Annotated in this window: 77 protein-coding genes, 1 tRNA gene and 1 pseudogene; 22 read left to right on the forward strand and 57 right to left on the reverse strand. The window is 35.3% G+C overall.

Annotated elements, in window-relative coordinates:
* Window positions 1-95: 95 nt before the first annotated feature.
* From H6W52_RS10765 to H6W52_RS10780, 4 genes are read right to left on the reverse strand one after another with little or no spacing between them, the layout of a single operon-like run.
* Entirely contained in the window at window positions 96-548 is a 453-nt protein-coding gene (locus H6W52_RS10765) for an adenylyltransferase/cytidyltransferase family protein (protein ID WP_116099639.1), read from the reverse strand.
* A gap of 28 nt (window positions 549-576) precedes the next feature.
* A complete protein-coding gene (gene galE / locus H6W52_RS10770) occupies window positions 577-1,599 on the reverse strand; it encodes a UDP-glucose 4-epimerase GalE (RefSeq protein ID WP_116099638.1) in 1,023 nt (340 codons plus the stop codon).
* A 27-nt stretch (window positions 1,600-1,626) separates the two neighbouring features.
* Window positions 1,627-2,208 (reverse strand): hypothetical protein, encoded by a 582-nt coding sequence (locus tag H6W52_RS10775; protein WP_185144437.1) that lies wholly within the window; start codon window positions 2,206-2,208, stop codon window positions 1,627-1,629.
* 45 nt (window positions 2,209-2,253) lie between these two features.
* Entirely contained in the window at window positions 2,254-3,378 is a 1,125-nt protein-coding gene (locus H6W52_RS10780; RefSeq protein WP_116099636.1) for a DegT/DnrJ/EryC1/StrS family aminotransferase, read from the reverse strand.
* 86 nt (window positions 3,379-3,464) lie between these two features.
* Between H6W52_RS10780 and H6W52_RS10785 the strand changes: the two genes are divergently transcribed.
* A complete protein-coding gene (locus H6W52_RS10785) occupies window positions 3,465-5,075 on the forward strand; it encodes a S8 family peptidase (RefSeq protein WP_116099635.1) in 1,611 nt (536 codons plus the stop codon).
* A 344-nt stretch (window positions 5,076-5,419) separates the two neighbouring features.
* Here the strand turns inward: H6W52_RS10785 and H6W52_RS10790 are convergent, their stop codons facing one another.
* The 4 genes from H6W52_RS10790 to H6W52_RS10805 form a co-directional block, all read right to left on the reverse strand.
* On the reverse strand, window positions 5,420-5,878 hold the full coding sequence (locus H6W52_RS10790) for a hypothetical protein (protein WP_116099634.1): 459 nt from the start codon (window positions 5,876-5,878) through the stop codon (window positions 5,420-5,422).
* 37 nt (window positions 5,879-5,915) lie between these two features.
* On the reverse strand, window positions 5,916-6,377 hold the full coding sequence (locus H6W52_RS10795) for a hypothetical protein (protein ID WP_123892015.1): 462 nt from the start codon (window positions 6,375-6,377) through the stop codon (window positions 5,916-5,918).
* A gap of 16 nt (window positions 6,378-6,393) precedes the next feature.
* Complete coding sequence (locus tag H6W52_RS10800) at window positions 6,394-7,320, reverse strand: tetratricopeptide repeat protein (RefSeq protein WP_116099632.1); 927 nt, start codon at window positions 7,318-7,320, stop codon at window positions 6,394-6,396.
* Window positions 7,321-8,166: 846 nt separating this feature from the next.
* Window positions 8,167-8,889: a DUF6261 family protein gene (locus H6W52_RS10805; RefSeq protein WP_116099631.1), complete on the reverse strand. Its 723-nt coding sequence runs from the start codon at window positions 8,887-8,889 to the stop codon at window positions 8,167-8,169.
* A gap of 367 nt (window positions 8,890-9,256) precedes the next feature.
* On the opposite strand from H6W52_RS10805, the gene H6W52_RS10810 reads away from it, so the two are divergent.
* From H6W52_RS10810 to H6W52_RS10825, 4 genes are all read left to right on the forward strand, one after another.
* Window positions 9,257-10,225: an SDH family Clp fold serine proteinase gene (locus H6W52_RS10810; RefSeq protein ID WP_116099629.1), complete on the forward strand. Its 969-nt coding sequence runs from the start codon at window positions 9,257-9,259 to the stop codon at window positions 10,223-10,225.
* Between the two features lie 114 nt (window positions 10,226-10,339).
* A complete protein-coding gene (locus tag H6W52_RS10815) occupies window positions 10,340-10,981 on the forward strand; it encodes a leucine-rich repeat domain-containing protein (protein ID WP_116099628.1) in 642 nt (213 codons plus the stop codon).
* A 929-nt stretch (window positions 10,982-11,910) separates the two neighbouring features.
* Window positions 11,911-12,699 (forward strand): hypothetical protein, encoded by a 789-nt coding sequence (locus tag H6W52_RS10820; protein ID WP_116099627.1) that lies wholly within the window; start codon window positions 11,911-11,913, stop codon window positions 12,697-12,699.
* A 138-nt stretch (window positions 12,700-12,837) separates the two neighbouring features.
* A complete protein-coding gene (locus H6W52_RS10825) occupies window positions 12,838-13,824 on the forward strand; it encodes a hypothetical protein (protein WP_116099626.1) in 987 nt (328 codons plus the stop codon).
* Between the two features lie 113 nt (window positions 13,825-13,937).
* Here the strand turns inward: H6W52_RS10825 and H6W52_RS10830 are convergent, their stop codons facing one another.
* From H6W52_RS10830 to H6W52_RS10870, 9 genes are all read right to left on the reverse strand, one after another.
* Entirely contained in the window at window positions 13,938-14,876 is a 939-nt protein-coding gene (locus H6W52_RS10830) for an alpha/beta hydrolase (protein WP_116099625.1), read from the reverse strand.
* 380 nt (window positions 14,877-15,256) lie between these two features.
* Window positions 15,257-17,242 carry a urocanate hydratase gene (locus H6W52_RS10835; RefSeq protein WP_116099624.1) on the reverse strand — a complete coding sequence of 662 codons (1,986 nt, stop codon included), beginning with the start codon at window positions 17,240-17,242 and terminating at the stop codon, window positions 15,257-15,259.
* Between the two features lie 269 nt (window positions 17,243-17,511).
* A complete protein-coding gene (locus tag H6W52_RS10840) occupies window positions 17,512-17,931 on the reverse strand; it encodes an endonuclease domain-containing protein (RefSeq protein WP_116099623.1) in 420 nt (139 codons plus the stop codon).
* Window positions 17,932-18,328: 397 nt separating this feature from the next.
* Window positions 18,329-22,531 carry a T9SS type B sorting domain-containing protein gene (locus H6W52_RS10845; RefSeq protein WP_116099622.1) on the reverse strand — a complete coding sequence of 1,401 codons (4,203 nt, stop codon included), beginning with the start codon at window positions 22,529-22,531 and terminating at the stop codon, window positions 18,329-18,331.
* A gap of 202 nt (window positions 22,532-22,733) precedes the next feature.
* Window positions 22,734-23,027 (reverse strand): hypothetical protein, encoded by a 294-nt coding sequence (locus tag H6W52_RS10850; protein ID WP_076394522.1) that lies wholly within the window; start codon window positions 23,025-23,027, stop codon window positions 22,734-22,736.
* A gap of 52 nt (window positions 23,028-23,079) precedes the next feature.
* Window positions 23,080-24,054: a 2-hydroxyacid dehydrogenase gene (locus H6W52_RS10855; protein ID WP_116099621.1), complete on the reverse strand. Its 975-nt coding sequence runs from the start codon at window positions 24,052-24,054 to the stop codon at window positions 23,080-23,082.
* A gap of 106 nt (window positions 24,055-24,160) precedes the next feature.
* Window positions 24,161-24,388, reverse strand: coding sequence for a prevent-host-death protein (locus H6W52_RS10860; protein ID WP_087706328.1), 228 nt, complete (start codon window positions 24,386-24,388; stop codon window positions 24,161-24,163).
* Between the two features lie 65 nt (window positions 24,389-24,453).
* Window positions 24,454-24,849: a DUF1801 domain-containing protein gene (locus H6W52_RS10865; RefSeq protein WP_116099620.1), complete on the reverse strand. Its 396-nt coding sequence runs from the start codon at window positions 24,847-24,849 to the stop codon at window positions 24,454-24,456.
* 167 nt (window positions 24,850-25,016) lie between these two features.
* The gene (locus H6W52_RS10870) at window positions 25,017-25,670 is read right to left on the reverse strand and encodes a protein-L-isoaspartate(D-aspartate) O-methyltransferase (RefSeq protein ID WP_076394516.1); all 654 of its coding nucleotides are present in this window, start codon (window positions 25,668-25,670) and stop codon (window positions 25,017-25,019) included.
* A 157-nt stretch (window positions 25,671-25,827) separates the two neighbouring features.
* Between H6W52_RS10870 and H6W52_RS10875 the strand changes: the two genes are divergently transcribed.
* From H6W52_RS10875 to H6W52_RS10905, 7 genes are all read left to right on the forward strand, one after another.
* Entirely contained in the window at window positions 25,828-26,790 is a 963-nt protein-coding gene (locus tag H6W52_RS10875; protein WP_116099619.1) for a Gfo/Idh/MocA family protein, read from the forward strand.
* A gap of 317 nt (window positions 26,791-27,107) precedes the next feature.
* Complete coding sequence (locus H6W52_RS10880; RefSeq protein ID WP_116099618.1) at window positions 27,108-28,829, forward strand: cellulase family glycosylhydrolase; 1,722 nt, start codon at window positions 27,108-27,110, stop codon at window positions 28,827-28,829.
* 66 nt (window positions 28,830-28,895) lie between these two features.
* On the forward strand, window positions 28,896-29,774 hold the full coding sequence (bla, locus tag H6W52_RS10885) for a class A beta-lactamase, subclass A2 (RefSeq protein WP_116099617.1): 879 nt from the start codon (window positions 28,896-28,898) through the stop codon (window positions 29,772-29,774).
* Window positions 29,775-29,840: 66 nt separating this feature from the next.
* Entirely contained in the window at window positions 29,841-30,254 is a 414-nt protein-coding gene (locus H6W52_RS10890) for a hypothetical protein (RefSeq protein WP_116099616.1), read from the forward strand.
* 24 nt (window positions 30,255-30,278) lie between these two features.
* Window positions 30,279-31,169: a 3-hydroxybutyryl-CoA dehydrogenase gene (locus H6W52_RS10895; RefSeq protein WP_175608832.1), complete on the forward strand. Its 891-nt coding sequence runs from the start codon at window positions 30,279-30,281 to the stop codon at window positions 31,167-31,169.
* 72 nt (window positions 31,170-31,241) lie between these two features.
* Window positions 31,242-32,561, forward strand: a complete 1,320-nt coding sequence (locus H6W52_RS10900; RefSeq protein ID WP_116099615.1) for a hypothetical protein — start codon at window positions 31,242-31,244, stop codon at window positions 32,559-32,561.
* Between the two features lie 38 nt (window positions 32,562-32,599).
* Window positions 32,600-32,839 (forward strand): hypothetical protein, encoded by a 240-nt coding sequence (locus H6W52_RS10905; protein WP_002977986.1) that lies wholly within the window; start codon window positions 32,600-32,602, stop codon window positions 32,837-32,839.
* Between the two features lie 47 nt (window positions 32,840-32,886).
* Here H6W52_RS10905 and H6W52_RS10910 read toward each other — a convergent pair whose 3' ends face one another.
* The 3 genes from H6W52_RS10910 to dnaN form a co-directional block, all read right to left on the reverse strand.
* Complete coding sequence (locus H6W52_RS10910) at window positions 32,887-33,297, reverse strand: META domain-containing protein (RefSeq protein WP_185216712.1); 411 nt, start codon at window positions 33,295-33,297, stop codon at window positions 32,887-32,889.
* Window positions 33,298-33,778: 481 nt separating this feature from the next.
* Window positions 33,779-36,181: a phenylalanine--tRNA ligase subunit beta gene (pheT, locus tag H6W52_RS10915; protein ID WP_116098623.1), complete on the reverse strand. Its 2,403-nt coding sequence runs from the start codon at window positions 36,179-36,181 to the stop codon at window positions 33,779-33,781.
* Between the two features lie 590 nt (window positions 36,182-36,771).
* Complete coding sequence (gene dnaN / locus H6W52_RS10920; RefSeq protein ID WP_076394496.1) at window positions 36,772-37,902, reverse strand: DNA polymerase III subunit beta; 1,131 nt, start codon at window positions 37,900-37,902, stop codon at window positions 36,772-36,774.
* 196 nt (window positions 37,903-38,098) lie between these two features.
* Between dnaN and H6W52_RS10925 the strand changes: the two genes are divergently transcribed.
* Window positions 38,099-38,449: a diacylglycerol kinase family protein gene (locus H6W52_RS10925; RefSeq protein ID WP_116098622.1), complete on the forward strand. Its 351-nt coding sequence runs from the start codon at window positions 38,099-38,101 to the stop codon at window positions 38,447-38,449.
* Between the two features lie 28 nt (window positions 38,450-38,477).
* On the opposite strand, the gene H6W52_RS10930 is transcribed toward H6W52_RS10925, so the two are convergent.
* The 13 genes from H6W52_RS10930 to H6W52_RS10990 form a co-directional block, all read right to left on the reverse strand.
* Entirely contained in the window at window positions 38,478-39,092 is a 615-nt protein-coding gene (locus tag H6W52_RS10930; protein ID WP_116098621.1) for an SGNH/GDSL hydrolase family protein, read from the reverse strand.
* Between the two features lie 33 nt (window positions 39,093-39,125).
* Entirely contained in the window at window positions 39,126-39,512 is a 387-nt protein-coding gene (locus tag H6W52_RS10935) for a ribonuclease inhibitor (RefSeq protein ID WP_116098620.1), read from the reverse strand.
* A complete protein-coding gene (locus tag H6W52_RS10940) occupies window positions 39,490-43,194 on the reverse strand; it encodes a phosphoribosylformylglycinamidine synthase (protein ID WP_116098619.1) in 3,705 nt (1,234 codons plus the stop codon). Before H6W52_RS10940 ends, H6W52_RS10935 begins: the two co-directional genes overlap by 23 nt.
* Before the next feature lie 282 nt (window positions 43,195-43,476).
* Window positions 43,477-43,950 (reverse strand): IS200/IS605 family transposase, encoded by a 474-nt coding sequence (gene tnpA / locus H6W52_RS10945; RefSeq protein ID WP_108411511.1) that lies wholly within the window; start codon window positions 43,948-43,950, stop codon window positions 43,477-43,479.
* Between the two features lie 332 nt (window positions 43,951-44,282).
* Entirely contained in the window at window positions 44,283-45,710 is a 1,428-nt protein-coding gene (gene purB, locus H6W52_RS10950) for an adenylosuccinate lyase (RefSeq protein WP_116098618.1), read from the reverse strand.
* A 346-nt stretch (window positions 45,711-46,056) separates the two neighbouring features.
* Window positions 46,057-46,467 (reverse strand): hypothetical protein, encoded by a 411-nt coding sequence (locus H6W52_RS10955; RefSeq protein WP_116098617.1) that lies wholly within the window; start codon window positions 46,465-46,467, stop codon window positions 46,057-46,059.
* Window positions 46,468-46,580: 113 nt separating this feature from the next.
* The gene (bglX, locus tag H6W52_RS10960; RefSeq protein ID WP_116098616.1) at window positions 46,581-48,908 is read right to left on the reverse strand and encodes a beta-glucosidase BglX; all 2,328 of its coding nucleotides are present in this window, start codon (window positions 48,906-48,908) and stop codon (window positions 46,581-46,583) included.
* Between the two features lie 176 nt (window positions 48,909-49,084).
* Window positions 49,085-49,792 (reverse strand): prolyl oligopeptidase family serine peptidase, encoded by a 708-nt coding sequence (locus H6W52_RS10965; RefSeq protein WP_116098640.1) that lies wholly within the window; start codon window positions 49,790-49,792, stop codon window positions 49,085-49,087.
* A 162-nt stretch (window positions 49,793-49,954) separates the two neighbouring features.
* Window positions 49,955-51,343: a glucoamylase family protein gene (locus H6W52_RS10970; protein WP_116098615.1), complete on the reverse strand. Its 1,389-nt coding sequence runs from the start codon at window positions 51,341-51,343 to the stop codon at window positions 49,955-49,957.
* Between the two features lie 13 nt (window positions 51,344-51,356).
* Entirely contained in the window at window positions 51,357-52,757 is a 1,401-nt protein-coding gene (locus H6W52_RS10975; RefSeq protein ID WP_116098614.1) for a glucoamylase family protein, read from the reverse strand.
* Between the two features lie 43 nt (window positions 52,758-52,800).
* Window positions 52,801-53,784 (reverse strand): LamG-like jellyroll fold domain-containing protein, encoded by a 984-nt coding sequence (locus H6W52_RS10980; RefSeq protein WP_157967250.1) that lies wholly within the window; start codon window positions 53,782-53,784, stop codon window positions 52,801-52,803.
* 16 nt (window positions 53,785-53,800) lie between these two features.
* Window positions 53,801-55,264, reverse strand: a complete 1,464-nt coding sequence (locus tag H6W52_RS10985; protein ID WP_116098639.1) for a RagB/SusD family nutrient uptake outer membrane protein — start codon at window positions 55,262-55,264, stop codon at window positions 53,801-53,803.
* A gap of 10 nt (window positions 55,265-55,274) precedes the next feature.
* Window positions 55,275-58,091: a SusC/RagA family TonB-linked outer membrane protein gene (locus tag H6W52_RS10990; RefSeq protein ID WP_116098638.1), complete on the reverse strand. Its 2,817-nt coding sequence runs from the start codon at window positions 58,089-58,091 to the stop codon at window positions 55,275-55,277.
* A 450-nt stretch (window positions 58,092-58,541) separates the two neighbouring features.
* On the opposite strand from H6W52_RS10990, the gene H6W52_RS10995 reads away from it, so the two are divergent.
* On the forward strand, window positions 58,542-59,219 hold the full coding sequence (locus H6W52_RS10995; RefSeq protein WP_116098612.1) for a DUF4197 family protein: 678 nt from the start codon (window positions 58,542-58,544) through the stop codon (window positions 59,217-59,219).
* 40 nt (window positions 59,220-59,259) lie between these two features.
* Complete coding sequence (locus H6W52_RS11000; RefSeq protein ID WP_087706271.1) at window positions 59,260-59,565, forward strand: DUF493 family protein; 306 nt, start codon at window positions 59,260-59,262, stop codon at window positions 59,563-59,565.
* Window positions 59,566-59,621: 56 nt separating this feature from the next.
* Here H6W52_RS11000 and H6W52_RS11005 read toward each other — a convergent pair whose 3' ends face one another.
* The 8 genes and pseudogenes from H6W52_RS11005 to H6W52_RS11040 form a co-directional block, all read right to left on the reverse strand.
* Entirely contained in the window at window positions 59,622-59,972 is a 351-nt protein-coding gene (locus H6W52_RS11005) for an ArsC/Spx/MgsR family protein (RefSeq protein ID WP_116098611.1), read from the reverse strand.
* Window positions 59,973-60,060: 88 nt separating this feature from the next.
* Complete coding sequence (locus H6W52_RS11010) at window positions 60,061-60,675, reverse strand: deoxynucleoside kinase (protein WP_076394463.1); 615 nt, start codon at window positions 60,673-60,675, stop codon at window positions 60,061-60,063.
* Window positions 60,676-60,708: 33 nt separating this feature from the next.
* A complete protein-coding gene (locus H6W52_RS11015) occupies window positions 60,709-61,686 on the reverse strand; it encodes a hypothetical protein (protein ID WP_116098610.1) in 978 nt (325 codons plus the stop codon).
* Window positions 61,687-61,774: 88 nt separating this feature from the next.
* The gene (locus tag H6W52_RS11020; protein WP_116098609.1) at window positions 61,775-62,800 is read right to left on the reverse strand and encodes a glutaminyl-peptide cyclotransferase; all 1,026 of its coding nucleotides are present in this window, start codon (window positions 62,798-62,800) and stop codon (window positions 61,775-61,777) included.
* Window positions 62,801-62,844: 44 nt separating this feature from the next.
* A complete protein-coding gene (locus tag H6W52_RS11025; protein WP_116098608.1) occupies window positions 62,845-63,867 on the reverse strand; it encodes a glutaminyl-peptide cyclotransferase in 1,023 nt (340 codons plus the stop codon).
* A 36-nt stretch (window positions 63,868-63,903) separates the two neighbouring features.
* On the reverse strand, window positions 63,904-64,287 hold the full coding sequence (locus H6W52_RS11030) for a VOC family protein (protein WP_308196698.1): 384 nt from the start codon (window positions 64,285-64,287) through the stop codon (window positions 63,904-63,906).
* Window positions 64,288-64,315: 28 nt separating this feature from the next.
* A complete protein-coding gene (locus H6W52_RS11035; protein WP_116098606.1) occupies window positions 64,316-64,741 on the reverse strand; it encodes an SRPBCC domain-containing protein in 426 nt (141 codons plus the stop codon).
* 102 nt (window positions 64,742-64,843) lie between these two features.
* Window positions 64,844-65,206 (reverse strand): annotated as a pseudogene (locus H6W52_RS11040) (helix-turn-helix domain-containing protein); the annotation flags it as partial.
* Between the two features lie 197 nt (window positions 65,207-65,403).
* Between H6W52_RS11040 and H6W52_RS11045 the strand changes: the two are divergent.
* Genes H6W52_RS11045 through H6W52_RS11055 form a run of 3 tightly spaced genes read left to right on the forward strand, consistent with a single transcriptional unit; the run spans window position 65,404 to window position 67,264 of the window.
* The gene (locus tag H6W52_RS11045) at window positions 65,404-65,697 is read left to right on the forward strand and encodes a hypothetical protein (protein WP_116098604.1); all 294 of its coding nucleotides are present in this window, start codon (window positions 65,404-65,406) and stop codon (window positions 65,695-65,697) included.
* Between the two features lie 11 nt (window positions 65,698-65,708).
* Complete coding sequence (locus H6W52_RS11050) at window positions 65,709-66,506, forward strand: hypothetical protein (protein ID WP_123891974.1); 798 nt, start codon at window positions 65,709-65,711, stop codon at window positions 66,504-66,506.
* 11 nt (window positions 66,507-66,517) lie between these two features.
* Complete coding sequence (locus H6W52_RS11055; protein WP_123891973.1) at window positions 66,518-67,264, forward strand: hypothetical protein; 747 nt, start codon at window positions 66,518-66,520, stop codon at window positions 67,262-67,264.
* A gap of 249 nt (window positions 67,265-67,513) precedes the next feature.
* On the opposite strand, the gene H6W52_RS11060 is transcribed toward H6W52_RS11055, so the two are convergent.
* From H6W52_RS11060 to H6W52_RS11105, 10 genes are all read right to left on the reverse strand, one after another.
* Window positions 67,514-68,491, reverse strand: coding sequence for a bestrophin family protein (locus H6W52_RS11060; protein WP_116098601.1), 978 nt, complete (start codon window positions 68,489-68,491; stop codon window positions 67,514-67,516).
* Between the two features lie 64 nt (window positions 68,492-68,555).
* Window positions 68,556-69,233 (reverse strand): DUF2490 domain-containing protein, encoded by a 678-nt coding sequence (locus H6W52_RS11065; protein ID WP_116098600.1) that lies wholly within the window; start codon window positions 69,231-69,233, stop codon window positions 68,556-68,558.
* A gap of 392 nt (window positions 69,234-69,625) precedes the next feature.
* Window positions 69,626-70,075 carry a VOC family protein gene (locus H6W52_RS11070; RefSeq protein ID WP_076394435.1) on the reverse strand — a complete coding sequence of 150 codons (450 nt, stop codon included), beginning with the start codon at window positions 70,073-70,075 and terminating at the stop codon, window positions 69,626-69,628.
* A gap of 653 nt (window positions 70,076-70,728) precedes the next feature.
* Entirely contained in the window at window positions 70,729-71,100 is a 372-nt protein-coding gene (locus H6W52_RS11075) for a VOC family protein (protein ID WP_116098599.1), read from the reverse strand.
* The gene (locus H6W52_RS11080; protein WP_116098598.1) at window positions 71,097-71,501 is read right to left on the reverse strand and encodes a hypothetical protein; all 405 of its coding nucleotides are present in this window, start codon (window positions 71,499-71,501) and stop codon (window positions 71,097-71,099) included. The genes H6W52_RS11075 and H6W52_RS11080 overlap by 4 nt, the downstream gene beginning before the upstream one ends.
* A 5-nt stretch (window positions 71,502-71,506) precedes the next feature.
* Entirely contained in the window at window positions 71,507-71,977 is a 471-nt protein-coding gene (locus H6W52_RS11085) for a hypothetical protein (protein ID WP_116098597.1), read from the reverse strand.
* Window positions 71,978-71,992: 15 nt separating this feature from the next.
* Window positions 71,993-72,448 (reverse strand): DUF1569 domain-containing protein, encoded by a 456-nt coding sequence (locus H6W52_RS11090; protein WP_087706241.1) that lies wholly within the window; start codon window positions 72,446-72,448, stop codon window positions 71,993-71,995.
* A gap of 272 nt (window positions 72,449-72,720) precedes the next feature.
* Complete coding sequence (locus tag H6W52_RS11095) at window positions 72,721-74,190, reverse strand: hypothetical protein (RefSeq protein WP_116098595.1); 1,470 nt, start codon at window positions 74,188-74,190, stop codon at window positions 72,721-72,723.
* 66 nt (window positions 74,191-74,256) lie between these two features.
* Window positions 74,257-74,742 carry an ecotin gene (locus H6W52_RS11100; protein WP_116098594.1) on the reverse strand — a complete coding sequence of 162 codons (486 nt, stop codon included), beginning with the start codon at window positions 74,740-74,742 and terminating at the stop codon, window positions 74,257-74,259.
* A 129-nt stretch (window positions 74,743-74,871) separates the two neighbouring features.
* Window positions 74,872-80,811, reverse strand: a complete 5,940-nt coding sequence (locus tag H6W52_RS11105) for an alpha-2-macroglobulin family protein (RefSeq protein WP_116098593.1) — start codon at window positions 80,809-80,811, stop codon at window positions 74,872-74,874.
* An 18-nt stretch (window positions 80,812-80,829) separates the two neighbouring features.
* On the opposite strand from H6W52_RS11105, the gene H6W52_RS11110 reads away from it, so the two are divergent.
* From H6W52_RS11110 to H6W52_RS11120, 3 genes are all read left to right on the forward strand, one after another.
* A complete protein-coding gene (locus tag H6W52_RS11110; RefSeq protein ID WP_116098592.1) occupies window positions 80,830-81,585 on the forward strand; it encodes a hypothetical protein in 756 nt (251 codons plus the stop codon).
* A 3-nt stretch (window positions 81,586-81,588) separates the two neighbouring features.
* Complete coding sequence (gene recF / locus H6W52_RS11115; protein ID WP_116098591.1) at window positions 81,589-82,668, forward strand: DNA replication/repair protein RecF; 1,080 nt, start codon at window positions 81,589-81,591, stop codon at window positions 82,666-82,668.
* A 417-nt stretch (window positions 82,669-83,085) separates the two neighbouring features.
* Window positions 83,086-83,382 carry a hypothetical protein gene (locus tag H6W52_RS11120; protein ID WP_116098589.1) on the forward strand — a complete coding sequence of 99 codons (297 nt, stop codon included), beginning with the start codon at window positions 83,086-83,088 and terminating at the stop codon, window positions 83,380-83,382.
* A 10-nt stretch (window positions 83,383-83,392) separates the two neighbouring features.
* Here the strand turns inward: H6W52_RS11120 and H6W52_RS11125 are convergent, their stop codons facing one another.
* The 3 genes from H6W52_RS11125 to H6W52_RS11135 are packed head-to-tail and all read right to left on the reverse strand — an operon-like array spanning window position 83,393 to window position 87,170.
* Entirely contained in the window at window positions 83,393-85,423 is a 2,031-nt protein-coding gene (locus H6W52_RS11125; protein ID WP_116098588.1) for a recombinase, read from the reverse strand.
* A gap of 13 nt (window positions 85,424-85,436) precedes the next feature.
* A complete protein-coding gene (gene mtgA, locus H6W52_RS11130; RefSeq protein ID WP_116098587.1) occupies window positions 85,437-86,081 on the reverse strand; it encodes a monofunctional biosynthetic peptidoglycan transglycosylase in 645 nt (214 codons plus the stop codon).
* 42 nt (window positions 86,082-86,123) lie between these two features.
* A complete protein-coding gene (locus tag H6W52_RS11135; protein ID WP_116098586.1) occupies window positions 86,124-87,170 on the reverse strand; it encodes an ABC transporter substrate-binding protein in 1,047 nt (348 codons plus the stop codon).
* A gap of 59 nt (window positions 87,171-87,229) precedes the next feature.
* On the opposite strand from H6W52_RS11135, the gene H6W52_RS11140 reads away from it, so the two are divergent.
* A tRNA-Arg gene (locus H6W52_RS11140) sits at window positions 87,230-87,303 on the forward strand.
* On the opposite strand, the gene H6W52_RS11145 is transcribed toward H6W52_RS11140, so the two are convergent.
* The 3 genes from H6W52_RS11145 to H6W52_RS11155 form a co-directional block, all read right to left on the reverse strand.
* The gene (locus tag H6W52_RS11145) at window positions 87,269-88,843 is read right to left on the reverse strand and encodes a recombinase family protein (RefSeq protein WP_185216714.1); all 1,575 of its coding nucleotides are present in this window, start codon (window positions 88,841-88,843) and stop codon (window positions 87,269-87,271) included. The genes H6W52_RS11140 and H6W52_RS11145 overlap by 35 nt on opposite strands.
* Window positions 88,844-88,931: 88 nt before the next feature.
* Complete coding sequence (locus H6W52_RS11150) at window positions 88,932-89,153, reverse strand: hypothetical protein (RefSeq protein ID WP_116098584.1); 222 nt, start codon at window positions 89,151-89,153, stop codon at window positions 88,932-88,934.
* Between the two features lie 180 nt (window positions 89,154-89,333).
* A complete protein-coding gene (locus tag H6W52_RS11155) occupies window positions 89,334-90,332 on the reverse strand; it encodes a helicase-related protein (RefSeq protein WP_228457590.1) in 999 nt (332 codons plus the stop codon).
* Between the last annotated feature and the right edge of the window lie 66 nt (window positions 90,333-90,398).

Genomic DNA, 90,398 nt, shown 5'->3' on the forward strand with positions numbered 1-90,398 from the left:
CAAAGAAGGAGCGTAAAACTATACGTTTTACACTCCTTTTTTATTGGTTAATAAAAATTTAGTTTTTCAGTGACCTCATTAAATTCGGGATTTTTTTATTTTGCAGCTTCTGCTCTTTCCAGTTTCTGAAGTTCGGCTTCGTAAATTCTTTTTCTTAAATCGCTGGAAGAAAACCTGTGATCTCTTTTATTGTAAAAAATCTCAATTCCTTTTTCTTCACAATATTTTTTTCCAGTGAAATCTCTGTCTAAATAATCGTCCCCGATAATTCTTACATCAATTACGAAAGATTTTAAAATATCCAGAAGATCTTCCTCCGTGTAATATGGAATAATCTCATCAACAGCATTTACTGCTTTTAACTGAATATATCTTTCTACGATGGTCTGAGTCGGTTTATTTTTGGTTGGACGATCATGAGAGGGATCAATCTGCAAACCTACGATAAGGTAGTCACATACGGTTTTTGCTTCTTCAAGCATTTTGATATGTCCTGCGTGAAGCAGGTCGAATGACGAAAACGTGATGCCTATTCTTTGTGTTTTCATATAAATGTCTTCTTTTTTGTACAAATTATTAAGTGTTTCTTGTTTCTAAATATTTTTGCCACTGCCAAACTGTTCTTAATGCCTCTTCCAGAGACGTTTCAGACTTCCAGTTAAGCTCTTTCTGGGCTTTATCTACGTTTGCATAAGCAATGGTAATATCTCCTTCTCTTCTGTCGCAGATCTGGTAAGGAACTTTCACGTCATTTGCTGTTTCGAAAGCTTTTACTATTTCCAGAACCGATGAACCTTTTCCTGTTCCTAAGTTAAAAATATCAATCACAGCATGATCAGAATCGTCTGCCATTAATTTTTTCAATGCTGCAACATGGGCTTTAGCCAAATCCATAATATAAATATAATCACGAACTGCTGTTCCGTCTTCGGTAGGATAATCATTTCCCCAAACACTCAACTTCTCGCGAATTCCTGCCGCAGTTTGCATCACGTAAGGTACTAAATTATTCGGAATTCCAATAGGCAGTTCCCCGATTTTCCCGGAAGGATGCGCTCCGATCGGATTGAAATATCTTAATAAAGAAATTTTGCGGTGATATGCTTTTGCAAAATCAATCAGGATCTCCTCTCCCATCTGCTTTGTCTTTCCGTAAACGCTTTCAGGCATTTTTAACGGAGTATTTTCGTGGATCGGCATTTCATCCGCCTGTCCGTAAACCGTGCAGGATGAGCTGAAAATAAAGTTTGAAATTCCTCTTTCTTTAAATTCCTGCAGAATATTGATTAACGAAAACAAATTGTTCTCATAGTAATCAACAGGTTTCACCTGACTTTCGCCCACCGCTTTGAATGCCGCAAAATTGATACACCCCTCAATTTCATGAGCATCAAAAACCTGCGTTAAAAGTTCTTTTCTTTTTAAATCGAAAGGATAAAAAACAGGTTTCTTCCCTGTAATTTCTTCAATATTTTTTAATATAAATCTCTCGGAATGAGATAGATCATCCACAATAACAACCTCAAAATTGTTATTCAGAAGCTCAACAACTGTATGCGAGCCGATATATCCTAAACCTCCTGTTACGAATATTGCCATTTTTAGTTTTTAAATACTTTGTCAAAGTTAAAAATCTTTGACAAAGTTCAAATTAATTTCTTTTAAGTGACACTGTATAAAATTTTCACGGTCACCAAATAACTCCAAAACATCCTTACGCATAATATTGGTTTCTGCATTTGAAATTATTGCGGGATAAGATGAAAACTTATAAGTATAAAAATTTTCTGGATTTTGATGAATATATACAATTAAATTTCTAAGGTAATCATCAGAATCTATATGTATTCTTTTGAAAGGTGACTCAAAAATGGGTCCGCTTCTTTGATATACTTTATTAAAAGACTGAGTATAGCTGCTAATCAATTTGCCAATGGCTTTACTGAAAAACCCATCTTCGGAATGGAGTCCACTCTTTTTTTCAGAAAAAGCTATTTCTTCGACAGACCTTACTTTGAGAAGAAAATGAAAATGATTTGGCATTAAACAATAAGCATAAATATCAAAATAAGGAACTAAATATACTTTAACCTTCTGAAGAAAATAATTATAATTTTCATTACTTAAGAAAGTTAGTTTAGAATTAATTCCTCTGTTAAAAATATGATAAAACTTATCTATTTCCAAATGAGTTCCCCTTATCTCCATGATTGTGTTTTTAACTTTGTCAAAGATTTAAACTTTGACAAAGTTCTATCCCATAAACTCCAACACCGCATCCGTAATATACTTCAACTGCTCATCATCCAGTTCCGTATGCATCGGAAGAGAAATTACCTGATCCAAAAGTTTGTCTGTATTTACAAAATCGGCGTCGTTACTTTCCTGAAAATAGGCTTTTTGCTTTCTTAAAGCCACCGGATAATAGATCATTGCCGGAATTTCCTTTTCAGCTAAGAATTTTTGCAAATCATTACGCTTTCCGTTCAAAATTCTCAATGTGTACTGGTGGAAAACGTGAGTAGAATATTCCGCTCTTTTTGGTGTTAAAATATGTTCATGTCCGGCAAAAGCTTCATCATAATAATCTGCGGCTCTTCCTCTTGCCTCGTTATAGTTATCCAGATGCGGAAGTTTTTTTCTCAAAATAGCAGCCTGAACACTGTCTAATCTTGAATTTACACCTACCTCATCATGATAATATCTTTGGTACATTCCGTGGTTTACAATTCCTCTTAAACGGTGCGCTAAATCATCATTATTCGTAAAAATTGCTCCACCGTCTCCATAACATCCTAAATTTTTAGATGGAAAGAAAGAAGTCGTTCCCACCGTAGACATGGTTCCTGCTTTTTTTACAGTTCCGTCCGAAAAAGTGAATTCGGAACCGATTGCCTGTGCGTTGTCTTCAATTACATATAAATTGTGCTCTTCAGCAATTTTTAAAATTTCTTCCATATTCGCGCACTGTCCGAAAATATGTACGGGAATAATCGCTTTTGTTTTTGGAGTAATGGCTTTTTTAATCGCCTCCGTTGAAATGGTGAAAGTATCATAATCCACATCCACTAAAACAGATTTAAGTTTAAGCAAATGAATAACTTCCACCGTTGCCGCAAAAGTAAAATCTGCTGTAATGATCTCATCACCCTCCTTCAGATCAAGACCCATTAAAGCAATCTGAAGTGCATCTGTACCGTTTGCACAGGGAATAACATGTTTTACGTCCAAATAAGACTCTAATTCATTCTGGAAAGACTTTACTTCAGGACCGTTAATGAAAGCCGCTGAATCCATTACATTTAAAACTGCATTATCTACTTCATTCTTTATTTTGTAATACTGACTTTGTAAGTCAACCATTTGAATCTTTTTCATAAATAAATATTTCTGTAAAAATAAGGAATTTAAAATCCCTTCAAAAATTTTATTGATTTTGTTTTATCTTTATACAAAATAAATACATGAAAAAAACTTTACTTTTTTGTCTTTTAGCAGGTTACTCTGTCAGTTTTGCACAGACATCGCTTGTTTTTGTATTTTTTAAGGACAAACCGAACAAGGCTGCATTTTATGCAAATCCGCTGTCTGAATTATCCCAAAAATCCCTTAACCGCCGTACTTCATTAGGAATTGCGCTGAATGATCAGGATGCTCCGATAGAACAGACTTACATTACCAATATTCAGAATTTAGGATTCACCGTAACCGATTATTCAAAATGGCTGAATGGTGTCACCGTGAATGCAACTCCGGCTCAGATTGCCACGCTTCAGGCGCAGAATTATGTACAGTCTGTGGAAAGTTTTGCTAGAAATTCTTCCGCAGGAACAAAAATGAGCCATCAGAATAAATGGGACAATCCAATCGACCCGGCTAATAAAAATTTAACCACTTTTGACTATGGTTCTGGCTCCGCACAGATCGATCAGATCAATCTTCGCCCCCTCCATTTAGCAGGCTACACAGGAACCGGAGTTACCATTGCGGTTATTGATTCCGGATTTCCTTACGTAAATACAGGTTCTGCCTATTCAAGATTATGGACGAACGGACACATCAAAGGCGGATATGATTTTGTGGCTAAAGGAACAGACATTTACAATACTTCACTCAATAATCACGGTTCTGCTATTTTGGGTGCCATCGGAGGTTACATTCAGGATACTTTTGTAGGTTCCGCACCGGATGCCGATTTTTATCTGTACCGAAGTGAAAATGCTGCAATCGAAATTCCTGAAGAAGAACTGTACTGGATTGAAGCTGCAGAAGAAGCCGACCGTAAAGGAGTGGATATGATTACAACTTCTCTGGGCTATGCTACTTTTGATGATCCGAAATACAACTACACTTATGCCAATATGAACGGAACCACTTCCTTTATTGCAAGAGGAGCCGAAATAGCTGTTAACAAAGGAATTTTCACATTATTTGCCGCAGGAAATTCAGGAGCTCAGACTTGGCATTACATTTTAACTCCGGCGGATAATGCAAAAGTCTTTACCATCGGAGCCGTAGATTCTTCAGGAGCTTCTTCCACGTTCTCATCTTTCGGTCCGAATTCTGCGGGTGTTGTAAAACCCGATGCGAGTGCAAGAGGAACCGCTGCAACAAGTGTTATCAATAATAATTCAACCATTTCAGTTAACGGAACATCCATTGCCACTCCCATTGCTGCGGGAGGAGTCGCCTGTCTTATTCAGGCTTTTCCTACCATGAACAGAGATTTAATGAGGGATAAATTAAGACAGAATGCATCGCTTTATCCCAATCATACCGATCAGATGGGATTTGGAATTTTAAATTTCGGAGGCCTTTACAATAACGTTTTAAGCACTTCGGAACTGGTAAAGAAAAACAATATTGCCATTTTCCCGAATCCTGTTAAAAATATTCTGAATGTGGCTTCAGAAAGTGATGTTTTATCTTTGGAAGTTTACGATAACTTAGGAAGATTCATTACAAAAACCAATAATCAAAAATCTGTAAAAGTCGAAGATTTTGCAAAAGGCGTTTATTACCTGAAAATCCAGACGAAGGATAAAATTTATTATGAAAAATTCATAAAAGAATAAACTGAATCGCAATCCAATAACTTGAGTTGTTCGCCGTAAATTTTTACATTCTTCTTTTCATTGGTTTTCAATATATTTTTGAATGAAATTTTTTTTTTTACTGACCAAATCCTTAAATTATTTAAAATCTTATGTGACTTAAGTGTTTAAAAACACTGTCGTTTAATCTGCAACACTGTCATTTTGAGCGCAACAAAGTGGAGTCGAAAAATCTCAAATAACTGCATTTTAAGAGATTCTTCATTGCATAATGCTTCGCAAAATTTCATTCAGAATGACAGATTTCCTTTATGGCTTTCGTGGTTAAATTTAAAAGGCTGTTATTTAAAAAAATTACGTTCAGATCAATCTTCAGATTCTCTGAGATTGTGATGAAAAAATACGGTTAAAAGCAACAGATTGTTGAAATCATCTGCTGTTTCGATCTTCGGCTTTTGTTTAAAAAAAGAATTTCTGAAGCTGAATGTCATCATTAAAGCATCATCCTGAAAACGGTATAAAGAAACAGTTATGTTGATAAAACCCTTTGATCTGTAGAAATATATTTCGGTATATTGATCCTGATAATGAAATATTCTTTGGTTTACGCGATCAATCATTACGACAACATTTCCCTTTTCATCAAAGTATTCAGTTTTATCCCAAAAAAAACCTGAATATTTAATCCTGTATATTTGATCTTTGATTTTCAGTCTTTCATTAGTTGAGAAAACAAAATTAGCCAGCCTTTCCGCAACGATATTCCCTGCTTCATCTAAAAGCTGACAAGAAGATAAAATTTGCTTTATCGTGAATAATTTCATCCTTTAAAAATATCATTTTCCTGATGAAAAACAATTTTTACTTTACAAATAAATCTTTGCAGGTATACTGAAGCTTTTTGTTATTGATGCTTACTCTTCCGTTATATTCGTAGAGAGAAACCGAATCGAAATGCACTGCAATTTTATGTATCTCAATTTCAAGATCCACATCATGATTGTTCGAAAATTTTAGGATCTGCTTTTTCTGATTTCCCAATGAATCTGTAATCTTTTTATTCTCGCTTAATTTTACGGTATCTTCATAGATTCTGTAATCTTTTTTCCATCCTTTAAATTCATAAAGCCCGATGTAGAACAATGAATCATTGATCCTTTTTACAGAAAACAGATCATACATACAGTGCATCGTAAGATCGCTCAGGTTTTCTTTGTTATTAAAACTGCTGTTTAAATAATCCCATTCGTCCTTTTTCACCTCATGATCTTTTTTACAGGAAACCAGAGCCAGAAATAGAAAAATGTAAAATATTTTATTCATAAAAAACAAGTTGAGATTAAAAAATTTTCTTTCTGAATACAAAAACAATCACTCCCGAAAATAGCAGATACGCGATTGCTACACAAAAACTAATCAGTTCGGTTCTTCGTATGGGTTTGGTCTGAAACTTAATTTCCTTAATTGCTTTCTTTTGTACATGATCGATTACCGGAGGTGTATACAACGCCAGTCTTTCTTCAAGAACAGGCTTATTAAAACCGTACTCTTTTGCTATTTTATAAGTTTCTGCAGCTTCTTCTTTTTCCTGCATCAGATAAGAAATATTTCCGAGATCAAATAAAAGCTGTGCTACGATTTTATCCTTCGGTTTTACAAAAGAAATCCTCTCATTAAGCTGATAATACAATTGCTTTCTTAAAACAAAAAGTTCCCCATTACCTCTTTCCGATTCAGGAAATTTTCCATTCCCAAAATCATTTCCGATTAAAAATCTGGAATTGATCAATTTTCCGCCTTTCATTTTGGCTTTCAGAATATTGATGTGAATCCATTCGGAGCCGTAGTGAGAATTCGGGTTTATTTTTACTGCTTTTTCAATCCAGCGCAACGCTTCGGCATTATTCCCGATCAGTTCATAAGCGGTACCGATATTGGAAGCGGTAGAATATCGGTTGGGTTCCGCTTTTTCAATCTTTTTGTAAAGTTCAATGGCTTCCTTATATTTTCCCTGAATAATAAGGATCAGTCCTTTATCTGAAAGGTAATTCAGTTTTCCTGTTTCCCTGTAACCCTTTTCCAGCGATAACAGTATTTTATTCAGTTCTTCGGTATTGGTAAAAGAATGACCATAAGGAACATACCCTTCATAGTCTTCATAGAGAATGGTTCCGTCTTCGAGATGCAGTGTTTCTCCGTTCAGGCATCCGAATGCAGGAACAGAAAATAAAACACCGAACAGTACACTAAAAAAATATTTCCTCATATCCGATTTCTATGGTTATAAGTTTAAAAAGTTTTTATTTGCAAAAGATACAAAACCTGCTGCATAAAATTAATTTTAATAATTAAATAAGTCACATTATTTTAACCAAATATAAAAGATCACACGAGAAGAAAATCAAAGATTTTTAAAACTAATGTGTTCTGATCTAAAGCTTAGAAATTATAATAAAATCTTATGTGACTGATGTGTTTAAAAACACTGTCATTTAATCTGCAAAGCTGTCATTTTGAGCGCAACGAAGTGAAGCCGAAAAATCTAAAAATAACTGCATTTTAAAAGATTCTTCATTGCAAAATGCTTCGCAAAATTCCTTTCAGAATGACAGAAAAATTTAACCGCAAAAGGCACAAAAGATAATGATGAAGCTGATTTTTAGAATTATAAAAAGTCCTCAAAAGAATAAAAATCAAAGATTTTTAAAAACTGTTGTGTGCTTTTATTCTTATGCTTGTTAACTTAAAAAAATGCATCAAAAGCTTTTGTGGCTTTTGTGGTTAAAAAAAGACTTCTTAAGCTGCAAAGCTGTCATTTTGAGCGCAACGAAGTGGAGTCGAAAAATCTAAAAACAACTGCATTATAAGAGATTCTTCATTCCATAGTGCTTCGCAAAATTTCATTCTGAATGACAGGAAAATTTAGGCACAAAAGATAATGATAAAGCTAAATTTCAGAATAATTAAAGTCCTTAAAAGCATAAAAATCAAAGATTTTTAAAAACTGTTGTGTGCTTTTATTCTTATGCTTGTTAACTTCAATAAAGCATCAAAATCTTTTGTGGCTTTTGTGGTTAAAAAAGTACGTATATCAATCAACAAATCGTTGATTTTACGACTGGTTTCCGGAAGTTCCGGTTTTTCCTTCGCTGTTCGTCTTTTGCAGCGAAGAATTTTTGGCGGCCTTTACCAGTTCATTCGTGTCGCTGTACAGAAGTTCCCAGCCGGAAACGCCCTTCATCACAGTTAATAAACTGATGTAGGCTTTCAGGTTTTTCTCAAGGTCTTTGCGGATCGCACTTGCGCTTGTCATTTGTCGGAGGTCTGCATTGGCTTCAGCCTGATCGGCAAATAAGGTCTCAAAATCCTCATGCTTGGTTTTCATTTCTGTGAATGCAGCATTGATGGAAAGCAGTCCGATTTTCTGCATATTTTCGGGAGCTTCCAGTTCTTCGATGAGCTTTTTCATCTGTGCGGTCTGCGAAGAATAGCTTAAACGGTCGAGAGCCAGTCCGTACTTCTTCAATACATTGTACAAATCTTCGGCAGCCTGATAATTGGGCGCAGAAGAAAGTTTGCGGTATCCGTTGAGAAAAGCTTTCAGATTGGTGTAAGCGACATCCCTTTCATGATCTGCCGTTGCCACATCCTTCCCTTTTCCGCTGTAGCTCTGCTTTGCATAGACCTTATCGTATTCTGTGTACGAATTCTGTAAAGCCAAAGTAAGAGGATGATTATCAACTATGGTATATTTCCCTGACTGTGCATTTGAAAGAATACGTTGAGATAAAGTAGCGAGATCTTTAGTACTCAGTTTTGTGAGTGCAATTTTCATTTTGTTTGCGTTTTTTTGATTAATAATTTAAAAAACCAAATATAAAAAAACTTCTTTGATTACAAACAACTCTGTTTTAAACCTCCGGAGAACTCCGAAACTTACAAACACTATTGTTTTAAACGACAGAAGTCCTCCGGAGGTTTCCCGCAACTTGCAGGAGAATTCCGGAGATGTACGGAATTCGCAAACAACTTTGTTTTTAATCTCCGGAGGACTCCGGAAGTCTTCTACAGATTGTTGGAGAGGTTTTGCTGGTGGAGAGGTTTTTAAAAGTTTTACTAATTATATTTTCTTATAAAATCCGTAGAAATACGGAAAAAAATATATTGTTAACTTTCTATATTTGAAATTATAGAAAAATAGTATGGCAAAAAAACAAATATCTGAGGGAGAAAAAATTGATGCTGAAAATATTTTCGCGTCTGAAAACAAGAATGAAATCCAAACATTTGATGTTGTAAAAGATTTAATCGATACTTATAGATTAGACGGTGATGAAAATTTAAAAAAGGATTTTTTAGAAAAATTTAAAAAATTTTTATTGCAAATCATCAGTAAATATAATATAAAAGACAAATATAATTTTGTCTTTTTATTCGATGATAGTACAATGTTAAAAAGCGATGCAGATAAAATTTATAATTCTGTTACAGATTTTGATAAAAAAAAGCCTGTTTTAATGATTCTATTCTCAAGTGGCGGAGTGCCTGGTTCAGCTTACCTTATAGGCAAACTTTGTCGTGAATACTCGAATGGTATTTTTAATGTAGCAGTTCCAAGAAAAGCAAAATCTGCAGCAACATTATTATGCTGTGCTGCTAATGAAATTCATATGGGAAGCTTAAGTGAATTAGGACCTATTGATCCACAAATTAATGGACTTCCTGCACTAGGTTTAAAAAACTCTATAGAACATATATCAGAACTTGTTACACAAAATCCTAAATCTTCTGATATGTTTGCAAAATATTTACAACTTTCTATTGAACCAATTCAAATTGGCTACTATGAAAGAGTTGCAGAATCGGCAATACAATATGCAGAAAATCTTCTATCTACACACTCTCAAAATCTACCAAAATCTCCAAATGAAATTGCTAACGAATTAGTTTACAAATATAAAGATCATGGTTTTGTAATTGATAAATCAGAAGCAGAAAAAATACTTGGAGCAGATATCATAAAAACCAATACTGAAGAATATGAACTAAGTAATGAGATCTATCAGTTTTTAGATACATTATCTAGGTTTTCAGACTATATAAAACATAATTTTTATTTTATTGGTGGAATAAATTCTGAGCCGGCAATATACAAGCAGAATAATTCTTAAAAGCATAATCATTATAATAAAAAAACCTGCCTCACCGCAGGTTTTTTCATATCCATCCCCTACTCTCAAATTTTCTATCTTTGAAAACAATTCTTAAAAAAACCGATAACCTTCATGAACAAAAGAATACAAAAAATTGAGAATCATGTTCAGGATAGAAATTCTATGGCATGGAAGAAACTTTGTGATTATATTGATAGGGTTGCCGAAGACGGAAGGGAAGAATTTTCGCCGGCGGAAGAACTTGGCTATGATCTTTTTTCTCAGATTCATACCCTTCCGGAAACGATTTCAAAACTTAAAAAGATAAAAAAAGTCCGGCTGTACGGAAGTAAGCTCAAACGCATTCCTCCAGAAATCGGAGAAATGGAATCGCTGGAATATTTTGAGGTCTACACTTCCTATGATTTGCATTGGTTTCCTTATGAGATCACCCACTGCAAAAATTTAAAAAGCAGCATCATGAGCACGAGAGCCGTCTACGGCAACTATAAAAACAGAATGGGCTTTCCGGATTTAAGCCAAAACCCTGTCCGTTACTCAGGCGAAACTGTACAATGCAGCGTGTGCCGTAAAACAATGAGCTATGAACAGACCAATCAGCTCTGGATCTCCCTTTGGGTAGGAACCGATGTGATGCCTTTACTGGTGAATGTCTGCTCAGAAGAATGCACGAATGCATTGCCACAACCGCCGGAAAATTATATTCAGTACGCTCATAAAGGAAGTTCCGCCTTACAACAACCCTCCCGATGAAAATGAACGTTTTCAGCAACAATTGAAAGCATATAAATTGAAGAAAATAGGATTGTAACTTCGCAGGAAAAGGAAGTCCCGACGAACGAAATAAATACAGATGAACCGCCAAAACTGATCAGATTCATCAGAAAAATATGGGAGCGTAAGCTCTGAGACTTATTCTATTCTGCTGTCATTTTGAGCGAAACGAAGTGGAGTCGAAAAATCTAAAAATAACTGTATCTTAATAGATTCTTCATTCCATAATGCTTCGCAAAATTCCATTCTGAATGACAGAGGAATTTAACCACAAAAGTCACAAAAGATTTTGATAAAGCTGATTTTTAGAATTATAAAAGTTCTCAAAAGCATAAAAATCAAAGATTTTTAAAAACTTTTGTATGCTTTTATTCTTATCCTTGTTAACTTTTAAAGCTTTTGTAGCTTTTGTGGTTAAAAAAGTACGTGTATTTAATCTTCAAAGCAGTCATTTTAAAGAGATTCTTCATTGCATAATGCTTCGCAAAACTTCATTCTGAATGACTGAGGAATTTAACCGCAAAAGTCACAAAAGATAATAATAAAGCTGATTTTTAGAATTATAAAAGTTCTCAAAAGCATAAAAATCAAAGATTTTTAAAAACTTTTGTATGCTTTTATTCTTATCCTTGTTAACTTTTAAAAATGCATCAAAATCTTTTGTAGCTTTTGTGGTTAAAAAAGCACGTGTATTTAATCTTCAAAGCAATCATTTTCAATAGATTCTTCATTGCATAATGCTTCGCAAAATTTCATTCTGAATGACAGGAATAGTTTTGAAAATTAACCATGAAGTATTGTATTAAATAAAAAATTTAAAAAGACCTTTCATTCATCACCCTTCTCAACTTTTCATTACATTTGTTTTATCAATTCAATAAATAACCACGAAACTGCTTTCTTATTCTATGCAAAAAATTGTCATTCTTTTGTTTTTCGCTTTATCGGCATCTGTTTTCGGACAGGATTATTTAAATAAAACCGAAAAATATGACGTGGAACTGTTTAATTATTTGGACAGTTTGACGGTGGAGAAAAAATTTCCTCTGGAAGAGTATCTGAAGTTTTCAAAGCCTTTTTCGAAATGGGATATCCGACCTTTACAGCATGAGAAAATCTACGCGCTTGATTCGGTACGCACATCAAGTGAAATCTCCAATTTCTTCTGGGGTGGTTTTTCTCAGCGGTATGAACTGACGGAAAAGGAAGCAGCAGACAAACCGAATCAGTTTTTAAAACAAGGCATGATTAACGAGGACAGGCATATTCAGTTTCTGAAGGATCATTTTTCGGAGTTTAAAACACTGGCTGCACTGGTGGGGAAAAGCAGAAATTTAATTTATGTAAACCAAAGTTCTCTGCAAAGGGTAGATGGTATTTTTAAAGAAAACAATGGATACTGGTCTTATTTGATTCCGCAAAAATCGCCTTTCCCGATCTCGGCAAAAATAAAAGCGGAAGGGAACTACCGTTTCAGCTCGTTGCAGCAACAGATCCTTGAACAGATGAAGAAAGTAAATATTTATTCGATTGTGAAAACAGACTTGGGAATGTTCTTTCTTCTGGATGGATTTTCAGATAATTCTTACGGCTATTATTTTTCCCCGTCGGGAATGCTGGAAAACAACAATCACTTGTTTGAGATCATGAGTTCCCGAAATATCAGCGACGGGTTTTACTATTATATTGCGAATTAGGGAGGGTTAAAATTGATATTGCATCGCTGTTTGCCAAATGTATCGTCATTGGTTTTTCGTTAATAATTGGATTATATTTGCTGATAAATCTAATAAACTTAGATTTCCAATATAAAAAACTACAGACAACCATTAATTATGCAAAGACAGACCATAAATGATGCCTATTTTTCAACATTAACATGGACGGATCATCATTTAATAGACTTGGCAAATTCGGCAACTCTTTTTTTACCGGACGGACAGATTAAAAAACTTGAAAATTATTATTTACCATTTTCTTTTGACAGTGCGCTAAGCTCTTCCGATGGTGTATACTCAGTTGTTTACAACAGACTCGGCACAAAGGGTCTCATCATGAAGAATAAAAAAATCTTAAGAGAAATCAACCGTTCTTATTATCATGCAGGCGTCTACGAGTACCCTATTGCATTCGCTAAACTTAAAGATGGAAGAGATATTCTTATTCACTGCCCAAATGAATACAACAGGTTGGAATTTGAAGAAGTTGAAACAGGATTACTTCTGACAGACCATGCAGACAGAAATCCTTCACATTTTTTTCATTCACGCCTTGAAGTAAGCCCGGATAATAAAACTTTTTTAAGCAAAGGCTGGGCATGGCATCCGTATGATTTTGTGGAAATTTTTGATATTGAAGAATGTTTAGAGAGTCCTAAAGCATTGGATAAAAGCAAACTTATTCCTGATGTTTCTGCTGAAATCTGTACAGCAAGTTTTATTACTAACGAATTGGTTTTAATTGGCTCTCCAAATGAAACGGAGCCTTTTGATGATGAACCCTCCGATCTGCTTGAAAACGGTGAAATTGGGATCTGGAATGTTACAACAAATGAAATATCAGATATAATTAAGCCCAACTGTAAGGTGGGCGGAAATTTAATAGCAATAGATGATACATTCGCTTGGGAATTATTCAGGCATCCTAAAATTATCAATTTCAGAACAGGAGAAATTGTAGAAGAAATAAAAGAAATTTATTCCGGTAAGCAGATTTCATCAATTATACACTCTACATCTGATTTACCTTTAATAACATTTAATAAAAAAACAAAACAGATTGCAATAGCTAAAGATACAAGGATTGAAATACTGACTAAATAATATCGATGAGAAAGTTTTGAGAATTTTTTAATTAAAAAAATATGATAGCAAAATAGGCATCATAAATTATATCACTTCATCCATTCTAATTTTTTACATTTTCATACATCAGGTTATAAATTATCTTTCATAATTGAAGAACCGGAGGCAGAAGATATATGTCCAAGTGTTTCTTTAAAATAATCTACTATTTTCTGAATAACAGGAGGTTGAAACCAGAAAATATCTCCATGTCCCGCATCTTTTACCATAACAAGTTTAGCATCGTTATTTTTTGCTTTCAATTGCTCGAACAACTGGATACTCTGTACAGGAGAAACAAGCTGATCTTTGGTTCCGTGCATGATCATAAAAGGAGGATGTCCGGATTTAATATGTCCTACAGGACTTGCAAATTTTGCTTTATCCAGATCCCCGAATATAGTGTTGCCCGGAGAATTGTAAAATGCAGGACCATGAAGCAAAAGAGCCTCTGTAGAAGCCGGTGAACGGTGAAATGCCTTTAGTTTTTCTTCGTATCCTTCTCCAATATTAGTAAGATCGCTTATGCCAAACATAGACACCACAGAAGCCACATCGCTATTCTCATCAAGGTACTCTCCTTCTTCGAAAAAAGTTTCGCCCATTGTGGTTCCAAGCATCTGAACGAGATAGCCTCCCGCAGAATCGCCGAGAAGCCCTATCCGTAATGGATCAATTCCAAAATTTTCAGCATGTGCCTTTAGATATCGTATCGCTGCTTTACCATCAACCACAGGCGCAGGAAAAGTATCGGGAATGGTTCTGTATTCTGCTCCTGCAACTACAAAACCTGCCTGAGCTAATGCGTGTCTGATTTCATAAAACTTATTATAATCTGCTGATGTAAAACCACCTCCGGGAAAATAGAGAATAGCCGGTTTCGGTTCGTCGTTTCGCGGAACAAGCACCGTCATCTGCAACGATTTTACAGAACGCTGAGAAATAATCTGGCGGTAAACGATTCCGGTAATCATATCAATCTGTCCGTTACTGATCTCGACACAGATTTCTTCTTTATTCTGGCTGCTCATCTTTAAGGTTTTTAGAGTTAAAAAAAGAATTAATAGATGTCCTGTAATTTTCAAATTCTTATATCAGGAGTTACTCTTGTACACTTAAAAAAGTGCCAAACTTAAAATGATATTGATTTAATGATAATTCTGGTATTGTTATCCAATCTAATTAAAAAAGGAATGTTTTGGTTTTTAGCAACTTCAACAACATAAACTATTAAAAACAGACCGTTAAAATCCTTTACTTTAGCTCAGAATTTTGTTCAGAAGCATTACATTTTAGTTCAGAATGAAACTTTTTGAAAGTCTCTGAATAAAAAAAACCGGTTTTGAAGCCGGTTTGTTTTTAAACTTTGACAAAGTTTAAAAACTTTGACAAAGTTGATTTAATTTCTAAGTTAAAAAAGATTCTCATCCACAAAATTCGGAAGGGTTACTTTCAGATTCGGTTCAATTTCCATAGCTCTTTTGATGGCGAAAACAGCGCCTTCATTTCTTGCCCAGCTTCTTCTTGAGATTCCGTTGTTCACGTCCCAGAACAGCATGGATTTTAATCTTCTGTCGGCATCATCGCTTCCGTCCAGCAGCATTCCGAAACCGCCGTTAATCACTTCTCCCCATCCTACTCCGCCTCCGTTGTGGATCGAAACCCAAGTTGCCCCACGGAAACTGTCGCCAATCACGTTGTGAATTGCCATATCTGCCGTAAATCTGGAACCGTCATAAATATTGGATGTCTCTCTGTACGGCGAATCTGTTCCGGAAACATCATGATGATCTCTTCCCAAAACTACGGGTCCGATTTCTCCGTTTTTAATGGCTTTGTTGAAGGCTTCTGCAATTTTCATTCTTCCTTCTGCATCGGCATATAAAATTCTCGCCTGCGAACCGACCACCAGATTATTTTCCTGTGCTCCTTTGATCCACTGAATATTGTCTTTCATCTGCTGCTGGATTTCTTCAGGGGAATTCTGCTGAATTTCTTCTAAAATCGCACACGCAATATCATCTGTTTTCTGTAAATCTTCCGGTTTTCCGCTCGTACAAACCCAACGGAAGGGCCCGAAACCGTAATCAAAACACATCGGCCCCATAATATCCTGAACATACGAAGGGAATTTAAATTCTCTTCCCAATGTAGGATTTTCCGCCATTACATCGGCTCCGGCTCTGGAAGATTCCAGCAAGAAGGCATTTCCATAATCGAAGAAATAGGTTCCTTTTGCTGTATGTTTGTTGATGGCTTCTGCATGTCTTCTTAAACTTTCCTGAACTTTATCTTTAAACAGTTCCGGATCTTCCGCCATCATTTTATTGGATTCTTCAAAGCTCTGTCCTGCAGGATAATATCCTCCCGCCCAAGGATTATGGAGCGAAGTCTGGTCTGAACCGATGTCGATTCTTAAATTCTCCTGATCGAATTTTTCCCAAACCTCAACAATATTTCCCAGATATGCCAGAGAAATAGATTCTTTATTTTCCTGCGCCTGTCGAACTCTTGCAACTAATGCGTCAAGATTTTCATGAATTTCGTTCACCCACTTCTGCTCGTGACGGATTTTGGTAATTTTCGGATTGACTTCGGCACAAACGGTAACACAGCCTGCAATATTTCCTGCTTTTGGCTGCGCGCCGGACATTCCGCCTAATCCTGAAGTCACGAACAGTCCGCCTTTCGGATCTTTATTGATTTTTCTGAACGCGTTCAGTACCGTAATGGTGGTTCCGTGAACAATTCCCTGCGGACCGATGTACATATAGCTTCCCGCAGTCATTTGTCCGTACTGTGTAACGCCCAATGCATTGAATTTCTCCCAATCGTCCGGTTTGGAATAGTTAGGAATCATCATTCCGTTGGTTACCACTACTCTCGGCGCATCTTTATGGGAAGGAAACAATCCCATCGGATGCCCGGAATACATGACCAAAGTCTGTTCATCCGTCATTTCAGACAGGTATTTCATCGTTAAAAGATACTGCGCCCAGTTGGAAAATACTCCCCCGTTTCCGCCATACGTAATCAATTCATGAGGATGCTGCGCTACGGCATAATCCAGATTGTTCTGAATCATCAGCATGATGGCTTTTGCCTGCTCCGATTTTCCGGGATATTCAGAAATCGGTCTTGCCTTCATTTCATAATCCGGACGGAAACGGTACATATAAATTCTTCCGTATTTTTCCAGTTCTTCCCTGAATTCCGGCAATAACTCTGCATGAAATTCTGGCTCGAAATAGCGCAAAGCATTCTTCAGTGCCAATTTTTTTTCTTCTTCCCCTAAAATTTCTTTACGCTTCGGCGCATGATTGATGTTGGTTTCGTAAGGTTTCTGCTGTGGCAAACGGTTGGGTATGCCCTGCTGTATCTGTTGTTGGAATGTCATGTATTTGTTGATCGTTGTTAGTTTAGCAGATTTATTTTTGTGGTTTTAAAGATATTCAAATTAGAAAATCCCTGCAACTTATGTGATAAAATTTGAAACAGCATGAAAGATTCCCCTCCTCTGGAGGGGTGGCGAAAATTCGGAAGAATTTTTGACGGGGTGGTTTTAATAATCACCGAGTGATGTTTTTGTCTATGATTTTACCACCCCGTCTTCTCCCTTTGGTCGAATCCACCCCTCCGGAGGAGGGGAATTTTGTGATGAATATTTTACTTGTATTTATAATGTTCAACAATGAAATATTCTAAATCTTTCATCACAACAGACAAATTATGTCGTACATCAAAGTCTGTTATCCTGAATATTTTCAGACCTAAAGATTCCAGATATTTCTGCCTTGCCTCATCATCAACTTCTTTTCCTTCGTGGCTCCAGCCGTCAATTTCTATAACTAACCCCAGCGTTTTCACATAAAAATCAACAATGTAATTTCCGATGATTCTCTGTCTGTCAAAATCAATTCTATGAAATATTCTTGCGCGAACCTGTTTCCAGAAAATGACTTCACTCAAAATTCCGGCTTTACGTTTTCTGTGCAACAGAGGTTTTAATTTTGGATTGTAGGGAAGATTTTCCACAAAATTCCTCCGAACAGGAAATCCATTGATGATGGTAAGGATTTCTTTCATTATTTGTTGTTTTTATTGTTTTGTGTTTTTCAATTAAGAGCATGTTTAAACAAAAAAAAGACTCTTGTATTTTGAAAAAAATGCTGATTAGTATGAGCTTTCGAAATCTCTAATTTACTCAAAAGCCTGGATAAAGATTATGAAAAAACACTTCAAAACAAAGAATATTTGTTATTGTGGTAAAATCGCTAAATCATTCACAATAAAATTAAATAATTAATGTGAATCTTTTTTAAACATACTCTAAACCACCCCGTCAAAAATTTTCATCAATTTTTGCCACCCCTCCAAAGGAGGGGAATTTCCATTATGGATATTTCGAAGGTTTAAGATTTTCAAAAATAAAAAACCTCACTGAAAATTTCAATGAGGTTTAGTATGAAAGAATTTTTTAGATTTAATTATGATTTTTCACCACAACCCATCCGGTAAATGTTCTGCCGTCCGGTATGGTAATCACATACCAGTAACTTGCGGTTGGAAGCACTCTTCCTTTTATCATTCCGTCCCAATAGAATTGGGTATTTGAATTCTGTTCAAAAATCAGCATCTGATAACGGTCGAAGATTTTAAGGTTAGACATTTTTGTTCCGAATACCTGAAGATCTTTAATTACCCAATGGTCATTAAGTCCGTCACCGTTTGGTGTAATTGCATTGGTGATATCCAATACCAGACCGTCTTTTTTAACGATACAGTCGCTGTCGGCAAATCTCACGTAGAATGTGGTAATTCCTGTCGGTAAATTATTGAAACTGTTGCTTGCCTGCCAGTTGATACCGTCTATAGAATACAATATTGTTTTTGAGCCTGTAGCATAAATCATCACATTATTACCGCTAAACTGAATGCTTGTAATAACAGGAACCTCATAATGTTTGATGTCGAAAGTCTTGGTGTAAGAACATCCGTTGTCTGCCGTCACGGTTAATAAATAAGTTCCTACCGTGTTTATTCCTGTAATCGTATTCGTTGTAGAGATGGTCTGCCCTGCAGGATTAGTCCACTGATAGCTTACAATCGTGTAATTGGTAATATTTACAGAATAACTGCTCAGTGAGCCTTCCGGACAGAAATACAATGTCGGAATATCGAAAATAGGCGTTTTCTTCAGTGAAAGCTGAATCTGCACGAGATTGGAACAGGAACCCGGAACGCTTACTTTCACATAAATGGTACTGGAACCTGAGACCTGATTATAAAGATACGCTGAAGGATTGGCAATGGCATTGGTTCCCGCATTAAGATCTGCTAATGAAGCATAATACGTAAAGGTAACGTTTGCCCCGTTATAAATCTGTGTCTGGAACTGTGTTAAATTGACCGTTTCAGATCCGTCATTTCCGATATCACAGGTTGCTAAAGGGAAAGGTCCGTTGTTCAGTAGGGTTACTTTATTTCCGTAAGTAAAGGTTATGGTTGCAATATCATTACAGCCCGGAATATTCTGCACATTCACCCACATCTGTGCAGGGAAAGGATTTGCGGTAAAGTTGGAAGGATTGGCAATAGGATTGGTTCCGTTCTGCGCATCCAGAAGTGTAAGATAGAAGGTAAATGTATTTGCAGGATTCGGTGCGTCAACCATTAAATTGGTAAAATTCAAAAGGTTCACTTCATAACTTCCGTCGAGATTTTCATCACAAACTGAAATGGTAGAATTGATGGCTTTCGGAGGGAAATACGTATTCAGCTCAATTGACGCTACGGAATAGCATCCCGTTGTATTCACCTGAAATCTTGCCCAGACCTGAACGGTCGAAATATTGGTTGTAACGGTATTTCCGATCTGGTTGGCAGGGTTTCCTGCGTTGGCTTCCGCCTGTGTATTATAATAAGTAACGGTGATATTCGATAAAGGATAGGTGTTCTGAGCAGGAATAAACATCTGAGAAGTAGCATCACTCAACTGAAAGGTTTCACTTAAATTAAAATCTTCATCACATTTGTTTAATACCGCATTGTTCAGAATTACAGGAGGTAAGAATGACATCTGAATGGTTAATTTAACGGCTGAAAAACAATCGTTGTTATTAAATTTAACCTTTACATAAACTGTTGCAGTTCCTCCGGTAACCACAAACTGGGTAGGGTTTGTAATTTCATTGGTGAAAATGTGTGTCACCGGATCATAGTTCAGATAATACGTGAAATTCACATTGGAACTTGTTGTAATCTGGCTTTGTGCCTGTGTAAGATCATAGATTTCCGTATTGTCATTATTGTTGTCACAAATATTGGTCAGGTTAACCGTTACCTGAGGATTTACAGCAGGTGTAGAAGTTAATCCTACGGTGAAAGGATAAATCTGCTCACAGTTATACGAGTTGATTTTCACAAAAAACTGCTGTGTTCCGGTGAAGGTAACGTTATTCACAGGATTGTTTCCGCTTGCAGCATCTGCAGCAGTAAGGTAGAAAGTTACCGCAGCATTCTGGCTTCCGATCATCGCAGATGAAAATTGTGATAATTGTATATTTTCTGTATTATCATTATTAAAATCACAAACCGTAAAACTGGACTGTTCGATCACCGGATGAACCAAATTGATCGTGATAGGTCTTATGGTATAACACGAATCTGAAATTTCGAAACGTACATAATAGGTCTGCGTAACAAAGTTTCCGTTGGTCGTGATGATCTGATTCGGGCTTATAGGATTTATTCCGAAACTTGCATCGGGATAATTTGAATAAAACTCTACCACAGGAACTGTTGCCGGAGAAACCAGCATTCCGTTTGAAAGGGTATTTAAATTGATACTGATGTCATCCGTTCCGTTAAAGCAGATGTATTCTGTTTTAGAATTCACCACAATTTTATTAAACGTAACATTCAGATTTACGGTAGCAACCGCAATACATCCGTTCGGAATCTGAACTCTGATAAAAATGGTGTAAGTTCCTTCATGCACGGTACTTAAAACACCTCCCGAACCTGTAAGTGCCTCATTGTAGGTGGCGTATGCGGTAAAAACAGCTCCCGGTTGTGATGAAATCAGCGGTCCGAAAGTTAAAGAAAAATCAAAAGGCTCTGCATCATCATTGTTGATATCACACGTTGAGTAGTTATAGTTAATCGGAGAATTGAGATTAACTCCCGGTTTGAACTGGAAAGTGACCGGTCCTAAAACATAGGTACAGTTTCCTTCCTGCAATCTTACCCAAACCGTTGCACCAGCCGTTACATTAATGGTACTGATTGCGTTGGTGTTGTTCTGAGCATTTGCCTGTGTTGCAAAATAAGAAATTCCTGTAGTTCCGGGTGGGAAAAGTTCAGGATCCAGAAACGATAAATTGTAGTTCGCTTCTACTCCATCGTTATTGGTATCACAAATCTCAACTGTATTTTTGAGTAAGCTTTTCGTCTGTAAATTTAACGTTAAAACAGCAACCCGGTAACAGCCAGGAACATTGGGATTCTGAATTCTTACATATAAAACCGTACTTGCTGTTAAAGTATAATTATTCGGCAGCGGACTGACGTTATTTTGGGCATTCTGCAAACTTGTATGAAAACTGAAGACAAAATTCGCCGGATTCTGTGTAGTCACATTTCCCTGAAAGCTACTTAAAGTAAGGTTTACGGGAGTATTTCCGCAATAATCCTGAGTGAAATTTTTTGCCGCCGGATACGTAGGATCAAATGTTAAAGGAAAATCATCTGTTAAAGTTAGGGTACTGGTTCCGCAGGTATTAAAGACCGCAGTTGCCGTATACACTTCATTCTGGGTAGGGCAAATTGTTGCCTGAATTCCTGTAGCAACCGTCTGTCCTCCGGAATTCGTCCACGTTACATCCGGTTGAATGGCATTTCCAAGCGGATTAAATCTATATCCTTCCTGCAAAGCCTGCCAAACGCCCGTATTTCTGTTGGGAGGAGAAACACCGAGTGTTCCGTCTGCATTAATTATGCCTATTAAAGCATTTTCAAATTTTCTTGTCGGACACGGCGTTGGTTTTTTATCCACGAAAACCTCAATCACATTCGTGGTTTCATGCAGAACAATCTGCGAGGAAGCTCTTTCTGTACATCCTGCAATTCTTCCTTCATAAAAACTGATTACGAATTTTCTGTAGGGAGCCGTTCCGATGGTGGAATAATATATTTCGGAGGGATCATTTGCCGAAAAAACCATGTCGTTATACACTCCGAAAATAGAGTTTTTGGGAAGACTGACATTGGGATTCTGCCACTGAACATTGGGATAGTTGATGTTTCCCAACTGGCTCAGATCAAAAGTAACCATTCCGTTCGAGCCGACAACCAAGGCATTGAAATTCTGATTGTAAAAACAGAACTGAAAAGGCAGATCCAGTTTGGTAGGAAAAGCATCATCGTAATTGGCATTAAGCGGAGTTCCCTGATTCAAAGCAACGGGAGGAGTAAAAGCCTGTGAAACGACTTCATAATTTGTGGTCTGCTTAATGACAGGATACTCCACATGAAGATCAATACAGCCGTTTGCATTAAGACCATTGGTACAGGTAACATTAAAGCTCTCGTTGCCGACTGCGTCTTTGATGATGATATTTCCGGGAGTTTGGGCAAGCCCGAAAACACTCATCCATACAAGGATAAATTGTAAAGGTTTTATCATAATCAAGTTTTCTTTTAATCACTATTTATTGATAAATTTACCATTTTTTATGACACAATTATCAATTGTAAACAATTATTTACATGGCATTCATAACAAATTTTTAAATAAGTTCAGAATATAATAATTTACAATATAAATATAGACAAAAAAAACCTTGCCTGAACAGCAAGGTTTACAATTATTTGATACTGAGTTGATATTACGTTAAAACATCGTCATTTTCCTCTTCATGATCGTCGTCATTATCACTTAGACTCCAGTAGTTATTTTCTTCATCTTCACTCCCGATTTCTTCCATTTCATCATCATCTTCCACTCCGGGAATATCCAATCCTTTATCCAGTTTGTCATCATCATTTTTTTCATTAAAAATTGGTTTTCCGTTTCCGTCTAAGGAAATATGCTCTTCCTGATTAAAAATATCTTCACTGGATTTGTACTCTCGCTGTTCCAGTCTTCTTTCCTGTTCCTGTTCGCTGTTTTCGGGTATCATAATGCTATTTTTTTGGTGTTACTTATTATTAAACAAAAATAGTTCCAAGATATTAACCGTAAATTTCCGGATTTACACAGGCAGGCATTTTTTCTCCTTTCGAAAATGCGATAAGATTTTCAGCGGCCAGTTTCGCCATACCGTTTCTTGCTTCTTCCGTTGCAGAGCCAATGTGAGGAAGCACACAAACGTTAGAAAGCTCTAAAATAGGATCGTTTTTAAAAATAGGTTCAGGATTTGTGACATCAAGCCCTGCTCCCCAGATTTTGTGCCCAGAAAGTGCATCGTAAAGATCTTTCTGATGATGAAAGCCTCCTCTTGCGGTATTGATGAAGATTGCATTTTTCTTCATTCTATCAAAAACAGAAGCATTAAAAAGCTCTTTCTGCTCTGTTTTGAAATTGGCATGAATGCTCAGAACATCGGACTGCTCAATAAGCTCATCAAAAGAAACATACTGGGCTCCCAAATTCTTTTCTGCTTCTTCATTGCGGTGACGATTATGATAAATAATATCCATCTCAAAAGCAGCTTTGGATTTTTTTGCCATTTCGTATCCAATTCTTCCGAGACCAAAAATACCGAGCGTTTTTCCGTATAATTCCTGACCTAAAGCGTGCAGCGGATCAAAATCTCCCCAGTTTCCGGATTTTACTTTTTCAAAATTATAACTTGCTCTTCGGGCAACCGACTGCATCAGTAAAAATGCAACATCTGAAGTGGCTTTGCTTAAAACATCGGGCGTATTTCCGACCTGAATTTTTCTTGCACTTGCCTCCTGAATATCCACATGATCAAAACCTACTGAAAACAGGGCAATCGCCTTTATATTCGGACATTCGTTGAAAAAGTCTTTATCGAATTTAAATTCTCCTCCCACGCTTAAAATGGCATCATTGCTTTTGCAGTAACTCAGCCATTCTTCGTGTGAAAGATTTTCATGTTCAGGAATGAATATTTCAAGATTTGCGTCTTTAAGAAGCTGCATTCCTGCTTCAGGAATTCTTTTGTTGATGAATATTTTCATATTTTTTTGTGATGGTTAAATGATTTCTTCAAGTAAAAAACCTCACTCTTCACAAGCAAGGTTTTTCAACTTTAATATTAAAAATTATACATTAAATTTATTTTTTCTAAGATTCGGATGCCAGTTCTTCTATTTCTTCCCAGATTTCCAGTGCAGATCTTCTTACTTTTCTTTTCGGTTCCGACTTTTTAGCTTTGAAATCCTTTATCTGAAGATTATTTTCGGATTCTTTTTTATCCGGATTATCTTCTGCTCTGTTTCGGAAATTCATTTTAAAACTGTTCTGAATATTACTGAAATCTTGTAATATTTTAAATCTTTTGGTATTCATCATATTAAGATTTTAGTTAATTAGACAATTATGTATATTCAATTTTCGTTCCGAATTTTGAAGAAATGTTATTTTTGAATCAAAATTAATTCACCTTTTCTCTTCACTATATTTTTATAATCCCACTGAATAGTTTCCGATTTTTTTAAAGCTCTTTTCAGATCTTTTTCATTAATTTCTGAGACACTATTATAAAAAACAGATGCATCCTGAAATTTTCCTCCATGAACGTTCAGAAATTCTTCATTGAAAGATTTGCCGCTCCAAAACATCAGTCTTATTCCTTTTTTTTGTTTACTGTATCCTGCAATCGGATTTCCGTCTAAAAACCAGACAGGATGAGAATGCCAGATTTTAGATTCAGCATCAATAAGATTCTCACAGAGAATTTCAGAAAGTCTTTCGCAGATTTCCCGATCGGATTCTGCTTGAGAACTGTTATATTTTGAGATTTCAGAATTCATTTTTATTTTTTAATTCTTTAAAATTAAAAATTTATTCTGTTTTATTTTATGTGTTGATGCAGGTTTTACTAAAATCAAATTGAATGAATTTTTGCTGCCAGAAAAGATATTCTTCAATTTATTTCTGAAAACGGTCTTACCCTTCATCCATCCCAATTAAACAAGCATCACTGATTGGTATTTCCCAGCATCGGAACAAATTTATAAGCCCCGAATTCCTCTTTTTCAAATTCGGTCTGTGAGATTTTTGTAAATCTGTATAAAACCTGCTCATCGGTTGGTCCGAGAGGAATAACCATTTTTCCGCCGACTTTAAGCTGTTTCAGAAGTTCGGTTGGTAAAACGGAAGCGCCGCAGGTCACGATAATTTTATCAAACGGAGCAAAAGTAGGAAGTCCTGCAAAGCCATCTCCGAAACTCTGGAATTTTGGATATAAATTCATTTCACGGAGTTTCTTTTTAGAAAAATCGAAAAGATCTTTTTGTCGCTCAACCGTGTAAACATGGGCTTTCATTGCCATTAAAACGGCGGTCTGATAGCCACAACCGGTTCCTATTTCCAACACTTTTTCTCCTTCTTTCACCTGCAGAAGTTCAGATTGCTCGGCAACAGTTGAAGGATGCGAAATCGTCTGATGCGCAAGAATAGGAAAAGCACGGTCTTCGTAGGCAAAATCTTCAAAAATACTTTCAATAAAAAGGTGTCTCGGAACTTCATTCATCGCTGAAAGTACGTTTTCATCCGAAATCCCGATTCTGTTTCGGAGATATTCCACTAAAATCTTTCTTTTTCCTTTATGTACAAACGAATCTTGCGCCATTATAGATAGTAGTTATTAGGTTGCAGGTAACAGTTCGCACAAAAATATGAAATTTTGTCGGGGGTTAAAAACTGTTGCACGCAGTTTTTAATTTTCTGATAGGGGTCTACGTACAACCAACAACAAATTGTTATATTTACAGAAATTTAATACAGCTATGTTGAAAGCAGGTTTGGTAGGAGCCGGACATTTAGGAAAAATACATTTACGACTTTTAAATCAGTCAGATAAATACGAGTTCATCGGTTTCCACGATAGAGACGCAGAAAACGGAAAAAAACTGGAAGCGGAATTCGGGTATAGATATTTTGAGAATTTTGAGGAATTGCTGGAGCAGATTGATATGCTGGATATTGTAACGCCAACTATTTATCATTACGATTACGCGCTAAAAGCAATTGAAAAAGGTCTGCACTTTTTCATTGAAAAACCTGTAACACAAACTCTTGAACAGGCGGAAGAAATTCTTCAAAAATGTCAGGAAAAAGGCATCAAAGCTCAGGTAGGACACGTTGAAAGGTATAATCCTGCGTTTATTGCAACGAAAGAGTATATTAAGAATCCAATGTTTATCGAGATTCACCGGTTAGCAGAATTTAATCCGCGCGGAACAGATGTTTCTGTGGTTCTGGATCTTATGATTCATGATCTGGATATTTTATTAAGCATTGCTAAATCTAAGGTTAAAAATATTCACGCAAGCGGCGTTTGTGTGGTTAGCAAAACGCCTGATATTGCGAATGCGAGGATTGAATTTGAAAACGGGTGTGTTGCGAATTTAACAACTTCCAGAATTTCGATGAAAGCGATGAGAAAGAGCCGTTTCTTCCAGAAAGATGCTTATATTTCCGTTGATTTTCTTGAGAAAAAAGCGGAAGTGATCCGCATGAAAGATGCTCCTGAACACCCTACTCCATTCGACATGATTATTGAAAATGCCGATGGTGAGAAAAATCAGATTTTATTTGAATATCCGAATATTCAGCCGAATAATGCCATTCTGGATGAGCTTAATTCTTTTGCAGACTCCATTACGGAAGACAAACACGTAGAAGTTTCTATTGAGGACGGAACGGAAGCGCTGAAAGTTGCGTTGGAGATTATGAAGTTGATTTCTTAATTTTTTAACAAACCGCACAAATATTTTCACGAATAACACGATAATTTATTGATAGAAACGGGCTAAAAACCCGTTTTTTTTATGCTCAATCGGCTTTAACCAAAATTAAACAGCCTATTTCCATTTCATCGAAACAGTACTAATTTTCTCATTCATCCCGATCCGGATTTGCACCATACAATATTCGTAATCATCATTATTTTTTTCAATTCAATTTCTGTTTTTAATATTATTCAACATATTTTAAATATATTTGCCATTATTCAACAATAATTTCTTTATAACAATCCCTTAACAATTCAATAATTAAAATCACTATGAAAAGAGCCATCCTATTATCCGCTTTTTTATTGTCTCAATTTGGGACATCACAGCTTTTAAAAACACAAGGTGAGAAAATTATTAATGATAAAGGTGAAAATATTCAGTTGCGAGGTCTCGGCTTGGGAGGCTGGATGCTTCAGGAAGGATATATGCTGAAAACCGCCGACTTTGCAGGTCCTCAGTACAAAATCAAGGAGAAAATTGCTGAACTTATTGGTGAAGACGGAATGAATGAGTTTTACAAGGCTTATCTGAAAAACGGAATTACCAGACAGGACATTGATTTTCTGAAAAAAGCAGGATTTAATTCGATCAGACTTCCAATGCATTATAATCTGTACACTCTACCGATTGAAAAAGAATCTAAAAAAGGAGAAAATACATGGCTGGAAGAAGGTTTTAAAATGACTGATGATCTTCTGAAATGGTGCGCAGACAATAAGATGTACCTTATTCTCGATCTTCATGCAGCTCCGGGCGGACAGGGAAATGATGTGAATATTTCTGATAACGACAAATCGAAACCTTCTCTTTGGGAAAGTGAAGAAAATCAGAAAAAAACCATCGGATTATGGAAGAAATTAGCCGAAAGATATAAAGATTCTCCATGGATCGGTGGTTACGACTTAATTAACGAACCGAATATCAATTTTACAGGAAAAAATATAAACGGAACGGACGAAATGTCGAATGCTCCGCTTTGGAAGCTTCAGAAAGAAATCACGGAAGCGATCCGTACTGTTGATAAAAAACACATCATCATTATCGAAGGAAACGGTTGGGGAAATAATTACAACGGTTTAACGCCGCTTTGGGACGATAATATGGTCTTCAGTTTTCATAAATACTGGAATAATAATGATGACGCTACGCTGAAATTTGCGCTGGATTTAAGAGAGAAACACAAAATCCCGATCTGGCTGGGCGAAACAGGCGAAAATTCAAATGTATGGTTTACAGAGCTTATTCAGCTTTTGGATAAACACAACATCGGTTACGCATTCTGGCCAATGAAAAAAATCGATAATATCGCAGGAATTACCAACGTAAAAATTACTCCGGAATATCAGAAATTATTGGATTACTGGAAGAACGGAGGTGAAAAACCATCTAAAGAATTCGCCAAGAAAGCTTTGATGCAAATCGCCGAAAACTACAAATTCAGCAATGTGGAAGTTAAAAACGATGTGATTGATGCGATGTTCAGGCAGACAAAAGACGGTTCCACAAAACCTTTCAAGAATCTTCAGGCTCCGGGAAAAATATTCGCAACAGATTATGATCTGGGAAGAATGGGTTCTGCTTATTCGGATAAAGATTTCATTAATCTTTGGGTAAGTGATCCCGCAAAAAGATCGGAATGGAATTCAGGAAATCAACTGAGAAATGACGGTGTTGATATTTACAGAGCAAAAGACAATGAATATTACGTCGGAAAAACGGAAAGCGGAGAATGGCTTCAGTATACGATGAGTTCTAAAGCTGATAAAGCATATACTTTTGAGATAAAATATGCAAGTGAAAACGATGCGAAAATACGGATTGAAGATGCTTCAGGAAAACTATTAACCATCGTTTCATTGGCTTCAACAGGCGGAAATGAAATTTGGAAAACGGCTTCTGCAAAAGGAATCCATCTTAAAAAAGGAGAAAATAAAATCAGGATCTATTTCGAAAATGATGGCGTTAATCTGAATCATCTTGAAGTGAGATAAAGAAAAAATCATAACTTGCAAATCCCTTTTAGTTTCTAAGAGGGATTTATTTTTAAAACAAAAAATATGAAAAAAATAAGCTTATTCTTTCTATTGATTTCAGGAATCATCTTTGCGCAGCAATCTGTTTTGGAACAGAAAATTAATTCAATTACAAAAGACAAAAAAGCAATGGTAGCTGTTTCTATACATTCTTTTGAAGATAATATAAAACTTAGTATTAATGGAAACAAAAAGCTCCCTTTACTTAGTGTCTTCAAATTCCACATAGCTTTAACAGTACTAAACCTAGTTGATCAAAAAAAACTAAACTTAAAGCAAAAGATTTTAATAACAAAAGCAGATCTACACGAAAATACATGGAGTCCTTTCAGAAATAAATATCCCAATGGAAATGTAGAAATGACTATTGAAGAACTGTTACAATATATGATTTCGCAAAGTGATAATAATATTACAGATGTTCTTATACATTTAGTAGGAGGAACGCAATCTGTACAAAAATTTATGGATGATTTAACAGTAAAAGATTTTACTATAAAAGCGGATGAAAGCAAAATGCACGAAGGATTTGAATTTCATTATTGGAATACAAGTACCACTAATTCGCTGAATCAACTTTTAAAAAGATTTTACGATAAGAAGATTATTTCCAAAACTTCAACTTCATTTTTAATGAAAACAATGATACAAACAACAACTGGTTCTAATAAAATAGTTGCACTATTACCAAAAGATACTCCGGTTGCTCATAGAACAGGTTCTTCAGGAAAAAATGAAAAAGGTTTAACTATTGCTGAAAATGATATAGGAATTATTACTCTTCCTAATGGTAGACACATTGCACTAAGTATACTTGTATCAGATTCTATGGAAAGCGAAGAGACTAATACAAAGATGGTTGCAGAAATTGCTAAAGTTGTTTACGAAAATTTTAATAACTAAATTTTAAAGCTTATTTTTAGGCTTAGAAATTGTTTTAATAATTAAACGACAATTAAAATTTGAGATATGAAAAATTTAATCTTAACACTTTCTATATTTTGCTGTACTTTTGCTTTCGCACAGAAAAGCGAAAATTATCTGCAGGTAGGGTATCACAGTATTTGCTGTGGAACACCATCGGATAAGCCTGTGATGAATTTTATTAATCAGTTTCAGAAAAAAAACAAAATAAAAAATTTCGAAGTGTACAAACAAAGCGGTTTGGGAAGAGAAGGTGAATTTAACATTTACATCGGAACAGATACCTTCTCCAGAACCCAGAAAACCAAATTTGTGGAAGAGCTGAAAGCTGCCATCAATACCCAGAATCAGATGAAAAGACCGAACAGAGACGGTAATGTGAGTTTTGATGAAACAACGACGGTAAAAAAAGCAGATCTTTCCAATGCACGAAATTTAACTTTAATCAACAGCAAATAATTAAAACTTAAATAAGGAAAAATGATCAAAAACATTGTAGTTATCGGAGCCGGAACCATGGGAAATGGTATTGCGCACACATTTGCACAAAGCGGTTTTAAAGTAAATCTTGTAGATGTATCTCAGGAAGCTTTAGACAGAGGTCTTAAAACCATTACCACCAATCTCGACAGAATAATTGCAAAGGGAAACCTTACCGAAGAACAAAAAGCAGAAACTTTAGGGAACATTACGACATTCACGGCACTTCAGGATGCAGTTGGATCTGCCGATCTTATTGTGGAAGCAGCAACGGAAAATCAGGAATTAAAACTGAAAATTTTCGGACAGATGGATGAATTTGCTCCTGAAAACTGTATTCTGGCAACCAATACTTCCTCAATTTCGATCACTAAAATTGCTGCGGCTACAAAAAGAGCAGATAAAGTAATCGGAATGCACTTTATGAATCCGGTTCCCATTATGAAACTGGTTGAAATCATTAAAGGCTACTCCACTTCCAAAGAAACGTTCGATGCGATCTATGAAATGAGCAAAACGTTAGGAAAAGTTCCTGTAGAAGTAAATGATTATCCGGGATTTGTTGCCAACAGAATTTTAATGCCGATGATTAATGAATCTATCGAGACATTGTACAACGGCGTTGCAGGTGTTGAGGAAATCGATACGGTAATGAAACTGGGAATGGCGCATCCGATGGGACCGCTTCAGCTTGCCGATTTTATTGGTCTTGATGTTTGTCTTGCGATCTTAAATGTAATGTACGACGGCTTCAAAAATCCTAAATATGCTCCGAATCCATTGTTGGTAAACATGGTAATGGCAGGGAAATTAGGCGTAAAATCAGGAGAAGGTTTCTATGATTACTCCGAAAGCAAAAAAGCAGAAAAAGTAGCGAAAATGTTTTCTAAATAATTTTTAAGTTGTGACTTATAAGTTATAAATTTAGGCTCTGAATCTGCAATCTATAACCTAATAACTGCAACCTTGATAAAATTTAAAGAAAAAAATATTCAGATATCAATGGTCATCATTACTTTAGTGATGACCATTTTGCGTTTTCTGCTTAATGAAAAAGGGCGTGTAAATCCGGATTCCATACGTTATATGAGATTTGCGCACGTTTTCCCGACGATCGACAATACCACGACTCCTTTAGGATATCCTTTAGCAATAAAATTTTTTACGTTTTTCGGGTTTGATGAATTCTGGGGAAGTAAAATCGTAGGAATTTCCGCATTTCTATTCATTATTTTTTTCACATGGAAAAAGAAGTTTTTCTTTAGAGAATCCGTTGTTTTATGTGCTTTATTCAGCTTCCTCTCCATTTTCTCCTATACTATGAGCGAACCGCTGATTTTGCCGTTTGTTATGGTATTTTTATATGTTTCCACATTAATTATTGAAGGAAAACTAGAAAAAGGAAAAGCCGTTTTTTATCTTTCACTAAGCCTTATTGCATTGTATAACATAAGATACAGCGCTCTTTTCATTATGGGCGGAACCGGGCTTTTCGGATTGATTTTCTGGAAACGAAAATATTCGGGAATATTTATTATTTCAGGAATCATCGGAGGAATTTTTGTGGTTTTGTATAAATTTCTTTTTATTGATTACTTTAACGAAAACTATGTCAGTCAATTTCTGGAAATCGGTCTGCATCCTACCTCTAAACTTCTTGCTGAATTGTTTCAGGGATTATGTACCACTTTCAACCCATTCATTCATATTGCAGATCCGGGAGGCGGAATGATCAATTATGCGATCTACGGAATCGGCTTTTTAAATATTCTTCTGATTGTGTTTTTGTTTATTAAATACAAACTCTCAGAAACGGAGGCATTTTATATTTTTGTAAGTGTTTTCGGGATGATCTGCTCGTATTTTATTCAGTATTTTTATTCTGTGAATGCGATTGATTACAGATTAATGGCTCCTTTCAGTCTTCCGGTCTGGCTGGTTTATTTCAGGAAATTATTCATGATTTTTGAGGTTAAAACGTACGCTTTAGGCTTTTTAAGTCTGCTTTCCGGAATGTTATTTACATGGCTTTCCAAAGGAAATTATCTTGAAAACAGAAAAGAAATGAGACAGTTTCTGCAATCTGAAAAAATGGAGAAGATTCCGCTGAAGTTTTATCTTGAAACGGCAGAAGATCTTGACAAAATACAGGTTGCCGAACTGATGAGTACCATCAATCCGAATATTACGTTAACTTTTAAACCGAAAGATACGCTTCAGAAAACAACGTTAACAAGGTATAAAGTTTTACAAAAAATAAAGATTGACAAGAACAAATACCAATAATTTTATTATCTTTGATTTAAAGTTAAAACATTAAAAAAATGAAATTACCAAAGTTTTTATTAGCAGATAATTCGGAATTTCCAGAAGATTTATTCGTGGTTCATACAGAATATCCAAGATTTATCTTAAACGTTGAGGAAGAAGAAGTTGAGTGGCTGGATGATTTGGAAGGTGACGACGAAGAAACAATGGCAGACGAGGCTACAAAAGTAGTAGAAGCTGCGTTTAAATGGTGTGATGAAGAGTTGGCTAAGTACGACGAAGAAGAGGAAGATTAATAACAATTTAAACATAAAAAAGGAACTCGATTGAGTTCCTTTTTATTTTATTCAGCTTTATTGAATTTTAAAAGTAAAAGATTGTCCTGATACAATTCCAGAACATTTCCGGTTACTACATATTTATTGGCTTTTCCTACCATATCCATAAAGTTTTTTTCTACGCTCATGTTATCGCAAGCCATTCTTGTAGAACCTAAAGCTCCCGCAGAAAAATTTCCCATAGAAGGATCTACTTTTGCCGTTCCGAAGTAATTGTTGCATCCCGCATTACCGCTGATTTTTTCTCCTTCAATATTCAGGGTGGGAATTTTCCCTTTCACATTATCAGCCAAAGCCCATTTTGTACCCGCAAGAGAAGGCTGTGATTTTCCTACTTTGGAAGCAGAAGAGCTCGACATTGTTCCACATGAAACCAAAACTGCAGCAGTACATATACTTAAAAAAAAATTCTTCATTGTTTACTTTTTGATTTAAACCAAATTTACGGAATTATTATTATTTAAACGGGTTTCGGAAGATTTTATTATTCTTTAACACTTCAGATAAAATTGTAATTGAATATGATTTATCTGAATTTAACCTAAGTTCGGGATAAGTATTAAACGCAAGGTTAAACAAAGAGATTCAATTATCAGGAATTCAGCTTTTAAGATATACAAAGGCGTAAAACTTATCAAAGTAATACCATTTTTGTCTTTTTTAAATAAACGAAGTGCCTTTGTTTACCTTACAAACTTTCAATAAGTAAAAAAATCTTTTGTTTTTCTTTGCTATAAAATAATACAACGCTATAAATCAATTATTTAAAACTTTTCTTATCCCGAACTGAGGTTAATTTAATAAAACATTCAATCTTTAAATCGCTGTCAATTTTAATTTTACTCATAAAAAAAACGGACAAATGTCCGTTTATATTGTATTCGAAAGGTAATTTTTTTAACCTCTTAATTCTGCATTGAATTCTTTCTGGAAAGATTTGATTAAGGAATCCATTACCGCAGTAATTTCTTTTTCTTCCAATGTTTTCTCTTCGTTTAAAAGTTCGAAGCTCATTGCATAAGATTTCTTGCCTTCCGGAAGATTTTTCCCCTCGTAAACGTCAAATAAATTAATATTTTTCAGGTACGGAGATTTATTTTTCTTTGCCGTCTGATAAAGATCTTCGTAATTCACGTTCTTATCGATCAGTAAAGCAAGGTCTCTTCTGATTTTATTGAATTTAGGAATATCTTTGAATTTCAATTGATTTTCAGAACGTAATTTCTGGGCAAATTCAAGTTCGATTTCAGCGTAGAAACATTCCTGCTCAATATCGAAATCTTTCAGCATCTGAGAAGATACTTTTCCGATCCTTACCATAGCTTTTCCGTCCACTTCATACGCCAAAGCATCAGAAAATCTTTCATCAGACAAAGCCACTTCTTTATAATCAACTGCTAATCTTTCCAGTAAAACTTTTACATAAGCTTTCAGATTATAGAAGCTTGTCGTAGATTTCGGCTGCAGCCAGTTTTCTGCAACATCTCTTCCGGAAACAAGGATAGCCAGTTGCTTTCTTTCCTCGTATTGATCTCTCTTATGATAGATTTTTCCGAATTCGAAGAATTTAATATCCTGATTTTTTCTGTTGATATTGTAAATTGCATTCTGCAAAAGCCCTTCCAGTAAAGACTTTCTCATAAATGCCAAATCGTTGCTTAAAGGATTTAATAATTTTACAGCATCCGTTTCATCTTTTAAAGAAGTCAATGAATTGTTCATTACTTCATTGAAACCTAATCCCTGTAACGTTCTTGCCCAGTTATTTTCAAGCTCATCCTGATCCTGTGCAGCCAGTTTTACCGGCGTAAACGAAATTTTCTGAGGAGCATCGATCTTATTGTATCCGTAGATTCTTAAAATCTCCTCGATAACATCAATTTCTCTGGTAACATCTGCTCTGTACGCGGGAACAGAAATTTCATAACCATTCTGAATTTCATTTAAAACCTGAATTTCAAGGGCTTTTAAAATTTCCTTTACTTTTTCTCTGTGAATTTTCGTTCCTAAAATCTGCTCGATTTTTGAAAATCTGATGATGACATACTGATCTTCAATTTTCTTAGGATACTGTTCCAGCAATTCTCCCACAAGTTTTCCTTCAGTAAGTTCCTGAATTAATTTAATAGCGTGCGTAATAGCTGTTCTTGTAATATTAGGATCCACACCTCTCTCGAATCTGAAAGAAGCATCGGTATTCAATCCGTGGAATTTTGCCCCTTTTCTCACCGCAACCGGATTGAAATAAGCACTTTCCAAAAAGATGGTAGTTGTTTCAGCAGAAACCCCTGAATTGGCACCTCCGAAAACTCCGGCAATGCACATCGGCGTATCTTTTCCGTCTTTAATGATGATTTCAGAACCGTTCAAAGTTCTTTCAACACCGTCTAAAGTCGTGAATTTTGTTCCTTCTTTTACTGTCCCTACTTTTACTTTTTTATCTGCAATTTTATCTGCATCAAAAGCATGAAGCGGCTGTCCGTAACCGTGAAGGATATAGTTGGTAATATCTACAACATTGTTGATCGGGCTTAATCCGATGGCTTTCAGTCTGTCTTTCAGCCAAGCCGGAGAATCTGCCACTTTTACATTTTCAATCACCGCTCCGATATATCTCGGGCATAATTCTGCATCTTCCACTTCTAATGTAAAATCGTGAGAACCTTCGTTGTTCAGGGCAACGGAAGATACTTTTTCGAACTCAGATTTCTGTTTGTTTGTGGAAAGATAAGCATGAAGATCTCTTGCAACACCGTAATGAGACATCGCGTCGGTTCTGTTCGGCGTTAAACCGATTTCCAGAACTTCATCGTTTGTTATTTCAAAGTAATCTGCGAAATTTTTTCCGACTTCAAACTTTTCTTCATCCAAAACCATAATTCCGCCGTGATCGTCGCTAAGACCCAATTCGTCTTCTGCACAGATCATTCCCTGAGAAACCTCTCCCCGGATTTTTGCTTCTTTGATCTCGAAAAAGTTTCCGGTTTTATCATAGATTTTTGTTCCGACAACTGCAACGGGAACGGTTTGTCCGGCTTCCACATTGGGAGCTCCGCAAACGATGTTTAAAATCTTTCCGTTTCCTACTTCTACGGTTGTCTTTTTTAATTTGTCTGCATTCGGATGTTTCTCGCAGGTTAAAACTTTACCTACAACAATTCCTTCCAGGCTTCCTTTTATGCTTTCAAATTTTTCTATCCCTTCAACTTCAAGTCCTATATCTGTAAGGAACTCACCGATTCTTTCAGTTTTCAGGTCCGTTTTGATATAATCTTTAAGCCAGTTGTTTGATATTTTCATCTGATAATTTATTATTTTTCAAGGTTAAAAGAAACCTTGCTTATTTTGAAAATTTTACTTGAATTTTTCGCGTTACAAATATCGTGTTTTTTTAAGAAACAGAGAAATGTGAGAGAAACTTTAAGAGTTATTTAGCAGCTTTCTTTTTCCTGCCGGAGCAGCAAGGCATTGTCATTACGAAGAGCGAAGCGACGGGGCAGTCTAAAAAACCTTCTTTTTAACGCAAAAGATCGCTAAGAAAAGAATTGTTAAATTTCGAATATTTTTGTTCGCTAAGGCGTTCTACTCAGCAAGTGACAGCAGAATTTAAATCTGTTATTACTGTTTCTAAAACTAAGCCTCGATTTCTATTTGTAGATGTATTCCGGAGATTACTTCTTCTCTTTGTTCATTGCAAAACGGCGGACTGCAATTCTAGCCCCGATTGCAGCTTTGTTTGAGCTCATTTACTTAGGAATCGGCTGCGGCAGCGAAGCTGCCGCAGCCGATTCCTAAGTAAATAGCGAGTGCGGAAAGCGGGAAATAGCTCCTAAAAAATAAGAGGTTCTGAAAAAATCAAAACCTCTTATCCTATTTTATTTACGTTAAAATTACAATCCAATTACCGGCATTGATAACATTAAAATACTTTCGTTTTCTTCAAGACCATCAAGAGGTTCGATAATTCCAGGTCTGTTTGGCTGAGACATTTTCATGGTGATATCGTCTGAACCAAGAATCGTTAACATTTCCGTTAAGAATTTAGAGCTGAAACCGATGTTGATATCTTCTCCGTTGTAATCGCAAGGAATCTGCATATCTGCTTTGTTTGCATACTCCGTATCTTCTGCGTGAAGGTGAAGAATGTTTGCAGAAAGCTTAAATCTTACCTGATTGGTGGATTTATTAGACATGATGGAAGCTCTTTTAATCGCTCCTAATAAAAGATTTCTGTTGATGGTTAATACATTCGGGTTCTCTTTAGGAATTACCGCTGTATAATTAGGATATTTTCCGTCGATTAATCTACAGATCCAAACGTGCTTTCCAAAAGTGAATTTTGCCATATTCTCGTTGAATTCGATCGTTACGTCTTCATTGGAACTTGCTAAAATATTTTTGAAAATGTTTAAAGGCTTTTTAGGCATGATGAATTCCATAGGTTCAGCATTCATCAGATCTTTTCTTTTGTATACTACCAATCTGTGAGAATCTGTAGAAACGAAGTTGGTTTCATTTTCTCCAAACTGGAACAGTACTCCCGTCATTACCGGACGAAGAGAGTCGTTACTTGTTGCGAAAAGTGTATTGGTAAGGGCTTCAGATAAAACTCCTGCAGGCATGGTAACACTTTGTGCGGCATCAAATTCCGGCAATTCCGGATAATCGTCTGCGTTATCCAATGCTACGGCGAAGTTATCTTTTTCATCTAAAATCTCAAGCTGACTTCCTGTTCCTTCCGCATTGTCCTTCACAACCAACGTAAGAGGCTGTTCTCCGTAAGTCTTGATGAAGTCCTGAAAAATCTTTGCAGGAACGGCAAATTTACCCGTATCATCAGACTTTGCCTCAAGAGAAGTTACAAGAGTCGTTTCGCCGTCAGATGCGGTAATGGTAACCTGAGTTCCGTCTAATTCAAAAAGATAGTTTTCTAAAATCGGTCTCGACTGAGAGCTTGATATTACGCCACTTACAGTTTGCAAAGCCTTCTGTAGTTCACCACTTGAAATAATAAATTTCATAGATTTAAAAATAAATTTTTACAAATATAATAAATAGAAAACAGAATGAAAAGAATAATTCTGAGAGTTATTAACATCCATCAAAATAATTTCACAACTTCTCCTGCTCTGCTTTTTGATGCCCGAAAACATCCTAATGCACTAAAGATAAGGATTTTCTTTTAGCAATTGACTATATTTGTAAAAAACTTTCAATATGCGAAAACCTCCTGTACATAAGAGTTTACGAAATGCTTTCCGGGGTGTTTTTCTCATGATGAAGCATGAAAGAAATTTTCAGCTTGAATTTGCCGCTTTCTTTGTTAATTTGTTTCTGATTTTTTACCTAAAGCTTTCTTCTACAGATACTATTTTAATTTTAATGGTTTCCTTCGGCGTTTTAGCAACTGAAATTCTGAATACCGCTATTGAGAAAATCTGCGATTTTATTCACCCTGATTTTGATAAAAGAATTGGTTTCATCAAAGATATTTCTGCCGGAGCCGTAGTTTTGATGGCTATTTTATCAGTTATCATCGGAGTTATGGTTTACTGGAAATATGTTTAAGGATTTTTTCAGCAGTTCTGAAGGTTGTTTATAAATATTTTTCTATAATCGGAATGGCAATTTCAGCCATGATTCCATAACCTTTTTCGTTGGGATGAATGCCGTCTTCTGAAAGCAGGATTTCTTTATCCTGCAGAAAAGCAGAATGAAAATCTATATAATTCAGAGAATTTTCTCTGGCAATTTGTTTTAGAATCTGATTGTATACCAAAACCTCATCATTTGTTCTTAATTTTCCGGATGCAGTGATAATTCCGTCTAATTTTTCAGCAATCGGAAGAATGCTTATTAAGTAAATTATTGGTGAATATTTTTCCGCTTCCTGAACCGCCTGTAATATATTTGCTCTGAAATTTTCAGGATTTACAAGATAGTTATCTTCTTTTACAGCCAGATCGTTTGCGCCGTATCCCAGAAAAATAATATTTCCTTCATCTGAATTTCTTGCCGTCATTTCGGAAGAAATTCTTTTAACCAAACCTTCGGTTGTTTCGCCGCCGATTCCAAGGTTGAAAATAATCAGTTCTTTGCTTCCTTCATTGTATTTTTGCAGAGCATATCTTTTCAGAATGTCGACCCAGCCGCCAAAAACGCCATCGTATTCTCCATAAGTGATGCTGTCGCCAAAAAATAATCCGTACATAGTTTAAGCAAATGTTAATTGTTCAATTAAAAATCAATCCAAAATTAGTGTAATATTTTTGTGTGATTTTATAATTTCCATTAAAATTTCAAATAACGTTTGTCCGTTTCCTGCAATCAGATCATCAAGTTTTTCCTGAATTAATGTAACGTTGAAGGGTTTTCCCTGTCGGATTTTATTTTCGTAATATTGTTTCGTGAGATCAAAACCTAAATCTTCTTTTGATTTTCGGGCATTTTTCCAGATAATTTCACCTTCGTATCCATACAAAATATCATCAAAACCATCTAAAGTTCCGACTTTCCAATTTTCATCTTTCAAAAAAAGTAATGAAACTTCTTCATAGAACGCTTCCAGATTTGAAAAATGACTGCCATTGATGACAGTCATTTTGTTTTTACTTGAAGTACTCCACTCCATTTTTAAAGATGTTGTGATAATTTGCAGTTGGAATATTTTTAAACAGACCCTCTGCAAAACGTTCCGGATGTCCCATTCTTCCGAAAATTTTTCCGCAAGGACTGGTGATTCCTTCAATTCCGAATAATGAATTATTGGGATTGAAAGGCATTCCGTGAGCAATATTTCCTTCTAAGTCTAAATATTGAGTGGCAACCTGTCCATTTTCATACAACTTCTGAATTTCTGCTTCCGAAGCCATGAAACGACCTTCACCGTGAGAAATCGGAATGGTAAATACCTGATCTTTCATTCCTTTTAACCAAGGCGATTCGTCATTTACGACTTTTACGTTTACCATTTGGGAAATATGTCTTCTGATCGCGTTGTGAGCCAACGTAGGAGAATTTTCATCCAAATCTTTGATTCTTCCGTAAGGTAATAGTCCGGATTTAACCAAAGCCTGGAAACCGTTACAGATCCCGATAATCATTCCGTCTCTGTCGAGCAATTCGTGAACGGCATTTCTCATCTTCTCGTTTTTCAACACATTGACAATGAATTTTGCAGAACCATCTGGTTCGTCACCCGCTGAGAACCCTCCTGAGAAAGCCAGAATCTGAGAAGTTTTGATTTCTTCAACCCAAGCATCAATGCTTTCATCCAATAATTGGTGATTGATGTTGATTAAAGGTAAACTGCTGATTACAGCGCCTTCTTTTGCGAAAGCATTCAGTGTATCGTATTCGCAGTTTGTTCCCGGGAAAACCGGTGCAAATACTTTTGGCTGAGCAATTCCGTGTTTTTTAATAATGATATTTCTTGGGTTGACTGAATTTAATTTTTCATCGATTTCAACCGTTATTTTTTCTTTTTCAACTGTTGGGAAAAGGTGTTCGAAGGTGTTCGTGTTTGCGGCTAATAATTTGTCTATGGTTGTTGATTGATTGTTGATCGTTAAAACTTCGTCTGAAACAACTTGACCTATCAATTGAAGATTTACAGAACTTAATTCTTCTTTAGATTCTATAATTAAGCTACCAATATTTTTAGCTAATAAAGAATTTGTCACATTGAGCGGAGTCGAAATGTCAGCGCCCAATCTGTTTCCGAAGCTCATTTTTGCCAAAGCAACCGCTAATCCGCCTTCTTTTACTGTTTTTACAGAAACGATTTTTCCTGCTTTGATATTTTCGAAAATAAATTCATAAATATCTTTTAAAGCATCATAGTTTGGAAGTCCGTTTTCCTGAGCGATATGATTGAAGAAATACACTTTATTTCCTTTGTTCTTAAATTCAGGAGAGATAATATTTCTCTTTTCTCCGTTTGCACAGGCGAAAGAAATCAATGTTGGTGGCACATTCAGATCCTGATACGTTCCGCTCATTGAATCTTTACCTCCGATAGCCGCCAAACCGAAATTAATTTGCGCATCGTAAGCTCCCAAAAGTGAAGCCAAAGGTTTTCCCCATTTTTCAGGATTCTGACCTAATTTTTCAAAATATTCCTGAAAACTGAATCTGATATTTTTATAGTCGCCACCCATTGCGACGATTTTCGCCACACTTTCTACAACAGCGTAAGAGGCTCCAAGTAAAGAGTTCTGTTTAGAAATTTCTGCATCGAATCCCCAACTCGCCAGAGAAACGGTTTCAATATCTTTTGCTCCGATGATAGGCAATGTCTGAACACTTCCTTCCATTAAAGTCTGCTGATATTTTCCACCCAAAGGCATTGCAACCGTAGTCGCACCAATCGATGAATCGAACATTTCCAGCAATCCTTTCTGAGAAGCCACATTTTTATCGCTTAAAATCTTTAGGAAATTCTCTTCATTAAATGCCGGAGTTTCTTCTTTTACTTCATTAAGGTGAGTAATTTTAACTTCTTGACTTTTTGAACAGCCATTCGTATCTAGAAACGCTCTTGAAAGATCAACAATTTTATCGCCTTTCCAGAACATCTGCATTCTTCCTGAATCTGTTACTTTTGCCACTTCTACAGCCACAATGTTTTCAGCCTCACAGAATTTGATGAACTGTTCTTTATCTTTTGGTTCTACTACAACCGCCATTCTTTCCTGAGATTCGGAAATAGCAAGCTCGGTTCCGTTTAACCCTTCATATTTTAAAGGTAAAACATCTAAATTAACTTCTAAAGAATCTGCGATTTCGCCAATTGCCACGGAAACACCTCCCGCTCCGAAATCATTTGATTTTTTAATCAGTCTCGTTACTTCAGGATTTCTGAACAATCTCTGAATTTTACGTTCTTCAACGGCATTTCCTTTCTGTACTTCAGAACTCATGGTGTGGATTGAAGTTTCGTCCTGTTCTTTCGAACTTCCGCTTGCTCCTCCAACTCCGTCACGACCTGTTGCTCCTCCTAAAATAATGATTGAATCACCAGCTTCAGGTTTTTCACGTCTTACCCAGTCTACAGGAACTGCTCCGGCAACGAAACCAACTTCCATTCTTTTTGCTTTGTAGCCTTCGTCATAAATTTCAGAAACCATTGTTGTCGCCAAACCTATTTGATTTCCATAAGATGAATATCCGTTTGCCGCCTGTTTTGTGATTGTTTTTTGAGGCAATTTTCCCGGTAATGTTTTATCAACCGGTTCCAAAACATCCGCTGCACCCGTTAATCTCATCGCTTGGAAAACAAAAGAACGCCCAGACAAAGGATCTCTGATCGCACCACCTAAGCAAGTTGAAGCACCGCCAAAAGGTTCTATTTCTGTCGGGTGATTGTGGGTTTCGTTTTTGAATAATAAATACCACGGTTCTTTTTTACCATCGTATTCAGCTTCAATCTGGATTGTACAGGCATTGATCTCGTCAGAAACCACAAGATTCTCCAAATTGCCTGTTTTATGGAAATATCTTCCGCAAACGGTTGCCAGATCCATTAAGGAAATAGGCTTCAATTCACGTCCTAAGAATTTTCTTTTTTCAATGTAATCATTGAAAATGGTTTCCAATGTATGTTTAAACTGTCCTTCGAATTCGATATTAGACAATTCCGTTTCAAATGTTGTGTGACGACAGTGGTCGCTCCAATAGGTGTCTAAAACTTTAAGTTCCGTTTCTGTAGGATTTCTCTGTTCCGATTTAAAATATTCCTGAATGAATTTTAAATCGTCTAAACCTAAAGCAAAACCGTGATTATTAAAGAATTCCTCAAGCTGAGCATCATCAAAATTGATAAAACCTTCATGAACAATTACTTTTGAAGGGATTTCTTCCGCAGGAATGTTTAAAGTTGATAAATCTTTTTCCTGAGATTCCACTTTATTAATCAAAAGGTCTTTGATTTTCACCAAATCAGATTCGGAAATACCTTCGAATTCGATCAGCTTTCCGCTTCTTACTTTAGATTTTTCATTTCCGGTCAATAAAGCAATACATTGTTGAGCAGAATCTGCACGCTGATCATATTGCCCAGGTAAAAATTCCAATGCGAAATAAATTCCCTGTGCAGGATTTTCTTCGATTAAAATATCCGTAACCGGATCTACGAAAGTGCTGTTAACCACTTTTTGGAATTCACCGCCATTTAATCCGAAAATATCGTACACGTTGTATACTTTTACTTTTTGGATGGACGGAATAACCGCTTTTACTTCATCAAAAATTTTTGGACTTTCTACATCGAAAATTCCTCTTTTTTCTACGAAAATTCTTTTGTTTTGAGACATTAGATGTCAGTTTTATTTAGATTTATTTATTTTTTTAAATTAATCAACGGAATGATTTTAAATCAGCATACATTGATTATATAGCAGTCCTACGGACTGCGGATTTCATATTTATTTGCATTCTTACTACATAGATAACATTCCTACGGAATGATATTCATTATAATTTTAAAGAGAATTCCGTTAGGAATCGTATCTGTGTAGAAAATTATATTGTCAGAGATAGCGCAGTCCGTAGGACTGCTATTTTTCTTTATTAAAAAATCATTTTACAATAAAAAATTAACTCAATTCATCATAAAATTCAAATAAATATTCATTCTTAAATTCAATTTCAAATGCGTTCAGCATCTCCATATATTCTTCTCTGAAACTCTTCTTCGAATGATGTTTTTCCTGATTCAGAATATAATTTACAACTTTATCCTTTTGGCTTTTTGCATAGGAAAATGCACCATAACCTTCCTGCCAGAAAAACTTTCCTAAACACAATTTCCTGTCATTAATAAAATTTGAGGATTCAATTTTAACCGTTTTAATCAGTTCCGGAATTGTAACCTGCAAATTCTTATAACTGAAGAAGATATGAATATGGTCTGGATTTGCATAAATAGCTAATACTTTTTGATTTTTATTGCTAAATATGCCACAAATATATTTTTCAATTTCTTCTCGTACTTCTGATTTAATTTTAATATCACGTCCTTTTGTAGCAAAGACAACCTGAATATAAATTTGTGTATAGGTGTTGGGCATAAAATTTTATTTTCATCACTTCTTCAAAGGTAAATTATCTTTGTCAAATTCCCAATGAATACAGATTTAGTTTCTAAAGAAAACAAATTCATATACCAATCTTTTTGCTACACAGATAACAGTCCTACGGACTGCAAACGCCTCTTTATTTATTATCTACACAGATGACATTCCTCTGGAATGTTTATTAATATTACAATTCTTCAAGTTGATTCCGTTAGGAATCTTATCTGTGTAGAAAATTTATTGTAATAACGTTGCAGTCCGTAGGACTGCTATCTCATCAAACCAAATCTTAAAAAATATGCAGCCCAAAAGGACTGCATACCATATTATACTTTAAGATCAGCTTCTAATCCTATCAAATCTTTGTTGGCATCAATAATCGGCTGAACTTCATTTGCAATGAATTCTTCCGTTTGAATTGGTGCAAAACCGATGAAGTTTTTAGGATCAAGAACTTCTTTTAATTTTGATTTATCCAGTTTTAATGAATCGTCGTTCAGGATTCTTTCGATAAGATCATTTTCCTTACCTTCTTCTTTCACCTTTTTAGACGCTTCCATGGAATGAACTCTGATCACTTCGTGGATTTCCTGACGGTCACCACCAGCTTTCACTTCTTCCATAATGATGTATTCTGTCGCCATGAAAGGAAGTTCTTCCATAATATGTTTGTTGATTCTGTTCGGATATACAACAATTCCGTTCATGATGTTATTCCAAATTAACAGAATCGCATCAACAGCTAAAAAAGCCTGAGGAATAGTTAATCTTTTGTTTGCAGAATCATCCAAAGTTCTTTCAAACCATTGGGTCGAAGCTACCATTGCAGAACTTGTGGTTAAAGACATAACGTATTTTGCCAATGCCCCGATTCTTTCGCTTCTCATTGGATTACGTTTGTAAGCCATTGCAGATGAACCGATCTGGTTTTTCTCGAATGGTTCTTCAATTTCTTTCAGATTTTGAAGCAAACGTAAATCGTTGGTGAATTTATGAGCCGATTGAGCAATATTTCCTAATAAAGCGACTACTTTAGCATCTATTTTTCTGTCGTAAGTCTGTCCGGAAACGCCAAAAACTTTCTCGAAACCGAATCTTTTTGACAATTCTTTATCTAAATGTTTTACTTTGGAATAATCACCGTTGAAAAGCTCTAAGAAACTTGCAGCCGTTCCCGTTGTTCCTTTTACTCCTCTGAAACGTAATGTTTCTAAAAAGAAATCAAGCTCTTCGATGTCAAGGACTAAACTCTGAAGCCAAAGGGTTGCTCTTTTTCCTACCGTTGTTAATTGCGCCGGCTGAAAGTGTGTAAATCCTAAGGTTGGTAAATCTTTATATTGAATTGCAAAATCCGCTAAGTTTTTAATAACGTTAACCAACTTTTTCTTTAAGATTAAAAGTCCGTCACGGATCTGAATTAAATCTGTATTATCTCCTACAAACGCTGAAGTTGCCCCCAAATGAATAATTCCTTTTGCTGAAGGTGCTACATCACCATACGTATGAACGTGAGCCATTACATCATGTCTGAATTTTTTCTCGTATTCGGCAGCCTTTTCGTAATCGATATTTTCAGCATTGGCTTTCAATTCGGCGATTTGCTCGTCTGTAATGTCAAGACCAAGATCTTTTTCGATTTCAGCAAGGGCAATCCAAAGCTTTCTCCAGTTCTGGAATTTATTGTTATGAGAAAAGTTAAACAACATTTCTTCGCTTGAATAGCGTTCTTCCAAAGGATTTTTGTAGGAATTCATTCTTTTCTTTTACTTTTTTAGATATGCAAAAATACGGTTTTTCAATGAGAGATAAAAATTAAGGGATTTGATTTAGTATTTTTTTGATTTTTATCTTAAAAAACTCATTTTTAAAGGGGTTAAAGTCGAATTTTTGTTTCAAATTTAACTAAACACATCTGATTTACTAGCCCCGATTGCAATGAAAATCCTTTTTAAAAAAAAAGATTGTAATGGAAAGCGGGAAATAGCTCCAAAAAAGATTATGATTAATGGTTGATAGCTGATGTACTGTTGTTCAGATTATTTTATGTGAAATACTGTCTCATAAAAAACAAAAAGTCACTCTTTCGAATGACTCTTTCATTTATTGATAAATGGCAACATCATTTTTCTTAATCTGATAGCCTGTCTTCTTATAAGGTACCAAAACATAGGTGTCTTTGATGTGCTTTCCGCTTTTCCAAACCTTGCTTTTTCCCTTCCTGTCGAGAATAATGCTGTTTGCGCTTCCGTCTGGAATAAAAATTTCGGCTTTCTTCATGTTTTTACTGAAAATAACCGCTGTTGATGTGGTATAGCTTTTATCTGAACTTATCTCGTTTAATTTAATTTTCTGTTCAAAAACTCTTACGCAATCATTTTTGATCTGCGAATAAGTATAACCTGCGGAAGCTTTGCAGCCATGAACATCTTTATCTCCGCCCACGATATGCGTTTGCTGTGCAAAGACTAATGAACCAAGGAACATTGTACTGAATAAAATTATTTTTCTCATTTTTAAAAATTTTAAGTTTTCAATTATCTAAAAAATTATGCCAAAGCATTGATGAGTTATTGTTTATTCAAAAATACAAAAAAAGCCACTCATTGTGAGCGGCTTATAAAAATTTATTTTGTCCAGTTAATTTTGGAATGTTTCACATCGGATGAGTTGGTTCCGATCATGATATCAAATTCACCCGGTTCCCAGTCGTATTTCAGATCTCCGTTGTAGAATTTCAGGTTTTCCTGAGTAATATCGAAGGTAACTTTTTTAGATTCCCCTTTTTTCAACATTACTTTCTGGAAGCCTTTCAGTTCTTTTACGGGTCTTGTAATGCTTCCTACCATATCTCTGATATAAAGCTGAACGACCTCCGCTCCATCATAATTTCCGGTATTCGTTACAGTAACAGATGCCTGAATGGTCTGATTTCCTTTTGGATTAGCATTGGAAACTGTAACATCAGAATAATTGAATTTTGTGTAACTTAACCCATAACCGAAAGGATACAACGGCGTGTTACACTCATCCATATAATTGGAACGGAATCTCTGGTATTCACATTTATCAACCAGCTTCTGATCTAACGGGCGTCCTGTATTTTTAGCATTGTAATAGATTGGAACCTGCCCTAAACTTCTTGGGAAAGTCATCGGCAATTTTCCTGATGGATTTACTTTTCCGAACAGCACATCAGAGATTGCATTTCCTGATTCGGAACCTGCAAACCAGACATTAAGAATTGCATCCGGAGTATCTTTAATGTTTGTTAAGGCTAAAGGACGACCTGTGAAAAGAATTACTGCAATTGGCTTTCCTGTCTTTTTTAGTTCATTTAAAAGATCTACCTGAGACTGAGGAATGGTAATTTCTGTTCTTGAAGACGATTCTCCGCTCATTTCAGCAGATTCTCCGATTGCCAGAACAATAACATCGGATTTATTGGCAACATCTACCGCTTCTTTTAATAAAGCTTCTTTTGAACGGTTGTCTCTGTCGGTTTTTTTACCGTGCGCTGCATAGATATCTTCCAGTTTTGCATCATAATCAATATTTGCTCCTTTTGCAGAAAGGAATTTCACTTCTTTACCGAAGTTTTCCTGTAATCCCTGCATCAGATTAACGGCTTTCTCATGTTTTGCTGCAACGCTCCATGTTCCTGCCATGTTCAGAGAGTTATTTACCAATGGTCCGATTACGGCAACAGTTCCTGATTTTTTCAAAGGCAAAACCTGATTGTCGTTTTTCATCAAAACCATAGACTGTGCTGCTGCATTTCTGGCAATGTTTCGGTTTTCCATATTGTACACCTCTTTTGCAGCCAGTTTTGCATCTCCGAATTTATATGGATCCGAAAACAAACCTAAGTCGTATTTCGCTTCAAGAATTCTCTTTGCTGCCATATCGATCTCAGCTTGAGTCACTTTTCCTTCTGCTAAAGATTTTTTTAACGTCGTTAAAAATCCTTCACCTACCATATCCATATCAATACCTGCTTTTAAAGCCAATGCGGAAACTTCCTGAAGATTTCCCATCCCGTGATCTACCATTTCATTGATTCCGGTATAATCGGTCACTACGAAACCTTTGAAGTTCCATTTGTTTCTTAAAACTTCGGTTTGCAGCCATCTGTTTCCTGTTGCCGGAACTCCGTCCACTTCGTTGAAAGAAGCCATTACAGAAGCTACTCCTGCATCTACTGCTGCTTTGTAGGGCGGAAAATATTCGTTGAACATTCTTACGTGACTCATATCCACTGTGTTGTAGTCTCTTCCTGCTTCACCTGCTCCGTACAGGGCGAAATGTTTAACGCAAGCCAGAATATTGGTTCCATTGGCAAGGTCTTTTCCCTGATAACCATAGACCATATTTTTTGCAATTTCACTTCCTAAATATGGGTCTTCACCGGAACCTTCAGAAACTCTTCCCCATCTTGGTTCACGGGAAATATCCACCATTGGCGAGAATGTCCAGTTGATTCCGTCGGAAGCTGCTTCTTTAGCGGCAACTCTTGCCGACTGCTGAACTAAATTCATGTCCCATGAAGCGGCTAATCCTAATGGAATCGGGAAAGTTGTTTCGTAACCGTGGATGACGTCCATTCCGAAAATCAATGGAATTTTAAGACGGCTGTTTTCCACTGCCACTTTCTGAACGGCTCTGATTTTATCTGCTCCTTTTATATTGAAAAGTCCTCCGACTAAACCCTGTTCGATTTTTTTTCCGATGTCTGAACTTTTAGCCAAACCGGTTGTAAAATCGCCTGAACTTGGTAAATTAAGCTGTCCGATTTTTTCATCTAAAGTCATTTTCGACAAAAGATTATCCACAAAAGCTTTCTTTTTAGCCTGATATTGAGCCGTCTGATAAGACTGAACGGGCTTCGTTATCATTTCCTGTGCCGAAAATACAGGAGCCAATGCTAAAGTGGCGATTACAATTAACTTTTTCATAACTCTATCTTCTTTTAATTATAGTTCTATTTTTAATTTTTTGTTTATCTAAACGAAAAGTCGAAAAGTTTTTTTTAATTATCCTGCCTATTTTCTGTTTGCGAAGGTAATTCTATAAGGTAAAAGTATGAACTATTCATTCAGCAAACACTTTTCGTTTAACGATTTATACTAAATTATTTCTCTTTTCTTTTTGACAGCATCCATTCGTATAATTTAGGATTGGAATAGGTAGAATCCCAAGAATTATGGTTGTCATTTGGAAAAATTGTCAATTCGGCAGAGGGATTTACAGGATGCAGTGCCTGATAAAAATTAAATGCATTTTCCGGTAAAACAACATCATCCATTCCGCCATGAAAGATTTTCATATTCAGATTTTTGTACTGATGGATGTTTGCGTACATTACTCTGTCGGTAGGCGCGCAAACCGGAACGACCGCCGCAAACATTTCGGGATGTTCCATTGCAAGTTTCAGTGTTCCCCAACCTCCCATTGAAAGTCCGGTAAGGTAAATTCTTGAAGAATCCACTTTATATTTTGACTGAATTTCTTTGATCAAATTATATACGGTAACGGTATCCCACCACATATTTTCAGGACATTGAGGTGCTAAAATTGCCACCGGTTCTTTTATTAAGTTTTTATAGGTAAACGGACTGTGCGCTTTTACGATTTCCAAATTATTGCCTCTTTCTCCGGAACCGTGAAGAAAAACAATAAGCGGAACGTTTCCTTTTGTATTCTGAGGAAAATCCAGAATGTAAGATATTTTTTCCTGTCTTTTTACTTCTTTGTTGAGCTCTGCTTTTATTTCCTGAGCATTTGCTTTTACAGAAAATAAAAACGGCAGCAACAAAGCGTATTTTAGTTTATATTTCATATCAGAATTTGTATGTTTTGGATATTCTAATTTAACCATTCTTTTTTAATAGCCCCGATTGCAGCATTTGTCTGAGCTCATTTTAGGGTTCCGGCGGCGGCTCCGCCCCCGCCGAAACCCTAAAATAGCGAGTGCGGAAAGCGGGAAACAGCTTCTGAAAAATTATTTAATATGGTATTTTTCTGATTTGAAGCTTAATTTCTTTAATCCCTGCTGAATTTCGGGTGCATTCATGAATAATTTCCACAAAAATCCGGTTCTGTAATTTTCTATCATTGGAGCGATCGTTCCCTGATCGATCGCGAGATATCTCGGCGTTGTCCAGTTATTGTAATGAATAGACGTTGCATCGTAAGGTCCGGCTGAGCCAATAAATTCAGGTTTTTGAGTGTAAATAAATCTTAAAAAATCCATTGATTCTTTTGGAGAATACGGAAAACTACTCAACGCCGCAGTAGGAGTAATTACACCACGGTCATTTTGCGGAAAATGTGCATCATATCCTGCGCTTCCGTCCTCATTTCTTGAATAACTGGCTGTTAATCCCCAATAATTGGGTCCATATCCTTTCCAGTTTTTGGGATTTTCAACGCAATATTTATAATCAATAAGAACCTGATTTTTATTTAAATCAAAATAGTTTTTGATTAATTTATCGGATAAGTTCGTCGGATCCAGACCGATATAGGAATAATGCGCCCAAAATAGAGGCCCTCCATATTCTGCTGCTCCATTGTGTTTTACATACATTGGAAGACCATATTTTTCTTTATCTGAAAGGTAAGTTCCGTTTCTTGTCCAGCCTTTGTAGTAGGTTTCGGCATCGATCGGATAAGTAGGTGACGAAGCGGCTAAAATATAGGTAATTAAACATTCGTTGTAGCCTTCCAACGGGAAGTTCATTTCCCACTGATAATCGGGTGACCAATGCCAGTAAAGGACTTTCTGCCCTCCTTTTGTGTACCAGTTCCATTGGATGCCTTTCCAAAGCTCGTCACATTTTTTGGCTAAAGCTTTTTCTTCAGTATTTCCGTTTTTAAAATATTCGCGAACCATTAAAATTCCTGAAGTTAAAAAAGCGGTTTCTACCAGATCTCCTCCATTGTCTTTTTTGCCGAACGGCACTGTTTTTCCAGTTTCACCATTGATCCAGTGTGACCAGGCTCCTTTATGACGATCTGCTTTTGCAAGAAAATCCATCATGGTAGTCAATCTTTTCACCGCATCTTTTCTTGGGATAAATCCTCTTTCTACGCCGACTAAAATGGTTGCCAATCCAAATCCTGATCCTCCTGTCGTCACAACATGTTTATCATTATCCGGATAGATATTATCTTCGTGATAGCGTTCTCTTCCCAACATTGAATTGGGCTCTGCATAATCCCAAAAATACTTTAAAGCATCTTTTTGCACCTTATCCATTAACTGCTCGTCTGTGATATTGCTTTTTACAATCTGAACTTTTGATGCTTCCTGCATGGAAGTCTGTGAGTTCTTACACGAAACCGAGAGTGATGATATAGTGATGACTGAAAGTATTATCCTTTTCATAATTTAATTTTGTTTAAAATCCATACTGTGTAGAATGGAATCCTAATTTTATTAATCCCTGCTTAATATCGGGCGCATTCATAAATAACTGCCATAAAAACTGGCTTTTATAATTTTCTACCATTGGTGCAATCGTTCCCTGATCTATTGCTAAATATCTTGGCGTAACCCAATTATAATGAACAGAATAAGCATCATAAGGTCCCGCTACACCTACATATTTATTATAATTTTCATTATACAGAAATCTTAGCATATTCATACTTTCTGCAGGTGTGTAAGGCATACTCGATAATGCTGCTGTAGGAGAAATAATTCCTAAATCGTTATTTGGCTGATGTGCAGCGTAATCGTCTCCTCCTGTACTCGGATTTCTGGAATAACTTGCAGTAAGCCCCCAACTTTTCGAATTATAACCCTGCCATCCTTTTGGATTGGCAACGCAATACTGATACATTATTTTAGCATGATTGGTTGTGGCATCGCCATAATTTACATATTCATCGGACAAGCCTCTCGGATCCAGTCCTAAAAATGAATAATGCGACCAAAACATCGGACCTACCGTGCCATTTGCGCCGTTATGATTGACTACAACAGGTAATCCAAACTGAGATCCTGTATTTTTTATACTTCCGCTTCTGGCCCATCCCTGCTGATAAACAGGTTTATCGATTGAGTAATTTGGAGATGCAGCAGCCATGATATAGGTAATTAATGTTTCATCAAAACCTCTTAACGGCATATTCATCTGCCAATCGTAATTGGGAGACCAATGCCACGTAAGCATATTGGGAGCTGCGGGATTTTGCGTATACCAGTTCCATTCAATTCCTTTCCATAGCGCATCGGCTTTTTGAGAAATTGCCAGTTCTGAAGCATCTGAAGAGTTTTTAAAATATTCTCTCACACAGATCAGTCCCTGCGCAAGAAATGAAGTTTCAACCAAATCTCCTCCGTTATCTTTCTGACTGAAAGGTACAACCTGACCGTTGGTTCCATTGATCCAATGCGGCCATGCTCCGTGAAAACGATTGGCATTCTGAAGGAAATTAAGAGAAGTTGCTAATCTTGAAACCGCTTCTGCTCTGGAAATATATCCGTTTTTAATACCCACTAAAATAGTCATGAGTCCAAAACCTGAACCTCCAGTTGTCACAATATTTGCATCCTGAGAAGGATTATCGGTATGATATCGTTCTCTTGCTAATTTTGATCCCGATTCGGCGTAATCCCAAAAATACTTTAAAGCATCTTTTTGTACCATTTCGATGAGTTGTGCATCGGTGTAGTTGTTGGTGGGAGTTTCTGTATTGCCTCCAATAGGTGTTCCTGAACTCGGTGATGAATCTTCTGAAGAACATGAATTGATTAACAATCCTATGAATAATGTTGTAATTATAAATTTTCTCATATTCAAATATATAAAAAAGAGCCTTTAAAAGGCTCTTTAATAATTATCTATTATCCTTTTCAAGCTTATATAAAGCTATTACATCTGAAGCTTTTAGAGCAATATTATACATTCTGAATTCATCTAGCTGCCCAGCAAAACTAGTTGCCCAATCCTGTTGCGAACCATTGTTTAATGGAGGAACTGTTTCAAACTGATGTGAACCAAAGACAACTTTTCCATTAGTTCCTGCCATTAAAAAATTACCATACCCTGCTGCATTATTTGGATTAGTAGCACCTCCTGGATCATTTGCATACCAAGTTGCAGCACCTCCAAGTTCTCCTCCAGCTGGAGAATATGCAAATCCATCTAAATTTTTAGCGGCTTCACCATTTTGATAAACATAACATTTACTTGTTGCTGCGTCATAAGCAAAAACTACATGAACCCATTTACCTTTATAACCATCAAGATTAGCTATCACGCTCTGACCTTTCCAAGCAACACTTGAATTACTGGTTTCAACACCTAATTTAAGTCTAATTCTATCTGGTTTAGAGGCATTTGGATTTTCTATAAATAAATTAATTCCTCCCCAAAACTCTGTCGGGCGTACAATAGAGAATATACCTTGAGCACCTTTACCCTGACCTGGTGTGGCAGGATCAACAGTACCATCACTTTTTAACCAAAAAGCAAGTGTAAAACTGCCATTAATTCCGGTAATGGCATTTGAAGCATTAGCAACAGAATATCTCATAACTGTGGATGATCCATTATAAGCCATTCCCTTTGCTCCAGTAGCATATGCAATACCTACGGGCATTTGTCCTGTGATATTATTAATTTTATCATTCAAATTATTCTCAAAACTGAGCTTAGCAATCAAATTTCCTGAAGCGATATCATCTGAACTCTGATATCCCCCGATAGAAGCGTAGGGTATCGCAGGATTATCTTTATCGATACTATCTTCGCAACTTATTGTAACAGCACTTAATAAAGATAATGCACCAATATATTTTATAAAATTTTTATTTCTCATTTTGATATTTTTAAAATTAATAACCTGGATTTTGCTGTGACATTCCTTTTGACTCATCAATAAAAGCTTGTGGAATCGGAAATAACTCATGTCTTCCCACAACAAATGTTTTACCATTAGCTGTCATCGCCGCCTGTGCCTGTCCAGTTCTTACAAGATCAAACCAACGATCGTGTTCGAAAGCCAATTCTAATCTTCTTTCATTCCAGATAGCGACTCTCATCGCCAACTGTGTTGTTGCAGTGGTATTTGGAAGACCGACCCTTGTTCTCACTTGATTTAGGTAACTAGCCGCATTAGCAGTTTGCCCTAATTCATTTAATGCTTCAGCTTTCATTAGTAATACTTCAGAAAATCTTAAATATCTGATATTTGCATCCGAATCATCTGAACCTGTAAATGCAGAAGAATACGCTTTGTAGTTATAATAAGGATTTTCTACTGTAGCCGGCACAACTCGACCGTCATATAGTGTAGAATTTCTAAAAATAATTGTTGCATTCCGTCTTACATTGTCACCTGCAGTATTATAGGCATCAACTAAACTTTGAGAAGGTGTATTAAATCCCCATCCCCATCCACCAGCTCCTCTAGCTCCCTGAACTTGAGAATACTGCTGGATTCCTGGCATAGATGCACCACCATAACCTTGAATTTCAAAAATAGATTCTGCATTATTTTCTCCAGATACTTTATAAATATCCTGAAAATTTGTGGTCAAGGAATAACCTACCACTTGATCACAATTTTCTGAAACTTTCTGCCAGTTCTTTTGGTATAAATAAACTTTTGCTAATAGTGCATAAGCAGCGCCCTTACTTGCCCTACCGACATCGGCTCCTGTATACGCACTTTTTGCCGGTAAAGCTGCTATAGCATCTTCTAAATCTTTTACAATAAATGCATAAACCTCATCTTTTGATCTTCTTGTCAAAAGCATTTTGCGATCTTCTTCATTATTTGAATCCGCAATTCGGTCTACAATGGGAACTCCACCCCATCCTTTAACCAAAGTAAAATACATAAAAGCTCTTAAGAATTTTGCTTCTCCAATTAATCTGTTTCTAAGCTGTGGATTTGCCTGATCTAACATTGGAATAAACTTTAAAGCTTGATTTGCTCTGTTAATTCCATTATAATTTGCTTTCCAAACTTCATTAAAAGAGCCTGTAGTAGGTGTAATATTTAAAGCATCCAATAAATCTTTGTCTGATCCTGAATCTCCAGGAGATGATCCTTTATCTGCATCATCAGAAATAATACTTGAAATACCTATCCACGAGAAGGTACTCATATCCCAATCTAAAAATTTTGCATAAACTGCTGTCACAAAACTTTTGGCTCCTTCGTCATTATTATAAAGAGATAAGTCTTGAGTTGAAACACTAGCAGTAGGTGCAACTTCTAATTCATCATTACAACTATTCAGAAACAATCCTGATAAAGCTATAGCAGATAATATTAATATTTTTTTATTCATTACTTTAATTTTAAAATTTAACATTTACGCCAAATACAAAAGATCTTACCGTTGGATAAGCATCTAATTCAATCCCAGCACTTCCATAAGGATTATTATCACCAGGCAATTCAGAAGTAAAACCAGAAAATTTCTGGCTAATAAAAGGGTTAATAGCGTTTACATACAGACGTATTGTTTTAACAGACTTTAATTTTGTATCTATATTATATCCTAAAGTAATATTATTTACTCTGAAAAAATCACCAGATTCTAAGTAGTAATTTGATGCAATAGGTACGGAATTAAATGGAGCCGGATTTTCTGCTGAAGTATTGGTAGGTGTCCAAAAATTGCTTGCAACATCATACTCAATATTTTCTCCGGAAAATCTCTGTGCTTTTTTTCCATTATATACTTTAAAGCCAAAAGCACCATAGCCATTAACTGAAAGATCAATATTTTTATATCTCAGGTTAATATTAATGCCCAAAGTAGACTTAGGAATATATGATCCAAAGAATTTTCTGTCATCAGCATCTGCTGCTCCTGTTTTACCATCGCCATCTGTATCTACATAAATAAAATTTCCGTTGGCATCATAACCAGCAACTTCCCATAAATAAAAACTACCAAGGGCTTGACCTAAAGTCTTTTCGGATAACAGCTTTGTCCATTGTCCATTACCTAAGCTTCCTCCGTTAATATCATTTACATTTTCGTCACCTAGCTTATCAAGTGTATTTTTATTAAATGAATAATTAGCATTAATTGAATAAGAAAAATCCTGCCCTATTCTATCCCCCCATCCTAAAGATACTTCGATTCCTTTGTTTGTTACCTGTCCTAAATGTGAATAACCTGCTTCAGAAAGACCTGTTGTACTAATTGGTGTTGCTTGAAGAATCAAATTATCTGTTACTTTTTTATATAAGTCAATAGTACCTGTTAACCGTCTATCTAACATTTCAAAATCTAATCCAATATTACTTCCTTTAACAATTTCCCAAGATAAATTAGGATCAAAATATCTTACTAATGTAGTTCCCCCATTGTTTGCTATGCCATTGAAATAATAATTATAATTCTGTCCAGTTGCAAATGGAAGAAAATTTAGAGGAACATTTTGATTTCCTAACTTACCCCAACCTCCTCTAATTTTCAGAAGATTAAGAAAAGACACATCTTTTAAGAAATTCTCCTCGGACACAACCCATCCTGCTCCAAAAGAAGGAAAGGTTCCCCATCTTTTATCTTTAACAAATTGAGAAGAACCGTCTCTTCGTACAGTTGCTGTTAACAAGTATTTATTCATTAACTTGTATTGTGCTCTAGCAAAGTATGATAAGGTTCTCGCGTCGTTTGCTTTAACAGAGTTTAAAGTTGCTAAATTATTACCTGCATAATTGGTTCCGTCCAGATTCCAATAGTTACTATTCTCCAATACATTATTTCTAGTGTAAGCTACAGATTCGGCTCCAGTAAAAACTGTAAGTTCTGTACCTAATGTTGCTTCAATATCATGTACACCAAATTTTCTATTGTATGTCAAATAATTTGTAACAGAGTAGTTAAAATCGTTAGATCTATTATTAGTTAAAGTGTTAATTGGATCTGAAGAATTATACTGTACTAGAGTTCTTGTTGGATCATTAGCTAACCAAATTTGTCTTGTTGGTGTATAGTTATAACTTTTTGAATTATTGTATTGTCCAGAAAATTGTCCCGTATATTTAAGTCCTTTAAACAAATCTACATCTAATTTGACACTTCCCTGTAACTGAAAATCATTATTTTTTTGATTAAAGAAATTCAACTGTGCAACAGGATTCCCAACATTGTTAAATGATGAACCACTTGTAGAAGCAAAACCGTTAGTCCCTACAAAAGAAACCCCGTATTGCCCTGTACCAAAATACACCGGAACGATAGGTGACTGCTTGTAAGCCGCTGTAAAAGCACTCAAAGGTTTTGGTGTAACATTGAAAAATGCTGCACTTAATGTCTGTGTTAATACAACTCCTTTTGCAATTTTGAACTCGTTATTGGTTCTTACTGTTGTTCTGTTATAGTCCGTTCCTTTAAGTATTGATTTTTCATCATAGTTACTCGCACTGAAGAAATATTTAGCATTCTCCGATGCACCGGAAATTGAAACATTATGCTGATTATAAATCCCTACTCTTGTAATCTCATCAAACCAATCTGTATTTACAGGCTGATCCTGAGAAAATTTAGTATTGGCGAGAGCTGTATTTGTATAATAGGCAAAAAGATTACTTCCCGCCATTTTTACTTTTTTAAGAGGCGTTCTTACTCCAATAAATCCATCATATTCTACAGAAATCCCTTTACCTCTACCACTTTTTGTTGTTATGATAACAACTCCATTTGCTCCCCTATTTCCATAAATTGCTAAAGCAGAAGCATCCTTAAGAACATCGTAAGTTAAGATATCATTGGTATTTATGTTTGAAATACCTCCAACCATCATTCCGTCGACAACATATAGAGGTTCTCTTCCTCCTAATGCAGTACCCAAACCTCTTATTACAATAGAAGGTGTTGATCCCGGTAGATCTGATGCAGAGACTTGTACCCCCGCAGCTTTTCCTTGAATTGCCTGTGTTGGATTAAGAACTTTAGTCTTGCTTACTTCCTCAGCGTTAATGGAACTTATGGCAGCTGTATTATCAACTTTTTTCCTACTACCATAACCAATCATCACTACTTCCTCGATCTTCTGCTCCTTCGGAACAGTATCTTTTGGAGTAGTTTGCGCATTGACATTCATACCGAAGTATAAAACCGCAATGAGACATGAATACTTTAAATCACTTTGTTTCATATAGTTTAATTTTATTCGTACAATCAGTTCTGAGATCGGAAGCTTCACTTCCGACTGTCTTTTTACAGGAAAATAATATATTCTCAATAAAAGACATTAGTCAAAATTATAAAAATATCTTCAACAATGTTAATTATACTTAAATTTTTTATCATTCTGTTAATATTTGATATTTACAGAAAGACATTTAATAATTGATTATAATTACTAAATTGCTCAATATAAATTCAATTATTAAATATTTCTCAATTTTAAAGGAATAATATTCAATTAAAAATTTTCGTCTTATTTACTTATAATAAATATCTTAACAACTATAACTCCACAAATTCAGATTTTATTTTGTTATATCATCAATTTAACAATATGAGTAATAAAATTTGTTAAACTAATTCTACTGTCATAAATTTGGTTCAGTATTTGACAATCATTAACGTTTAATCAATATCAATGAAAAAATATATTATCGCGGCGGCTCTTCTGATAGGAACCGGAGCAGTTATCAATACAACCATGCAGTCCTGCACAACTTTGGCAACGTCTGATCTTGGATTATCGATTATTAAGAGACTTCTTTTAAACGGAATCGATAAAGGAGTTAATGTATACAGCAACAGAGATGCTTTTCTGCAGAACAATATGGTGGATAAAGCTCTTCCGAAGCAGCTTAGAGACATCAACTCAATGCTGGAAAAAATTGCGCCGTCTCTGGTTGCAAAAGAAAGAGCTTATATTGCAGATGCGGCAGTTTACACCGTAAACATTTCAAAACCAATCCTTGTGAATGCTGTTAACAGCCTTAATGCAAATGATGTCACAAGAATTATTCAGGGGGAGAAAGGAACAGCAACTTTAATTCTGAAAGAAAAAACTTCCCAACAGCTTATTGCCGCAATTACCCCAAAAGTTGAAGAGCAGCTTAACCAATACGGAATTGTGAAAAGCATCAACACCGCATTATCGGGAAGCAATTTACTGGGAAGTCTTCTGGGTGGAAACAAAACTTCTGTAAATTCGGGAGGATTAAGTCAATTAGCTTCCGAACAGCTTGTGAACGGGATTTTCAACATCATTGAAGATTATGAAGTCCAAAATTCCAAGTCGCTTCTGGGACCGCTTGGGAAATAGAAAAATTTTAACTATATTTATATAGATTTTTAAAAAGCAGATGGATATATTACAAGGAAATCAACACGCAAACCCTGAAGATTTTTACAACTCTTTGAGGGAAAAACTGGAAGGTCATCACGATTTTCCGGAAGATTATTTATTTAAATTTATTATTCCTACCGATCAGGCAAAACTTACAGAGATTTATAAGGTTTTCGACGGAATCAAATTTACACTGGGAAACCGCGAAAGTAAAAACGGAAAATACACAGCCTGCAATATTAATGCATTCGTTTTAGATGCAGATCAGGTGGTAACCATTTATCAGGAAGTCGCAAAAATAGAAGGCGTCATTCTTTTATAAAAACAAAAAGTCAGCTTTACGGCTGACTTTTTTTAGTATATTTTTCAAAGAAGTTTTTATTTCTCGATAAAGTACTTCACATTTTCAATTGGTCTTCCGAGCATCGCTACAGAACCTTTAATAATAATCGGTCTCTGGATCAGGGACGGATTTTCAGCCAGAACTTTGATCCATTCTTCTTCAGATAAATTTTTGTCTGCGAAATTTTCCAGATACAATTTATCGGTTTTTCTGATGATGTGAAAAACACTCTGATTCAGTTTTTTTAAAACCGTTTTAATTTCCTGCTCACTCAGCGGATCTTCAACGATGTTGATGATCTCAAACGGAACTCCGTTTTCGTCGAGGTATTCCAAAACCGCATTCGATTTTGAACAATTTCCATTATGTAAAACCTTCACCAACATGATTATTTATATTTAAAAATTAGCTGTTTCTTTAGCAAATTTAGAAAGAAATAAAACGATTCCTGCTTTAATGTATGATAAAAGTTTGTTAAAACAAACCGTTTAGTTCCGCTTCGATTTTCTCTAAAATAAATCCGAAATCTTCAGGCTTTTCTACAAAATCAAGATCATCCACTTCAATAATCAAAAGTTTGCCTTCCGTATAATTGGAGATCCATTTTTCGTATTTCTGATTCAGTTTTGAAAGATATTCGATGCTGATTGATGCTTCGTACTCTCTTCCTCTTTTATAAATTTTCTTTACCAGATTCGGTACGTCAGATTTAAGGTAAATTAATAAATCCGGCGCAGAAACGAAAGATTTCATCAGATTGAAAACAGATTCGTAGTTTTTAAAATCGCGATCCGAAAGAAGATTCATATCGTTCAGGTTTTCTGCAAAAATGTGTGCATCTTCATAAATCGTACGATCCTGAATAATATTTTTCCCGCTTTCCCTGATCTCTTTTACCTGTCTGAATCTGCTTCCCAAAAAATAGATCTGAAGCGCGAAACTCCACTTGCTCATATCTGCGTAAAAATCCTCCAGATAAGGATTATGATCTACATCTTCAAACTGGGCATCCCAACCGTAATGTTTAGAAAGCATTGTGGTTAACGTGGTTTTTCCTGCTCCAATATTTCCTGTAACTGCAATGTGCATATTTTCCCTAGTATATTTTAATTTAATAAAGATCTAAATTCCGGCAGCCTGAATCTGGGAAGTATCTTCAAGAAGCTTCTCAAGAGAACTTTCCGCAGGATTTTTGCTTTCAATTTCCTGATTTTTCTTTTCCAGTTTTCCTTCAGGACTATCGGGTTCCGCCACTTTTTCTATTGATTTTTCTTCTTCCTGTTCCGCAGCTTTCTGTTTAGGATCAGGCTCCGTTTGTGGTTTGGACTCCCTGTTTTTTTCAAGGCTGTAAAGGTAAAGTTTATTAGCTTTTATTTCAAAATAAGACAGTGTATTTTTATCCACAATCTGCGCATCCGGATCTTCAAAGATTTTCACCATTTCTTTTTCCGGAATGTACTTTAAAATAGAATTATTGGTAATCACCAGTATAAATTCATTCTCCCGTCTGAAACGTTTTCCGTTTTCCAGAGGTGCTTCAAAAAGCTTTTCAAACTTTAATGAATACACACGGATGTATTTTCTCGTTAAAATATACACCTTGCTTTCATACACCAAAAGATCCGTTAAATCATCAATTGCGGCATCGAAAGGATAAGAATTAATCGTCGTTTCGTTTCTGAAATTATACTGAATAAGGCGTTTTGTACTCTCATCCAACAACCAGAGCTGTTGAAGATCTTCCGCATAAGCCATTTTGATAAAGCCAAATTTCTGCTTAAAATCGACCTTTTGGATTTCGTTAAGATTCTGATCTACAAATTTCATTTCCTGAGCATTCTCAGAAAACAAAGGAACGCTTAACGGATTTTGTACCGTCTGCACTTTATAAGGAACCGTAAGCATCATCTTTCCGATCTGCTTTCCTAAGGAATCGTATTTGGTAAAGCTGAAATCTTTGTTTTTATAGATGTACAGATTTCCGTAATCGTCGGCAAGCATGTCTTTTGCTTCCTTCAGTTTCAGCGTGTCTAAAGGAAGGGCTTTCTGCGCGGATAACGAGCAGAAAACCAATACAAATATGAAGGATAATAATTTCAAATTCTTTTACTAAGATAGCGCTCCGGAAAGGAACGCTACCAATTTACTGCTTTTATTTATTTCAACAGAAATTGCGGTTCATTTTAACTTATTTAATCGCAACTTCGTAAATTTTCGACCAGTTTTTACCTGTTACCAACATATGATCTCCTTTGAAGGCGATTCCGTTAAGAACGTGTTCGCTGTTATTCTGAGTATATTCTTCCGTGATCTTTGTAAAATCAAATTTCCCTACGGTTTCTCCGGTTTGAGGATTGATCTTTAAAATATAAGGCTGATGCCAGATATTGGCATAAATAAATCCGTTGTGATATTCCAGCTCGTTGATCTGATTGTAAATTTCTTTATTTCCGCCCACAGAAACCGTTTTCACCACTTTGGAAGGATTATTTACATCCAGAAAATACAGTTTATTCGAACCGGTGTCTGCGATAAGATTTTTCCCGTCATAGGTCATTCCCCAACCTTCTCCGAATTCATTCGGCAAAGGAAATTCCGAGATTTTCTTTAACGTATTTTTATCGTAAACAAATCCGATTTTATTTTGATAGGTCAACTGATAAATTTTATCTCCGGCAATGGCAATTCCTTCGGAGAAAATATCGGCGGGCTGTTTTTCAGTCTGCGCCGGAGCCGTACTTCCCAAAGTATATTTTATTAATTGTGAAGCTTTTTCCAGCCCATCACTTTCATAAACCGTATTTCCTTCTATGAGAAAACCTTCCACAAAATTGTTCGGATCATGAGGATATTCTGCTACAATTTCAAAAGGAATATTGGCTTCAGGATTTTTGGTAAAAACGTTGATGGTGGCATCCTGATTTAAAATTTCTCCGCCCTTCGTTTTAATATTAAATGTTACTTCATTCTCGCCATACGCAAAAAACTTCGGATCAATCGTTAAATCTGAGGTTTCCTTATTTCCGAAACTTATGGAAATACTTTCTGCATTTTCCGTAACTTCCTGCGGAAGATTCAACTTATCACCAAAATGATATCCCTTCTCTTCCATCGCATTGTTATAATCCGCCAAAGAATCAAGGATTTTTTTATCGTTTTTACAGGACATCAACAGCAAAGCTGCTGCAAAACCCGCGATCAGGCTTTTCTTCACTTTAAGTTTTTTATTTTCATTACCAAGACAGAAGACATCAAAATTTATTTGATCGCTACTTCATAAATTTTAGACCAGTTTTTACCGGTTACCAACATATTATCTCCTTTAAAGGCAATTCCGTTCAGTACATCGTCGCTTCCTTTGGTATTTTGCTTGGCAATTTCTGTAAAATCAAAAGTTCCTACCACTTCTCCGTTCGCAGGATTAATTTTCAGAATGATCGGTTTCTGCCAAACATTGGCGTAAATAAATCCGTTATGGAATTCCAGCTCATTCAACTGATCGTAAGCCTGAGAACTTCCCGCAACGGCAATGTATTTTATCATTTTTGAAGGATTGTTCGGATCTAGGAAATACAATAATTTACTTCCATCTGAAGCAATTAGGTTTTTACCATCGTAGGTTAATCCCCAACCTTCACCCAAAACATTCGGATAGGCAAATTCTTTGATTAATTTTAAAGAGCTTTTATCGTAAATATATCCTTTTTTGCTCTGCCATGTTAACTGATAGACTTTATCGCCAACAATGGTGCTTCCTTCAGAAAAGTCTTCCTGTGGCTGTTTGGTTGAAGCCAAAGGCGTTGTGGTTCCTAACGTATATTTTAAAATCTGCGAAGAACCGTTCTGTCCGTCGCTTTCATAAATCGTGTTGCCTTCAATCTGGAAACCCTGCACGAAATTTTTCGGATCGTGAGGATATTCGGCGATGATTTCGTAATTGATTTTCTGCTCAGGATTTTTGGCAAAAACATTAATGGTCGCATCCTGCGTTAATGTTTCGCCGCCTTTTGTTTTGATATTAAAAGTAACAGCATTGTCGCCTAATGTAAAGAATTTAGGATCTATCGTAAGACCAGATGTTTCTTTATCTCCAAAACTGATCGAAATGGTTTCTGCATCTTCGGTTACCTCTTTCGGCAAATCCAGTTTATCTCCGAAATGGTATCCTTTTTCCATCATCGAGTTGTTGTAATCTGCCAAAGAATCCAGTACTTTTTTATCATCTTTACATGAAGCCAACAACAAAATCGCTGCAAAACCTGCTATTATATTTTTTTTCATTGATTTCTAAAATAATTTCCCCAAAATTAGCAAAATTTATTCCTCTGAACTAATTTCATGAAGATCTTGACCAAATTGTAATATGTAACCGTTGTTATCATAGATCGCAAATTCCCTCATTTCCCAGTCGAACGTTTCTATTTCGTAGCAGATTTTCGTTTTGTCTTTCAGTTCGTCCCATAATTCATCTGCATTTTCTACGTTAAAATAAAACGAACCTGTAAACCCTATTCCGTTGAATTTCTCATGCTGATTCGGTTTAGTGAGCATGATCTCTACCTCATCTTTCTGTAAAGAAGCCCATTGCCAATCATAATTTCTTTCCTGTAAGGTAAAACCAAGAATCTGCGTATAAAAACCGATTGTTTCATCGAATCGTTCTGTCCATAAAACGGAACGAAGGGAATTGAATTTTGCCATCATTTATATTTTAATTCACGAATTGAGATCAGCTTTCCAGATAGGGTTTCAAACTTTCCTTCAAAATTCCGTTCCAGCCTTCCGTGAAAGATTCCCGTGAAAAATGGTCACCTAAATCGTTAAAATGGTCAATATCTTCGTGAATAAGCTTTACTAAAGTTCCGTTTTCATCGGGTTTCAATTCCCAGGTTACGGTTGTTTTTTTATCGGAAAATTCGGGATAAGCCCAGGAATATTTCAGTTTTTCATTGGGAACAATTTCTAAAATTTCTCCCTGATGATGATACTTTTTCTCTTCCCCCGGTTCATAAAAGTTGAATATTTTGCCGGTTTGCAGTTCAAAATCAAAAATATCGAAATACCACGACTGCATTTCAGTTTTATCGGTTAATGCTCTCCAGACTTTATAAACCGGAGCATTTATTTTCTGCTCTACAATAATTGGTTGACTCATATTTCTGTTTTTTAATGTTTGAATGCAAAAATGATGAAAGAAAGTAAGACTATTTGTTATTTATAAAACCTCAGAGGTTTATGGTATTTAAACTTTCTGAAATTATTTTTTTAACAAACTTTCGATAAGCTTACTTTGATTTTCTATTATTTTTGCCATTTGCTCCTGATTTTCTAAAATTTTAGTAATCAATTCAGGTGAATCATAACTAATTGTATTATTTGTTGATTCAATAACAAAAATAGGACTATTCGAATTGCTTTCAAACGTTGAATTTGAAAAATCTATACTTGGCATTTGTTCCTGAATCAAATCAAAGAAATCCACTTCAAAAATTTCTGCAATTTTCTGAAGGTTTTGCAAAGTGGGTTTAGCTTGCCCTGTTTCCCATTTATTATAAGCAGGCTGGGAAATATCAAGCTGATGTGCGATATCCATTTGCGACCAGCCTTTCTGTTCTCTTAGCTTTCGAAGCTTTGTTTATAAACTCATACATTCAAGATTTAAATGCTAAAGTAATGTTTTTTAAAATTATAACCAACGGTTATCGATTTTATAACTGCCGGTTGTTGTACAGAAAGGGAAAAGATTATATCTTGGCAACGTGATTTAAAAACAATCACTTTTTTAAAAATATTTATTAACTTTAAAAATTCAATTACATGAAAAAGAAAATTTTGATTGGTGCTTTAGCTTTAGCATCTGTGTTTACATTAGCTTCTGCAACGGATGGAAACAGTACATCCTCCGAAACGGAAAGAAGATTTTGGGGAAGCCAAATTGTAGGAGTCCAAACTTGTGTTCAAAGTGGTCATGCAATAGATGGAAGCCCAACTTATACCGTTACGTATGAAGTTGAATATTATATATTATGGAAGGAGTGCAAACAACAACTCAAACTCAAACTGGTATGCCACATTGTGAGATACCTACTGGCTGTACTTCTTGTTAATTAAATAAAGTTGAATTGAAAAAAAAAGAAATTATAACTATGTTAGGAAAAGGAATTTTATCCTTTTCCTTACTTTTCTATATTACATATTTCAAGGCTCAAACAATTATCCGATTTTCGGACGGTAAAACTGTAGAATCAATTGTAATAAAAAATGATAAAAAAAATGAGTTTCTTACTTCATCGAATCTAAAAAATTTTCAGTTTAAAGAAGGGACTCAGATATTATATAATAATAAAGTCGTTGATTTTGCAGTGAATAACGACACACTTGTTGTTTTTGACAAAGTAAAAGAGCTTGAAGAAGTAGAAATTTTAAACTTTAATAATAAAACAGAAAAAACTGTAAAAAAGACAAATCAGCAAAACTTTTTTTATGCTCTAAATTCTAATTATCAGATGGGGACTTCTGTACAGATTAATACCGAATATAAAGTTACATATGTAAAATCAATATCAGTTTTTCCTGTGATGAAGAATAAAGAGGTCTTAGAGTCTGGGAAGATGAAGATAGAAATTTTACCAAATATTAATGGTGATCCTGATGAAAAAAATCCCATCTTATCATTTGATGAAGATGTGAAAAGGATAAAAACGGGAACTTGGCTTATAACATTTCCAAGAATAATAAAATACCCTAAGAATGGTTTTTTTATCGTTTTTCATTTTCAATACAATAAAAATAATGTTTTTGCTTTAAGTTTTAAGACAACAAAAGAATCAAATGTATATTATTATAATCCCACATATTATGGAGGATGGAAAAAAGATGAATCACAAGGTATTTTATATAAACTTAAAATCCTACAATAATTAAAACACGGTTGCTTTTTACTATTATTTTATTCTCTTTGGTTTTTTACAAAACTCAAACAATCATCCGATTTTCTGATGGTAAACAAATTGATTCTGTATTTATTGTAAATTCCTCACATAAAGTTTTACTCAATAAAAATAATTTTCAAAAGTATCAGTATAAATCTAATGATAAAATATTGTATGAAAACAAGATATATGATTTTACCTTAGAAAAAGACACTATGATCTTATTTGATAAGGTTCAGGAAATTGAAGCTGTTAATATTGTAAATAATAGTAGAGAAGAAATATCTGTAAAGAATAAAAAGAAGTCGAGGTATGTTTGCTCTATATTTTCTAATATAAAGAAAGCTGTTTTTATTCCAAACCATTTTAACAAAAAATCCTATTTGAAATCCATAACCGTTTTCCCAAGAAAAATATTATTAGAAAATGGTATATTAGAAATATTCATTTATGAAAATAAAAACGGTTTTCCTAAAGATGATGCCGAACTTTTAAAGTTTGAAAAAAATATTAGTGATATAGAGACCGGATCTTTTGAAATTGTATTACCAAAGGCGATTGTATATCCTGAAAACGGATTTTTTATTCTTTTTTACATACGAGATAAAGAAATTACTTTGGCTAAAAAGGTTATAAATTTGAATTGTAATTCGGAAACTAAAGAATTTATGAAGTCAGATTATACCCAGAAATGGACTTTCATCAATTTCCCTTCACTTCAATATAAACTTAAAATCCTGCAATAATTTTGATTCTCTCAAAAACAAAAAATCAGAAGGTCTATATAACTTTCTGATTTTTTTTGCTAAATTTTTAATAAAAAAAGGTGAAATTTTTGCCAAAACATCTAAAAATTTCACTGAAAGACTTAAAACTTTGGTAAAAACACCTAAACAGAATGCAATAAGACTTAAACGGAACGTAAAAAGACTTAATGAGATATTCAATTCACCTTACCATTTAAGATTTTAGTAAATTAATCTTTAAAAATGCTCTTACAACACAATATTATTCTTAGGAACAATGGCAGGAGGAAGATGGGTTTCGTCCAGCATATCTCTCATGTCAATTTCAATGGTTCGGCTGATCTGCGTGATCGGAACATCATTTGCGCTTCCCTCAAAAGGATTTACGGAAGCCTCTCCCACATTATCCAGCGTATGAAAACACCACGTTACCAAAAGCGAGAAAGGAATATTAAACCATATTGTAAAACCTTCAAAAGAAGTTCCTTCTCCTAATTTATCAAATTCTTTCAGAAGTCCGAAAGGTACGAAGATGATAAACAGCAACAAAAGATACGTGGTTATAGACGAAAAATTTCTCGGATAGGGAAAATTTTTAATTCTCTCTGCTTTTCCCTGATTGTCTGTAAATTTCACCAACTGCTGATTGATCTGCGTCCACTGAAAATCATTGATTTCACCATTTGCATAGGCTTCAGACAATTCTTTACTCTGAAAAGCCATTAATTGTGTTGCTCTGTTCTTTTTGCTTAAAATATACTTCAGTTCATCATCCAGTTTTGAAATTCTTTCTGAAACTTCATAATTTCTGGCATATTCGTCAAACTGAGGCGTATTCATATTTTCCCAGGCTCTCGGCTCACGAAGCTGAAAACGAAGAGCAGTAAGCCACGCATAATGACGTTCGAACATCGTTTTTACTTTCTGAGAATTTTTCCCGCGCAAAGAATCTCGCAGAATACATCCGAAACTCCGGCTGTCGTTAATAATGGCTCCGTAAATTTGCCTTGCTTCCCAAAGACGGCTGTAACTTGCATTGTTTTTGAATCCTACGATGAATGCCACTGCTGTTCCCATGATGGCAATCGGCTGCCAAGGAAAGGAAATAAACTTCCATCCTAAAAAATACATCGTGGTAGGAATTGCCGACAAAACAGCTAAAATAATGATGCTTCTCTTGGTCCAGAGTATAAATTCTATGGCTCCAAATCTTTTTCCTGCGTGCATAAGTGTTTTATTTTTAGTTTAAATGTTTAAAATGAATTTCTGAATTTAAATATACAATTCATTTTTAGTTTTTGATGAACGGAATGTTGTTGTAAAATCCGATCTGGATCTGTCCGCGGTTTCTGTTTTCCTGAATCTGATTCATGTATCCCGCTTCAATTCTCATATTTTTATTAATGACATATCCTAAAGCGCCGTAGACTCTGTTTCTGTCGAAAACAGGACTGTCAAAATGAAGAAAAATTTCATTATAAGCCGATGCGTAGAATGTTTTGGGCAGCATTTCCTTGTTATTGATCGGAATATTAAATCCTAAAAAATAACGGAACCTCATCCTGAAATCATCTTCCAGAAATCGTTCTTCCAGACGGTAACGATGCTGAATATTAAAACGTCCGAATTTCTGCCTTGTAATATACTGCTGAAAAATCCTGTGCTCTATATTTTCTGTTTTTTCTCCTTTCACGTAAGGCTGACTCAGAATAAAACCGTATCCCAACAAAACATTGTTATTGTTTTCCGTAAGATCGTAGCCGATTCCGGTACGGATTAACAGTTGCTCCAAGTCTCCTATTCCGTCGAAATTTCTGTACTGAATTTCGTTGTGGAAATTCAGTTTTTTGCTGATTTTATTATTCCCGAAATACATATACCAAGCTCCCAAATCGCTTTTCTGAGCCTGTGAAAAAGTTGCTCCCAACGTAAAAATTCCCAAAACAGTCTTTTTTAAAATATTTCTCATACAATTATATTACTATTATCTATCGTTTTCAACAAATTTAATATTTTAAATCAATAATAACAAACTGCATATTTTATGCTGCCCCAACTTTTTATTTACCCGTAAAAGTCACAAAAGATGACTAAACTTTTATTTAAAGCTGATCATTATAAATGTAAAAGTTCACAATAGTTTTTAAAAATCTTTGATTTTTATTCTTTTGAGCGCTTTGATTATCAATGAAATTCGCTTTAACATTGTCTTTTGTGCCTTTTGTGGTTAATTCTTAAATTAGTTTAAAATGAAAAAATGTCGATAATTATAAAATGAGCCTGTAGAAGTTATGTTGATTTTACGAATAGGAGATAAAAAAACTGACAAAAATTCGTCAGTTTTAAGATTCTACTATCATTCTAAGGATGTTGCTGCATTTTTGCCGGATCGTCGTAATTTACCATCCAGTTGATCCCGAATTGATCGGCAAACATTCCGAAGTAAGCACCCCAAAATGTATCGGACATGGGCATGGTAACCTTTCCGCCTTCGGAAAGTCCCGCGAATAATTTGTCCGCTTCTTCTCTGGATTCTGCATTAATGGAAATTGAAAAGTTATTTCCCATCACCAGATGAGCAGCGTGATCGCAACCTGCATCACTTCCCATTAAAATCGTTTCTTTAGAAATCGGAAGCGAAACGTGCATAATCTTGTCTCTGTCTTCTTCTTTTGTTTCCTGACCTTCCATTGGAGGCATTTCTCCGAATGTTCCGATGTAAGGATATTCTCCGCCGAAAACAGATTTGTAGAAATCGAATGCTTGTCTGCAATTTCCGTTAAATGTTAAGTAAACGTTTACTGTTGCCATAGATGTGTCTTTTTTTATAGTTTAGTTTTAATTTTTAACTTGTCTAAGCTTTTTTACCACAAAAGATTTTGACACTTTAGTTTTTTAAGTTTATTGATTGTCCGTTTATTAACCTAGAGCTTCGACAGGCTCAGCTTGACATCGCTAGAAATCAAGCATTTAGTATTAGAGATGTCACACTGAGCTTGTCGAAGTGCCTATTATAGATGATTGATTTTCATATCATTGCATAGTAATAGGTTGTTTAACGGATATTCAATTAAGTTTTATAGTTAAATGGAAAAAAGAGCACATAAGTTAAAAAAATCAAAGATTTTTTTTCTTTGCAGACTTTTGAAATACTTTAAATCCAATAAAGTCTTTTGTCTCTTTTGATTAATTTGTCTAAGCTTTTTTACCACAAAAGATTTTGACACTTTAGTTTTTTAAGTTTAATAGTCAAATAGAAAAAAGAGCACGTAAGTTAAAAAAATCAAAGATTTTTTCTCTTTGCAGACTTTTGAAATACTTTAAATACAATAAAGTCTTTTGTCCCTTTTGCGGTTAAATTTAAAATGAGTTTAAAATGATTTTTAAACCTGATAAAAAGAACAATTCAGTTATTAAAAACCTTTGATTCTGCTCTTTTGTGAGGTTATAAAAAGAGTAAAACCTTATCTGTGCTGATCGATCAGGATCATGTTTCCGTCCGGATCTTTCAGGTAAATATGTTCAGGACCGGAAGTGTTTTCATCGGCTTCCTTCTGTAATTCCAACCCTTGTTCTTTTAATCTTTGCTGGATTTTCCGAACATCGTCGAAAGAATCAAGATTCTGCGCATTCTGATCCCATCCCGGATTGAAAGTAAGCATATTCCCATCGAACATTGCCTGAAAAAGACCAATAATATGGTCACCGCTTTTCATGATAAGATAGTTGTGATCGAGATTTCCCGCCATCTGACTGAAGCCTAATTTTTCGTAAAAATCTTTAGACTTCTGAAGATCTTTTACACTGAGACTGATTGAAAAAGCACCTAAATTCATACTTGTTTATTGTTTAATGCCAATTTGTATCCTGCCAAAACCAATCCCCATACTGCAATTCCCAAAACCCAGAACCAGAAAGGAGTCGGAAGCATCACCATATTGTAAATGGTAAAAAAAGTGAAAATAACTCCACAGATGATTGCAGAAGTTGGTTTTCGGTTGTTGGCAACTTTAGTGGAAATAAATCCTGCGAGCAAAGCTCCCAAAGCGTAACCGAGAATCACGATAAATTTTCCCATAAACGGTAAATTTTCCACATACGCTCTGAAACCTTCCAGATCATCCGGTCTTAAACCCGCCGGAAAAGGATACAGCGCATGACCGAGTCTTTCCATCAGCCAGACTCCGATGGATCCGGCGATCATTCCTGCGATTACCGCTAAAATTCTTCTTAACATGATGATTACTGATTATTAATTCTTGTTTTAAAATCAAGCGTTCCGTCGTAGCTCTTCCAGTCACCGATCAGTTCGATATACTGGGATTCCACTTTTTCAGCATCTTTATTCCATTTAAAAGTATAGATGAATTTACCTTTCAGAATTCCGGAATGTTTTCCTTTGTTTTCTTCCGCCAGTTCGTATTCCCCGAAAACGGTTCCTCTTTTTTGGGCATCCTTATATTTGACAATGATGAATTTTCCTTCGAATTTAGCATAGGTTTTATCAACCAAAGTGTAGCCTGAAACGAAATATTCCTGATCGTTTTTTTTATTCTGCTCGGAAATATTGATTTTCAGCTTAATCTGCTGATTTTTGTTTCCGATGGTTCCTGTGTACGCTTTGCTGTTATTCAGCCAGACATTGGATATATCGGGCATCTGTGCAAAGATGAAATTGGAAAGAAGTACAAAAAGTAATAAAAGTTTTTTCATATTGTTTATGTTTTTTTAAACGCCGAATTGTGCAAGATGATGGTTGAGATGTTTTGCAAACATATTATTCCATTCCTGTGCTTTCAGTTTTCCGAAAGAAAAAGATTCTTTCCCGTCAAAAGCAGAAGCTCCCAATTGCTGTGTTTTCTGGATAAAACCGATGAGCCTTTTTTTCTCTTCTTCAAAGTTTTTATGATCCGAAATAATAAATTGCGGTGCAGTCGGCCCGTTCTGAGGATACGCTTTCTCTCCCACCACTTTAGATTTCACGAACGATTTAAGGATGAATTTTGCAATAGCTCCCGGTTTTTTATGTTTTTCCGGTTCGTAAACCATTTCGTAAGACACGTTACAATGCGCCAACATCTGATCTACTGACATTTTCCCCCACAATCCTTTGGTTTCAGGCGTAAGATTATTTATCCTATCAATGTAATTCTGAGCATCTTTAGCATCAAAAACGTTTTCCATAGCTTATTTAATTGTTAAAAAAAACAAATATATCAGTTTTTTACTTACACTCTTTAAAACTAAGTACAGAATGATTAGTAAATTCTTCCTTAGATTCTATTTTTTAATTTTATTTATAACAATTTTAGAAAACCGATCGGCTCCAAAACCAAAAAACCTTTTAGAAAAAAATTCTTCCAATTGAGCGCTGTCATATTTCGAAACTAAAAAATCTGCCAGAATATTTTCTTCCTCTTCAGAACCGTTCCATTCTGTTCGTGAGTTTGCTGAACTTAAAAAACTCCGCTTATTTGTAAGAAACATCTTTTCAGCGTATTATTTATGATTGAAGTCGGAACATCACGATTGATAACATCGAGCATTTTTTTATAGTTCTTTTCATAATCCATAATAGCAAAGTAAAGCTCCGTGTTTTCCGGATAGCTGTAAAAAGATCCTCTTAAACCTGACAAAATTCTGTTTCTTAATTTTTTTAAAGCCTCAGTATCTTCATCATTTTCTGCAATAAAGATATAGTTTTCAATAGACGGGTCTTCCCAAAACTTCATTCTTTTAATATATGCCAAATCTTTGATGCTGTTTCTTTTCTGATAGATTTTTTCAAGCACATTATAATAAGGAAGATTGTATTTTTCATTTGTATTTGTTTTGATAACTGCTTTACAAACTTTTTCTGCCTTATCTTCATCAATCTTTAAAATTTCTTCAATCACTTTTAGATTGTAGCTGTTCTCATAACGATCCACAGGAAAGTATTGTTGCAGTTCTTCAAAAAAATTATTTTCGGCAACAATTTCCAACAGATCTTCTCTAAAAGAAACTTTTAAATTAAACTTATTTTTAATCCAAAACAAAATTTCCTGCCTTATCAACTCGGCAATATGCAGTTTTTGAAGACGATCACCGGAATGATACATTTCTTTAATGAAATAATAAAAATGAAAACGTATAGAATCTTTGCCTTTCAGAAAGACATTCCAGTTTTTGGTTGCAATTTCTTTCCAATACTCAAAATCTTTTATAGCATTGAGATGAGCGACAAATCTTTCTCTTAGCTTTTCATGAAAAGTATCAAACCTCGTGCTTGAGAAAGAAACCTTCATCTGATATTTGGTGAGTTCATCATTAATAACCATAAATTTATCAATACTTTCCTGCTTATCATTATTCTGAAAAAGATACTGTTCTACAGGTTCTAAAGCTTTTGTAAGAAGATCAACTATTTTTTTTACATCCTGTGCTGTAAGATTTCTTTTTTTCCCGGCAACAGAATTGCTGGTATTTTTTATGATTTCAGAAATTTCCTCATCCGAAAAAGACTTTTTCTTTTCTCCAAAGTCCATCATAAACAGAACTTCTGCTTCTTTATTCTTCTTAAAAAACAACAGCAACCAGTTTTTCAATTCTTCTGCATTCAGATTTTCCATAGCTATTTCAGCTTCAGAAACCTTTTTCTTTGTCGTTTTTTGAGAACTTATTTTTCCCGATTTATTTTCTGACATGAAAAGTCCCATTGCCAAAAGATGCAGACAAAAATCTTTGCTTTCGCAATCACATGAAGATTCTGTAATTTCGGATTTCGGATTTAATACAATTCTAGCGTCATAAGATTCATTTTCATCATCAACAAAACAAATGAAATGATTTTTTTTCTCTTCTTCAAATTCCCTTATCAGTAGTTTTTTTGCCTTGTTGATCTTTTGTTTTGAGAACCGGCTTTCTAAATCCAATATCGTATACATTATTCTTCTTTTTTCAAAGATAAAAAAAAGCCACTTCATAAAAAGTGACTTTATATATATTTTAATTTATCTCTGAACAGCTTTCTTCATCGCATCGGGACGAAGAACCCTGTAATGAACTTCCATATCTTTCGGAATGTAGAAAACCAATGGTAATTTGCTGTTGTATCGTACAGTTTCCGGCTGAAGATAAACAAATTTTTTAGTAAGTTTCTGATCCGGACAAGCCATTAAAGTTCCTCCGGTTTCTCCTTTGGATTCTACTTCGTAATAATTATAACCCCATCCCTGAAGATCCTGCGTATTGATTTTTCCTATTAAAAAATGTTTGTTACAGTCCAGCATTTTTTCTGTTCCTACAAAAAATTCCACTTTAAGATCGTTTTCATTTTTGGCAACCGGAAGCTGAATATAAACCTGCTTAAAACCTTCTTTCGCTTTTGGGAACATTTCGATCTGTAACTTCTCGAATTTTTCTGTTTTCTTTTGTGCAAAGGTATTCACTGCTGCAAAGAGCATCAATCCTGAAATAATTGTTTTTGAAAATCTCATAAGTTTTGTATTTATTTTATAAGTTTATTCAGGTCAAAAACTGTTCCAAATTAAACAAACGTTTAACTTTAATAATCATTATCATTAAAAAATCACCGCAAATCCTAGGATTTGCGGTGATTTTATTATTTAGTTGCTTTTAATTTCAACCACATCTCCCTTCGTATGCGCATTCATCTGCGGAGCGTAATAATTCTGAATTGTGGTAATTCCGTTTGAGAATATTCCGGATGCATTGGCGACGTAATCGTATTCGAAAACATACTTTCCTTTCGGCATCTGTTCAATATAGAAATTCGTGGAAGCATCTTTGGTCGACCGATAATATCCTAAATTATTCTTCCACTGATACCCTGAAAGTACATCCAAAGGCTCAAATCCTGCTGCTCTCATGTCTTTGATGTGGATGAATTCCATCGGTCGGTCAGTATTTAAAATCATTCGTACCGTCACTTTATCGCCTACTTTTAACGGAGTTTCCGGAGTGATTTTCTGCAATTCTTCTCCATTCACGGTTTTTACTTTTCTGTACAGTTCTTTGGTGACGGACAGGTAATTCTCGGAAGATTTGATCTTATCCAGATCTTCGTAATATTGCCAGAACAAACCTCCCTGTACAATTCCTGCGCCCGGTTTTGTTACCGTAACTGTGGCTAAATTTTTATCTAAAACATCCGATTTCACGGTAGATTTCACATAACCTGTTGCCTGAGTCTGTGGCTGAAGTTCTTTTCCGCCCCAAACAATCGTTGCTTTATCGCTTTCCGCGGTCGTCCATGATTTTCCTGAATTTAAAATCGTAAAAATAACTTCTGAAGTTCCTCTTGAGTTCCCCCATGAATTCGCTTCTTTCTGCGTAATCAGCCAGATTTTCAAATCTTCAATGAATTGCTGATCGTTGGTTTTCAGTTTATTAAATGCTTCCAATGCTCCTGCATGATTCACCACTTTCGAGCTGAACCAACCCCAGTCATCAAGATTCTGTTTCCAGTAAACACCCTGCGTTTTTGAATCTATGGAAGTTTCTTTCAGGTAATTTAAAAGTTTATCTGAAACTTCTTTTACACCATAATCATTCATCAGTAAAGCGGCACGATGCAGTCCGAAGAAGGTAAAATCTGTAATTTTCATCGTTTTTACTTTCTGTTTTACCAAGGATTTTAAAGTGGCTCCTTTTCCTTTTAACGGATACTGCTTTTCCCAGTAATTTCGGGTGTCGAGATAGTCTAAAGTCCAGTTATTGATTACATTTTCTTTTCCCGCACTGAGCGAAGTCGAAGTGTATTTTTCAATTTCATTATCTACGTATTTGATCAGGTTGGAAACCATTTCATTCTGTTCAGTACTTTGGTAATCTTTTATGTTATCTTTCAGCCAAAAATTGATTTTTCCTAAATTTTTAAGAATGTACAATGATGTGGAATATGAACTCGGATAACCTTTATACCACGAAAATCCTCCATCCGGATTCTGCAGTTTCTCTAAATCTTCCCAATCCTGCTGAATGGAGTTTTTCATTGAATTGACATCGAACAGCAAAGCCAGTTTCGACATTTGTTCTTCTTCATTTTTGCTTTCCAGAACCCACGGTGTTTCTTCCAAAAGCAACTGTTTCAGTTCCTGATTTTTTTCAATATTGGAAATCAATAATCCTTTATTCTGGTATTCTTCGAAAACAGTTTTCAGCTTTGGATTGGCTTTAAAGATTTCTGATGCCAAAACATCGGCAAACCATTTGTTAAATACAACATCCGCTGAATTGTTCTGGTCATTTTTAAGGCTTGGAAGCGCAAACATAATTTCCCAGATTGGGTTGGTCGTAAGTTCCAGCGTATTGGAGACATTGGAAATCGTGGTTGAAGTCGCATTTTTAAGGTTTTCCAGTTCAAATGTTTTGGTTTCGCCTTCTTTTACAAAAACAGGAACCGCGTCTGTTACGAGCATTCTGTTGGGTAAAACCGCAATGGCTTTCTGTTCTCCATCGGAATATTGTCCTGCTTTTGCCACCACTTTTAAAATAATGGATGAAACATTATCCGGAACTTTTATTTTCCATGTCAAAGCGGAGTTTCCGTTTTCATTTAATTCAAAGTTCTGAATGTCTGAATTTAAACCAAATTGAGCCGAAATATCTTCATTGGTAAATGCATCCAGAATCTGTAAGCTTGCCGAACCGTTTAATTTTTTGTTCGTTAAGTTCGATAGTTTGGACTGGAGATTCAGTTCATCTCCTTCTCTTAAAAATCTTGGGTAGTTTGGCGTTACCGAAAATTCTTTCTGCGTTACAACTTCTTTTTCCAGTGTTCCTGCTTTTGCGTCTTTGGTATGTGCCAAAAACATCAGTTTCCATTTTGTCAATGCTTCAGGAGAAGTGAATTCGAAGCTTACATTGCCTTCGGAATCGGTTCTCAAATCCGGGTAGAAAAATGCGGTTTCGTTTAGGTTTTGGCGAATGGGAACTTGGGTTAAAATAGTTTCCGTTGGCGGAGGTGTTTCTATTTTAGGTGCTTTTAAAGGTTCAGGAACAACATTTTGAATTATCTCCATTTTATCTTCTGAAATTGCCACTTTCATTGCAACATCTTTTCTTGCGCCTTTAGTTGGCGGCGGAGGTGGCGGTGTATATGCCGCTGCTTTTACACCTTCTACATTAACCATTCCTGTTCTGGTTTCTAAAAGGTTACTTTTGTTATACATCCATAATATACTTTCGTCAAACCAGTCAAAAACAGGAACCTCAACCTGTTCTCCCGAAAAATAATCCAATCTTTTCTGATAATATTTTTGTCGCAGATACACTCTCACATCGTATGATACTGTACTTATAAACGGTGCATATAAAGTGTACCAGTCATATCGATTAACAGCAAATTTATCCAAAGACATATCGTACATATTCGCTAAAACTTCAGCGTTAATTTTCTCTTTCTCATTTCCTGAAATTTTTACAGACCATTTTTCTTTTGAATTCGGCTGAATTTTATCTCTGAAAGTAAGGGTTTCAATCGTTAAAGACTTGTCAGTATCATCTATATCCAGATTTACAGATTCTGTCTGAACGTCATTAAAGGCAACTACCTGAAACTGTACATTCAAAATTCGTATATCTTTATCTTTTGGAATATCTGCTGTATATTCCAGCATTCCGTTTTTAAAAGGCAAAACTTCAGAAACCGTTTTTCCGGAACCATTCTGTACAAAAATATTCAGAAGAGCGTTCGGAATCGAAGAATAAACCGTAAATGCAACTTTTTCTCCTCTTTTCAGTTCTTTTTTGGACTGTACAACCGTCAGGAAAGTTTTTTGATCGGTTTTAAGTGTTTTTTTGTCCCAAACACTGAAATTCTGCAGCGTTTTTATCGTATCTTTTCCTTCAATATTATACAGTTCCAACTGATAATCTCCGGCTTCCAGTTTTCCTAAGTCCAGATTGGTTGATAATTGTTGGTCGTTAGTTATTGGCTGTTGTGTTTTCTCAAGAATTACGGTTGATTTCCAGTTTTTAGGCTCGTCCTTTTTATCGTAAAAATCATGCGGAAATCTGCTGATGAATTCTTCTTTTGAGAATTTTGGTAAATCCTGAACTTCAGATTTGAAATTCTGTCTAAAAATTCTGTCCGGAGACACCAGTTTTGATAATTTTACCTGATACGATTTTTTAAGAAGCTGTTCGTTATAATTTTTTGTTTCAACATTCAGTTTTACATTTTCATCAGAAAAAACATTCTTTATTTCTTCAGCCTGAATATAATGAGAAACGGAAGCCACTTTCAACTGGGTATCTGCAGTCTGTGTCTCGCCGTTGATATCTGTAACGGATGCATTGATTTCATAATTATCAATCTGAATTCCTTCTACATTTTCGTCTTTTTTAGGATCAATTTTAATGATAAACTCTCCTTTTTCATTGGTTTTTGCTTCACCCAAAACTGAGTTTTCATGATCATCATCATTTTGCGGATACCACGAAAAATATCTCCAGCGGATATTTCGTTTTTTAATTTCATAATTAACGGTTGTATTGCTTAAAGCGACTCCGGAAAACATCATGGCTTTCCCTTTCAGCTCTATGGTTTGTCCGTATTTGTACTCATCTTTTACAGGATCAAAAGTCACTTCAAATTTCGGTCTTTTATATTCCTCCACTCTGAAATTTTTATACCCGTCATTTCCATCTGTTCTCAGATAAAAAGTTCCGTTCAGTTTCCCTTTCGGAAGCACAAAACTTCCGTGATAAGAACCGAATTCATTGGTGGTAAATGTCTGCGAAGAAACTTCCTGTCCATTGGTGTCGGTTAATGTAATTTTCTGTTTTAATCCGGCAACTATAGATTCTATGTCTTTATCACGCTGTGTATTAATGACTTTAAAATAAACCGTCTGTCCCGGTCTGTAAATTGCCCGGTCTGTGAAAATCTGTACCTTGCTTTGTTTTGTTTCTTTGTTCGCATCACTATTGTACCCCCTTTCTCCATAGACTTCCATGATCTGCACATCATTGGTTTTTGGCTGTCGGATCAGGAATGTTCTGTAATAATCATTGTTTTTTGTCGCAGGAAATCTGAAAATACCGTTATTATCTGTTTTACCGTTTATTTTGGTTAAATTATTATTGGAAACAAATTCATAAAACGTAAGATTTTCGTTAATAACAGGTTGTCCGTTTTCACTGTTCACTAATTTTAATTGATTGGATAACTGATTTCTGCCTGTTTTTGACTGATAAATAATTCTGTTATCCGAAACCAGAAAATAAAAGTCTTTTTCCGCTTCGGTTTCATTGTCGCTGATTCCGGCAACGTTGTATTCGGCAAGATAAATTCCCGACGGAAGAGATTGTATTTCTAAGGACGTTTTATGATTCTTAAAATCTTTCGGATCATCCAGTTTATAAGCTTCTTTCCTAACCAGATTTTTTTTAATCTTATTAAATTTAGTAGAATACGAGTTTTTGGCGTACTGCAAGAAAGTAGTGAGATCCTCTTTTACTTCGTAAATCGTAATGGAAAAAGCGGAAACATTTTTATACTCTGCCACAAAATGAATCGGCTTATTGCTTTGGGTCTGCTGTTCATATTTAATATTCAGAAACGGATTCAGTATCTGATTTTCTTTATTTTTAATATTATCAATAAAAGGAGATTTGGGATACATCGTTTTTGCCTGATCCGCAATTGCAAGAGCTTCTTTTTCCTTTTTTTGGGAAAGCAACTGTTCCATTACATCTTCCATGATCAGAACTTTATAATCGCCTTCCGTTTCGGTTTTCAAAAGGTTTTGAAGCTGAGTCAGACGATCTTTACACAGTGTGAGATTACAGTTGGCCTGCAATTTTTTATGCATGAAATACAATTTGGGATTGCCCGAATTCTGCGCTATCAGATCATCATAGATCGCATTAATCTTTATCTGATTTTCCGTAAGTTCATTTTTGGTAAATAGAACATTATCAGAAAGAAATTCGATCTTTTTGGTCGAATACCAGTCCCATAAAGTCGGGAAATAGGAAATGTAATCGTTGTATGAAAAAGCCTTCTCATATTTGATTAGGGAAATTTTTCTCATTTTATCTTTTTGCAGATCAAATTCCTGATATTTTTTATTCAGATAATTTTTAAAATCAAGCTTGCTCCATGTCTCGATCTGCGAGAGATCCTGAGAATTGATATTGGTACGCTGTTCGATCTCCCAGGAATGTTGGTTGTAATAATCGAGGAAAAAACCATTCAACAGAACTTCAAATAATATCCTGTCATCGTCTTTCAGTTGTTTTTCTACCTCACTCAGTTTTTTGAAAAGCCTGCTTACGGAATCGTTCTTTTCATCGTCCTGTGTTTGGTTTACGATACTGAATTCTGCCTTTAAAGACTGGATAAGCTGTAAAGTATTGTTATCTTTCATCGCCTGTTTCTGTATTTCTGAAATGATGGGAAGATTAGATTTATACGCTCCTTTCTGGGAATTTGCTGATATTTTTTTCCATTGCTCTTCATAATATTTCTGGGCGGAAATCCCCGAAAAATTCAGCAGGAGAAGCAAAAGCATAAAAATCTTGGAAAATCTTTTCATATATGTTATTTTTGATAAATGAATTTCTTAAAAGTACTGAAAAAATCCGTTATAGACAGTCAGTTTTACGTATCCTTAACGGGAACTCTTTTTGCAGTATTTTTCATGTTGGAGCAAAACACGTTCCGCTATCCGACGGTTTTCCTCCTTTTTATAACGTATTTCAGCGGTTATCTGTACACCAAATACCAGAAAACAAAACATTTTTTAAAAATTCTGATTCTGAATGCTGTTGCAGGAGTTATCTGCTCGTTGTTAATTATTCATAACCACAACGAAATACGGTTGATGAAATGGTTTGTCATCGTTATTTTAGGTTTATTATACAACAGTTTTTTTCTTGATGTTTATATCCGGAAAATTCCTCTGCTGAAGGTATTTTATGTAGGATTGGTTTGGGGACTGATGAATTGCTGGCTTACGTTGCCGGAATTCAGTATCCCGATCTTCCTGATCAGCTTTTTCTTCATTACGGCTTTGGTTTTACCTTTCGACATTCGGGATATGAATGTTGATACCGTGAAAACATTTCCCACGATGATCGGCATTCAGAACACAAAATATCTGGCTTATCTGCTTATTTTTATCAGCAATATTCTGTCTGTTTTTTATCTTGATTTTAATTATGCACTGGCTTTTTTTCTTTCAAGCATCATTACGTATATTTTCATCTACTTCTCTGAAAATGAAAGAGATGATCTGTATTTTTCCTTCGGGGTAGAAACTTGTTCGGCACTTCCCTTTTTATTTTTAGGAATAATGAAGTATTTTTGACGAATGATTATCAAGAAGCTTTCCCTGTACAATTTTAAGAACCACACCGAGAAAAAATTCGAATTTTCTCCGCAAATCAACTGTTTTGTAGGGAATAACGGCGTGGGAAAAACCAATATTCTGGATGCGCTTCATTATCTTTCTGTAGGCAAAAGTTTTTTGGGAAATACGGATCTCAACAATATTAAAAATGACGAAGATTTCTTTACGATAGATGCTGAAATTCAGAATGATGACAGTGAAGACAACATCAAAGTACTTCAGCCTAAAGAAGCGAAAAAAGTCATTAAAAAAAATGATAAGAGCTACGACAGAATGGCGGATCACATCGGATATTTACCCAGTGTGATGATTTCTCCGTATGATTCAAATTTAATTTCAGATTCGGGAGAAAGCAGGAGAAAATTTCTGGATTCGATGATCTCACAAACGGATTCTGAGTATCTTTTTGATTTAATTCAGTACCAGAAAACCATTCAGCAGAGAAATGCTTTGCTGAAATATTTTGCCAAAAACAGGGTTTGGGATAAAGATTCACTGGAAATCTATGATGATCCGATCATTAAATTCGGAACCAAAATTTTTACTAAAAGAAAAACATTCGTTGAAAAGTTAAATCCGATAGTTCAGAATTTCTACAGGATTATTTCAGGAGGAAAAGAAACGGTTTCTGTACTTTATGAGTCTCATTTGCTTGAAAATTCCTTTGAAAATCTGCTGAAGGAAAGTCTGGAAAGAGACAGAATGCTGACTTATACTTCGAAAGGAATTCACAAGGATGATCTTCTTTTTGAAATGGATGCTGTCTTAATTAAGAAAATAGGTTCTCAGGGACAGCAGAAATCCTTTTTAATTTCTTTGAAACTGGCGCAAATGAGCCTTATAAAAGAGTTAACAAAGAAAACGCCTATTCTTTTGCTGGATGATATTTTTGATAAACTGGACGACAGCCGTGTTTCTCAATTGATAGAACTGGTGAATCAGGAAAATTTCGGACAGATTTTTATTACGGATACGCATCGGGAACGCACGGAAAATGTAGTAAAAAAGATTAATGAGGAAAGTATCATTTTTGAAGTGTAATTTCTGAATAAATTACTAATTATTTACATATGCAAATTAGAGAAATATTAAAATATTATGTAGCGATATTATTTCTATCAATCATAATTCCCTGTCTTTTAATAGCAGGAAACAAATTTATTTTTGGTGAATATCAGCTTAAAATTATACTTTTTACTTTATTCAAAATCATTCTCTTAAATTCTGTAAATTTTATTTATTTATTTAAAAAAGTAAATCGATACATTATTGCATTTTTTGCATCATTTCTATTTCAAATTCTTGCTTATATTTATTTTGAAAAACTGACCCATTCTGCTCAAGGGTATGAATTTTCCTATATCTATCCAACATTTGTTTCAGCATTCAATGTCGGATTTAATCTTTTGTTGATATTATTCTATTTATCAAAAAAAATCCAAATCAACAACGACGATTATGAAAAAAAATAAAAAACGTGAATTCCAGTCCTCGGAACTTGTAAAATCTTTTGCCAAAATTCATGGTTTTGAGCATAAACTTTTAGCTTTTGAGATTAAAGATTTTCTTTCGGATTATCTTGATGAAAGCCTTTTCAATGAAATTAAAAGCGTAAATATTGAAAATAAATGTGTTTTCATCAAAATCAGTTCTCCCCTTTTAAAGCACGATTTTCAGATGCGGAAAAGCTTTTTCCTGAGAAAATTTCAGGATAAATTCGGTGTGGAGAAGTTTGATGATCTTCAGATATTGTAAAAATCAGATTTTACTCTTCTTCAGGTTTGGCAGATTTCGTATTGCTCATGAGTTCGTCTGCTTTTTTATCAAGACCGGATCGTATCGGAAAGAAAAACTTCAGCGGATGTTTTAAAAAATACCTGAAAATTCCTTTGTAAAGTTCTCCAACCTGTCCGAAATTCAGTTTTCTGGATCTGAAAGCCAAAAACATAGACAAACTGAAACTTACCAGAAAATTGAAAAAACCAATCAGGAAAACCGTTACCAAAGAAATGAAAAAGGTATAAGAATCGATTGTGAAATCTTTCCCGTATAATCCCAAAGCTAAATTTCCTGCGGCAAAAGTAATGTGGCGTATATCAAGATCCAGTCCTAAGAATAATCCTACCGGAGCTGTTGCTCCAAGAAATACCCCGAACCAGAAGTTGGATACAATTCCGGGCCAGTTTTTCGCGTAATATTTGGATAATCCTTTGGCGAAATTTTTACCGAATAAACGACTGATGGAAATACTTTTTGCTATTCTTTCCGGAATCTGATAGAACACCGAATTGTTTCCGATATTCCCTGAAATAATTCCTGAAATGAAAAGATAAAATCCTGCAATACAGGCGTGAAGAATAGCTTTAGATTTAAAAGGATCCAGATCTTTCAGTAATTTATCTGATCGTTCTATGGCTAAATTTTGCGAGAAAAATACATCCAGTCCGTAAATAATCAGCAAAGCAATCGGGAAGGAAAGCAAAACATTTCCCACAAAAGCAATAAACTGGCTTCTGAATAATTTGGAAACCAAATGGGCAAATTCTGTACTGCTGCTTTTAATATTTCCTTCTTCTGCCAAAACTTTTGTCATTGTTGCCGCTGTCATTGCAGGCTGTTTCGTGGCTAAAGTGAAACCCATGAGATAGATCATCACGAATCCCATCGCATAGTTCATGGAATATAAAAATGCATGGGAAAAATCGCTTCCGGGAATGTATCCGTAAAGCATTTTCAGTACGCACAATGCACCAACAATAATTCCTCCTCCACTCGCTTTGTAGAACATCGTCATGTACTCTTTCCGGCTCGAAGTGATGTAGTGGGTTCCTGTTTCGGCAGTATGATTCGTGATCAGGTGCGAAATCAGCCTTGTACTGTCGTTGATGAGTTCAGAAATGTTATTTCTGTGAGATTTATAGCTTAAAATATTAAAAACCAACTGTTTGGAATTCAACAAAACATCTTTCTCCTCATCAATAACCAAAAGCTGAATGATTTCAAAAATTCGCTGTACCTGTTGGCGGATTTTAAGAAGAGACTGATTGATTTTCCCCGAAATTCCGTATTTTGAGGAGTTTTTAAAGGCAATATTTACAAATTCCAGACATTGCTCGATGTAAATTTTAATCTGCTTATAACGGCTGTTTTTGGAACTCAACTGAAGCTGATTGTCTTTTTCGAAATCTGCAGCCAGTTCTTCGAGCTCATTTTGCAATGCCAGAAAAGGATTATCAAAATTTTTGTACTGAGGAGCCATTCTTACGACTTCCACTTCCATCGCTGCCCCTGTAACGCGCCATGAAAGGATGTTCATGGAGAACAGCATTTCTTTCTTCACTTCCGGACTGATGATGAAATCTGAAATTCCTAAAAGTCTGAAGAGTTCATCCAGTTCATTTTCGGGAAGATTATGAAAGAAACTTAAATCTTTTTTGGGAGTAAGACTTACATTATCAATCATATACCAGATCGTATTTTCGTTAACGACCGGTGGAAGCACTTTATTCAGAATTCTCTTTTTAAGCTCCGGAATAAAGGCGTTTTCCGATAAAATATTGGCTTCTGTAAGCGATAAATTGAACGCTTTTCCTTGGAAAATATTTTGAAGATAATATTTAAAATTCTCAAGAATTTCAGGATTTTCCCTGAAAAAACGGAGAACCTCTGCAAAGTCTGACTTTTTTGCACTGTCTAAAATTTCGGCAAACGGATCGAGCGAAAGCGTTTCATTCTTAAAAGAAAAATATTTTTTAAGAACCGACTCAAAGTTTGTGCTGGAATTAAAGAGTTTCATTGGTGCAAAGATACTATTTCAAACGCACATTCCTCATCTGTCTCATAATCCAGTTGTGCTTCTTTCTGAGATAAGGAGATGGATTTTTAGGATCGTATTTTTTAGGATTGGGTAAAACGGCTGCAATCCACGCTGCTTCCGAGGTGTTGAGATCTTTGGAAGATTTTCCGAAATAATATTCTGAAGCCGCTTCTATCCCGAAAACGCCTTGTCCCATTTCTATGGAATTCAGGTATCTTTCAAGAATAATGTCTTTGTTCCAGACTTTTTCGATGATGAACGTGTAAACAGCTTCCAATCCTTTTCTGATCCAGCTTCTGCCCTGCCAAAGAAAAATATTTTTTGCAGTCTGCTGAGAAATGGTACTTCCTCCTTTTAATTTTTTCCCTTTTTCGTTGTTTTTCATGGCTTTTTCAATCGCCTGATAATCAAAACCATCATGATCGAAAAATTTCTGATCTTCGGAAGCAATTACTGCTTTTTTTACATTACTTCCCATTTCATCGTAGGAAATATAGTCTCTCTGCAATCTTCCGTATTCAAAGAGTCCGCCAATCTGAGTAAGCGTGATGGGAGGATTGAAAAATCTTCCCCAAACAATAAAAACAACGTTAAGAATAAGAAGAACGAATATAATCTGTTTAATTTTTTTCCACATAATTTTAAAAAAAGAAAGTCAAAAATAAGGAAATACTCCGAGTTATCGCAATTCTTTCATATAAGTAAGCTGATAATCGGGTAAAAGTTCCGGATGAAAAATTTTAATATAATCTTTTAATACCCAATCTGCACGCACCACGCCGCTTTCAAAAAAATCATTTGCCTGTCCTTTTTCTTTTCCTGTAATAACATAGATTTTTCCTTTGTTGAATACTTCCAGTTTGCTGTAAAAAGGATTTATGCTAAGCATTTCTTTCTTGGAGATATGATTTCCTGCATTGATCCAATACTGTACTTTACCGGATTTTGCAAAAACCTCTTCAAAACTCATGGTTACAGCCTTCTGATCTGTATTGTCTTTAAGAATATATTCTGCATTGGCATCGGAAATAAAATTAGCAGCAGAAGTTTTTCCTCCGGGAAGATACCATACATCTCCATACATTTCGTTCGCCAAAACGGTTGGTTTTTCTTTTGCAGTAAGCGCAAGTTTTTTCAGATCACTGTAGTTTTTTTCAACTTCATCGAATTTTGTTTCCGCTTCTTTTTCTTTTCCTAAAAGTTTTCCGAACAGTTGGATGTAAGCTGTTTTCTCCAAAGGTTTCTGCTCCAGATATTCATCCAGAAAAACAACCTGAATTCCATTGTTTTTCAGCAATTGGTACGTATTGTCAAAACTGGCGATATGATTGGTAAAAATAGCGTCGGGTTTTAGCGAAATAATTTTTTCCACGTCATATTTCTGCTCGCTTCCCAAATTCTGAATTTTTCCCTGTTTAATTAAATTCTGAATTTTTTCTGAATAAATATATTCCGGATTTGATACGCCGATAATGAGATTTTCTGCATTCAGCTCTGAAATATAACCCGCCATACTTGCATTCAGCAGGATAATTTTTTTAAACGGAATCTGATTTTTCTTGAAATCATAGGTGAAATTTCCGGATTTGATGTGTATTCCTCCATTCTCTTCTTTGTACTGCACCAAATTTGAAACTGAAACAGCTTCCGAAGGTGAATTTTTTGTCTCTCTTTTACAAGAGGTTAGCGCGAAAAACGCGATTAATAGTAAAATTCTTGATTTCATCTTTCAAAGAAAAGAAAAAAGTGCTATATTTGCAAACCTTTAAACGATAAGGAAACAACGGGCTCGTGGCGCAACTGAATAGCGCATCTGATTACGGCTCAGAAGGTTACAGGTTTGAATCCTGTCGAGCTCACAAGACCGACATTAGAAGATAATTCACTTCTTTGTCGGTTTTTTTTATTTCCTAACTCCTTCTTAATCAAAAAGATACCATTAGCAAAACTGTTGATTTTTGTGGTTTGAAAATTCTCTCCATCAAAGATTAACTTTTCAGGATATATCAAACCAACAATTGCCCTTTTATCCATTGTGTTCGCATTCTTATATCTTTCAGAAATATTTGTAATGGAATCAAGTGCTTTATTTATCCTTTGTTCAAAATTATTATTTTCAGCTGAACTCTTTAAAGCACTTAATTTAACCTTCAGATTTTCTATTTCAGTTTTGTATTTATTTTTTATGCTTCTAAAATCTTCTTCATCTAATTTATCTTCAATGAACATATCTCGTGCTTTTTCAATTCTTTGCTCTATTCCATTAAGCTTATTTTGAAGTACTTTGCGTTCATCACCAACGCTATTTGACGCAACTGCAAAATTTTGAATAAATATTGCTTTCAATATTTTTGTTGCACCATTGTTAAAGCTGAATTTTGAAAGTTCTTCCACAAATAAATCATTGACAATTTCAGAATTGTGTCTAAAACCACAATCAACTGTACAATGGTAGTAATAATAATGTTTACTTCTTCCCTTTGCACTGCTGGCTGTCAAGTTTTTATTACACTTTGGACATAGTAAAAGTCCTCTCAAAGGATAGCGTTCCTCATTTATTATACGACCGGCAGGTAAAAAGTCATCTTTATTACTTTTTCTAAATAGAATGCTTTGTACCTTCAAGAATAAATCCTCTGAGATTAAAGCATCGTGCTTTCCCTCAATTATTCTCTCTTCTTCATCATTATAAGCTTTTAACAAAAGTTTGCCAGTATATACTATATTTCTTAAAGCTTCCATAAATGAATTTTTTGTAAGTTTCCTTCCTTCACGTTTATTCATTTCTTTAAGAACCACAGCAGTAGGAAGATGTCCTTTGGCTACCTGTTTAAAAGCCCAGATTATATTTGATGCTTCAGGTTCTTTGACTGCAACATATTTTCTCCCGTCCTCTTTACTTCTATTAATATATCCATACGGAGCTATTCCCATCATCCGCCCTTCTTTGATAGCTCTTCTCATTCCATAAGTCACATTCATTGCCCTACGATCATTTTCAACTTCGGGAGTAGACAAATAAATCGCAAGCAAAAGTTTATTTTCCGGCACTCTCAGATCAAGCGGTTGTTCAATAGCTTGTGGAGTAATATTTAGCTTGTTTAAATTGGAAATCATCTGATAGGCTTCACTAGTATTACGACTGAAACGATCCCACTTTGTGAATAATAACAGTCTTCCTTCTTTAATTTTTCTTAACCTTCTAAATCCATACATATACTTTTTCCATTCAGGTCTTTCAAATGTTTTAGCTGAGTGATCTTCATAAATTACATTACCGATAACTATATTCAAAGAATTACAATGTTTTCTCAATCTTTCCTCTTGATCACGCTGAGAATATCCTTTATCAGCTTGTTCGTCTGTTGATACACGTATATATAAATCAGCAATTTTCATATTCATTTAATTTAAATTGGAAATAAAGAATAATATAAAACTTACAAAGTTGTTAAACTAAGTAATTATGAATCACTAAAATAAGAAATTAATCGTTATTTAAAAGAAACTCTTTGATCGTAATTTTAGCAAGAGTATGTAAAAGTGATAATATCTCGGAAGCTTCTTCTTCCGAAACAAAAATTTCTGAAGCTTTGAGCATTTTAATAGCAACCTCCAAAGGCATTTCTTTAAAATTCATAATCGACTCTACTTCAAATAAATTTGAAGCATTAGCAGACGGCCGTTTATTTATTTTTGCTTTGGACATTTAAAAAATTTAAGTTCTAAGGACATATTTATTTCATCCTCAATTTTGAAGCTTGAATAAAAATCGTAAATATTTTGTACAATAAAGCTCTCTACAAGTGAGTGAGGGATATTTAAGATTTGTCTGGTATAAAAAAGAATTCTCTGAAAAAATTGATGTGATTTTCATTTGGTGTTTCTTCTATCTCTTTCGCAAAAGATTTATAGGTTGTTCTCCGATTTGACGGTCTGACGTTTGCTTAGCAACAGCTTTGATGTTAGTTGAACCACCTTCACTAAATTGTCTATTTTTCTGTACGAAGAACTTAACATTTTCATCCATCCTTTCCATTACATTATCTCTCGTTTGACTCAGTTTTTGTTTTTTCTCCTTCTCAATTTTATATTTTGTAATCATCTGTATCCTAATGTGTGGGAGCTCTTCCAACTTTTTGTCCAATTCAGCTATTTTATTATCCGTAGTTTTAGTTTGAAATTCGATCTCTGTAACATTAACACCCTTTTCAGCTAGATATTCAATTGTTTTCTGAACTTCAGATTTAGCCAAATCAATTGCTTTCTGATATGATGGTAATTGGTCTTTCCAGTAATCCGAATTTATATCGCTGTTTTCAGAGTATCCTAAAATCCTATTATAGGAATGTTCAGCTTTAGTTACCAACTCTTTTACTTTTAAGAAATCTTCATACTTCCTTAAAACAAACGAATTATCAGCCAGATGCTTATTTTTCTCACTTTCAATCTTTCTTTTTAGCAATTCAATTTCAATATTAGATCTTGTTTCCGGATTTGTTATAATGGATGTTTTGAGTTCCTGCGTACTGATATCAGAAATATCTAAAACATTAGCTCCTTTTTTCATTGCTTCCAAATATCTTGCTTGTTTTGATTGAAGCTTCTGAAGCATAAATACATCGATGCTATCATTAGTAAGCATAAAATTAACCCTTACATTTTCGTGTTTGTTCCCTTGCCTCCAGGCACGACCTTCGACCTGTCGTAAAGTTGTAAAATTGTAGGGAAGAGAGAGCATATATAAGTCACTAGTATTTTGCTGAAGATTCATTCCTTCCTGAATAGCTTCGCTGCCGAGAATAATTTTGACTTTACCGGAATTAAAATCATCTTGAATTTTTAGTCTGTTAGGCTTGCTCGTTGCACCAGTAATGTGGATATGCAAATAAAAATTCCAGTATAAGTTAAGCTACATTTTGATAAATTTTGTTTTGATTGTTAAACTCTTCAA

Source organism: Chryseobacterium sp. C2(2020) (assembly GCF_014218915.1).
In the GTDB taxonomy this organism is placed as follows: Bacteria; Bacteroidota; Bacteroidia; order Flavobacteriales; family Weeksellaceae; genus Chryseobacterium; species Chryseobacterium mucoviscidosis.

Bases quoted from the DNA above. Each gene is read 5' to 3' on its own strand.
- H6W52_RS11030 (WP_308196698.1), bottom strand. From the start codon at position 64,287: ATGGCAAAATTCAATTCCCTTCGTTCCGTTTTATGGACAGAACGATTC.
- H6W52_RS10825 (WP_116099626.1), top strand. From the start codon at position 12,838: ATGCAAAGACAGACCATAAATGATGCCTATTTTTCAACATTAACATGG.
- H6W52_RS10865 (WP_116099620.1), bottom strand. From the start codon at position 24,849: ATGAATTCTGAAATCTCAAAATATAACAGTTCTCAAGCAGAATCCGAT.
- H6W52_RS10845 (WP_116099622.1), bottom strand. From the start codon at position 22,531: ATGATAAAACCTTTACAATTTATCCTTGTATGGATGAGTGTTTTCGGG.
- H6W52_RS11110 (WP_116098592.1), top strand. From the start codon at position 80,830: ATGAATTTCTTAAAAGTACTGAAAAAATCCGTTATAGACAGTCAGTTT.
- H6W52_RS10965 (WP_116098640.1), bottom strand. From the start codon at position 49,792: ATGAAATATAAACTAAAATACGCTTTGTTGCTGCCGTTTTTATTTTCT.
- mtgA (WP_116098587.1), bottom strand. From the start codon at position 86,081: ATGTGGAAAAAAATTAAACAGATTATATTCGTTCTTCTTATTCTTAAC.
- H6W52_RS11085 (WP_116098597.1), bottom strand. From the start codon at position 71,977: ATGAAAAAACTTTTATTACTTTTTGTACTTCTTTCCAATTTCATCTTT.
- H6W52_RS10785 (WP_116099635.1), top strand. From the start codon at position 3,465: ATGAAAAAAACTTTACTTTTTTGTCTTTTAGCAGGTTACTCTGTCAGT.
- H6W52_RS10820 (WP_116099627.1), top strand. From the start codon at position 11,911: ATGCAAAAAATTGTCATTCTTTTGTTTTTCGCTTTATCGGCATCTGTT.
- H6W52_RS10855 (WP_116099621.1), bottom strand. From the start codon at position 24,054: ATGAAAATATTCATCAACAAAAGAATTCCTGAAGCAGGAATGCAGCTT.
- H6W52_RS10955 (WP_116098617.1), bottom strand. From the start codon at position 46,467: ATGAGAAAAATAATTTTATTCAGTACAATGTTCCTTGGTTCATTAGTC.
- H6W52_RS10880 (WP_116099618.1), top strand. From the start codon at position 27,108: ATGAAAAGAGCCATCCTATTATCCGCTTTTTTATTGTCTCAATTTGGG.
- H6W52_RS10815 (WP_116099628.1), top strand. From the start codon at position 10,340: ATGAACAAAAGAATACAAAAAATTGAGAATCATGTTCAGGATAGAAAT.
- recF (WP_116098591.1), top strand. From the start codon at position 81,589: ATGATTATCAAGAAGCTTTCCCTGTACAATTTTAAGAACCACACCGAG.
- H6W52_RS10800 (WP_116099632.1), bottom strand. From the start codon at position 7,320: ATGAGGAAATATTTTTTTAGTGTACTGTTCGGTGTTTTATTTTCTGTT.
- H6W52_RS11095 (WP_116098595.1), bottom strand. From the start codon at position 74,190: ATGTATACGATATTGGATTTAGAAAGCCGGTTCTCAAAACAAAAGATC.
- H6W52_RS11150 (WP_116098584.1), bottom strand. From the start codon at position 89,153: ATGTCCAAAGCAAAAATAAATAAACGGCCGTCTGCTAATGCTTCAAAT.
- H6W52_RS10905 (WP_002977986.1), top strand. From the start codon at position 32,600: ATGAAATTACCAAAGTTTTTATTAGCAGATAATTCGGAATTTCCAGAA.
- dnaN (WP_076394496.1), bottom strand. From the start codon at position 37,902: ATGAAATTTATTATTTCAAGTGGTGAACTACAGAAGGCTTTGCAAACT.
- H6W52_RS10985 (WP_116098639.1), bottom strand. From the start codon at position 55,264: ATGAATAAAAAAATATTAATATTATCTGCTATAGCTTTATCAGGATTG.
- H6W52_RS10935 (WP_116098620.1), bottom strand. From the start codon at position 39,512: ATGGAGTGGAGTACTTCAAGTAAAAACAAAATGACTGTCATCAATGGC.
- H6W52_RS10805 (WP_116099631.1), bottom strand. From the start codon at position 8,889: ATGAAAATTGCACTCACAAAACTGAGTACTAAAGATCTCGCTACTTTA.
- H6W52_RS11105 (WP_116098593.1), bottom strand. From the start codon at position 80,811: ATGAAAAGATTTTCCAAGATTTTTATGCTTTTGCTTCTCCTGCTGAAT.
- H6W52_RS11100 (WP_116098594.1), bottom strand. From the start codon at position 74,742: ATGAGATTTTCAAAAACAATTATTTCAGGATTGATGCTCTTTGCAGCA.
- H6W52_RS11010 (WP_076394463.1), bottom strand. From the start codon at position 60,675: ATGCACATTGCAGTTACAGGAAATATTGGAGCAGGAAAAACCACGTTA.
- H6W52_RS11000 (WP_087706271.1), top strand. From the start codon at position 59,260: ATGGATATATTACAAGGAAATCAACACGCAAACCCTGAAGATTTTTAC.
- H6W52_RS10995 (WP_116098612.1), top strand. From the start codon at position 58,542: ATGAAAAAATATATTATCGCGGCGGCTCTTCTGATAGGAACCGGAGCA.
- H6W52_RS10975 (WP_116098614.1), bottom strand. From the start codon at position 52,757: ATGAGAAAATTTATAATTACAACATTATTCATAGGATTGTTAATCAAT.
- H6W52_RS11145 (WP_185216714.1), bottom strand. From the start codon at position 88,843: ATGAAAATTGCTGATTTATATATACGTGTATCAACAGACGAACAAGCT.
- H6W52_RS11025 (WP_116098608.1), bottom strand. From the start codon at position 63,867: ATGAAAAAAAATATAATAGCAGGTTTTGCAGCGATTTTGTTGTTGGCT.
- H6W52_RS10990 (WP_116098638.1), bottom strand. From the start codon at position 58,091: ATGAAACAAAGTGATTTAAAGTATTCATGTCTCATTGCGGTTTTATAC.
- bla (WP_116099617.1), top strand. From the start codon at position 28,896: ATGAAAAAAATAAGCTTATTCTTTCTATTGATTTCAGGAATCATCTTT.
- purB (WP_116098618.1), bottom strand. From the start codon at position 45,710: ATGAATTCCTACAAAAATCCTTTGGAAGAACGCTATTCAAGCGAAGAA.
- H6W52_RS11090 (WP_087706241.1), bottom strand. From the start codon at position 72,448: ATGGAAAACGTTTTTGATGCTAAAGATGCTCAGAATTACATTGATAGG.
- H6W52_RS11060 (WP_116098601.1), bottom strand. From the start codon at position 68,491: ATGCACGCAGGAAAAAGATTTGGAGCCATAGAATTTATACTCTGGACC.
- galE (WP_116099638.1), bottom strand. From the start codon at position 1,599: ATGGCAATATTCGTAACAGGAGGTTTAGGATATATCGGCTCGCATACA.
- H6W52_RS10890 (WP_116099616.1), top strand. From the start codon at position 29,841: ATGAAAAATTTAATCTTAACACTTTCTATATTTTGCTGTACTTTTGCT.
- H6W52_RS10780 (WP_116099636.1), bottom strand. From the start codon at position 3,378: ATGAAAAAGATTCAAATGGTTGACTTACAAAGTCAGTATTACAAAATA.
- H6W52_RS10980 (WP_157967250.1), bottom strand. From the start codon at position 53,784: ATGAGAAATAAAAATTTTATAAAATATATTGGTGCATTATCTTTATTA.
- H6W52_RS10835 (WP_116099624.1), bottom strand. From the start codon at position 17,242: ATGACATTCCAACAACAGATACAGCAGGGCATACCCAACCGTTTGCCA.
- H6W52_RS10910 (WP_185216712.1), bottom strand. From the start codon at position 33,297: ATGAAGAATTTTTTTTTAAGTATATGTACTGCTGCAGTTTTGGTTTCA.
- H6W52_RS10765 (WP_116099639.1), bottom strand. From the start codon at position 548: ATGAAAACACAAAGAATAGGCATCACGTTTTCGTCATTCGACCTGCTT.
- pheT (WP_116098623.1), bottom strand. From the start codon at position 36,181: ATGAAAATATCAAACAACTGGCTTAAAGATTATATCAAAACGGACCTG.
- H6W52_RS10775 (WP_185144437.1), bottom strand. From the start codon at position 2,208: ATGGAGATAAGGGGAACTCATTTGGAAATAGATAAGTTTTATCATATT.
- H6W52_RS11045 (WP_116098604.1), top strand. From the start codon at position 65,404: ATGAAAAAGAAAATTTTGATTGGTGCTTTAGCTTTAGCATCTGTGTTT.
- H6W52_RS11005 (WP_116098611.1), bottom strand. From the start codon at position 59,972: ATGTTGGTGAAGGTTTTACATAATGGAAATTGTTCAAAATCGAATGCG.
- H6W52_RS11120 (WP_116098589.1), top strand. From the start codon at position 83,086: ATGAAAAAAAATAAAAAACGTGAATTCCAGTCCTCGGAACTTGTAAAA.
- H6W52_RS11075 (WP_116098599.1), bottom strand. From the start codon at position 71,100: ATGAATTTAGGTGCTTTTTCAATCAGTCTCAGTGTAAAAGATCTTCAG.
- H6W52_RS11125 (WP_116098588.1), bottom strand. From the start codon at position 85,423: ATGAAACTCTTTAATTCCAGCACAAACTTTGAGTCGGTTCTTAAAAAA.
- H6W52_RS10970 (WP_116098615.1), bottom strand. From the start codon at position 51,343: ATGAAAAGGATAATACTTTCAGTCATCACTATATCATCACTCTCGGTT.
- H6W52_RS10830 (WP_116099625.1), bottom strand. From the start codon at position 14,876: ATGAGCAGCCAGAATAAAGAAGAAATCTGTGTCGAGATCAGTAACGGA.
- tnpA (WP_108411511.1), bottom strand. From the start codon at position 43,950: ATGCCCAACACCTATACACAAATTTATATTCAGGTTGTCTTTGCTACA.
- H6W52_RS11035 (WP_116098606.1), bottom strand. From the start codon at position 64,741: ATGAGTCAACCAATTATTGTAGAGCAGAAAATAAATGCTCCGGTTTAT.
- bglX (WP_116098616.1), bottom strand. From the start codon at position 48,908: ATGAAAAAGTTAATTGTAATCGCCACTTTAGCATTGGCTCCTGTATTT.
- H6W52_RS10870 (WP_076394516.1), bottom strand. From the start codon at position 25,670: ATGGCGCAAGATTCGTTTGTACATAAAGGAAAAAGAAAGATTTTAGTG.
- H6W52_RS10860 (WP_087706328.1), bottom strand. From the start codon at position 24,388: ATGATGAATACCAAAAGATTTAAAATATTACAAGATTTCAGTAATATT.
- H6W52_RS10795 (WP_123892015.1), bottom strand. From the start codon at position 6,377: ATGAATAAAATATTTTACATTTTTCTATTTCTGGCTCTGGTTTCCTGT.
- H6W52_RS11080 (WP_116098598.1), bottom strand. From the start codon at position 71,501: ATGTTAAGAAGAATTTTAGCGGTAATCGCAGGAATGATCGCCGGATCC.
- H6W52_RS11070 (WP_076394435.1), bottom strand. From the start codon at position 70,075: ATGGCAACAGTAAACGTTTACTTAACATTTAACGGAAATTGCAGACAA.
- H6W52_RS11065 (WP_116098600.1), bottom strand. From the start codon at position 69,233: ATGAGAAATATTTTAAAAAAGACTGTTTTGGGAATTTTTACGTTGGGA.
- H6W52_RS10930 (WP_116098621.1), bottom strand. From the start codon at position 39,092: ATGTACGGATTATTTTTTGGCGACAGCATCACTTATGGAGAATACGAT.
- H6W52_RS10810 (WP_116099629.1), top strand. From the start codon at position 9,257: ATGGCAAAAAAACAAATATCTGAGGGAGAAAAAATTGATGCTGAAAAT.
- H6W52_RS10940 (WP_116098619.1), bottom strand. From the start codon at position 43,194: ATGTCTCAAAACAAAAGAATTTTCGTAGAAAAAAGAGGAATTTTCGAT.
- H6W52_RS10925 (WP_116098622.1), top strand. From the start codon at position 38,099: ATGCGAAAACCTCCTGTACATAAGAGTTTACGAAATGCTTTCCGGGGT.
- H6W52_RS10790 (WP_116099634.1), bottom strand. From the start codon at position 5,878: ATGAAATTATTCACGATAAAGCAAATTTTATCTTCTTGTCAGCTTTTA.
- H6W52_RS11135 (WP_116098586.1), bottom strand. From the start codon at position 87,170: ATGAAATCAAGAATTTTACTATTAATCGCGTTTTTCGCGCTAACCTCT.
- H6W52_RS10840 (WP_116099623.1), bottom strand. From the start codon at position 17,931: ATGAAAGAAATCCTTACCATCATCAATGGATTTCCTGTTCGGAGGAAT.
- H6W52_RS10875 (WP_116099619.1), top strand. From the start codon at position 25,828: ATGTTGAAAGCAGGTTTGGTAGGAGCCGGACATTTAGGAAAAATACAT.
- H6W52_RS10850 (WP_076394522.1), bottom strand. From the start codon at position 23,027: ATGATACCCGAAAACAGCGAACAGGAACAGGAAAGAAGACTGGAACAG.